This window comes from Kiloniellales bacterium (assembly GCA_030064845.1).
Taxonomy (GTDB): Bacteria; Pseudomonadota; Alphaproteobacteria; order Kiloniellales; family JAKSDN01; genus JASJEC01.
The window spans coordinates 1-115,343 of the sequence record JASJEC010000009.1 but is presented as its reverse complement, the minus strand read 5'-3'; the positions used below and the strand labels follow the sequence as shown (position 1 = coordinate 115,343).

The 115,343-nt window shown below is 68.0% G+C and carries 99 protein-coding genes, 1 tRNA gene and 1 pseudogene (1 of these 101 running past the window's edge); 47 read left to right on the top strand and 54 right to left on the bottom strand.

Going from position 1 to position 115,343, the window contains the following annotated elements; translation table 11 throughout:
- The 3 genes from QNJ67_05595 to QNJ67_05585 all read left to right on the top strand — a co-directional run.
- Positions 1–885 carry part of the coding region annotated (locus tag QNJ67_05595) for a serine hydrolase (GenBank protein ID MDJ0608430.1) on the top strand (this coding region is incomplete at its 5' end). The annotated region extends 318 nt beyond the left edge of the window, so 885 of the 1,203 annotated nt are shown.
- A gap of 120 nt (positions 886–1,005) precedes the next feature.
- Positions 1,006–2,436, top strand: coding sequence for an amidase (locus tag QNJ67_05590; GenBank protein MDJ0608429.1), 1,431 nt, complete (start codon positions 1,006–1,008; stop codon positions 2,434–2,436).
- Positions 2,437–2,624: 188 nt separating this feature from the next.
- The gene (locus QNJ67_05585) at positions 2,625–3,083 is read left to right on the top strand and encodes a hypothetical protein (GenBank protein ID MDJ0608428.1); all 459 of its coding nucleotides are present in this window, start codon (positions 2,625–2,627) and stop codon (positions 3,081–3,083) included.
- A gap of 3 nt (positions 3,084–3,086) precedes the next feature.
- On the opposite strand, the gene QNJ67_05580 is transcribed toward QNJ67_05585, so the two are convergent.
- Complete coding sequence (locus QNJ67_05580; protein ID MDJ0608427.1) at positions 3,087–3,896, bottom strand: alpha/beta fold hydrolase; 810 nt, start codon at positions 3,894–3,896, stop codon at positions 3,087–3,089.
- On the bottom strand, positions 3,893–4,957 hold the full coding sequence (locus QNJ67_05575) for an LLM class flavin-dependent oxidoreductase (GenBank protein ID MDJ0608426.1): 1,065 nt from the start codon (positions 4,955–4,957) through the stop codon (positions 3,893–3,895). Before QNJ67_05575 ends, QNJ67_05580 begins: the two co-directional genes overlap by 4 nt.
- Before the next feature lie 117 nt (positions 4,958–5,074).
- Between QNJ67_05575 and QNJ67_05570 the strand changes: the two genes are divergently transcribed.
- From QNJ67_05570 to QNJ67_05560, 3 genes are all read left to right on the top strand, one after another.
- A complete protein-coding gene (locus tag QNJ67_05570) occupies positions 5,075–6,040 on the top strand; it encodes a LysR substrate-binding domain-containing protein (protein ID MDJ0608425.1) in 966 nt (321 codons plus the stop codon).
- Positions 6,041–6,118: 78 nt separating this feature from the next.
- Positions 6,119–6,304, top strand: a complete 186-nt coding sequence (locus QNJ67_05565) for a hypothetical protein (protein ID MDJ0608424.1) — start codon at positions 6,119–6,121, stop codon at positions 6,302–6,304.
- A gap of 107 nt (positions 6,305–6,411) precedes the next feature.
- Entirely contained in the window at positions 6,412–7,896 is a 1,485-nt protein-coding gene (locus tag QNJ67_05560) for an aldehyde dehydrogenase (protein MDJ0608423.1), read from the top strand.
- An 8-nt stretch (positions 7,897–7,904) separates the two neighbouring features.
- On the opposite strand, the gene QNJ67_05555 is transcribed toward QNJ67_05560, so the two are convergent.
- The 5 genes from QNJ67_05555 to QNJ67_05535 all read right to left on the bottom strand — a co-directional run bounded on the left by QNJ67_05555 (position 7,905) and on the right by QNJ67_05535 (position 12,641).
- Positions 7,905–8,903, bottom strand: a complete 999-nt coding sequence (locus QNJ67_05555; GenBank protein MDJ0608422.1) for a hypothetical protein — start codon at positions 8,901–8,903, stop codon at positions 7,905–7,907.
- Positions 8,904–9,049: 146 nt separating this feature from the next.
- Positions 9,050–9,829 (bottom strand): amino acid ABC transporter ATP-binding protein, encoded by a 780-nt coding sequence (locus QNJ67_05550; GenBank protein MDJ0608421.1) that lies wholly within the window; start codon positions 9,827–9,829, stop codon positions 9,050–9,052.
- A gap of 199 nt (positions 9,830–10,028) precedes the next feature.
- The gene (locus QNJ67_05545) at positions 10,029–10,928 is read right to left on the bottom strand and encodes an amino acid ABC transporter permease (GenBank protein ID MDJ0608420.1); all 900 of its coding nucleotides are present in this window, start codon (positions 10,926–10,928) and stop codon (positions 10,029–10,031) included.
- Positions 10,928–11,689 (bottom strand): amino acid ABC transporter permease, encoded by a 762-nt coding sequence (locus tag QNJ67_05540; protein MDJ0608419.1) that lies wholly within the window; start codon positions 11,687–11,689, stop codon positions 10,928–10,930. The genes QNJ67_05545 and QNJ67_05540 overlap by 1 nt, the downstream gene beginning before the upstream one ends.
- 118 nt (positions 11,690–11,807) lie before the next feature.
- On the bottom strand, positions 11,808–12,641 hold the full coding sequence (locus QNJ67_05535) for a transporter substrate-binding domain-containing protein (protein ID MDJ0608418.1): 834 nt from the start codon (positions 12,639–12,641) through the stop codon (positions 11,808–11,810).
- A 475-nt stretch (positions 12,642–13,116) separates the two neighbouring features.
- On the opposite strand from QNJ67_05535, the gene QNJ67_05530 reads away from it, so the two are divergent.
- The 3 genes from QNJ67_05530 (at position 13,117) to QNJ67_05520 (ending at position 17,925) form a co-directional block, all read left to right on the top strand.
- The gene (locus QNJ67_05530; protein MDJ0608417.1) at positions 13,117–14,202 is read left to right on the top strand and encodes a TRAP transporter substrate-binding protein; all 1,086 of its coding nucleotides are present in this window, start codon (positions 13,117–13,119) and stop codon (positions 14,200–14,202) included.
- A 73-nt stretch (positions 14,203–14,275) separates the two neighbouring features.
- Positions 14,276–15,253, top strand: coding sequence for a TRAP transporter small permease subunit (locus QNJ67_05525; GenBank protein MDJ0608416.1), 978 nt, complete (start codon positions 14,276–14,278; stop codon positions 15,251–15,253).
- Positions 15,254–15,267: 14 nt separating this feature from the next.
- A complete protein-coding gene (locus QNJ67_05520; GenBank protein MDJ0608415.1) occupies positions 15,268–17,925 on the top strand; it encodes an SLC13 family permease in 2,658 nt (885 codons plus the stop codon).
- 4 nt (positions 17,926–17,929) lie between these two features.
- On the opposite strand, the gene QNJ67_05515 is transcribed toward QNJ67_05520, so the two are convergent.
- The 5 genes from QNJ67_05515 to QNJ67_05495 form a co-directional block, all read right to left on the bottom strand.
- Positions 17,930–19,042, bottom strand: coding sequence for a hypothetical protein (locus QNJ67_05515; protein ID MDJ0608414.1), 1,113 nt, complete (start codon positions 19,040–19,042; stop codon positions 17,930–17,932).
- Entirely contained in the window at positions 19,039–19,296 is a 258-nt protein-coding gene (locus tag QNJ67_05510; protein ID MDJ0608413.1) for a phosphopantetheine-binding protein, read from the bottom strand. The genes QNJ67_05515 and QNJ67_05510 overlap by 4 nt, the downstream gene beginning before the upstream one ends.
- A gap of 154 nt (positions 19,297–19,450) precedes the next feature.
- Positions 19,451–20,665: a radical SAM protein gene (locus QNJ67_05505; GenBank protein MDJ0608412.1), complete on the bottom strand. Its 1,215-nt coding sequence runs from the start codon at positions 20,663–20,665 to the stop codon at positions 19,451–19,453.
- Positions 20,666–20,790: 125 nt separating this feature from the next.
- Positions 20,791–21,825, bottom strand: a complete 1,035-nt coding sequence (locus QNJ67_05500; protein ID MDJ0608411.1) for a Gfo/Idh/MocA family oxidoreductase — start codon at positions 21,823–21,825, stop codon at positions 20,791–20,793.
- 82 nt (positions 21,826–21,907) lie between these two features.
- Positions 21,908–22,882, bottom strand: coding sequence for a quinone oxidoreductase (locus tag QNJ67_05495; GenBank protein MDJ0608410.1), 975 nt, complete (start codon positions 22,880–22,882; stop codon positions 21,908–21,910).
- Between the two features lie 99 nt (positions 22,883–22,981).
- Between QNJ67_05495 and QNJ67_05490 the strand changes: the two genes are divergently transcribed.
- The 3 genes from QNJ67_05490 (at position 22,982) to QNJ67_05480 (ending at position 27,340) form a co-directional block, all read left to right on the top strand.
- Complete coding sequence (locus tag QNJ67_05490; GenBank protein ID MDJ0608409.1) at positions 22,982–24,421, top strand: class I adenylate-forming enzyme family protein; 1,440 nt, start codon at positions 22,982–22,984, stop codon at positions 24,419–24,421.
- The gene (locus tag QNJ67_05485; GenBank protein ID MDJ0608408.1) at positions 24,418–25,728 is read left to right on the top strand and encodes a hypothetical protein; all 1,311 of its coding nucleotides are present in this window, start codon (positions 24,418–24,420) and stop codon (positions 25,726–25,728) included. The genes QNJ67_05490 and QNJ67_05485 overlap by 4 nt, the downstream gene beginning before the upstream one ends.
- A gap of 283 nt (positions 25,729–26,011) precedes the next feature.
- Positions 26,012–27,340 (top strand): S8 family serine peptidase, encoded by a 1,329-nt coding sequence (locus QNJ67_05480; protein MDJ0608407.1) that lies wholly within the window; start codon positions 26,012–26,014, stop codon positions 27,338–27,340.
- Here the strand turns inward: QNJ67_05480 and QNJ67_05475 are convergent.
- Both QNJ67_05475 and QNJ67_05470 read right to left on the bottom strand, forming a co-directional pair.
- A complete protein-coding gene (locus QNJ67_05475; GenBank protein MDJ0608406.1) occupies positions 27,337–28,458 on the bottom strand; it encodes a trypsin-like peptidase domain-containing protein in 1,122 nt (373 codons plus the stop codon). The two genes, QNJ67_05480 and QNJ67_05475, sit on opposite strands and share 4 nt — an antisense overlap.
- 248 nt (positions 28,459–28,706) lie before the next feature.
- The gene (locus QNJ67_05470; GenBank protein ID MDJ0608405.1) at positions 28,707–29,189 is read right to left on the bottom strand and encodes an ankyrin repeat domain-containing protein; all 483 of its coding nucleotides are present in this window, start codon (positions 29,187–29,189) and stop codon (positions 28,707–28,709) included.
- 142 nt (positions 29,190–29,331) lie between these two features.
- Between QNJ67_05470 and QNJ67_05465 the strand changes: the two genes are divergently transcribed.
- Both QNJ67_05465 and QNJ67_05460 read left to right on the top strand, forming a co-directional pair.
- The gene (locus QNJ67_05465; protein MDJ0608404.1) at positions 29,332–29,886 is read left to right on the top strand and encodes a hypothetical protein; all 555 of its coding nucleotides are present in this window, start codon (positions 29,332–29,334) and stop codon (positions 29,884–29,886) included.
- Positions 29,867–30,340: a DNA starvation/stationary phase protection protein gene (locus tag QNJ67_05460; protein ID MDJ0608403.1), complete on the top strand. Its 474-nt coding sequence runs from the start codon at positions 29,867–29,869 to the stop codon at positions 30,338–30,340. The genes QNJ67_05465 and QNJ67_05460 overlap by 20 nt, the downstream gene beginning before the upstream one ends.
- Positions 30,341–30,530: 190 nt before the next feature.
- On the opposite strand, the gene QNJ67_05455 is transcribed toward QNJ67_05460, so the two are convergent.
- The 6 genes from QNJ67_05455 to QNJ67_05430 form a co-directional block, all read right to left on the bottom strand.
- The gene (locus QNJ67_05455; GenBank protein ID MDJ0608402.1) at positions 30,531–30,875 is read right to left on the bottom strand and encodes a DUF1289 domain-containing protein; all 345 of its coding nucleotides are present in this window, start codon (positions 30,873–30,875) and stop codon (positions 30,531–30,533) included.
- Positions 30,876–30,967: 92 nt separating this feature from the next.
- Positions 30,968–31,693 (bottom strand): ribonuclease activity regulator RraA, encoded by a 726-nt coding sequence (locus QNJ67_05450; protein MDJ0608401.1) that lies wholly within the window; start codon positions 31,691–31,693, stop codon positions 30,968–30,970.
- A 78-nt stretch (positions 31,694–31,771) separates the two neighbouring features.
- A complete protein-coding gene (araD, locus tag QNJ67_05445; protein MDJ0608400.1) occupies positions 31,772–33,502 on the bottom strand; it encodes an L-arabinonate dehydratase in 1,731 nt (576 codons plus the stop codon).
- 129 nt (positions 33,503–33,631) lie between these two features.
- A complete protein-coding gene (locus QNJ67_05440; protein MDJ0608399.1) occupies positions 33,632–35,713 on the bottom strand; it encodes a TRAP transporter large permease subunit in 2,082 nt (693 codons plus the stop codon).
- Between the two features lie 89 nt (positions 35,714–35,802).
- Complete coding sequence (locus QNJ67_05435; protein ID MDJ0608398.1) at positions 35,803–36,837, bottom strand: TRAP transporter substrate-binding protein; 1,035 nt, start codon at positions 36,835–36,837, stop codon at positions 35,803–35,805.
- Positions 36,838–37,015: 178 nt separating this feature from the next.
- A complete protein-coding gene (locus QNJ67_05430) occupies positions 37,016–37,783 on the bottom strand; it encodes a DUF4410 domain-containing protein (GenBank protein ID MDJ0608397.1) in 768 nt (255 codons plus the stop codon).
- Positions 37,784–38,108: 325 nt separating this feature from the next.
- Between QNJ67_05430 and QNJ67_05425 the strand changes: the two genes are divergently transcribed.
- Positions 38,109–38,636, top strand: a complete 528-nt coding sequence (locus tag QNJ67_05425) for a hypothetical protein (protein ID MDJ0608396.1) — start codon at positions 38,109–38,111, stop codon at positions 38,634–38,636.
- A gap of 163 nt (positions 38,637–38,799) precedes the next feature.
- On the opposite strand, the gene QNJ67_05420 is transcribed toward QNJ67_05425, so the two are convergent.
- Positions 38,800–39,660 carry an amino acid ABC transporter substrate-binding protein gene (locus QNJ67_05420; GenBank protein MDJ0608395.1) on the bottom strand — a complete coding sequence of 287 codons (861 nt, stop codon included), beginning with the start codon at positions 39,658–39,660 and terminating at the stop codon, positions 38,800–38,802.
- A 289-nt stretch (positions 39,661–39,949) separates the two neighbouring features.
- Here QNJ67_05420 and QNJ67_05415 point away from each other — a divergent pair, with 289 nt between their 5' ends.
- From QNJ67_05415 to QNJ67_05405, 3 genes are all read left to right on the top strand, one after another.
- Positions 39,950–40,378, top strand: coding sequence for a hypothetical protein (locus QNJ67_05415; protein ID MDJ0608394.1), 429 nt, complete (start codon positions 39,950–39,952; stop codon positions 40,376–40,378).
- Positions 40,379–40,385: 7 nt separating this feature from the next.
- Complete coding sequence (locus tag QNJ67_05410) at positions 40,386–44,465, top strand: AsmA family protein (GenBank protein MDJ0608393.1); 4,080 nt, start codon at positions 40,386–40,388, stop codon at positions 44,463–44,465.
- Between the two features lie 393 nt (positions 44,466–44,858).
- Positions 44,859–46,400: a right-handed parallel beta-helix repeat-containing protein gene (locus QNJ67_05405; GenBank protein MDJ0608392.1), complete on the top strand. Its 1,542-nt coding sequence runs from the start codon at positions 44,859–44,861 to the stop codon at positions 46,398–46,400.
- A 179-nt stretch (positions 46,401–46,579) separates the two neighbouring features.
- Here the strand turns inward: QNJ67_05405 and QNJ67_05400 are convergent, their stop codons facing one another.
- From QNJ67_05400 to greB, 10 genes are all read right to left on the bottom strand, one after another.
- A complete protein-coding gene (locus QNJ67_05400; GenBank protein ID MDJ0608391.1) occupies positions 46,580–47,335 on the bottom strand; it encodes a dienelactone hydrolase family protein in 756 nt (251 codons plus the stop codon).
- Between the two features lie 140 nt (positions 47,336–47,475).
- Positions 47,476–48,108: a DUF1826 domain-containing protein gene (locus QNJ67_05395; protein MDJ0608390.1), complete on the bottom strand. Its 633-nt coding sequence runs from the start codon at positions 48,106–48,108 to the stop codon at positions 47,476–47,478.
- Between the two features lie 23 nt (positions 48,109–48,131).
- The gene (locus QNJ67_05390; protein ID MDJ0608389.1) at positions 48,132–48,371 is read right to left on the bottom strand and encodes a hypothetical protein; all 240 of its coding nucleotides are present in this window, start codon (positions 48,369–48,371) and stop codon (positions 48,132–48,134) included.
- Between the two features lie 27 nt (positions 48,372–48,398).
- Positions 48,399–49,559 (bottom strand): methyltransferase, encoded by a 1,161-nt coding sequence (locus tag QNJ67_05385; GenBank protein MDJ0608388.1) that lies wholly within the window; start codon positions 49,557–49,559, stop codon positions 48,399–48,401.
- Between the two features lie 198 nt (positions 49,560–49,757).
- Positions 49,758–52,538: a formate dehydrogenase subunit alpha gene (gene fdhF / locus QNJ67_05380; GenBank protein ID MDJ0608387.1), complete on the bottom strand. Its 2,781-nt coding sequence runs from the start codon at positions 52,536–52,538 to the stop codon at positions 49,758–49,760.
- A 3-nt stretch (positions 52,539–52,541) separates the two neighbouring features.
- The gene (locus QNJ67_05375) at positions 52,542–54,248 is read right to left on the bottom strand and encodes an NAD(P)H-dependent oxidoreductase subunit E (GenBank protein ID MDJ0608386.1); all 1,707 of its coding nucleotides are present in this window, start codon (positions 54,246–54,248) and stop codon (positions 52,542–52,544) included.
- A 271-nt stretch (positions 54,249–54,519) separates the two neighbouring features.
- Positions 54,520–55,407: a LysR family transcriptional regulator gene (locus tag QNJ67_05370; GenBank protein ID MDJ0608385.1), complete on the bottom strand. Its 888-nt coding sequence runs from the start codon at positions 55,405–55,407 to the stop codon at positions 54,520–54,522.
- Between the two features lie 94 nt (positions 55,408–55,501).
- Positions 55,502–59,221, bottom strand: coding sequence for a P-loop NTPase fold protein (locus QNJ67_05365; protein MDJ0608384.1), 3,720 nt, complete (start codon positions 59,219–59,221; stop codon positions 55,502–55,504).
- A gap of 347 nt (positions 59,222–59,568) precedes the next feature.
- The gene (locus QNJ67_05360; protein MDJ0608383.1) at positions 59,569–60,531 is read right to left on the bottom strand and encodes an MBL fold metallo-hydrolase; all 963 of its coding nucleotides are present in this window, start codon (positions 60,529–60,531) and stop codon (positions 59,569–59,571) included.
- 11 nt (positions 60,532–60,542) lie between these two features.
- The gene (gene greB, locus QNJ67_05355; GenBank protein ID MDJ0608382.1) at positions 60,543–61,100 is read right to left on the bottom strand and encodes a transcription elongation factor GreB; all 558 of its coding nucleotides are present in this window, start codon (positions 61,098–61,100) and stop codon (positions 60,543–60,545) included.
- A gap of 313 nt (positions 61,101–61,413) precedes the next feature.
- Between greB and QNJ67_05350 the strand changes: the two genes are divergently transcribed.
- The 6 genes from QNJ67_05350 to QNJ67_05325 all read left to right on the top strand — a co-directional run bounded on the left by QNJ67_05350 (position 61,414) and on the right by QNJ67_05325 (position 65,724).
- A complete protein-coding gene (locus QNJ67_05350) occupies positions 61,414–62,049 on the top strand; it encodes a GNAT family N-acetyltransferase (protein ID MDJ0608381.1) in 636 nt (211 codons plus the stop codon).
- Positions 62,050–62,219: 170 nt separating this feature from the next.
- On the top strand, positions 62,220–62,798 hold the full coding sequence (locus tag QNJ67_05345; protein MDJ0608380.1) for a hypothetical protein: 579 nt from the start codon (positions 62,220–62,222) through the stop codon (positions 62,796–62,798).
- A gap of 94 nt (positions 62,799–62,892) precedes the next feature.
- Complete coding sequence (locus tag QNJ67_05340) at positions 62,893–63,453, top strand: DUF2269 family protein (protein ID MDJ0608379.1); 561 nt, start codon at positions 62,893–62,895, stop codon at positions 63,451–63,453.
- Positions 63,454–63,583: 130 nt separating this feature from the next.
- Complete coding sequence (locus tag QNJ67_05335; protein MDJ0608378.1) at positions 63,584–63,997, top strand: MbcA/ParS/Xre antitoxin family protein; 414 nt, start codon at positions 63,584–63,586, stop codon at positions 63,995–63,997.
- Positions 63,994–64,707 (top strand): RES family NAD+ phosphorylase, encoded by a 714-nt coding sequence (locus QNJ67_05330; GenBank protein ID MDJ0608377.1) that lies wholly within the window; start codon positions 63,994–63,996, stop codon positions 64,705–64,707. The genes QNJ67_05335 and QNJ67_05330 overlap by 4 nt, the downstream gene beginning before the upstream one ends.
- A 132-nt stretch (positions 64,708–64,839) precedes the next feature.
- On the top strand, positions 64,840–65,724 hold the full coding sequence (locus QNJ67_05325; protein ID MDJ0608376.1) for a DUF1289 domain-containing protein: 885 nt from the start codon (positions 64,840–64,842) through the stop codon (positions 65,722–65,724).
- Here QNJ67_05325 and QNJ67_05320 read toward each other — a convergent pair.
- Entirely contained in the window at positions 65,709–66,251 is a 543-nt protein-coding gene (locus QNJ67_05320) for a hypothetical protein (GenBank protein MDJ0608375.1), read from the bottom strand. The genes QNJ67_05325 and QNJ67_05320 overlap by 16 nt on opposite strands.
- 467 nt (positions 66,252–66,718) lie before the next feature.
- A tRNA-Ser gene (locus QNJ67_05315) sits at positions 66,719–66,808 on the bottom strand.
- A gap of 94 nt (positions 66,809–66,902) precedes the next feature.
- Here QNJ67_05315 and QNJ67_05310 point away from each other — a divergent pair.
- From QNJ67_05310 to QNJ67_05245, 14 genes and pseudogenes are all read left to right on the top strand, one after another.
- Positions 66,903–67,979: a hypothetical protein gene (locus tag QNJ67_05310; GenBank protein MDJ0608374.1), complete on the top strand. Its 1,077-nt coding sequence runs from the start codon at positions 66,903–66,905 to the stop codon at positions 67,977–67,979.
- A 119-nt stretch (positions 67,980–68,098) separates the two neighbouring features.
- Positions 68,099–68,395, top strand: a pseudogene (gene rplU, locus QNJ67_05305) (50S ribosomal protein L21).
- 315 nt (positions 68,396–68,710) lie between these two features.
- A complete protein-coding gene (rpmA, locus tag QNJ67_05300) occupies positions 68,711–68,968 on the top strand; it encodes a 50S ribosomal protein L27 (protein ID MDJ0608373.1) in 258 nt (85 codons plus the stop codon).
- Positions 68,969–69,316: 348 nt separating this feature from the next.
- On the top strand, positions 69,317–70,360 hold the full coding sequence (gene obgE, locus QNJ67_05295; protein ID MDJ0608372.1) for a GTPase ObgE: 1,044 nt from the start codon (positions 69,317–69,319) through the stop codon (positions 70,358–70,360).
- Complete coding sequence (gene proB, locus QNJ67_05290) at positions 70,357–71,517, top strand: glutamate 5-kinase (GenBank protein ID MDJ0608371.1); 1,161 nt, start codon at positions 70,357–70,359, stop codon at positions 71,515–71,517. The genes obgE and proB overlap by 4 nt, the downstream gene beginning before the upstream one ends.
- Entirely contained in the window at positions 71,514–72,812 is a 1,299-nt protein-coding gene (locus QNJ67_05285; GenBank protein MDJ0608370.1) for a glutamate-5-semialdehyde dehydrogenase, read from the top strand. The genes proB and QNJ67_05285 overlap by 4 nt, the downstream gene beginning before the upstream one ends.
- A 98-nt stretch (positions 72,813–72,910) precedes the next feature.
- On the top strand, positions 72,911–73,501 hold the full coding sequence (locus QNJ67_05280; protein MDJ0608369.1) for a nicotinate-nucleotide adenylyltransferase: 591 nt from the start codon (positions 72,911–72,913) through the stop codon (positions 73,499–73,501).
- A gap of 92 nt (positions 73,502–73,593) precedes the next feature.
- Positions 73,594–73,923: a ribosome silencing factor gene (rsfS, locus tag QNJ67_05275; protein ID MDJ0608368.1), complete on the top strand. Its 330-nt coding sequence runs from the start codon at positions 73,594–73,596 to the stop codon at positions 73,921–73,923.
- Between the two features lie 49 nt (positions 73,924–73,972).
- Positions 73,973–74,431 carry a 23S rRNA (pseudouridine(1915)-N(3))-methyltransferase RlmH gene (rlmH, locus tag QNJ67_05270; protein MDJ0608367.1) on the top strand — a complete coding sequence of 153 codons (459 nt, stop codon included), beginning with the start codon at positions 73,973–73,975 and terminating at the stop codon, positions 74,429–74,431.
- Positions 74,432–74,491: 60 nt separating this feature from the next.
- Positions 74,492–76,051 (top strand): 2,3-bisphosphoglycerate-independent phosphoglycerate mutase, encoded by a 1,560-nt coding sequence (gene gpmI, locus QNJ67_05265; protein MDJ0608366.1) that lies wholly within the window; start codon positions 74,492–74,494, stop codon positions 76,049–76,051.
- 10 nt (positions 76,052–76,061) lie between these two features.
- Positions 76,062–77,561, top strand: coding sequence for a peptidoglycan DD-metalloendopeptidase family protein (locus QNJ67_05260; GenBank protein ID MDJ0608365.1), 1,500 nt, complete (start codon positions 76,062–76,064; stop codon positions 77,559–77,561).
- A complete protein-coding gene (locus QNJ67_05255; GenBank protein ID MDJ0608364.1) occupies positions 77,561–78,841 on the top strand; it encodes a S41 family peptidase in 1,281 nt (426 codons plus the stop codon). The genes QNJ67_05260 and QNJ67_05255 overlap by 1 nt, the downstream gene beginning before the upstream one ends.
- An 82-nt stretch (positions 78,842–78,923) precedes the next feature.
- A complete protein-coding gene (locus tag QNJ67_05250) occupies positions 78,924–79,877 on the top strand; it encodes a divergent polysaccharide deacetylase family protein (protein MDJ0608363.1) in 954 nt (317 codons plus the stop codon).
- 29 nt (positions 79,878–79,906) lie between these two features.
- Positions 79,907–80,389, top strand: coding sequence for an RNA pyrophosphohydrolase (locus QNJ67_05245; GenBank protein ID MDJ0608362.1), 483 nt, complete (start codon positions 79,907–79,909; stop codon positions 80,387–80,389).
- Here QNJ67_05245 and ggt read toward each other — a convergent pair.
- The 6 genes from ggt to QNJ67_05215 form a co-directional block, all read right to left on the bottom strand.
- Positions 80,383–82,128: a gamma-glutamyltransferase gene (gene ggt, locus QNJ67_05240; protein MDJ0608361.1), complete on the bottom strand. Its 1,746-nt coding sequence runs from the start codon at positions 82,126–82,128 to the stop codon at positions 80,383–80,385. The genes QNJ67_05245 and ggt overlap by 7 nt on opposite strands.
- 149 nt (positions 82,129–82,277) lie before the next feature.
- Positions 82,278–83,318, bottom strand: coding sequence for a Fe(3+) ABC transporter substrate-binding protein (locus QNJ67_05235; protein ID MDJ0608360.1), 1,041 nt, complete (start codon positions 83,316–83,318; stop codon positions 82,278–82,280).
- Positions 83,319–83,546: 228 nt separating this feature from the next.
- Positions 83,547–83,765 (bottom strand): hypothetical protein, encoded by a 219-nt coding sequence (locus QNJ67_05230; GenBank protein MDJ0608359.1) that lies wholly within the window; start codon positions 83,763–83,765, stop codon positions 83,547–83,549.
- A gap of 206 nt (positions 83,766–83,971) precedes the next feature.
- On the bottom strand, positions 83,972–84,793 hold the full coding sequence (locus tag QNJ67_05225) for a metal ABC transporter permease (protein ID MDJ0608358.1): 822 nt from the start codon (positions 84,791–84,793) through the stop codon (positions 83,972–83,974).
- On the bottom strand, positions 84,786–85,619 hold the full coding sequence (gene znuC / locus QNJ67_05220; protein ID MDJ0608357.1) for a zinc ABC transporter ATP-binding protein ZnuC: 834 nt from the start codon (positions 85,617–85,619) through the stop codon (positions 84,786–84,788). Before znuC ends, QNJ67_05225 begins: the two co-directional genes overlap by 8 nt.
- A complete protein-coding gene (locus QNJ67_05215; protein ID MDJ0608356.1) occupies positions 85,612–86,118 on the bottom strand; it encodes a Fur family transcriptional regulator in 507 nt (168 codons plus the stop codon). Before QNJ67_05215 ends, znuC begins: the two co-directional genes overlap by 8 nt.
- A gap of 96 nt (positions 86,119–86,214) precedes the next feature.
- Here QNJ67_05215 and znuA point away from each other — a divergent pair, with 96 nt between their 5' ends.
- Positions 86,215–87,360 carry a zinc ABC transporter substrate-binding protein ZnuA gene (gene znuA / locus QNJ67_05210; protein ID MDJ0608355.1) on the top strand — a complete coding sequence of 382 codons (1,146 nt, stop codon included), beginning with the start codon at positions 86,215–86,217 and terminating at the stop codon, positions 87,358–87,360.
- Positions 87,361–87,614: 254 nt separating this feature from the next.
- Here the strand turns inward: znuA and QNJ67_05205 are convergent, their stop codons facing one another.
- From QNJ67_05205 to QNJ67_05180, 6 genes are all read right to left on the bottom strand, one after another.
- Positions 87,615–88,214: a hypothetical protein gene (locus QNJ67_05205; protein MDJ0608354.1), complete on the bottom strand. Its 600-nt coding sequence runs from the start codon at positions 88,212–88,214 to the stop codon at positions 87,615–87,617.
- Between the two features lie 53 nt (positions 88,215–88,267).
- Entirely contained in the window at positions 88,268–89,212 is a 945-nt protein-coding gene (locus QNJ67_05200; protein ID MDJ0608353.1) for an Hsp33 family molecular chaperone HslO, read from the bottom strand.
- Positions 89,200–90,120, bottom strand: coding sequence for an ornithine carbamoyltransferase (argF, locus tag QNJ67_05195; protein MDJ0608352.1), 921 nt, complete (start codon positions 90,118–90,120; stop codon positions 89,200–89,202). Before argF ends, QNJ67_05200 begins: the two co-directional genes overlap by 13 nt.
- A 1-nt stretch (position 90,121) precedes the next feature.
- Positions 90,122–91,300 carry an aspartate aminotransferase family protein gene (locus QNJ67_05190; GenBank protein MDJ0608351.1) on the bottom strand — a complete coding sequence of 393 codons (1,179 nt, stop codon included), beginning with the start codon at positions 91,298–91,300 and terminating at the stop codon, positions 90,122–90,124.
- Positions 91,301–91,442: 142 nt separating this feature from the next.
- A complete protein-coding gene (locus QNJ67_05185; protein MDJ0608350.1) occupies positions 91,443–92,237 on the bottom strand; it encodes an ABC transporter permease in 795 nt (264 codons plus the stop codon).
- A 5-nt stretch (positions 92,238–92,242) separates the two neighbouring features.
- On the bottom strand, positions 92,243–93,058 hold the full coding sequence (locus QNJ67_05180; protein MDJ0608349.1) for an ABC transporter permease: 816 nt from the start codon (positions 93,056–93,058) through the stop codon (positions 92,243–92,245).
- Here QNJ67_05180 and QNJ67_05175 point away from each other — a divergent pair.
- Positions 93,057–93,680: a RecX family transcriptional regulator gene (locus tag QNJ67_05175; GenBank protein ID MDJ0608348.1), complete on the top strand. Its 624-nt coding sequence runs from the start codon at positions 93,057–93,059 to the stop codon at positions 93,678–93,680. The two genes, QNJ67_05180 and QNJ67_05175, sit on opposite strands and share 2 nt — an antisense overlap.
- A gap of 370 nt (positions 93,681–94,050) precedes the next feature.
- Positions 94,051–95,580, top strand: coding sequence for an MgtC/SapB family protein (locus QNJ67_05170; protein ID MDJ0608347.1), 1,530 nt, complete (start codon positions 94,051–94,053; stop codon positions 95,578–95,580).
- Positions 95,581–95,868: 288 nt separating this feature from the next.
- Here QNJ67_05170 and QNJ67_05165 read toward each other — a convergent pair whose 3' ends face one another.
- From QNJ67_05165 to QNJ67_05155, 3 genes are all read right to left on the bottom strand, one after another.
- A complete protein-coding gene (locus QNJ67_05165; protein MDJ0608346.1) occupies positions 95,869–96,456 on the bottom strand; it encodes a cytochrome c in 588 nt (195 codons plus the stop codon).
- 452 nt (positions 96,457–96,908) lie between these two features.
- Positions 96,909–97,568, bottom strand: a complete 660-nt coding sequence (locus tag QNJ67_05160) for an SEL1-like repeat protein (protein MDJ0608345.1) — start codon at positions 97,566–97,568, stop codon at positions 96,909–96,911.
- A gap of 99 nt (positions 97,569–97,667) precedes the next feature.
- On the bottom strand, positions 97,668–99,353 hold the full coding sequence (locus QNJ67_05155) for an adenylate/guanylate cyclase domain-containing protein (GenBank protein MDJ0608344.1): 1,686 nt from the start codon (positions 99,351–99,353) through the stop codon (positions 97,668–97,670).
- Between the two features lie 143 nt (positions 99,354–99,496).
- Between QNJ67_05155 and QNJ67_05150 the strand changes: the two genes are divergently transcribed.
- Both QNJ67_05150 and QNJ67_05145 read left to right on the top strand, forming a co-directional pair.
- On the top strand, positions 99,497–99,760 hold the full coding sequence (locus QNJ67_05150) for a DUF1289 domain-containing protein (GenBank protein MDJ0608343.1): 264 nt from the start codon (positions 99,497–99,499) through the stop codon (positions 99,758–99,760).
- Positions 99,750–100,685, top strand: a complete 936-nt coding sequence (locus QNJ67_05145) for a DMT family transporter (GenBank protein MDJ0608342.1) — start codon at positions 99,750–99,752, stop codon at positions 100,683–100,685. The genes QNJ67_05150 and QNJ67_05145 overlap by 11 nt, the downstream gene beginning before the upstream one ends.
- A 12-nt stretch (positions 100,686–100,697) precedes the next feature.
- On the opposite strand, the gene QNJ67_05140 is transcribed toward QNJ67_05145, so the two are convergent.
- Positions 100,698–103,364: a hypothetical protein gene (locus QNJ67_05140; protein ID MDJ0608341.1), complete on the bottom strand. Its 2,667-nt coding sequence runs from the start codon at positions 103,362–103,364 to the stop codon at positions 100,698–100,700.
- Positions 103,365–103,751: 387 nt separating this feature from the next.
- On the bottom strand, positions 103,752–104,576 hold the full coding sequence (phhA, locus tag QNJ67_05135; GenBank protein ID MDJ0608340.1) for a phenylalanine 4-monooxygenase: 825 nt from the start codon (positions 104,574–104,576) through the stop codon (positions 103,752–103,754).
- 656 nt (positions 104,577–105,232) lie between these two features.
- Between phhA and QNJ67_05130 the strand changes: the two genes are divergently transcribed.
- Positions 105,233–106,813 (top strand): ATP-binding protein, encoded by a 1,581-nt coding sequence (locus QNJ67_05130; GenBank protein MDJ0608339.1) that lies wholly within the window; start codon positions 105,233–105,235, stop codon positions 106,811–106,813.
- Between the two features lie 83 nt (positions 106,814–106,896).
- Positions 106,897–109,410, top strand: a complete 2,514-nt coding sequence (locus tag QNJ67_05125) for an ATP-binding protein (GenBank protein MDJ0608338.1) — start codon at positions 106,897–106,899, stop codon at positions 109,408–109,410.
- 11 nt (positions 109,411–109,421) lie between these two features.
- Here QNJ67_05125 and QNJ67_05120 read toward each other — a convergent pair whose 3' ends face one another.
- From QNJ67_05120 to cobA, 3 genes are all read right to left on the bottom strand, one after another.
- Positions 109,422–110,429 carry a crotonase/enoyl-CoA hydratase family protein gene (locus tag QNJ67_05120; GenBank protein ID MDJ0608337.1) on the bottom strand — a complete coding sequence of 336 codons (1,008 nt, stop codon included), beginning with the start codon at positions 110,427–110,429 and terminating at the stop codon, positions 109,422–109,424.
- A 384-nt stretch (positions 110,430–110,813) separates the two neighbouring features.
- Positions 110,814–112,142 (bottom strand): cobyrinate a,c-diamide synthase, encoded by a 1,329-nt coding sequence (locus tag QNJ67_05115; protein MDJ0608336.1) that lies wholly within the window; start codon positions 112,140–112,142, stop codon positions 110,814–110,816.
- 5 nt (positions 112,143–112,147) lie between these two features.
- A complete protein-coding gene (gene cobA / locus QNJ67_05110; protein ID MDJ0608335.1) occupies positions 112,148–112,987 on the bottom strand; it encodes a uroporphyrinogen-III C-methyltransferase in 840 nt (279 codons plus the stop codon).
- Positions 112,988–113,193: 206 nt separating this feature from the next.
- Here cobA and QNJ67_05105 point away from each other — a divergent pair, with 206 nt between their 5' ends.
- Both QNJ67_05105 and QNJ67_05100 read left to right on the top strand, forming a co-directional pair.
- Complete coding sequence (locus QNJ67_05105) at positions 113,194–114,270, top strand: cobalt-precorrin-5B (C(1))-methyltransferase (GenBank protein MDJ0608334.1); 1,077 nt, start codon at positions 113,194–113,196, stop codon at positions 114,268–114,270.
- Positions 114,263–115,027 carry a cobalt-precorrin-6A reductase gene (locus QNJ67_05100; GenBank protein MDJ0608333.1) on the top strand — a complete coding sequence of 255 codons (765 nt, stop codon included), beginning with the start codon at positions 114,263–114,265 and terminating at the stop codon, positions 115,025–115,027. The genes QNJ67_05105 and QNJ67_05100 overlap by 8 nt, the downstream gene beginning before the upstream one ends.
- Before the next feature lie 102 nt (positions 115,028–115,129).
- Here the strand turns inward: QNJ67_05100 and QNJ67_05095 are convergent.
- Positions 115,130–115,343, bottom strand: a 214-nt coding sequence (locus QNJ67_05095; protein ID MDJ0608332.1) for a precorrin-4 C(11)-methyltransferase, incomplete at its 5' end; no start/stop codon positions are given.

The following is a 115,343-nucleotide window of genomic DNA, read 5'->3' as shown; positions in this document are numbered from 1 at the left end:
CGCTACTACAACGGCATGACCGAGCGGACGCCGCACCTCTCGCAGTCGGTCGGTAAGTCCCTGGTCGGCGCCGCCGCGGGCGTCCTGATCGGCCGCGGCCTGATCGATCCCGAGGCGCCGCTGGTCGACACCGTCCCGGAGCTCAAGGCCTGCGGCTACGGCACGGCGACGCTGCGCCACGTGCTCGATATGCGGAGCGGCGTGCGCTTCTCCGAGGTCTATACCGATCCGGCCTCCGACGTCTTCAAGATCGACGCGGCCTGCGGCTGGAAGCCGCGCCACGATCCGGGCTGGCCGGCGACGGTCTACGACCTGATCCTCTCCCTGGAGCAGGACCGCGAGCACGGCGGACCGTTCCAGTACCGCTCGATCGAGACCGACGTGCTCGGCTGGGTCCTGGAGCGCGCCGTCGGCAAGCGCCTGGCCGCGCTTGTCTCCGACGAACTCTGGCAGCCCCTGGGCGCCGAGGAGGACGCCTCCTTCACCGTCGACTCCGAGGGTACGGCGGCGGCCTCCGGCGGCTTCAATGCGACCCTGCGGGACTACGGCCGCTTCGGCCAGATGATGCTCGACCAGGGCTGCTTCGACGGCCGCAGGATCGTCCCGGCCGAATGGGTGCTCGAAAGCCGGCGCGGCGACCCCTCGGTGTTCGGCGCGCCCTATACCGAGACCCTGCCCGAAGGGGCCTACCGCAACCAGTTCTGGATCGAGGACGCCGGGAGCGACGCGATCCTGGCGCGCGGCGTCTTCGGGCAACTGATCTACGTCTGCCCCGAGTTCGACCTGGCCGCGGTCAAGCTCTCGACCTGGCCCGACTTCCAGAACCCGGCCTTCAGCATCGAGACCCAGCGCGCGTTGCGCGCCATCGGCGCGGCGCTGAGTTAGCCTTGGAAGCTGATCACTCTTTTTCTGTCATTGCCGGACTTGATCCGGCAATCCAGAGCAACCAAAAGCCTGGATGCCCGAATCAAGTCCGGGCATGACAAAGTAGAGGGGGCCCTTGTTATGACCGACCTCGAGCTCTGCTACCTGCCCGCCACCGAAGCCATCGCGCGCTTCAAGGCGCGGAGCCTCTCGCCGGTCGAGCTGATGCGCGCGGTGATCGGCCGCGCCGAGGCGGTTGAGCCGGAAATCAACGCGCTGACCTACACCTTCTTCGAGCAGGCGCTGGAGCAGGCGAGGAAGGCCGAGGCGCGCTACATGAAGACCGACGGCCGCACCCGGGCGCTGGAAGGCCTGCCGGTGGCGGTCAAGGACGAGAGCACCATCAAGGGCCAGCCGACCTCCAACGGCTCGTTGATCCTGCAGGACCAGGTGGCGGACAAGACCAGCTTCCTGAACGAGCGCGTCCTTCGGGCCGGCGCCATCGTCCACGCCCGCACGGCGACGCCGGAGTTCTCCTGCGCCGGCTATACCCACAGCCGGCTCTGGGGCGTGACCCGGAACCCCTGGAACCCGGCCTTCACCCCGGGCGGCTCCTCCGGCGGCTCCAGCGCGGCGCTCGCTTCGGGAACCGCCGCGCTCGCCACGGGCTCGGACATCGGCGGTTCGATCCGCATTCCCGCCTCGACCTGCGGCCTCGCCGGCTTCAAGCCGCCCTACGGGCGTAACCCGGAGGACCCGCCCTTCAATCTCGATTTCTATTGCCACACGGGGCCCCTGGCGCGGAACGTCGGCGACATCGTCCTGATCCAGAACGTCATGTGCGGGCCTCACCCGCAAGACATCGCGACGCTCCGGCCCAAGCTGCGCCTGCCGGCTACCGCGAAACCGATCGACGGCTGGAAGATCGCCGCCTCGATGGATCTCGGCTTCTACGAGGTCGACCGTGACGTGCGGCGCAATACCGAAGCGGCGCTCGAGGTCTTCCGCGGCCTGGGGGCGACCGTCGAACAGGTCGAGCTGCCCTGGACCCAGAAGATGCTGGAGGCGGGATTGAGGTACCTCGAGCACCTCTTCGGCGCCTCGATCTCCACGTACCTGGAAGAGCACGGCGAGAAGCTGACCAGCTACGCCCGGGCCTTCGCGGAGAAGGGGCGCGACTCCAAATCCACCGACTTCCTGCGCTCCCTCGAGGTCGCCGGCGAGATGTACGAGACCTTCGGGCCGATCATGGCGAAGCACGACCTCTTCATCTGCCCGACCACCGCGCTGCCGGCGGTCAAGGCGGACTTCGACCAATCCCGCGACACCGTGGAAATCAACGGCAAGGCGGTCAACCCCATGCTCGGCTGGGTCATGACCTCGCCGTTCAACACGCTGAGCCGCTGCCCGGTGCTGACCCTGCCGTCAGGCCGCGCCGGCAACGGCGTGCCGACCGGCATCCAGCTGGTCGGCAAGACCTACCGCGACGTCGACGTCATCCGCGCCGGCCTGGCCTACGAGGCCGCCGCCGCCCCCTGGTACCGCGACCAGGGCAGCCGCCCGGCGCTGTAGAGGCGCGCCGAGAGAAAACCAACCCGCGCGCGCGGCGATATCGTTTCTTAAGGAAATCGCGTGAACGTCGAGCTTTCAACGGCTCAGCGAAGGAACCGATCGCGGCCATGGCCATGAACCTGCGGCCTCATCCAGACCTCGAGAGCGAGCCCGCCCTCCTGGCGGACACCGTCGCCTGGATTGCGATCGTGGCAACCATGCTCTTCGCAGCGCCGATCACCTGGACTCTTGAGTTCTTCTGGGGACCTTTCGGTTGGCTCGCGACCGGCACCTCTTGGCTCGGCTGGTTGACGATTTCGGGATGGTGCATTCACAAGTGGGGCAAGGTTCCCCTCGACCGCTTCATCGCCTGGGTCAACGGCGGGCTTCCGACCCCCAATGCCCTGCAGCCTGGATATCTGTGGCTCTTGAAGCGGCCTTGGGTCTTCACCTGGGTCGTATGCCTGATGATTGTCTTCGCGCCATTTTGGCGCGAGTGGCGCGCGTACCGGAATCAAACGGCGACCCCTCCGCCACAGTCCGCCGACCCGTCGGCCATCTTCCTGGATAGCCTCCTGACCGTCTTTGGTTTCGGCCTCGCCCTGCTCTTTTTCTTAAGCTTCGTGATCACCGTCAATCTCCGCAGCAGGCGGGGCGGATCGACCTGAACATCAAGAGGCTGAGCGCGCCAGGAACTCGACCAGGCGGCGGTTGTAGGCCTCGGGGTCTTCGGCCAGGCCCATGTGCCTGAGGCCCGGCAGGATCGCGAGTTCGGCGCCGGGGATCAGCGCGGCCAGGCGCCGGGCCATGTCGGGCGAATTGCCTCGGTCCTCCGTGCCGGTCATGACCAGGGTCGGGCAGGCGATCGCCGAGACCGCCTCGGCCAGCTCCAGGTCGCCTTCCGCCAGCACCCGGTAGGAGAGCGGGTAGACCGCCGGGTCGTTGGCCAGGATCCAGCCGCGCACCCGTTCCAGCACCTCCGGGTGGCGTGCCGCGAAGTCCGCCGTGAACCAGCGGGCCAGCGCCTCGTCCACCGTGGCGGCGGGGCCGCCCGCCTCGGCGATGGCGACCCGCCGGCGCACCGCGTCGCGCTCGGCCTCGCTGCGGGCGTGGGCCGAGTTCAGGACTGCCAGCGCCGACACGCGCGCCGGGTAGGCGAGGGCGAAGGCGCGCACGATCATGCCGCCGAGGGAGAAGCCGACCAGGGCGGCCGAGTCCCAACGCAGGTGGTCCATCAGGCCGGCGACCTGGTCGGCGAAGCGGCCGAGCGAATAGGGGCCCGGCGGCTTGGCGCTCGCGCCGTGGCCCAGCAGGTCGTAGCGCAGCACCCGGAAGCGCGCGGTCAGCGCCGGCCACTGCCAGTCCCACATGGCCCGGGTCATGCCGAGACCGTGGACCAGGACGACCGGCGGCCCGGCGCCATGCTCCGGCCCGGCCACCTCGTAGGCCGTGCCCTCGATGCGACCCTCGGCGAGGGTCACTCCGCGGCCACGGGCTTCGCGCTGTCCTGGAAGGCCGGCATGACCTCGTCGATGAAGAGCTTGAGCGAGGCCTTTTGCTGCTCCGGCGGCAGGCCATAGGCGCCGTTGTAGCAGAAGTAGTCGACGCCGAGCGCCTCGTAGCGCTTCAGCTTGGCGATCGCCTGCTCGGGCGTCCCCAGCACCAGGTTCTCCAGCAGGTTCTCCGGCGCGTACTCCGCCTGGTTGGTCAAGAGCGCGGGGTCCGGCTCCTGGGGGAAGCCGTCGACCACCGGAGCCAGGTTGCGGAACAGGTTCTCGAACTGCCGGCCCTGGCGCTGGATCGACTCGATGAAGACATCGCCCTCCGCCGGCTTCGCGAAGACGCCGGTGTGGCGCATGGTCATGAAGCGCGGGCGCTTGACCCCGGGCGCGGCGGCCAGGGCCTCCTCGAAGCGGCCCATGTAGGTCTCGACCTCGGCGAAGGGCCGGGTCAGCGCCCAGGTCATGACGTCGTAGCCCTCCTTGACCGCGGCGTTGAAGGTGCCGGGATCGCGCGCCGCCACCCAGATCGGCGGGTGGGGCTGCTGCAGCGGCTTGGGCACCGAGGTCGAGGTCGGGAAGGACCAGTATTCGCCCTCGTGGGCGTAGTCGCCCTGCCACAGGGCCTTCAGCGCCGGCAGCATCTCCAGCATCATGGGCACGCCGAGGTTCGGATTCTCCCCACCGGCCATGCGCTCGAACTCGCGCTTGTAGGCGCCCCTGCCGATGCCGAACTCGAGCCGCCCGCCCGAGATCAGGTCGAACAGGGCCGCTTCGCCGGCCAGCCGGATCGGGTGCCAGTAGGGCGCCACGACCACGGCGGTGCCGAGCCGGATGCGGTCGGTATGAGCGGCCAGGTGGGCCAAGAGCTGGAACGGCCCCGGCGCGATCGTCATCTCCAGGGCGTGGTGCTCGGCCGCCCAGAGGATGTCGAAGCCGCCCTCGTCGGCCATGCGCGCCATGTCGGTCAGGTTGGCCAGCACCGCCCGCATGTCGGCCTCGGGCGTCATGCGCTCCAGATTGATGACGAGGTTGAACCGCATGGCATGCCTCCTTCGCGCCGCCCGGGGGTCCGTGTCGGCCGGCTGCGCCCTATAAGACGCGCCTTTGGCCCTCGCCGTAAACTTGAAAAAGACTCGATTTCACGGAACAATTTTTTCATGCGAAGCCTCCGCCAGCGCCTGCCGCCGCTGAACGCCCTGGTCGCCTTCGAGGCCTCGGCCCGGCACCTCAGCTTCACCCTGGCGGCCCAGGAGCTCGGCGTCAGCCGCGAGGCGGTCAGCCGCCAGATCCGCATCCTCGAGGCCGACCTCGGGCAGAAGCTGTTTCTTCGCCGTCACCGGGCGCTCGACCTGACCGGGGCGGGCGAGGCGCTGCACGCCGACGTGCGGAACAGCCTGGGCCGGCTGGCCGAGGCGGCGGAGCGGCTGCGCGGACGGCGCCGGCCCGCGCAGGTGACGGTGGCCGCGACGGTCGCGCTGGCGAGCTTCTGGCTGACGCCGCGCCTGCCCGGCTTCCGCGCCGCCCATCCCGACGTGGAGCTGCGCGTGGTGGTCTCGGACAGGCCGGTCGACCTGGCGCGCGAGGGCATCGACGTCGCGCTGCGATACGGCGACGGCCGCTGGCCAGGCCTGGTCACGCGGCGCCTCTTCGGCGTGGAGTCCTTCCCGGTCTGCGCGCCCGGCTATCTCGCCGACAGCCCGGCGATCGAGGCGCCCGCGGACCTGCTGCGGCACACGCTGCTCAACCTGGACGGCAGCGTCCACGCCCTGGAGGACTGGCGCTGGTGGCTGCAGGCCTGCGGCCTCCCGGTCCCGGAGAGCCATCGCGTGGTCGGCTTCGACAACTACGCCAACGTCATCCAGGCGGCCATGGAGGGCCAGGGCATCGCGCTCGGCTTCAGCGGCATCCTGGACGGCCTGCTCGAGCGCGGCGACCTGGTTCGTCCCCTCGAGACGCAAAGAGGCAAAGGGCTCAGCGTCTATCTCGCCGTGCCCAGCGGACAGGACCTCACGCCAGCCCAGCGAGCTTTCCACGATTGGGTCCTGGCGGAAGCACACCTCGCAGAACCCGCGACATGCGGACCGGCGCCGGCCGTTCCGCTCCGGCGCCCCCGCCAGTCTTGACCTCGATCATCGCGTAACCGCCCCGGCGCGTGCTCGATCGCGGGCGCGGCTGTAAAGGAGCGGGCGATGAAGAGAGGCATGATGAAGCGAGGCCTGATGGTCGTCGTCGGGGTGATCGGGACCGTCATGCTGATGGCCGCGCTCCATCATGTCGTGGTCGTGGTCTCCAGGGGCGGTTCCGGCCTGGCGGAAATCGCCGGCGCGACCTGCCGCTATTGCCACGGCGCGGCCTACCAGGACCCCGGGAAACCGGCGGCGGACTGACGGCGCGGGACCAGCACCCCGCCGCGCGCAAGATTTTGCTGAGTGCCGGCGCCGAACTGGGCTATGCCTGAACCCTTCGGAGAGAAGCACCAAGGGGAGGCGGGACCATGGCCGCGCTTGAACGCTACCAGATGCTGATCGACGGCCGCTGGGTCGACAGCGAGAGCGGCGAGACCTTCGAGAGCGTCAACCCCGCGAACGGCCGCCCCTGGGCCGAGATCCCGGCGGCCGGCGCCGCCGACGTGGAGCGCGCCGTGGCGGCCGCCCACCGCGCCTACGCCGAAGGCCCCTGGTCGCGCATGACGCCGTCGGAACGCGGCCGCTGCCTACGCCGGCTGGCCGACCTGCTGGCCGAGGCCTCGGAGGACCTGGGGCGCGTCGAGACGGTCGACACCGGCAAGATGCTCAAGGAGACCCGCTGGCAGGCTAAGTACATCGCCGAGTTCTTCCACTACAACGCGGGGCTGGCCGACAAGGTGCAGGGCGACACCCTGCCGATCGACAAGCCCGACCTCTGCGTCTTCACCACGCGCGAGCCCCTGGGCGTGATCGCCGCCGTCGTGCCCTGGAACTCCCAGCTCTTCCTGACCGCGGTCAAGCTCGGCCCGGCGCTGGCGGCCGGCAACACCGTGGTGCTGAAGGCCTCGGAGCTGGCCTCGGCGCCGATGCTGGCGTTCGGCCGGCTGATCGAAGAGGCCGGGATCCCCGACGGCGTGGTCAACATCGTCACCGGCTTCGGCGAGCCCTGCGGACGCGTGCTGACCTCGCACCCCCTGGTCGCCCGGGTCAGCTTCACCGGCGGCCCGGAGAGCGCACGTCACGTGGTGCGCAACACGGCGGAGAACTTCGCGCAGGTCTCGCTCGAGCTCGGCGGCAAGTCGCCGGTCATGGTGTTCGAGGACGCCGACCTGGAGAGCGCGGCCAACGGCGTCATGGCCGGCATCTTCGGCGCCAGCGGCCAGAGCTGCGTTGCCGGGTCCAGGCTCTATCTCCAGGACTCGATCGCCGACGCCTTCCTCGAGGACCTAGCCGCGCGCGCCGGAAAGATCCGCATCGGCGATCCCCTGGCCGAGGAGACTCAGATGGGGCCGCTCTGCACCGAGGCGCAGCTGACCCGGATCGAGGCCGAGGTCGAGAAGGCCCGCGGCCAGGGCGCCCAGCTGCGCGCCGGCGGCCAGCGCCCGGCGCACCTCGACGCCGGCTGGTACTACGAGCCGACCATCCTGGAGTGCCCGCGCCAGGAGACGGCCATCGTAGACACCGAGCTGTTCGGCCCGGTCCTCAGCGTGCTGCGCTTCAAGACCGAGGACGAGGTCCTGGCCATGGCCAACGACACCAGGTACGGCCTGGCCTGCGGCATCTTCACCCGCGACGTCGGCCGGGCGCTGCGCCTCTCGCGCAACACCCGCGCCGGCATCGTCTGGGTCAACACCTACCGGGTGATCTCGCCCATCGCCGAGTTCGGCGGCTTCAAGGACTCGGGCTACGGCCGCGAGAGCGGCTTCCAGGCGATCTACGACTACACCCGGCCCAAGACCGTCTGGATCAATACTTCGCCCGAGCCGATCGCCGACCCCTTCGTGATGCGTTAGGCCTGCTTTCAGCGCGCCGCCTGCTGCAGAATGGCCTTCTCGGCATCGCTGTTCTCGCCCCAGACCGGCACGGCGTTGGCGCTGAACAGGACGGTCGCGCCTTCCAGGGGACGGTAGGCCTGGCGGCGGGCCGGCTTGGGCCCGATCAGGACGTGGCCGGTCCGGTAGGCGCTGACCGCGGTGTCGGGCGGGCGAATGTGCTTGCCGATCCAGCTGCGAAAGGCCGCGTGCTCCCTTGTGGCCTTCTCGACCAGGTATCGGAAGCTCGTTCCCGCGATCTCCGTCTCGGTCTCGACCTTCTCCAGAACCCGCCAGGTCTCGTCGACGGGCCTCTGCGGCGGGATGAAGCAGCGGCGTTGCTGTGAGCCGTCGCGCACGGTGAAGGCCAGGCGCGCGTCCTCCGGTGCGTTGGCCAGCGCCTGGGGTCGGCGGGCAAAGACCGCCACGCCGTCGAGCCGCGCGCCCTCGGCGAGCTGCAACGACCAGAGGGTCTCGTCATGGGCGGCGAGCATCAGATAGACCGGGCGCGTGGTCTCCGTCACGAAGACGTCGACCTGGCCGACCGAGGCCGAGCGGACCAGCTCGGCCGGGGTCGGCGGTTCGCCGGCCGCACCGCTGTCGGGAGAAAGCTCGGCTTTCCGCATCGCCGCGATGTCTTCGCGGTTCACCAGGAAAAGCGGGGTCTCGTGCTTCCCGCCGTGAATCTCGACGAAGGCCACCAGAGCCTCGGGCGAAGGGGCGGGAAAGCCGCAAGCGCCGTCCAGGGCCGAGGGGGCCAGCAGGGTCGGCATCCTGGTACCGGGGCGCCGATAGTCTTCGACCAGCTCCTGCGCCCAGTAGACGCGGGTGGCGAGGTCGGTGGTCACCGCTGGAGGAAAATAGACCGCCCCGTAGTCGTCCTTCATGACGTTCGACCCCGGGAAACCGGCCGGGATCTCCGAATCGTCGTTGCAGGCGCCGAGGACGAGGAGCGCCGCGCAGATCGAGATCCGAAGCCGAGGCGCCAAGGCCGCCCCCCTGGTTTGTCTGATTCGGGGGGATATAGGGCCATCCCCGGCTTAAGGTTCGGTTGATGGCCTCAACGACGGTAAGCCCGGCAGGCCCCTGCCCCCGGATCTCCTCTAAGTCGATGACCTAGAACGGATTCAGACGTTTAGAGGATCTGGCTCAGGAACTCCTTGGTCCTGGGGTCCTTGGCCTCGGTGAAGAAGGTCGCGGGCGGGCCGTGCTCGACGATGATGCCCCGGTCGGTGAAGTAGATGTGGTTGGCGACTTCGCGGGCGAAACCCATCTCGTGGGTCACCAGGATGCAGGTCATGCCCTCCTCAGCCAGCTCGCGAATCGTCACCAGCACTTCCTTGACCGTCTCGGGATCGAGCGCGGCGGTGACCTCGTCGAACAGCATCACGTCGGGGTTCATGGCGAGCGAGCGGGCGATGGCGACGCGCTGCTGCTGGCCGCCAGAGAGCTCGCCCGGATAGCTGTCTTCCTTGCCCTCGAGGCGGACTTTCTTGATCAGGGTGCGGGCGCGCTTCTCGACCTCGGCCTTGTCCTCCTTGAGGACGTGGATCGGCGCCATCATGACGTTCTCGATCGCGGTCTTATGGGGGAAGAGATTGTACTGCTGGAACACCATGCCGACCTTCTTGCGGAGCTCCAGCTTGTTCAGGGCGGGGTCGTTGACCTCGCGGCCCTCGACCTTGATCGAGCCCGCCTGGATGTCGTTCAGCGCGTTGACGCAGCGGATCAGGGTCGACTTGCCCGAGCCCGAGGGGCCGATGATGCAGATACATTCGCCCTTCATCACGTCGAGCGAGACGCCCTTCAGGACCTCCAGATCGCCGAAGGACTTGTGCACGTCCTTGATCGAAACCATGGGCTGATCCGGCGTCCAGCCGGCGCCGTTCCCCTTGCCGTTGGATTGGTCGGTCATCGTTCAGGTCCTCTCTGCATCAGCGGCAAGCCGATCATCCACACCCTTTGTCATTGCCGGACGAGCGCAGCTCGAGTGCTTCGCACTTCCGGCAATCCAGGCGTTGTTTTCGTCACGCCGCCCCTGGACCCTCGGATCAGGTCCGAGGGTGACAATGGGGGACGTTGCTGAACCGTCCAATCTCCTGGTCCTCCCCTCCTCAGATCTTCACCAGGAACCGTCGCTCCAGCCTGATCGACCAGCGGGCGATGGGATAGGTGTAAACGAAGTGGATGAAGAGCAGGAACATGTAGAACGGCCAGATCAGTTCGGGCCGATCGCCCTCGGCGTTGAGCGCCTGGGTGGTGTGGGTCACCGACTCTTCGACGCCCATGATCGAGCAGAGCGGCGTCGCCATGGCCAGAATGCAGTACCAGTTGATCCAGGGCGGAATCATGCGCTTCACGCACTGGGGCAGGATGATCATCCACATGGTCTGGCGCCGGTTGAAGGCCAGGCTTTCCGCCGACTCCCACTGGCCCGAGGGCAGCGAAATCACGGCGCCGCGCACGACCTCCGAGATGTTCGCCATGACCGGCAGCGAAAAGCCGATCACCGCCTTCATCCAGTCGGGCACCGGCACCACGACGAAACCGAAGTCCAGCTCGAAGGGAAACAGCAGCATGATGCAGAACAGCAGCACCAGCCAGGGCGAGTTGCGGAAGAACTGGGTGACGATCCAGGATCCGCCGCGCACCGGCGCCAGCAGGGAGACCTGCATCAGGCCGAGGGCGGCGCCGGCCACCGTGCCGATGATCATGGCGAGGAAGGAGATGATCAGGTTGAGGGCGAAGCCCTCGAGAACGAAGGGCGCCCACTTGAAAAGCGCCTCCATAGGCCCGATCAAGGCCGGCGCGGTCGCCGCCTCCGCCGTGCCCACCGCCAGGACCAGGAGCGCGGTCATCCAGAACAGGTGCCGCGGCCCGAGATTGAGCCGATAGGTCCCCTCGCGCCGTTCAATCAGCGCCGCCCGCCGCGTCGTCTCGGCAACCGGCAGCAGGACCGGCAGGTCGGTCTTCGCCGCGCCGTCGACGCCGGGAATTGGCCTCGCGGCCGCCATCAGCCGTACCCCGGGATCTTCATGCGGCGTTCCCACTTGTGCATGAGCCACACGAGCACGCCGACCAGGAAGATGTAGTAGACGAAGAGCACGAACATCATCTCGGGCACGTTGACGTTGTCGGACCAGATCTGGTTGGCCGTGTACATCATCTCCGGCACCGCGATGGCGTAGGCCAGGGTCGTGGTCTTCAGCAGGTTGACAAGGTTGTTGTTCAGCGCCGGCAGGCAGACTCGGAAGGCCAGCGGCAGGATCACGTAGATGTAGGACTTCAGGCGCGTGTAGCCGAGCGCCTCGGCGGCCTCGCGGGTCGAGGTTGGCACCGCCTCGATGCCGGAGCGGAAGATCTCGACGTTGAAGGCGCCGGCAAAGAAGCCGAGCGAGATCGCGGCCCAGCCGAAGCTGCCGACTACCGGCTCCTCCCAGCCGCCGGCGTCGACCGTCGGCATAAGGCCCCAGCGGTCGAGCGTCGTGCCGATCACGAAGTAGAAGAACAGGATCTGCACGAAGGGCGGGGTGTTCCGGAAGAACTGGATGTAGCCCGCCATGCCGAGGCGGACCAGGCGCGACTTGGCGCCCTGGGCCCACGCGCCGACGATGCCGACGATCAGGCTGAGGATCAGGCAGACGACGATCAGCTTAAGCGAGATCCAGACCGCTTCGATGAAGCGGTCGTACTCGTACTGCTCGTAGAAGATGACGAAGTTCAGGCCCGTCGTATCATAGAGGGACCGGAAAAAGGGTGCGATCGCATCGAACACGGCAAGCCCCCGAGAGCCGCTACGACGAGAACGATCCGGTCCCGCGGGGCCGGCCGGATCGCCCGGTGAGCCCGAAGGCGGAGCGGCCTCGCGCCCCGCCTTCGAACCCGGCGCCCGATTACTTCAGGTGCGCCCGCTTCGGCGTCAGCTTGGTCTGCTGATCCTGGAGGAACTGGGTCGGCTTGATGCCCCACTTCTTCTCCAGCTCGATTAGGCGGCCCGAGACCAGCCAGCGGTAGCTCATGCCGGCCATGAAGTTGCCCCAGATGCCGTCGATCTCCTCTACGGGAACCGCGAGGCCCCAGGGATTGTCGTCCTCGGAACTGAGCGGCATCTCGAAGCCATCCCATTGGCCGGAGGCCAGGTCCGAGCCGATCGAGGAGTCGTCGTAGACCCAGGCGACGCACTTCTTGTCGCGCAGGGCCTGCTTGGCCTCGGCGTTGTTGACGAAGGCCTTGACCTTGGCGCCGTAGCGCTTGGCGACAATCTTGTTGTAGAAGGCGCCCTGCTTGCCGCAGACCGGCTTGCCGCGCAGGTCTTCCCAGGACTTGATGGCGCCGGCGCGGGCCAGCACGTTGGTGCCCGAGGTGTAGTAGTTGGGCTCGGGAATGCCGACCACCTTACGCCGGTCGCTGCGGTCCGACATGGTGGCGATCATCAGGTCGATCTTGCCCTGCTCCAGGAACTGCATGCGGTTGGACGACTGGACCGGCACCAGCTCGAGCTTGACGCCCAGGGCGTCGGCCACGTCCTGGGCCATGTCGATTTCCATGCCGACAAGGTTGCCGTCGGAATCGCGGAAGCCCCAGGGCCGGTAGTCGGCCTTGACACCGACCACGACCACGCCGCGCTCTAGAACCTTCTTGAAACGATCGTTCGCCTCGGCGCTGCCCGCCGCGAGCCCCAGCGAGAGGGCAACCGCGACCGCCCCCACAATACTCTTCTTATTCATAATCATGAGCCTCCTCTGTTTGGTCCCTGAACAAACTGGGTTCTTTGCCCCAGTCTAGCACCTGGAAAGGTCTTGTCATCTGCTGCCGCCGGAACGGGGGAAACTGGGAAGATTTCGCGCCTCCGGGAAGGCGGATCTCTCCCGCGCCGGCTTGCCCACCGTGCTAAGGGCCTCGGGTTGCTGGCAGTGTAGGGCAAACGGGAGGCGTCCGGCCCTACGGCCGGGTGCTGCCGGAGCCACTGATCCCGGAGCGCCCGTGCCGAAATCGCCAAGACGAGCTACCCGAAGTAGCACAGTCATGGCTGCGTTTCGCAAAGTCGTCGCAACGTTTCCGAACACGGCCGACCCGGCTCGCGGTGGCACCTTGTATCCCCCTGCCGCTTCTGATTTATTCCTCGCCAGGTTCGCAGCGATCTGGAACCCCGCCACAAAAATCGTCGCACGTGAGCGACTTCCACGAACAGGGAGACAAAAGATGCAACGTCGTGGATTTCTGAAGGGCGCCGCCGTCGCCGGCGCGGCCGCCAGCACTCTCGCCGCACCTGCGGTCGCGCAGAGCAGACGGGACCTGGTGATCGTCTCGACTTGGCCGCGCGACTTCCCCGGCCTGGGCCTCAGCGCCCAGCGGCTGGCGAAGCGCATCACCGAGCTCAGCGAGGGCAAGATCACGACCCAGTACTTCGCCGCCGGCGAGCGGGTCGGCGCCTTCGACTCCTTCGACGAAGTGGCCTCGGGCAACGCCCAGGCCTACATCGCGGCCGACTACTACTGGAAGGGCAAGCACCCGGCCTGGGCCTACTTCACCTCCGTGCCCTTCGGCATGACCACGGTCGAGTGGAACGCCTGGATCAAGTTCAAGGGCGGCCAGGCGCTGTGGGACGAGGTGGCCGGCGAGTTCGGCCTCAAGTGTCTGCCCTGCGGCGCGACCGGCACCCAGATGGGCGGCTGGTTCAACAAGGACCTCGAGACGGCCGACGACCTCAAGGGCCTGAAGATGCGCATTCCGGGCCTCGGCGGCGACGTCATGGCCAAGCTCGGCGCCTCGCCGGTCTCACTGCCCGGCGGGCAGATCTACGAGAACCTGGTCTCCGGCGCGATCGATGCGACCGAGTGGGTCGGCCCTTACAACGACTACTTCATGAAGTTCTTCGAGGCCGCCAAGTTCTACTACTACCCGGGCATGCACGAGCCGGGCGGCGGCCTGTCCTTCGGCTTCAACAAGGCCTGGTGGGAAGGCCTCTCCGATTACGAGCGGGCGCTCCTGACCGCGGCCTCCCTGGAGGAGCACGCGGCCCAGTACGAGGAGACCCAGGCCAACAACGGCGCCTTCCTCAAGCGGATGATCGAGGATCACGGCGTCGTGCTGAAGCAGTTCTCGGAAGAGATCTACGACAGCTTCGGCGAAGCGGCCATGGCCGTGTTCGAGGAAACCCGCGACCACAGCCCGCTGGCGAAGAAGGTCAACGACGACTTCCAGGCGGCGCTGCGCGAACTCGGCGGCTGGCAGAAGATCGCCGAGGTGGGCTTCTCGGTTCAGCGTAACCGGGTTCTCGGGATCTAAACCCTCGCGACTAGGCTCGGGGGCGTGACGGGATCGGGCCGCAGCCCGGTCCCGCACGCCGCCGGGGATCTCCATGGCAGCTGCACAGGGCAACAGCGAAGCGCTCGGCGACGGCCTGCCCGTCGTGGCACGCTGCTTCGGCTGGTGCTTGCTCGCCGTCCTCGCGGCCTTCCTGATCAACAACTACCTGAGCTTCGGCCTCGACTGGCCGGGCGCCGGCACCGGCGACCCGCTCTCGCTGATCCAGCTGGGTCTCTACGCCGCCGGGCTCGTGCTCGCCCTGGCCTACGTGCTGCGCTCCCGCTCAACGCCGCTGCGCGCCGACGCGACCCGCATCGCCGGGGTCAACAATTACCTGATCCGCGGCGCGTTCTGGGCCATCGTCTTCGTCGGGCTGGCCGACATGACCATCTCCTTCCTGCGGGTCGAGGGCCTGCTCGAGGCGGTGGTCGGCGAGGAGCTCACCAAGATGCTCGGCCGATCTCGCTCCCGCGGCCCTTACGTCCACATGCCGCTGATCGCGCTCGGCTTCCTAGTGGCGATCTTCACCCGCACGCTGGGCTTCACCTGGCTGGCGCTCCTGGTCGTCGTCGCCGAGCTCCAGATCGTGCTCGCCCGCTTCATCTTCTCCTACGAGCAGGCCTTCATGGGCGACTTGGTCCGCTTCTGGTACGCCGCTCTGTTCCTCTTCGCCAGCGCGTACACACTCTGGGACGAGGGACACGTACGGGTCGACGTGCTCTACGCCGGCATGCGGCCCAAGACCAAGGGCCTGGTCAACGCGATCGGCACCCTGCTCCTCGGCATCACTTTCTGCTGGGCGATCCTTCTGGTCGGCATGGGCAGCAAGACCGCGATCATCAACAGCCCGCTCCTGAACTTCGAGGTCTCGCAATCGGGCTTTGGCATGTACGTCAAATACCTGATGGCCGGCTTCCTCGGTCTCTTCGCGATCTCCATGATGATCCAGTTTGTCAGCTATTTCCTCGACGCGGTCGCCGACTACCGGGGTGATCCCGGTGGCCGCCACCACCACGAAGCCGTGATGTAGCGGCCCGGCTCTCGATGGAACTGCTCTTCCTCGCTCTCCTGATCCTGCTCATGGCCGCGGCGCTCGGCATGGGCTATCCGGTCGCCTTCGCCCTGCCCGGCTCGGCGATCCTGACCATCGGCCTGGCGGCCGGAGCGGGCTATCTCTTCGCCGGCGATACGGACGCCTACTTCGCTCAGGGCGGGCCCGGGCAGTGGCTGAGCGCCGGCGTCACGAATCTGCGCGGCGTCTACTGGGAGGCGGAGCGCGATACGCTGATAGCGATCCCGCTGTTCATCTTCATGGGCATCATGCTGCAGCGCTCGAAGATCGCCGAGGATTTGCTGGTGACCATGGCGCAGCTGTTCGGCCCGATCCCCGGTGGCCTCGGGATCTCGGTGGTCTTCGTCGGCGCGCTGCTGGCCGCCACGACCGGCATCGTCGGCGCCACGGTGGTGGCCATGGGCCTGATCTCGCTGCCGGCCATGCTGCGCAACAACTACTCGCACTCGGTGGCGACCGGCACGATCGCTGCGTCCGGCACCCTCGGCCAGATCATTCCGCCGTCGATCGTGCTGATCATCCTGGCCGACCAGCTGGCCAGCGCGACCGACCAGGCGAGCGCGTCGCGCAAGGCGCTTTACAAGGAATCGACGGGCGAGCTCACCATGCCCTCGGCCTTCGACGTCTCCTCGACCAGTGCCGGCGAGATGTTCCTGGGCGCCTTCCTGCCCGGCCTCGTGCTGGTCGGGCTCTACATGGCCTTCATCCTGTGCTTCGCGCTGTTCCGGCCCCATCTCGCCCCGACGGTCCCCTACGATGGGCGTTTCGACCGGCAGTTCTTCGGCAAGGTGGCGCTGATCCTGATCCCGCCGCTGACGCTGATCTTCCTGGTGCTGGGCTCGATCCTGACCGGCATCGCCACGGTCAACCAGGCCGGCGCGATCGGCGCCGCCGGCGCGCTGATCATGGCCGGCTACCGCCTGACCGAGGGCCGGCCGGGCGCCTTCCGGCCGGCGATCCTGGCGGTCGCCTCCCTGGTCGTGATCGGCGTCCTGCTGTCGTTCTACGAGATCAACGTCAAGAAGATCCGATCCGGCGAGGACGCCTTCGCCGTCGCCGTGGCGGCGGTCGCGGTGACCGGCCTGCTGACGGCGCTGGTCTGGAGCGGCTGGCGCGCGCTCAAGGTCGAGGACACGCTACAGGGCGTGATGATCGAGACCGCAAAGACCACCTCGCTGGTCTTCATCATCCTGCTCGGCGCCGCCATGCTGACCGCCGCCTTCCGCGCCTTCGGCGGCGAGGAGCTGGTCCGCGAGTTCCTCGGCAGCCTGCCGGGCGGCTTCTGGACCCAGTTCGTCATCGTCATGCTGGTGATCTTCATCCTGGGCTTCTTCCTGGACTTCATCGAAATCGCCGTCGTCGTGGTGCCGATCGTCGCGCCGATCCTGCTGGCCGACCCCTCCGCCAACGTCACCGCGGTCTGGCTCGGCGTCATGATCGGGCTCAACATCCAGACCTCTTTCCTGACCCCGCCCTTCGGCTTCGCGTTGTTCTACCTGCGCGGCGTCGCGCCGGCGATCGTCAAGACGATCTCGATGTACAAAGGGGTGATCGCCTTCATTGCGCTTCAGCTCTTCGCCCTGGTCGTCGTTGGTCTCTATCCGAACCTGGTCAACTACCTGCCGCAGCGGGTCTCGCTGACTTCGGAAACAGCGCCGCCGCCGCGCAACCCCAAGCTCCAGCAGTGCCTGGAGAAGTACGTCTGGCAGCGCTTCACGGCCGACGGCGACGCGATCAGGGCGGAGATCGCCGAGGCCCGCGGCTTCAACCTCGACTATCTGCCCGAGCGGCTGGCGAAGAACCTGCGGGAAAGCTTCGACCAGGCGGAGCAGACCTTCGGCCTGCTCGAAGCGGCGCGCCAGGCCGAGGAGGCGGTTCAGGCCAAGGCCGACGCCTTCCGTCCGGTCCAGCGCAAGGTGCGCTCGATCGAAAACGGCCTGCGCAGGCTCGACGCCGAGATCCGGGAGCTGAACACAGCCCTGCGCCGGACCGACGCCGCGACCGAGGGCGCCCGCCGGGAAAGACTCGAGGCGCGGATCGCAGCGCTCACCGAGGAACGCGAGGCTCTGGCGGGCGAGATCCCGGAGACCTGGGCCGAGACCTACAAGGCTTTCTCGGCGCTGCTCAAGGAAGAGAGCAAGGCGCGCAATCTCTATCGCCGGAACGCCGACCGGGGCTACGAGCCGGCCAGGGCCCTGCTCGCCGTGTTTGACGCCACACCGGCCTTCAAGGAACTCGGACCCGAGCTCGACGGCATCAAGGCGAAGGTCGCCGCCGCCGAGAAGGAAGAGGCGGCCGCCATTCTGGCGGCCCTGGCCAAGAGGTTCGGCGAGGTCGACGGCGCGTCCGAGATCAAGACCGCCCTGACCCAGGCGCGGCGCGCGGTCAGAGCCAGGACGCCCGACCCGGAGAAGGCAGAGGCCGAAATGGACAAGGCTCTGGCAGCCTACAACGCGCAGATCGCCTGGCGCGACCGGGCGGCCCTCGACCTGGTGCCAGACCTGCGCGTTTACGAGGTGGCGATCCGCGACACGATCGGCGCCCGGCTGCAGACCAGGATGTCCGAGGACCAGGCGCTCTTCGTCGCCGGCTGCAATGCCGGCCACCGCGACATCTCGCTGTACTTCTAGCAGGTTAGCCGGCGGCCGCCTGATCGGGCGCGCAGCGGCGCTCCAAATCCCATAGGGTCGGCCAGTCGCGGTCGCCGTCGCCCTTGGTGAAGTAGACCGCCCCGGCCGAGCGCCAGCTCTGGTCGGCCAGGGCGAGCGGACCGCCCAGGGTGAAGACCGAGGTCCACTGACGGTGCTCGACCGGCGCCAGCAGATGGGGCAGACGGTCGAGCCCGTTGTCGGCGGTCGCTTCCCGGAACCCGCCACCGGCCAGGGCCGTGTCGTGGATCGTTCCGACCACCAGGAAGTCGGCCATGACGGCGTCACGGGTGGCGTCGGCGATGGCCGCCCAGACGTCCGCGGCGTCGCCGGGCCGGGCGACCATCTCGGTGACCCGCGCCACCTGGCCCGCCGGCGTCTCCTGGTAGCGGCAGACCGCCAGCCCGGTCAGCCGGCCGGCGGAACGAACGGCGAGCATCCGGTAGTCCGTGTAGGGCGCGCCGCAGCGCCAACGGAGATAGGCGGCGGTCTTGTCGAGCGCACAGCTCAGGCCGGCGCGAACCTCGCACCAGAGCGGTTCGTAGTCGTCCGGCGCCCGGTCGACCCAGTCGGCGGAGAGCCCGCGCGCCGGGGCGGGCGGCGGCGCCGGAAGAACGGCGACCCTGCCGGCCTCGCCCGGCGGGCAGAGCGCCAGCGCCTCGGGGCGGTTCAGCCGCAGGAAGCGGCGCATCGCGACACCGGGAATGTCGCGTCCCATCAGCGCGTTCAGCGGCGCCGAGAGTTCGTTGCCGGCCATCGCCAGGACCAGGGGGTAGGCCCGGTAGGCCCAGAGATAGAGCGCGGCGCCCTGGCCGGCTTTCCGGGCGTCCGCCTCGACGACACCGGTCGAGAGATAGCCGAGCCGGGTCTCGCGGCCGGCGAACCAGGCGGGCAGCACGATCACCATGAGCGCGCCGGCCAGGGAGCCGTCCGCCCGCTCGAGCAGCCGGCCGCCCCAGGGCTCGCCCTCCGCGGCGAAGGGATTGCGGAACCAGTGCTCGTGAAACCGGCGGTCGGGAATGTGCGAAAAGCCGAAGTGGCGGCGCACGAAGTCCTGCAGGCGCGGCCAGTCGCCGTCGAGAATCGGGCGCAGCTTCACGCCGCCGCCCCGATGCGCCGCTGCACCAGGGACGCGATGGCGGGGATCCGCTCGAACACGCAGGGATCGAGGTCCTCGGGGGCGAAGGTAATGCCGTGGGCGGTCTCGAGATGGAGGACCAGGCGCAGCAGCGCCAGGGAGTCGAGGACGCCGCTGTCGAACAGCGCCGTGTCCCGAGTCACCTCGGTGCCCGGGTAGGCGATCTCGTCCCTGATGTAGCTCAGGATGCCGTCGGCGATCTCGGCCTCGGTCACAACAGTCTCAATCGATCGCGACTCTCCCTGTCATGCCCGGACTTGATCCGGGCATCCAGGGATGCCGGCCGCCCTGGATTGCCGGAAGCGCGAAGCGCTCGGGCAACGCCCGTCCGGCAATGACATAGGGGGCGCGGAAAGCTCGGCACATGATTTAGATGAAGCGGTCGAAATCGGCCACGGCGTCGACCTCGGCGCCGTCCAGGATCTCCTCCATCAGCAGGTTGGAGCGATGGCGGATGCAGTGGAAACGGCAGTCCCGGCTGGGATCGGTCTGGTCCATGACCGCCGCGCGCTGCTGGCCGTGCCAGATCTCGGCGAAGCTCTGGGTGTTGGGGTCGCCAATCTTCTTGTCGCCGCAGCCGCGGAAGTAGGGGCAGACGTAGGCGCCCGAGGGCGCGACCAGGGTGCGCATCTCGGAGACCGCGCAGCGCGTGTAGTCCTTGGGCTCGACCATGGGCTTGTTGTCGAGCACGTGCTGGAGGTTGACCGGGGCCAGGACGCGGAAGGCCTCGGTCTCCAGCTCCTTGATCGCGGCGATCTGGCGCCGCGCCTCGGCCAGCTCGCGCTCGGGCTGCCGGATCAGGAAGTGGCCCATGTCGTAGGACGGCTTGACCTCGAAGTAGTCGCAGCCGGCTTCCTTGGCGACCAGGGCGCCCTGGTAGACCTCGTGCAGGTTGCTGCGCTTCACGGTGCCGTCTTCGGCCACGTCCGAGAGCAGCAGGAAGGAATAGCCGAGCTTGCCCCGCTTCACCTCGGCCAGGGTGCGCATGTTGTCGACGATCCGGTCGAACATCGACCGCCCCGACGGGCTGGGCCGGAAGTATTGGAAGGTCTCGGGGGTCGCGGCGTCCATGGAGACGCGCACCCAGCGGGTCTTCTCGGCCAGGACCTTGAGGTGACGATTGATCAGGATGCCGTTGGTCGTGACACCGACGTGGACGTCGTGGTCGCCCAGGTAGTCGATCACCCAGCGGGTCTCCGGGTGGGCCAGGGGCTCGCCGCCGCCGATCAGGATCACCGCGCGCACCCCGGCTTCGACGATCTCCTTGGTGATCTCGCGCAGGCGCTCGCGCGTGAAGCCGCCCTGGTTCAGGAGGCTGCCGCTGATGCAGTCGGGACAGGCCAGGTTGCAGGCCGTGGTCGGGTCGAGCTCGACCACCCAGGGCGCGGAGGAGCGGCCCTTCTCGCCGACCTCGCGGAGCCGCTCGACGATCGATTCCTGAAGCAGCTTGCGCGACAGGTGGAGCTGGGCCCCGTGGCTGCTGTCTTTTCCGGCGCCGTCGCCCGCGGGATCCTGCCGCGGCGGCATCGGCCAGTCGCTATCGGTGACGCGCGGCGCGGGCGCGCCGTTCTCCAGCTCCAGCATGCGTAGGGTCCCTGTCTCAGGCCGTCCGTTAGGGCGAGGTTAACAAGCGGCCTATGAATAAGAGATTAATGATAAATGGTTAGGCTATTTTCATTATTCCGGCCGCCCTGCCGGCAGCCACGGTTTTACGCGCTCAACCGGCTCCGCCCCCGTTCGGCGTAGTAGCCGCCGAGGATCTCTTCCTGGACGCCGAGCGCGCGGATGCCGTTCTCGGCGTCGCTCGGCGCCGTGCCGCGGCCGCGCAGCGCGTCGGTGACGGCCTGGACGATCGGCAGGTGGGCGTGGCTCGGGATCGGGATGTCGGCGGTCTCGAGCCCTTCCCGCGTCTCAAGCTCGAGGACCTGGCTATCGAAGGTGGCGTAGCGGATCGCTCCCTCGGTGCCGACGATCTCGGTCAGGTCCCGGTTGACGCCGGCGACCGCGCACCACTGGCCGGTGCCGATCACACCGTTCTCCAGCTCGAAGCTGGCGGTCACCGTGTCCTCGGCTTCGTAGAACCCGGCGCGGTTGACGGCGCGGCCCTCGACCTGGGCGAAGGGCGCCAGGTAGAAGTCCATCAGGTCGAGCATGTGGGTGCCCATGTCGGCAAAGTTGCCGCCGCCGCCGATCTCGGGCCTGAAGCGCCAGGGGATCTGGCCGCGCGCCGCCATCACCCGGGTGACCGGCGCCACCGGGTGGCTCTCGGGCCTCAGCGCCAGCGCCATGGTGACGCTGAGCGGCGTGCCGATGCGTCCCGCCTCGAGCCATTCCTTGACCTTGAGGAAGCGAGGCAGCGCCCGGCGGTAGTAGGCGGTGTAGAGCGGCACGCCGGCGCGCGCGCAGGCCTGCTTCATGGCGTGGGCGTCGGCCAGAGTGCAGGCCATGGGCTTCTCGCAGAACACCGGCTTGCCGGCCGCCGCGGCCTGCTCGGTGTAGCTGCGGTGGGAATCGGGGGTGGTGGCGATGTAGACCGCATCGACCTCCGGGTCGGCGATCAGCGACGCCGCGTCGTCGGTCCAGCGCGCGACGCCGTGGCGCTTCGCCCAGTCGGCGACCTCGTTGCGCCGCCGCGAGGCGACCATGACGAGTTCCGAGCCCTCGGCCATCTGCAAGGCCGGGCCCGACTTGACCTCGGTCACGTTGCCGCAGCCGATCATGCCCCAGCGGATCGCGTCGCCCATGAGAAACCCCGCACCTCGGAGGAACCAACTAGAATTTCCGAGTTAGTCGGATCTTGGTTAAGGAGAGGTTACCGGGCGGCGGTCAGGGCAGCAGCAGGCTCGAGCCCGTGGTGCGGCGCCCCTCCAGCGCCCTGTGCGCCTCGGCCGCGTCGCTGAGCGGGAAGCGCTGGTTGATCTCGACCTTCAGCCCGTCGGCGACGACCGCGAAGAGGGCCTCGGCGCCCGCCAGCAGCGCCTCGCGGGTCGCGCCATAGTGAGCCAGGCTCGGCCGGGTGAAGAACAGAGAGCCCCGGCTCTGCAGGTCCTGGGCCGAGACCGGACGGGGCGGCCCGGAAGAGGCGCCGAATGAGGCCAGGATGCCGAGCGGCGCCAGGCAGTCGAGCGAGGCCTCGAGGGTCGCGGCGCCGACCGAATCGTAGACCACGGGCACCCCCTCGCCGCCGGTCAGGTCGCGCACCCGAGCCGCGATGTCTTCCCGGTCGTAGAGGATGACGTGATCGCAGCCGTGGGCCCTGGCGAGCGCGGCCTTCTCCTCGGTGCCGACCGTGCCGATCACGGTTGCGCCGAGACGCTTCAGCCACTGGCAGGCGATCAGGCCGACGCCCCCCGCCGCCGCGTGGAACAGCACCGTATCCCCGGCCGCGACCCGGTAGGTGCGCCGGATCAGGTACTCCACCGTCAGGCCCTTCAAGAGGAGGGCCGCGGCCAGCTCGGAGGAGCAGTGCGCCGGCAGGGGAATCAGCAGGTCGGCGGGGATCACCCGCGCCTCGGCGTAGGCGCCGGGCGCGCCGGTGCAGTAGCCGACCCGGTCGCCTGGGCGGATACCCGCGACCCCCGGCCCGACCGCGCTGACCGTGCCGGCCGCCTCCATGCCGGGGGTGAAGGGCAGGTCGAGCGGCGCCGCGCCCTTGCGGTGGTAGACGTCGATGAAGTTGAGGCCGACCGCCTCGTGCGCGAGCAGCACCTCGCCCGGCCCCGGGTCCGGCAGCGGGCGGCGGTCCCAGACCAGCTGCTCCGGACCGCCGAACTCGTGAACGCGAATCGCCCGATCGCTCATGGGCGGAGGCTAGCGTCCCGAAGAGGTCGCGCAAAGGCTTTGTTAAGCATAACTAGACAGTCTTTCGGCGGCCTGACCGATCTTCTCGGACTATTCGCTATGGACGCCGCCGGTTTCCTCGAGACCCGCTTCCGCGACAGCGCGGACGACGTGCTGCTGCACGCGCTCGACGGTCGGTGCTACAGCTACGGCCGGTACTGGGCCAATGCCCGGGCGATCGCCGAGACCTGGCGCAAGGCCGGGGTCCCGCTCGGAGCTCCCATCGCCTTCCTGCTGCCGAACGGCCCCTCGGTGCTGGCCTGCTATCTGGCTTGCGCCATCGGGGGCCACGTGGCCTGCCCGATCACCCCGAGCCACAGCGACGACGTGATCGAGGCCATGCTGCGGCTGATCGCGCCGGCCCTGGTGGTGCGCGCCGCGCCGCCGCTGGACCCGGACCTGGCGGCGCCGCGGCCCGCCGACATCCGCTGCGGCCTGGCTGGCGACGAGCGCTTCATGGTGCTCATGACCTCGGGCACCACGGGCCGTCCCAAGGGGATCTGCCACTCCCTCCAGGCCATGGTCGACAGCGCCCGCGCCTTCGCCGCGCTCTCGGCCATGGACCGCGCCACCCGGCTCTACCACGTGCTACCCATGGGCTATATGGCCGGCCTCTTGAACACCATGCTGGCGCCCCTCGCCGTCGGCGGCACGGTCGTCGAGGGCCCGGCTTTCTCGGCCGCCGCGGCGCTCGACTTCTGGGCCCGGCCGGTCGAGACCGAGGCCAACTTCCTGACGCTGGTGCCCCCCGCCGCAACGGCCCTGGCCCAGCTCAGCCGGGATCGGGAGGCCGCGCACCACGCCGCCTCCGGCTTGATCCAGATCCAGTGCACCGCCGGCCAGCTGCAGAGCGCGACGCGCCGGCGCTTCCTCGAGACCTTCGGGCGGCCGCTGCAGGACTGCTACGGCCTCACCGAGCTTGGAGGCCCCTTGACCACGCAGGCTCCCGAGGAGGCGCTCACCGAGGAGCACGTCGGCCGGCCGGTCGCCGGTCTGGAGCCGCGCCTGGTGCCGGGCGGCTTCGACGACCCGGAGCTCTGGATCCGCTCGCCCTTCGCCATGGAGGGCTACCTGACCGAGGACGGCCTGGTCTCGCCCTTCGACGCCGAGGGCTTCATGGCGACCGGCGACCTGGCGCGGATCGAGGACGGCAGGATCCACATCACGGGGCGCAGCAAGGATTCCATCGTGCGCGGCGGGGTCAACGTCGCACCGATCCTGATCGAGAACCGCCTGGGCGAATGCGCCGAGATCCAGGACGTCGCCGTGGTCGGCCTGCCCGACGACTTCTGGGGCGAGATCGTGGTCGCCTGCGTGATCCCGGCGCCCGCCGCCGATCCCGAGGCCGTGACCCGAAAGCTCCTCGCCCACTGCGGCCGGACCCTGGACCCCGGCCTCAGGCCCGACCGCATCGTGGCCCTGGAGTCCTTCCCCCGGGCCGGCACCGGCAAGGTGCAGAAGCACGCCCTCCGCCAACAGCTCGCGGAACGACAGCCATGACGACCGTCTACCTGGTTCACTGCGTCGACACCGAAGGCCCGCTCGACGAGTACGCCTGGGCCCACGCCCTGGGCGAGCGGCGCTTCCAGCCGGCCGAGCTGGACCCCGAGGCCCTGGAGCTGGACTTCTGGGCCGCGATCACCGAGCACAGGGCCAGGACCATGGGCTCCTGGGAGATGATCGGCGCCATGCTGCGCCACTGCGCCAGCCCCGCGTTCCGCAACCGCCTGCCCGACAGCGCGGGCGGCGGCTGGATCTACAACTGGTTCTGCATGGACCACCTGGGCTCGACCGACAACCCGCGCGGCCGCGACATGGGGATGCACCGGGTGCTCGACTTCTACCGGGCCCTCGTCGAGGAGCAGGGGGCGGGCGACGCGATCCACTGGCACTTCCATTCCCAGTCGACCTACCGCGAAGCCAACAAGTGCGCGACCTCCTACCTCAATTCGCCTCAGCTGCCGGAGGTCCTCGGCCGGCGCCTGCTCGACCGGGGCTGGTTCCCCAGGGCGAACCGCGCCGGCTACCACGACGAGCGGCCGGACAGCCACTGGTTCCTCGAGCAGTGGATCCCCTTCGACTTGTCGAACAAAGCGGGCTCCGAGATCGACCCCGAGCGCAATCCCGACGTGGCCAACAACCGCTACGGCGACTGGCGCGGCGCCCCGACCGACTGGAGCACCTACCACCCGGACCACGACTACCACCAGCGCCCGGGCAACTGCCGCCGCAAAATCGCCCGCTGCCTCCTGCTGCTTAACCGCTTCAGCAACCTGACCGAGGCGGAGCTGGAAGCCGGGTTCGCGCGCGCCGCCGAGGGCGCGCCGACCCTGGTCGCCTTCTGCAGCCACGACTGGCGCGACCTCGGCCCCGAGGTCGACTACGTGCGTCATTTGCTGGGCCGCATCACGCCGCGCTATCCCGGGGTTACGTTCCGCTACGCCGAGGCGGTCGAGGCCTTCAACGCGGTCCACCCGGCGCCGGAGCGGGCGCCGCTCGAGCTGCACTGCACCCTGGAGCGCGACGCCGCCGGCTGCCGCCGCCTGACCGTCGAGACCGAGGCCGGCCAGGTCTTTGGCCCCCAGCCCTTCCTGGCCGTGCGCACCAAGTCCCAGCGCGTCATCCACGACCACATGAGCTACGGCGAGAGCTTCGATTCCTGGCACTACGTCTTCGACGACCACTCGATCCTGCCCGACGACGTGCGCAGCCTGGGCATCGCCGCCAACGACGCGGCGGGCAATCAGAGCATTCACGTGCTCGACGTCGACCAGATCGGCGAGAGCGCCCGGGACGTCCGCTTCTGATACGCTTTCCCTGTCCGGCGCGTGCAGGACTGTTGAGCAAACAAACGGCTCAAGACCGAATCTCTCGTGACGTCGGCGAGCTCTTCGGCCGTGAAGAGACGCGAGCGCATCAAGATCAACAACAGGGTCGAAGCTCATCGCGCGATAGCTGACCGGCGCGGGGATGAGCGCAATCTGATTGACGCGGAGGAGAAGGGCTGGTCATCCATAACTATCGAGAGGTCTCGGAGGCCCATTGGAGCAGGTTGCGCACCAAGCGCCCGACGTAGAGGTGGAACGTAACGTGGTTTGGAAGGGTGCTTCGGGTCTGTGTCTCAGCGCCTCTCTCGCCGTCGGCCTGGCAATCGCATCCTCGGCCGCGGCGGACAGGACCGGCGGCACGGAGGCTTCGGCACGAGCGCTGCTCCGCTTGGCGCCCGGCACCCTCTGCCCGGAAGGGATCCTGGAGCCGGACCGGCTCCCCGAGCGCTTCGAGGGGGCGTTCTCCGGGTTCACGCTGGTTGACGTGACCGACCGGGGTCCGCCCGATACTTGGTTGCGGCGCGAGATCCGGCTCGAAAACGCCGGGAGCGACCAGGCTCTCCTGGTCTCGGCGACGCGCTCGTCGGCCGGTTTGCGCAGGGTTTCCTTCGAGATGCACAAGCTCTCCGCGGAACGGCCGATAATGATTCTGCTCGCGGGCGGCGACTGCCAGCCGCTGCACGCCCGCGCGATCCGCTATGACGAGAGCGGCGGCGCCTCGGAGCTGGTGCACCTGGGTGCGGACCTGACGACCGTCGAGACGGTCGAGCCGCTCAACCCCCCGGTGCCTCCGGGGACCGATCCGGGCGGCGTCACCGTCGCCCACATCGACAGCGGCGTGAACTACCTGCTGCCGGAGATCGCGTCGCGTCTGGCGCGCGACGGCGACGGCCGCCCGCTCGGCCTCGATCTCTGGGAGGATGACGGCCGGCCCTTCGATCGCGACCAGCGGCGCTCGCCCTTTTTCCCGATCCGTCACGGCACGCCGGTCGCGAGCCTGTTGATCGAGGAGGCGCCCGCGGTGCGTCTGCTGCCCATCCGTTTCCCGCGGCACGAGATGGCGCGCATGTCGGAGGCGGTGCGGGCCGCGGCGGCGGCAGATGCCCGGATCGCTGCGCTGCCGATGGGCAGCCGGTTGCGCGCAGATTGGACGGGCTTCGCGTCGGCCGCCGCGGTCCATTCCGAGGTGTTGTTCATCGTCTCGGCCGGCAACGACGGACGCGACATCGACCTCAAGCCGCTCTATCCGGCCAGCCTGCGCCTGGACAACCTGGTCGTGGTCACCTCGTCCGACGCATTCGGACGCCTGGCTCCGGGCTCCAACTGGGGCGCCGCCAGCGTCGACCTCATGGTGCCGGCCGAGGGGCTGGCGGTGACGGACTATCGCGGCGCGCGCGGCACGGCTTCGGGTTCCAGCTACGCCGTGCCCCGGGTCGCGGCCCTGGCGGTGCGTCTGCTCGAGAAGAACCCAGACTGGACCGCCGCCGAACTGAAGCGCGCGCTCTTCGCCCGGGCCGTGCCGCCGTTGGAACGTGGGCCGCCGCGGGTCGCGGTCGGCTGGATACCCAACCCCGCCGACAACGGCCCTTAGTTGATCTTGGGCGGCCGCGGCGGCGGGTTCTTGAGGAACCGCTCGGCAACCGGCGCGCTCTGGGGGTTGATCTCCTTGAGGCGCGCCAGCGCGCGTCGAGCCAGCGCCTCGTCGCCGCCCCAGACGCCGGCCTGGATCGAGAGGCGCAGGACCTGCAGGTCGTCGTCGACCTGCGCGATCAGCCAGCGCAGATGGGGCAGGGCAGCCTCGTAGTCGCGCGCCAGATGGTGGGTGATGGCGAGGCCGATCCTGGTGTTCACGGCATTGGGATCCTCGACCAGGCCCTGCTCGAAGAGCGCGATCGCGGCCTCGGCGCGACCGGCCCGGCCCAGCGTCTGGCCGGCCAGGTCCAAGAGCTGTCGATTGGCGGACCGGCGGCAGGAGGTCTCGATCGCCTTGGCCTGCTGCTCGTCCGGGCGCTGTCCGGGATTTCGATGAGCGTCCAGCAGGGTCGTGCAGATCCGCACCGCGGCGCCGATCTCGGCGCTGGCCGCCTCCCAGTCCGGCCCGCTGCGCGCGGAGAGCGCCGCGATCTGATCGGCGGGGATCGCCTCGAAGCGGCCTTCGCCACCCGAGGCGACGATGCCGACCAGCCGTCCGTCCTGGTCCACCAGCGCGCCGCCGCTGTTGCCCGGTTGGCTGTAGGCGTCGTGGTGGAGGCGGGCGAGCGGCCGATCAGGAGTCGGCGCGAAGCGGAGACGCCCGGGATCGTAGGCGCGGATGCCGCGCCGCCCGACGTCGGCGCCCACGGTGAAGAGCTCGCTGTCCGGCCGGACCTCGTCCGGCGTCAAGACCGGACCCGGCGGCAGGTCCGCAGTCTCCAGCAGGATCAGGTCGCCCGGATAGTCGGTGGCGAGGGCCTTGGCCGTTATCGGACTGCCGTCAGGCAGGAACAGCGTCACCTCGGGCTCGTCGGCCACGACGTGGCGCGCCGTGACCAGGCGCGTCTCACCGATACGCACGGCGCTGCCGATTGGGTCGAAGGCGGAGACCGCAAAGACCGCCGCCCGCGCTTCGCAGACCGGCGGCGGTTGTGGGCAGCTGTCGGCTTGTCCCTCAGCCTTCGCCGCCGGCAGCGCGAGAAACGCGAGAGTCGCCAGCAGCAGGGTCGGGAACACTGCGCAACGAGCGGCGGCAAGGCGTGATACGAGGCGCAGACGCACCCTTAGGATTGATGGCGCTCTCTGCATGCGGTTCGGGCGGCTGACGACCATAGGCAGAAGGGCCACCACGGGCGGCATTGTCTTGTCAAGATCGCAGCGGCCTGATTTGCCGTCCCATGACGAAGCACCGGATATGACTTCGGCGTTTTCGCCTAGCAAAGGCGCGATACTCTTCCGGACTTACGCCCGAGGGACGAGTGCGGTTAGTGGAAGCTCGACCGGGCCGGCTCGGCGGCATCGAGCGCCGCACCGCAGCGCCGCAGGAACTCGCAGCCGTCGGCCAGATGCGGTTTGCAGGCGGCGAGAGCGAGCGGCGTGTCGCCGCGGCGGTTCGCCGTGTTGAGACCGGCGCCGCGACTGACCAGGAAAGCGAGGCAATGCTCGCAGCCGCCGAGCGCGGCGTAGTGCAGCGGCGTCATGCCCATGCGGTCGAAGTGGTTGATGTCCGCGCCCTTCTCGATGACGTAGGTCATCAGCGTGAAGTGCGGCTTGAGGACCGCGTAGCAGAGCGCGGTCGGCTTGCCGCCGAAGGTGGCGTCGGGGTGCAGGCCCAAGACCTCGATGTAGTAGCGGACCTCGTCGGTCATGTGGAGCGCGGCGGAAACGAGATAGTCCTTAACCGCGGCCTCCGAACAGCCGTGACCGACTGCGATTGCTTTCCTTACCGACATTCTGGTTATCGTCATCGAGGCCCCCACTTTCATCCCGGCGGGCGGCGCCGGTCCGTCTCTTCTTATAATGCGAATGATTATGAGTTGCAATCTCATTGACTCCCATGCCGCGGCCCTCATATGTTCACTCGTCGGCGCCGGCAAGAATGAGACCGCCATGAAGAAGCAATGGCCTGCTGTAACCCATGAGGGCGGGATTCCGAGGATCGGGCCCAAGGGTGGCGGCGCCACCGCGACACCGAACCGATCGGACCGGATGTTTCTCGAGATGTGCCGGGTCGCCGCGCACCACCTGCGGCGCCAACGCGCCATCGACCTCGAGACACTCTTACAGGCTACGGCACCCGAAAAGATCGAGAGAGTATCCGACCGACCGGCCAATCAGCGCAGAGCCGCCGCCAAGGCTCTCAGCTCGGTTCGTTGGCTCCTGCGCCTGGCGCAGTTCTCCCGGCCGGAGCCACTTCGCCTCTACACCCGCGGATCGACGGAAGTATCCCTCGACGAGGCCTGGCTGATTTCACTGCTGAAAGCCCAACGCCGCGCCGATGCGGCCAGCGTTTCGTTCCTGATCCGAAGTCGCTGTGCGCCTGATGCCGCCCGTTGGTTCCGCACGCACGCATCCGCGCTGCTCGAGCACATCCAATCTTGTCTCCCGAACGTAAAATGCAGTCGTTGGATACAGGAGACGGACCGTGAGCCAACCTGCAATTGATCTCGGCCCAACGGCGCAGGCCGCCGTAGCTGAAGCCCTGAACCAGTGCGTCGCGGAGACGGTCGTAGCCACCATGCTGGCCCAGAACTTCCACTGGAACGTCACCGGCATGTCGTTCGGCCCTCTCCACGAGCTGTTCCAGAAGATCTACGAAGATCACTTCGAGGCTCAGGACGATCTCGCCGAGCGGATCAAGGCGATCGGCATGCATGCCGAGGGGCAGCTGGCGACCATGCTCGAGAGGTCAAAAGTGAAGGAAGCCGACGGTCATCAGGATCATCGGGAAATGATCGAGCTGATGATGCGGGCGCAGGAGACGCTAGCCGCGACGCTGGCGAGCACCGGATCCCTGGCCGCCGAGCACGGCGATACGCTGACTGAGGACCTGGCCATCGAGCGCGGGCGGACGCACGAGAAGTTCGCGTGGATGCTGCGAGCCCACCTGAAGCACTAGGGCCTGTTGACACTCACGTCGCGCTCCTGGTCCGAGTGAAATCGGCGCTGTTAGGCGCGAGGAGGAAGGACATGCCGAGCATATTCGACCCCAGTCTCTGGGAGCAACGTGGCAGCGGGCCGATTGCGTCGGATCCTTTCGGGACGGAGCGCGCCGTGAATGTCAACAGGCCCTAAGGTCTGTTCCCGGGTCAAGCCGCGAGGGGCGGCTCGACCCCCTTTTTCGCGCATTTCCTGACATAGACCTTGCGCCAGTAGTCGTGCCGGCCGACCGCGTGTTGTTGCCTCACCAGCTCCGTAAGGAATTTCAGCTTCTTCTTCTCGCTCTTTAGGTTGCGGAACGCCTTTTTCTGCTTCTTGGTCATGGCGCAGCCGAGGCATTTTCCTTCCAGCTTGAACTTACAGACGTCAACACAGGGCGACAGGATTTTCGGCAAGGCAGGCTCCATCTGATCGGGACCACTGCCGCAACACCAGCGCGGCCGCATCCCCAATTGAGAATGGCTCGCATTATCACGACCTTCCTCGCGGGGCACAAGACTTCTCTTGATGGGGCGACAGCGGGGATTCTGCCGCCGCCAACGACGCGGTGGGCAACCAGCGCACTCGTGTCCTGAAGGTGGCGAGTCTACCGCCGGTTCTTCTGCCGCCAGGCCGCGAAGGCGGCCTTGGTTTCCTCCGTCGTCGCCGGGTAGAGGCCGATCACGGCGGCGCCCTCCTTGACCCGTTCCGTGACGAAGTCCTCAAAGGCGGTCATCTCCTTCGCCTCTGCCGCGATGGCGTCGGCCATGGAGAGCGGGATCACTGCCACGCCCTCGTCGTCGCCGACGATCACGTCGCCGGGAAAGACGGCCACGTCGCCGCAGGCGATCGGCCCGTTCAGCTCGATCGCCTGGTGGCGGGTCAGGTTGGTCGGCGCGGAGGGGCGGTTGTGGTAGCAGGGGATCTCCAGCTTGCCGATCTCCGGCGCGTCGCGGAAGCCGCCGTCGGTCACCACGCCGGCGCAGCCGCGCTTCATCATGCGGGTCACCAGGATCGAGCCGGCCGAGGCGGCCCGCGCGTCCTTGCGGCTGTCGATCACCATGACGAAGCCGGGCGGGCATTCCTCGACGCCGACCCGCTGCGGGTGCTTGGGGTCCTGGAACACCGAGATGGGGTTGAGGTCCTCGCGCGCCGGGATGTAGCGCAGGGTATAGGCCTGACCCACCATATTGCGGCCCTTGGGCGCGACAGGGTGGACGTCCTGCAGGAACTGGTTGCGCAAGCCCGCCTTGAAGAGCGCGGTGCAGAGCGTCGCGGTCGACACCTGCATCAGGGTTTCGCGAGTCTCCGCGGTCAGCGAGTCGGTGGCCATGGCCAGCTCCGTTGCCTGAAGCCCCTCACCCCGACCCTTTCCCCAGAGGGGAGAGGGAGCGTGAGGGGCGTGTGCTTCCTAAAAGATGTCGGGCTCGCCCACGGCGGCGCCGAACTGGGTTTCCAGGTAGTCGAAGTCGCAGCCCTCGTGGGCCTGCTTGATGTGGCGCGAGAACATCCAGCCGAAGCCGCGCTCGAACTTGGGCGGCGGCGGCGTCCAGCGAGCGCGTCGCGCCGCCAGCTCCTCGTCGCTGACCAGCATGTCGAGGCGGCGGTTCGGGATGTCGACGCGGACAGTGTCGCCGGCCTGGATCAGGGCGAGCGGCCCGCCGACATGGGCTTCCGGCGAGACGTGGAGCACGCAGGCGCCGTAGCTCGTGCCGCTCATGCGCGCGTCGGAAATGCGCAGCATGTCGCGCACGCCCTGCTTCAATAGCTTCTTGGGGATCGGCAGCATGCCCCACTCCGGCATGCCCGGCCCGCCCTGGGGACCGGCGCCGCGGAACACCATGACGTGGTCCGGCGTGACATCGAGGGTCTCGTCGTCGGCGGCAGCCCGCATCTCGGGATAGCTGTCGAACACCAGGGCCGGCCCCTCGTGCCTGGTGAATTTCGGGTCACAGGCCGAGGGCTTGATGACGCAGCCCTCGGGCGCCAGGTTGCCGCGCAGGAGGGCGAGCGAGCCCTCGTGGTAGACCGGGTCGTTCAGGCTGCGGATCACGTCGTCGTTGTAGACCTCGGCGCCCTCCAGGTTCTCGGCCAGGGTCCGGCCGGTCACCGTAATCGCGCCCAGCTTCAGCTTGCCGCCCAGGCGGGACATCAGGCCGCGCAGACCGCCGGCATAGAAGAAGTCCTCCATCAGGTAGGTGTCGCCGCTCGGCCGCACATTGGCGATCACCGGCACCTCGCGCGAGGCGGAGTCCATCTGGTCGAGCGTCAGGTCGACGCCGGCGCGCCTGGCCATGGCGATCAGGTGGATGACCGCGTTGGTCGAGCAGCCGAGCGACATGGCGACGGTCACGGCGTTGTCGACGGCGGCCCGCGTGATCACCTTGTCGGGCGTCAGGTCCTCCCAGACGATCTCGACCGCCCGGCGCCCGCAGGCCGCGGCCATGCGGATGTGGTTGGCGTCGGCCGCCGGGATCGAGCTCGCCCCCGAAAGGGTCAGGCCGAGCGCCTCGGCGATCGCGGTCATGGTCGAGGCCGTGCCCATGGTCATGCAGTGGCCGTGGGAGCGGGCGATGCCGGCCTCGACCCCGAACCACTCCTCGGCCGTGATCGTGCCGGCGCGCCGTTCCGCCCAGTACTTCCAGCCGTCAGAGCCGCTGCCTAGGGTGCCGCCCTTGTAGTTGCCGCGCAGCATGGGGCCGGCCGGCAGGTAGACGAAGGGCAGGCCGGCACTGACCGCGCCCATGACCAGGCCGGGCGTGGTCTTGTCGCAGCCGCCCATCAGGACCGCGCCGTCGACCGGATGGGAGCGCAGCAACTCCTCGGTCTCCATGGCCAGCAGGTTGCGGTAGAGCATGGTGGTCGGCTTGACGAAGTTCTCCGAGAGCGAGAGCGCCGGCAGCTCGATCGGGAAGCCGCCGGCCTGGAACACGCCGCGCTTGACGTCCTCGACCCGCTGCTTGAAGTGGGCGTGGCAGGGGTTGATGTCGGACCAGGTGTTGATCAGCGCGATGACCGGCTTGCCCTCCCAGTCGGCGGGGCCGTAGCCCATCTGCATGGTGCGCGAGCGGTGGCCGGAGGAGCGCAGGTCGTCGGGCGCGTACCAGCGGGCGGATCTGAGGTCCTCGTACTTCCTGGTCATTAGGTGAACCCCGTCGCGAGCGCGAACATCAGCCAGACCACGCCGAAGCCCACGGCCATGCCGACGATCCAGGGCCAGGGGCCGTAGGTATCGTCCTTGGTTCTTTCCGGTGCCTTCAGGGTCCCTCTCCTATCCGCTGAGCGCCTTGGGCAGGAAGAGCGCGATCTCCGGGAAGAACATCACCAGAAGCAGGCCGATCACCTGGAGCACGATGAAGGGCAGGACGGCGATGAAGATCTCCTGCAGGGTGATGTCCGGCGGCGCGACCGACTTCAGCCAGAAGCAGGCGGGCCCGAATGGCGGCGAGAGGAAGTAGATCTGGATGTTCATCACGAAGAGCACGCCGAACCAGATCGCGGCCCAGGCCGGGTCGAGGCCGAGCTCGGGCGCCAGGTCGACGATCACCGGGGCGAAGACCGGCACGGTGATGAAGACGATGGCGATCCACTCCATGAAGGTGCCGAGCACGACCAGGATCGCCATCATGACGAAGATCACGCCGAAGGCCGGCAGGCCGAGCCCGGTGAAGAGGCTGCGCATGAAGTCGGCGCCGCCGATCAGGTTGTAGATGCCGACGAAGGAGACCGCTCCCAGGATCAGCCAGATGATCGTCCCGACCGTGTTCATGGTCCCGGCCAGCGCGGTCTGCAGCAGGCCCCAGTTGAAGCGGTTGCGCACGGCGGCCACGGCGATCGCGCCGAACACGCCGACGCCGGCCGCCTCGGTCACCGAGGCGATGCCGGCATAGATCGAGCCGAGCACGCAGGCGATCAGCAGGATGCAGAGCGCCACCGCCGTCTTGCGGTGGCCCGAGAGGTTGGTCGACCCGCCGCTCATCTCGGCGACCTCGGCCGCGGTCGGCGCCAGCGAGGGATTGAGGTAGCAGCGGATCAGCACGAAGCTGGCGTAGAAGCTGGCCAGCATCAGCCCCGGCACGGCGCCGGCGAGGAAGAGGTCGCCGATCGCCACGTCGGCCGAGAGGCCGTAGACGATCATCACGATCGACGGCGGGATCAGCGTGGCGAGTGCCCCCGAGGCACAGATCACGCCGACCGTCAGCTTGCGGTCGTAACCGAGGCGCAGCATCTGCGGCAGGGCGACCAGGCCGAGCATGACGATCTCGCCGCCCATGACCCCCGACATGGCCGCCAGCACGACGGCGACGGCCACGGTCTGCACGGCCACGCCGCCGCGCAGGTTGCCGGCGAAGATCGACATGGCGTCGAACAGGTCCTCGGCGATGCCCGCCCGCTCCAGGATCGAGGCCATGAGCACGAAGAGCGGCACCGCCACCAAGGGATACTTCTCGAGCAGTCCGAAGGCGTTGGTCGAGACCAGGTAGAGCCCCTTGGGGCCGAAGAAGAGGACCGCGCAGATCACCGAGACGATCAGGGTGACGATGCCGAGCGGCATGCCGGTCATCATCAGGAGCACGAGGGCGGCGACGATGATGATGGTGACGGTGCCGGTGCCGACGGCGCGGGCGTCGATCACCCGGGTCGGGTCGAGCGCCTCGCCGATGCCGACGAAGAAGAGGTCGAGGCCGCCGCCGAGGCTGTCCTCGCCGAAATAGTGCGCGGCGACCACCGAGAGGATGCGCAGCGCGATGAACAGGCTGACCAGGACCACGCAGGTCTTCAAGAGGCGGTTCTCGAAGTGGCGGTGCAGGTTGACCAGGAGCTGGGCCAGGTAGAGCGCGGCGCCGACCACCAGCACCGTCTTGAGCAGCATGGGCTGTGGCGAGTTGAAGCCGCTGCCGGCCCGCTCGATGATATCGATCGAGGAGAGGGCGTGGCTGGTCGCGTCGGCGATCAGCAGGAAGAGCGCGACCACCCCGACCGTCATGGCGAAGAGGTCGAGGATCCAGCGGGTCCGGTCGCGCGCCAGGACGTAGAAGACCGTGATCCCGATATGGCTCTGCTTCAGGGTGACGTAGCCGGCCGAGATCATCCAGGCCGAGGCGCAGAGCACCATGACCACCTCGAAGGCCCACTGGGTTGGCGCATTGAAGACGTAGCGGGCGACCACCTCGTAGAGCGTGACCGCCGCGCAGAGGATGTAGAACTGGGCGACCGCCAGCCCGGAAAAGTGGCTTAGATGGTCGACGATGTTGTAGCGCGACCGCTCGACCGCTTTATGGGTGTGATCCTGCAGGACCTCGTCGACCGCGTCGGCGATGTTTCCGGCCGGTTCGCTGGTTGTGGTGGCCATCGCGTCCCTCTAGGGCCTTGGACGATTACGGCACGCTCCCGGCGAAGGCGAGCGGCGGCGCCCCGCCGGGCGCCGCCGTGCCGGGTAGGCTACTGCAGGAGACCGTAGGCCCGCATGAACTTGACGTGAGACTCGTAGGCTTCCTTGGCCAAGGGCGACTGCTCGGCGAAGTCCTTCCAGGCGCCTTCGGCGATCGCGCGGAACTTGTCGCGCTCCTCCTGGTTCCAGTCGACCACTTCTTTGACCGGGCCCTCGCCCGCGCGGTGCTTGGCCGCCAGGATACGGTCCTGCATATCGGCGTGACGGCGCAAGTCGGTGTAGGCCGCGATGTACCAGGTCTCGAGGATGGTCCGCTCGGCGTCGCTCAGCTTGTCCCAGGTGCTCTTGTTCACGATGAACTGCAGCACCGCCTGGCTGTGGATGCCGGGATAGATCGGATAGTGGGCGATCTTGTGCATGCCCTTGGAATCGTTGTTCACGTAGGCGCTGGCGTCGGCCGCGTCGACGATCCCCTTCTCCAGGGAGGTGTAGACCTCGGAGAACGGCAGGGCGACCGGCGCGGCGCCGACCCGCTTGAAGACCTCGGCGGCCAGGCCCTCGGGCGAGCGGATCTTCACACCCTTCAAGCCGTCGACGCCGGTGATCTTCTTCTTGGAGACCAGGGCCTCGCGCGCGTAGGGCCCGCAGCCGATCACGTGGACCCGGCCCTTGGTGTACTTGTCGTAGGCCTTCTGCAGGATCTCCTTGCCGCCGCCGTTCATGCACCACATCTGGACCTGGTCCGGATTGTCGTAGCCGGCGATCAGGTCGCCGATGATGGCGAAGACCGGGTCGCGGCCGGAGAAGTAGGAGACCGCGTTGAGGTCGCCGTCGAGGATTCCGGCGCCGACCGCGTCGATGGTCTCTCGGTGCGGCACGACCGACTTGGTAGGCATCAACTGCAGCTTCAGCGAGCCGCCGGACATGGCCTCGACCTTGGGCGCCCACTTCTCGGTCAGGTACTTGAAGGTGAAATCGCCGGCGCTTTGACTGGTCTGGAGCTTCAGGGTCCTGGCCTGGGCGCCGGCCGCGAGCGCGCAGGCGAGAATGCCGAACGATACGGCGATCAGAGACTTCCGCAACATGACTGCAACCTCCCGTATGGCTTTTGTTGTTCGCTATCCCGATTCATAGCCCAAGGAGCGAAAAAAGAACACGGGGGGGCGCGCACGACAATCAAGATCGGGCGAGAACAGGGGGTGGCGGGCAAGAGGGGCGCCCCGGATCAGCCCGCCCCCGAGGCCGCGCCCCGCCGGACTGAGGTCAGATCCAGCCTTGCCGCTTGAAGAACCTGCCCAGCTCGGCGGCCAACTCCTTGCCGGTGCGCTGGGTGTCGGACAGGACATCGGGTCCGACCGCTTCCGAGACGACCGTGGCCGTACCGCCGATGATGACGCTGCGCTTCATCTGACCGGTCGCGCCGCCGATCCCGAGGGGCATGATGAAGCCGGGCTTGGAGCCGCTCGTGCCGACCACCTCGAACTGCTTGATCTGCTCCTCTCCCTCCGGCGTGGCGTAGCGGACCTGGCTCCGGGTGACCACTTTGGTCCGCCCGGCGCCGAAGCCGACCAGCATCCGCGCCGCGGCACTGCCTTCGTCGACCGAGATAAACTGCCCTTGGATCAAGAGCGCGGTGCCCTCCGCCCCGGCCAGCTTGCCGGCCGGCTCGGTCGGGATGCCGAAGGCGCCGATCTCCTCGACCAGGACGGCCTGGAGCACATCGGAGATCGACTTGCCGAACTCGACCTGCTCCGGTGTCAAGGCCGGCTGGCCCGCGGCGTCACCAGCGGTCCCTTGGCCTGTCCCCTGGCCCGCGGCCCCGCCCTGGCCGGGCGCGTAGGCGAAGCCGTAGACCACGACGCGGTCCGGCTTTGCCAGCGTCTCGCCCTTGTAGGCCTCAAGCTTCGTGACGTTGGCCGAGGCGCAGCCGGCGAGGAGAGCGGCGGCCAGCAGCGCCGCGATGCTGCCGGCCAAGTGCCGGGCCATCGCCCGTTCGGCTACGGACCGCCTGTCGAAACTGAAGGTGTCCATGCCGCTCGGCTCCTCTCTCCTCAAGATCCCAGCTCTTGCGCGACGCCGTCCCGGCGGTGGGCACGCCGTCGAAGGGTTCCCCTCATTCTGCAGGTTGATGACCCGCTGCGGCAACGTCTTGATCGCCGGGTCGACGCCGCTCGCCGTCCTGCGGCAAGGGTAGAGAAGAGGGCCGCTCGGGCGGGCAAGTCTTGGCAACCCCTAGTGCGCTTCGACTAATAATCATATCGAATTTGTGACAATCTCAAGAATCGGCTTGGGCGATGATTAATTTCCGGTTAATCTTCCACCAGGGACAGCTAAAATTTCAAATGGAGTCAGGGCTATGCGTTACTTTCTAGCGGTTTTACTTCTGGTCTTTCCCCTCGCGTCGGCTTCCGCTCAGTCGGCCGGGAACGTGACCAAGGAGCTGATCGGCTACAATAAGATCGCGGTCAACTTCTCCGCGAACGCCGCCAGGTGCAATCTCACGGACGCGTCTGTCCTCGAGAAGCATCTGGTCGAGAAGCTTGACGAGATCGGCCTCAAGCAGACCGACGAAAGCCAGTCTGTGGTCATCCTCAACGTCGCCGGCACGACCCTGGGTCTGCTCGGCGCCCAATGCTCGACCTATACGGGCCTGCAGATCCAAACCCGCCTGCGGGGGGATCAGGTCACCACCGACAACCCGCGCGTCCGGGCTGCGCTCGACCGCCTGGTCGAGATCCCGATCCTGCTGTGGAGCCATGGGGCCTTCTCCGTGACCACGTTGCCGCAGCCGTCGGCCGGTGGCCCGAGCCTCGCGGCCTACGATGCCGTCAAGAGCAACCTGAGCGTTATCATCGCGCGCTTGAAGGAGCAGCGGAACGAGTAGTCTTCTAGTATCGGGCGGCGCGGCGGAGGGCAGGTAGCCGGCCGGGCGTCGCCAAGGGTTGCAACCAAACGGGGTGCCCCTCGCTGGGAGGGACACCCCGTTTCGCGTCTAGAGGGGCTCACGGCTCAGATTGACTCAATCTGAGCCGATCTTCTTTCGCTGCCTACTCCGGCGTAGAGTTCAGCTGATAGAGCGCCTTGAGAACCCGAGGCGGGTTCTGCGCGACCCGCCCGAACCAGCGCTTGTAGATCTGGGCGATCCGGCCGCTGCGGTTCAGCTCAGAGAGCGCCCGGTTGGCGACCAGCTGGAAGTCCGCGTCGCCCCGCGCCGTCGCGAGCGCGAAGGGCTCGAAGGAGAAGAGCTCTTCGGACAGGAAGAAGATCTTGGGGTCCTTGCTCGTGATGATCTGGCCGATCAGCACCACCTGGTCCGACGAGAAGGCATCGACCTCGGCCTTCTCCAGCGAAGCTATGCCCTCGCTCGCCGAGGCGACCGGAACGACTTCGGCGTCGACCAGGGAGCTCTCCAACGCGCCCTTCAAGGCTTGGATGGTCGTGGTGTTGTCGACGACGGCGACCCGCTTGCCCTTGAGGCCCATGATCCCCGGGACCGGTTCGGCGCTGAGGCTCATCAGGGAGGCCCCGGTGACGAAGGTCAGCTGGGTGAAGCCGACCCGCTCGGCGCGGCCTAGGGTCTTGGTCGTCGCGCCGCACAGAAGGTCGATCTTGCCGGACTCGATCGCGGAGAAGCGGGTCTCGGCCGTGACCGGGACGTAGTTGACGGTGATGTCCGGACGGTCCAGCTGCCGCTTCACTGCCACCGCGACGTAGTTGCAGAGGTCGATCGAATAGCCGATCGGCTTGCCCTCCTTGTCGAGGAACGACATGGGCGGCTCCGCCTCGCGGAAGCCCAGGTTGATCTTCCCGGTATCGCTGATCCGCTTGAGCGTGCCGCTGAGGTCGGCGGCAGCCGCCGCCGACAAGGGCGCGCAGGCCAGAACCACCCCCACGATGAGGTTACGCATAACTCTTCTCCCTGTTTCAGTGCCCAGCCCGGGGCCAGCCCTTCGGCCATCGCCCCGGGCCCTAATCCTCTGTCTGTTAAGGATTTCCCCGGGCCAAGCCCGGGATCTTCCCCTGTTCCCTGTTCGAACGCGCCAGAGGGTAATGCAACCGAACCGTGAAGGCGAGTCCGGCCTGGGGAAGCTCTGTTTGGGGACTTCTGGGCGGTGGTCAGCGGCGAGATCCGGCTCTAAGATCGCGGGCGCGCGGCGCGGGCGCCGCCGGGGATTTCGAATGTGGGGACGGGGACCGATGAGCGAGTCTTGGCAGTATCAGTTGCGGGTCGATCTGACCGACGCTGGCGCCGAGATCGCCCGGCGCGACCCCGCCGACCCGTCTCTGGCGCCCCTGCCGGCAGTCCTCGGCCGCCACGACGCCGTCCTGAAGTGCCAGTACGACGCCTTCGCGGACTATGTCGCCGAGGCCGAGCGGCACGGTGTTGACGGCTATCCGCTCTACGAGTGGACCAAGGCGACGATCGAGAATCCGGCCAAGAAGGCCAAGTATCTCAAGTCTTTCACGCTCTACGTCGGCGGCGATCAGGTCTACGAGCGGACGGCGGCCGAGGCGCTCGAGGCGGAGCTGCAGCCTCTGGTCGGCGGCGGCCTGATTACCCGCCTCGCCAAGCACGACACCAACCCGGCCAACAATCCTCAGCCACCGGCCCGATATCGCAGGTAGGATCGCCATGGAACAAAACACCCAAGCCCCCGGCGCCGGCGCCGGAACCCGCCCGGCCCGCGGCCCCTTCGGCGCCGTTCTCCGCTGGACGGGCATCGCCCTCGGCGGCACGCTGGCCACCCTCCTCGCCGTCGTGGTCGTCTTCGTCGCCTTCGGCATCACCGTCGATCTCTCGGGCCTGCGGCCCCGCATAGAGGCCGCTGCCTCAACCGCGCTCGACCGGCGCGTCCTGCTCGAGGGCCCCATCCAGCTGGTCCCGACGCTTCAGCCGACCCTGCAGGTGGAGGGCATCCGCGTCGGCAACCTGCCCGAATGGCCCGAGGCGGACTTCGCGACGCTGGCGCTCGGGCGCGCGCAACTCGCGGTCCTGCCGCTGCTGCGGGGCGACGTTGAGATCGTGGAGATCACGGTAGAGGGCGTGAGGCTCAACCTGGTGACCAACGCCGAAGGCCAGCCGAACTGGCTGCCGACGGACGCGGGCGAGCGGGCCGAAGCGGCGCCCGATCCCGAGCCCGAGCCGGCGGCCGAGCCGGAAGCCGCGCGCTCGCCCACCCTGCGCTTCATCGAGCTGAAAGAACTGTCGCTGACCGATATCGAGGTGACCCACAGGAACGAGGCGATCGACCGCACCGTGGCGCTGAGGCTCGACACGATCACCGGGGCCGCCGAGGACGCCAAGCCGATGAACCTCGCGCTCAAGGGCTCGCTGCAGGACGTGCCCTACGAGGCGACCGTGACCGCCGGCAGCCTCGAGACCCTGGTGGGCGGCGGAGCACCCTGGGCGCTGGACTTCGCGGCCGACGCCGCGGGCACCAGCCTGACCCTTGCCGGAGAGATCGCCGAGCCCCTGCGCGGCCAAGGGCTGGCGCTCGATTTCGCCCTCACCGGGCCCGAGATGAGCGAGCTCGAGGCGATCCTCGGCACGGCCCTGCCGCCGGTTCGGTCGATCGAGATCAAGGGCCGCATCGAGGATTCCGAGGGCGCCTACCGTATCACCGGCCTCGAGGGCGTGCTGGGCGGCACGGATTTTTCCGGTGCCCTCGAGCTCGATACCTCGGGCCTCCGCCCGCGCGCGACCGGCAGGCTGGAGGTGCCCCGCCTAGACGCCGGTCCCCTTGCAGCCGCCGTCGCGGCGGCGGAAGAAGCCCAAGCAGCCCGCGGGCAGGAGGCGGAGGCGGAAACGCCAGCGGCGGACGAGGCGGGCGCGGCCCTCGATCCCGACGAACCGATCCTGACGCTCGACGCGCTGGAAGCCTTCGAGGCCGACTTCATCTTGGCCATTGGAGAGGTCGTCAACTCGCAGTTTGCGATCAGCGACGCGTCGCTCCAAGTCCGTGTCGCCGAGGGCGCGCTGACCGGACCAATAGGGGCGACCGTCGCCGAGGTGCCCTTCAAGGGCGAATTGCGGCTCGAGCCCCGGGACGGCGAACCAGCCGCCAGCGTGACCCTCTCGGCCACGGGCAGCGATATCGGGCAGTTGCTCTCGCTGATGGCCAGCGTCGAGGGCGTCGAGGGCGCGTTCCAGAGCGCCGACCTCTCGTTCTCGGCGCGGGGCGAAACGCTGCGCTCTCTGGTCAAGACCGCCGAGCTGCGCTTCGCCATCGCCGGAGCCGCCCTGTCCTACGGCAACAAGCCCGGCGAAGAGCCCATCGAGTTCACGCTGGAGAGCTTCGAGATGGACTTCCCGGCGGCGGCCGAGTCGCGCATCGCCGCCAAGGGCACACTCCTGAAGGAGCCCTTCTCCCTGGAGATCGGCGGCGGAACCTTCGTCGAGAACTACGTCCAGCGCGACTGGCCGCTCGATCTGAGTGCCTCGGGCGGCGGCGCCGAGCTCCGCGTCACCGGCCGCGCCTCGCGCGACCCCGAGCGCGCCGGGGCAGGCATCGAGTTTTCCCTGGCCGGCGAGCGCATCGGCGGCCTGTCGCGCTGGATCGGCATCGCGCCCGAGGCCGATCTGGCCTACGCCCTGCGCGGCAGCGTCTCCCTGGCGCCCGGCCGGCTCGGCGCCCGGATCGACGAAGGGCGGATCGGCGAGACGACCCTCGCCGGCGACCTGGGGATCAGGGACGAGGACGGCAGCCGGATTTCCGTTCTCGCCCTCAAAGTCGGCAACGTCGACCTCCGGCAGCTGGCCGGCCTGGCGCCGCCGAAGCCCGAGACGCCGGAGCCGGAAGCGGAAGGCGAGGCCTTCACCATCGACGTCCCGATCCTGCCCCAGGGCCTCGAGCTGGCCGACTCCGACATCGATATCGCCGTCGAGCGGATCAGGATGGACCCGAGCGACGTTACCGACCTGGCCTTCTCGGCCCGGATCAGGAACGGGCGGGTCGAAGAGGCCCCCCTTCGCGCGGTCCTGGCCGGAGCCGTCATCGAGGGCAACGCCTCGACCGACCTGCGGGGCGAGGTGCCGAGCATCAACCTGGCGCTGCTCTCCAAGGACCTCGACGTCGGCGGCCTTCTGGCGCAGCTCGGTGTCGCCGAAGGGCTGGAGATGACCGCCGGCCGCTTCGATATGGAGCTCGCCCTGCGCGGCGCCACCGCCCGCAGCATGATGAAGGCCTCCAGCTTCTCGTCCACCATCACGGACGGTCTGCTCACGCTGCGCGACCCCAACACCCAGGGCAGCCTCGACATCGAGGTTCCGGAGGGCCGGATCGAGGCCCCCGTGGACCGGCCGATCGCGCTGACGCTCGACGGCCGCATCCAGGAGACGCCGATCGCCATCACCATCGAGACCGACAGCCTGGCGAGCTTCGCCGAGCCCAAGGACAAGCTGGGCGCCACGCTGAACGCCAAGATCCTCAACGCCGAGCTGACCTTCTCCGGCTCGGCGCCGCTGCCGGTCGACAAGCAGAATCTCGACTTCGCGCTCGACATCACCGGCGACCGCTTCAGCGACTTCAACCAGCTGCTCGACGTCTCGCTGCCATCCTGGGGCCCCTACAAGCTGGCCGGCGCCTTCGGCAGCCAGAACACCGGCTACTACATCAAGGACCTCGAGCTCGGCGTCGGCAGCAGCGCGCTGACCGGCGCGCTCGACCTCGACACCACCGGGGCCAAGCCGCGCCTGACCGCCAGCTTCACGGCGCCCAGCGTGCAGCTCGACGATTTCCGCGACCCCGACCGGGGCGAGGCCGACGCGAAAGTGGCCGAAGCGGAAACTTCCAGCGAGACGGCCGAGGCCGAGGCGGGGACAGTCTCCGAAACCGACGAAAGCGGGCGCAAGCTGCTGTCGCCGGAGGTCTTGGGCAGCCTCGACGGCACCTTGGCGGTCAGCGTCGAGCAGGTGTCCTCGGGCCAGGACGCCCTGGGCAGCGGCGTGCTGAAGGCGGAGCTGAAGGACGGCCGCTTTGCGGTCGAGCCGCTCACCCTCGAGGTGCCGGGCGGCAAGGTCGACATCGGCTTCGCCGTCGAACCGAGCGAGAGCGGCGTCGCGCTCGAGGCTCGGGCCGCGATCGACCGGCTCGACTACGGCCTACTGGCCCGCCGCATCGACCCGGAATCGGACACCGGCGGCCGGATCAGCGTCGACGTCGACCTGAAGACCCGGGGGAAGTCGCTCTCGGAGATCATGGGCGGCGCCAACGGGCATATCAACTTCGCGGTTTGGCCGAAGGATCTTGAGGCCGGCATCTTCGACCTCTGGGCGGTCAATCTCTTCACCGCGATCATGCCGTCGCTCGACTCCGAGGCCTCGGTGGTCAACTGCCTGGTCGCCCGCTTCACCCTGGAGGACGGGATCATGCGGCCCGACGCGCTGCTGATCGACAGCTCGCGGATCCAGGCCTCGGGCGACGGCAAGATCGACTTCGTGAACAACACCATCGACTTCGGCGCCTCGCCGAGATCGAAGCGCCCGCAGCTCTTCAGCGCCCAGACGCCGATCGCGGTCAAGGGCCGCCTGGAGGACTTCCAGGTCGGGCTGCCCCGAGGCGCCCTGGCGGGCACCGTCGTGCGCATGATCACCAGCCCGGTGGTCGTGCCGTTCCAGTGGGTCTTCACGTCGAACGAACCGCCCGACGGCAAGATCGCCTGCGCCAAGGCCTGGGGCGGGCCGACGCCGTTCGACGACACCGGGACCGAGTGATCCGGTTCAGACCGGCACCCTCGCCGGCCTGTTCGGCCCACTGGTTTGATGAATCCTAGACGCCGGATTCGTGCGGACGCGTGCAGGGGTATCCCCAAAGCGGGTCATTTTCTGACGGATCGCCTCGGGCGATTCGGTCAAACGCGGATCATGTTCCGGCCTGCAGGTTGCACCCAGCTGATTTCCTACGCGCCAAGACAGCAATCGTGCGCCCATACGCTCTTGGATCCGGAAATCGCCTTGCTCCGGTTGTGGTTTTTCTCACAATGGGCGTGTTCACCCAGCAATAAGGTTCGGTGGACTCAAGAAAGGGATCCCGGCCAGGGGAGGGATTGGCCGGCGATCTAAACCGGCGAAGTGCAAGCAACTTTCGCCTTCACTCAAGGAGGCACTATGAGGGTCTTTAATTCCATTCTGGCTTCAACGCTGGCCGTGGCCGGCTTCTGGTACGTCGTTCCGGTGCCGACCGCCGCCGCGCAGACGGCGACGGATCTGGACTGCGTCGGCTGTGTCGGCACCAAAGAGTTGGCCAACGAATCGATCGGGAACCAAAAACTGCAGAACTTCTCGATCGGCGACCGCAAGCTGAAAGACGGGGCGATCGGCCAGAACAAGATCAAGGACGACGCCATTGGCCAGAAGAAGATCAAGAACAGGGCGATCGGATCGCTCAAGCTGAAGCTCGGCGCGGTCGCCACCGAAAACATCCAGGACGGCGCGGTCACCCAGTCAAAGTTGTCTCCCGAGGTCCAGGCTCTCCTCGGTGGTGGCAGCGGCGGCGGTGGCGTCGTCCCGGTGAATTGCGCGGTCGATGATCTTCAGGCCGTACTGGACAACGCAGCACAAGGCAGCACGCTCTTTCTGAGCGGCACCTGCGTCGGCGCCTTCACCGTCGCCACCGACGGCATCACGCTGAGCGGCAACGAAGCGGCTGTTGCCTGCAACCCGGACAACCCCAGCCTCTCCGCCGGCGCGACCATCGACGGCTCGGTCACGGTGCGGAGCGTCAGCGCGACCTTGGAGCACCTGATCGTGACCGGCGCCGGCAACGGCGTCCACGTGCACGAACGGGCCACCGCGACGCTGCGCTGCAACGCGATTCAGAACAACGTTGACTCGGGCCTCCTGGTCACCGCCACGTCCCACGCCGATATCGCCGACAGCGTGGTCAGCGGCAACGACATCGGCATCGACGTCATCGGCAACGCCTCCGCGGTGATCTTCAATGTCGACGTCGTCGACAACGAGGACAGCGGCGTCATCGCCGAGGGCAGTTCCGCGCTCGTCATCGACGACTCGGAGATCGACGGCAACGACGGAAACGGCATCGAGGTCGCATTGGCGTCAACGGCCGAGATCACGGACACGACCATCAATGGCAACCTCGGCGCGGGCGTGGACGTGGCCAATGCCTCCAGCGCCGTCATCGGCGACGAAGACGGCGCAAGCGGCGAAGACGTTCTCATTACGAACAACGGTGAGGGCATGCGGCTGCGCGTCGGGGCCTCCGCTCAGCTGGTCAACACGACGGTGTCCGGCAACGGCGGCTTCTCGGCGATCAACGTGCAAGACAGCCAGCTCGAATTGGCGGAAGTGGCGACGATCAGCCACCCCGACAACTCGGCGGGGAGCAACGACTACGCCATCTTCGCCATCAACGGCAGCATCTCCGCCTTTTCGTCCCCGGGCCTGCCGGTACCGAGCGTCACGGGCCCGAACGGGAGCGGCGACGCTGCAATAGTCATGTTCGGGTTCACGCTACTTCAGTCCCAGACCGCCACGATCAGCGCGGGCGGCGGGGCCGGCACCGTGGCCCTGGAGCTGCACAACAAGTCCATCGCCCAGAGGTTCGGCGGAACCGTTACCGGCCCGATTGTCTGTTTCGGAAGCTTCGTCGAGACCTTCGGGCTCGCGGCCTGCAGCACGCCGCCCTGATCCTCTGCTGGTAACTGCAAGGTGAGGTACGGGCCCTGTCTGCGCGACGGGGCTCCACCCCTCACTTTGCGCGCCCATTTTCTGCTACCAGCCTTCCCACCTCTAGCGAGCACCGGGGCTTCGTTTCCGACAAAGCGGTCGGAGTTGCGTCGCCACAGCAGGATCGGGGGCAGCCCTCGTTAGAGTGTCTGGTCCTTCAGGAAACGCGTAAAGGCTTCCCAACTCTTCTTGTCCGCGTCCTCGCGGTAGCGTTGCGAGCCGAACACCGTGAAGGCATGGGGCGCCCCGGAATAGGTCACCATTTCATGCTGCACGTTGGCGTCTTCTAGCCGCTTCGCGAGATCCGCGAAGTCGTCCATCGAGATCGCGGCGTCGGCGGTCCCGTGCAGGACCATGATCGGCGCTTTCACGTCCGCATAGTTCTGTCCGTCCGGCGTGCCGAGCCCGCCGTGGAAGGAGGCAAACCCCGAAATCGGGGCGCCGGATCGCGCCAACTCGAGCACCGCGGCGCCGCCGAAGCAGTATCCCATGGCGACCGTTTCGGACCCGCCGAGGCCGAGGGCTTTCGCCTTGTCGAGGCCGCCTTGCATCAAGCGGCGCATCTTGGCCCGGTCCTTGTAGAGCTCACCGGTGTGCTGACGCTTGTCCGTCACCTCGGTGGGCCTCACGCCCTTGCCGAACAGGTCGACCGCGAAGACCGAATAACCAAGGTCGTGCAGCATGCCGGCACGGCGCTTTTCGTAATCGGTCAGTCCGTCCCAGTCGTGGATCAAGAGCACCAGCGGTGCGGTGCCATTGCCGACGTAGTATCCTTCGTAAGACTGCCCATCGACCTGGTAGACGACGTCCTTGCCCCCCATGGCGGCCGCCCCGGCGCTCCACGAAGCGATGCAGCCTGCGATCGCCATTGCAGCAACGTGCTTGGTTGTTCTCATTGCGTCAGTGCTCCATGAATTATCCCTCAACGCCCTACGAAGTCAGGCGGATGTTGGATCTCATGGCGTCTGGGTAGGTGTCCCGTCAGACAGGCACCGCCGATCTGCCACGCCCCGACTGTGGCCTTAGCGACACGCGTTCAGGACTGGGTCCAGGGGTCCGGAGACGTACTCGTTCGCTGGTTGAGACAGAGCAGCAGTCGTGTGGTGCCGGTGCCGGCGATCGGCGGTGATCGGTGGACGATCCCACTGTTCGAGCCGGCCCGGCTTCCCTTGAACATCGCAACATCATGGTCCCCGAGGCGCTCCAACGGACCCTTGAAGCTCTTCTGTTCGACTATGGCTCGCTCGGCGTGTGCCATCCGAACCCACTCCGTCGCGGGTCCGCGATAGGTCGTCAAGAGCCGCGCCTCCACGGTGTCGCGATGAAACTTCCAGCAGGCGTCGTGGCTGACGCGTTCGAGCCGGACATCGACCTGGTGGCTGCGGGTAATCTCGGCGAACACGCTGACCAGGTGACCGATGTCCGCGACCAGAAGGTCGCGCATGTCGCCTCCAGGCAGGCCACACTCGTCCAGCAGCGGCTCGAGAGCAGGCCGAAGGTCGCCGGGCTCCACGAGAATGCGGATCTCGGGAAGATCCCTTGCGTCGGCCTGGTCGATCCAATCCCGCAGACGCGGAGGAAGCGAACGCTGCCAGATCACGAGCTCCGTGGCGGGCTCACGAATGGCGGCGAGGCCATCCCTCGTTCTGCAGGTCCTAACGCCGTTCACCAAAGTGGCGGCCTCTTGCGGTTTCACATGTTATCTAATGATATAACATACCATTTTTTAGTGTCTTTCGCGAAGGCGTGCCCAAATTTGACGCCCTTGCCGGTGAAGTCCGCCAGATCGACCTCGGCGATCTGTGCAATCATTTGCCACGGTCGCCCACTTCTCCTGTTGAAGCGGTAGCTGATCACCGGCCCGTTGGTTGTGCCGTTCCAGTGGGCCTTATCGGAGCACGAGCCGGCCGACGGCAAGGTCGCCTGCGCCAAGGCCTGGGGCGGAGCGGGCCGCGAGAGTTAGAAGATGGGCTGTGGCACGTCCCCATAGTAGGTCGTATCGGTCGTCGTTAGATTGCTCAGCGCGCCCGTCTGCAGATTCAAATCCACGATCAGGACGGGGGTCATCTTGGCGCTCATGTCCATGATCTCAGCTAAAGGAACGAACCGATTTCCGGGCTTGTCGATCTTGGAGAGAACGATCTTTACATCGTCGGATTCCGTACCCCACAAGAAGCCCTTCAAGGATGATCTGTTTCTGAAATTGCTGATGATCTCCGCCTCATGATGTTCATTGATGGACACGAACTTTCCCAGCATTCCGTAGTTTTTCGGCATTATATGGGCCGTGAAACTCACGTTTCCCTGCATGTCCAAGGCGTTTCTCACCCCGTTGTCAGCTATGGCCTTGGTGACCGCGTCGCGAAGATAGGCTTCGTCATGCGGGAAGATGGATATCGCCAGTATCCTTTGGTCGGGCAGTTCCGCTAGGGAGATGTTCGCGATTGAAAGGTTCCTCAGGCCTATCGCGCCGGCGAAGGCAACGAGGACAATCGACAGAACCGCCATCACCTGGGCCCATTTTCGACTCGGGACCCATCCGAACAGCAAATTGAACAGCCTGCCACCGGGATTGCCGGGAAGGAACATGGCCGTTCTTCGCATGTAGGCCATGTATTCGGGATACTGCGCCTGCATCCGGCGCTCCTCGAACTTGGCCAGATAGAAATAGAACACACTCATCATCAGAAACAGGATCAGCATCATCATTCGAGGCCAGATGAAGAGCAACCCAAACGCGGAAAGCATGAAGAACAGGTATTGCGGGTGCCTTATGTACGCATAGATGAAGCCGCTCACCATGCCTTTGCGTGTAATCTTGCCCCAGTACACCGGCGCGGCGGATACAAGGAACCCGGCCAGCCCGACGTAGAACAGGTACTCCCCATAACGTATGAACTCGATGAACGAACTGTTCGTCGCGTACACCGACTGGGGCAGGAAGAACGCGGCAACCCATGCCGTCCATTCGCTCTGGCGCGCTCCCGCCAAGAAGGGGTCGTAAAAGGAATACAACAGAATGCCGAAGGGGGAGGCCATAAGGATGCCCTCCAGCATGATCAGCCAGTAAAGAAAAATAGCTGTTCCCGAAGCCAGTTGCTTCTGAACTGAAGTCGACATTGACTCAATCCGCAGCGGGACCGACCAGACGTCCTAGGATCCCATGTGCCTGAAGTCTCCGCGCTGACTCATGTCAACTTGGCGCGTGACAAGTGGCTGCGCCCGCTCCAATCCGAAAATCGGCGCTAGCTAGCCAGTCAGTCGTAGATCGAGGCAATCGCCGGTTAACGCGCGATTGCACCGGCTGAGGACACGCCCCTACTCCGCCGCGACCACGTCTTCGCCGGCCTTCTCGACGCGGCAGGCCGCGAACTTGAACTCGGGGATCTTGCCGTAGGGGTCGAGCTGCGGGTTGGTCAGCACGTTGGCCGCCGCCTCGACGTAGGCGAAGGGCACGAAGACCATGTCCTCGGCGACCGCGCGGTCGGCGCGGGCCATGATCTCGATCGACCCGCGGCGGGTCTCGATCCGCAGAAGCTCGCCCGGCTCGATACCCAGCCGGCGCAGGGTCTTGGGGTGCAGCGAGGCGTTCGCCTCGGGCTCGGCCCAGTCGAGCACGCTCGCCCGCCGGGTCATCGAACCGGTGTGCCAGTGCTCGAGCTGGCGCCCCGTGGTCAGGATCATCGGATACTCGGGGTCCGGCGTCTCGGCCGGCGGCACGATCGCGGCGGGGGTGAACTTGGCCCGGCCCTCGGGCCGCGGGAAGGCGTCACCGAACACGATGGCCTGGCCCGGGTCGTCCGGCGCGAGCGAGGGATAGGTCACCACGTTCTCGGCCACGAGCCGGTCCCAGGTGATGTTGTCGAGCGACTTCATCGAGCGCTTCATCTCGGCGAAGACCTCGCTCGGGTGGCTATAGTCCCAGTCGAGCCCGACGCGCTTGGCGATCTCGTTGGTGATCCACCAGTCTTCCCTGGCCTCGCCCGGCGGCGGCACCGCCGGACGGCCCATCTGGACCTGGCGGTTGGTGTTGGTCACGGTGCCGGTTTTCTCGGCCCAGGCGGTCGCCGGCAGAATCACGTCGGCGTAGTTCGCCGTCTCGGTCAGGAAGATATCCTGGACCACCAGGTGTCCCAGCTTCTCCAGGGCGTGGCGCGCGTGCTCCACGTCGGGGTCGGACATGGCCGGGTTCTCGCCCAGAATGTACATGCCCCTGATCTTGCCTTCGTGGACCGCGTCCATGATCTCGACCACGGTGAGGCCCGGCTGGGGATCGATCTCGCTGCCCCAGATATCGCGGAACAGCTCGCGCACCGGCCCCTGGGCGACCGGCTGGTAGTCCGGCAGCACCATGGGGATGAGGCCGGCGTCGGAGGCGCCCTGGACGTTGTTCTGGCCCCTGAGCGGGTGCAGGCCCGCGCCCGGACGGCCGACGTGGCCGCACATCAGGGCCAGGCTGATCAGGCAGCGCGAGTTGTCGGTGCCGTGGACGTGCTGGCTGATGCCCATGCCCCAGAAGATCAGCCCCGCCTCGGCCCGGGCGAAGGTCCGGGCGACCTCGCGCAGTGTGTCGGCGTCGATCCCGCAGATCTCGGCCATCTTCTCGGGCGGAAAGCCTGCAAGGTGCGTCTTCAGCGTGTCGAAGCCCTCGGTCATCGCCTGGATGTACTGTTCGTCGTAGAGCTCCTCCTCGACGATCACGTGCATGATCGCGTTGAGCATCGCCACGTCGGTGCCAGGTCGGAACTGCAGCATGTGGGTCGCGTGGCGCTTCAGACCCTGGCCGCGCGGGTCCATGACGATCAGCTTGCCGCCGCGCTTCACGAACTGCTTGAAGTAGGTCGCGGCGACGGGATGGTTCTCGGTCGGATTGCATCCGATCATGATCGCCACGTCGGCGTTCTCGATCTCGTTGAAGGTCGCGGTCACCGCGCCCGAGCCGACGTTCTCCATCAGCGCCGCCACCGAGGAGGCGTGGCACAGCCGTGTGCAGTGGTCCACGTTGTTGTGCCCGAAGCCTTGGCGGATCAGCTTCTGGAACAGGTAGGCCTCCTCGTTGGAGCACTTGGCCGAGCCGAAGCCGGCGACGGCGCGGCCGCCGTGCTGGTCGCGCAGCCGGGCGAGGCCGCCGGCCGCGGCGTCGAGCGCCTCCTCCCAGGTCGCCTCGCGGAAGTGGCTGCGCCAATGGGCCGGATCGACGTTCAGGCCCTTGGCCGGCGCGTCCTCGCGGCGGATCAGCGGCTTGGTCAAGCGGTGCGGATGGGCGACGTAGTCGAAGCCGAAGCGGCCCTTCACGCAGAGCCGGCTCTGGTTGGCCGGCCCCTCGATGCCGTCGACCCGGACGATCTCGTCGTCCTTGACCTTGTAGCTGATCTGGCAGCCGACGCCGCAGAACGGGCAGACGCTCTCGACTTCGCGGTCGTAGTCCCGCCGGTCGCCGCGCTGCGCATCGTCCAGCACCGTGGCCTCCATCAACGCGCCCGTCGGGCAGGCCTGCACGCACTCGCCACAGGCGACGCAGGTCGACCGGCCCATGGGATCGTCCATGTCGAACACGATCTGGGCGTCGTGGCCGCGGCCGGCCATGCCGATCACGTCGTTGACCTGGACCTCGCGGCAGGCGCGGACGCAGAGGTTGCAGTGAATGCAGGCGTCCAGGTTGACCTTCATGGCGAGGTGGGAATCGTCGAGCAGGGGAACGCGGTTCGGCTCTAGCTTGGGAAAGCGGCTGTCCGCGACGCCCTGGAGGTCGGCCATCTGCCAGAGGTGCGACGAGCGGTCGTGGGCCTCGGCGCGCTCGGGCTGGTCGGCGACCAGCATCTCCATGACCATCTTGCGCGCCTTGGCCGGACGCTCGCCCTGGGAATTCACCACCATGCCGTCGGCCGGCTCGCGGATGCAGGAGGCGGCCAGGGTCCGCTCGCCCTCGATCTCGACCATGCAGGCGCGACAGTTGCCGTCGGAGCGGTAGCCGGGCGCGTCCTTGTGGCAGAGGTGGGGGATCAGGGTGCCGGCCCGCTTGGCGACCTCCCAGATGGTCTCGCCAGGCGCCGCCTCGACCTCCTGGCCGTCCAGCGTGAAGGTGATGAGATCGGTCATGGCTCAGACCTCGTCCGGGAAGTGTTTCATGGTGAGGCGGATCGGGTTGGGCGCCGCCTGGCCGAGGCCGCAGATCGAGGCGTCGACCATCGCCGTCGAGAGCTCCTCGAGCAGCGGCTTGTCCCACTTCTCGGCCTGCATCAGCTTGACCGCCTTCTCGCAGCCGACCCGGCAAGGGGTGCACTGGCCGCAGCTCTCGTCCTCGAAGAAGCGCAGCATGTTGAGCGCCGCGTCCCGCGCCCTGTCCTTATCCGACAGCACGACCACCGCCGCCGAGCCGATGAAGCTGCCGTGGGGCTGCAGCGTGTCGAAGTCGAGCGGGATGTCGTTCATCGCGGCGGGCAGGATTCCGGCCGAGGGACCGCCCGGCTGGTAGGCCTTGAAGGCGTGGCCCTCCAGCATGCCGCCGGAGGCCTCGATCAGGTCGGTGATGGTCGAGCCGGCGGGCAGCAGGTAGACGCCCGGGCTCTTGACCCGGCCCGAGACCGAGTAGGAGCGCAGGCCCCTGCGGCCGTTCTTCTCGGTCGCGTTGAGGCACTCCGGGCCCTCGCGGCAGACCCGGGCGACCCAGTGGAGCGTCTCGACATTGTGCACCAGGGTCGGGCGATCGAAGATACCGACTTGCGCCACGTAGGGCGGCCGGTGCCGCGGCAGGCCACGCTTGCCCTCGATGCTCTCGATCATGGCGCTCTCTTCGCCGCAGATGTAGGCGCCGGCGCCGCGCCGCAGGTCGATGTGCCCCGGCGCCACGATGCCGGCGGCCTCGAGCGCGGCGATCTCGCGGCGCAGTAGCTCCAGCACGGCGGGATACTCGTCGCGCATGTAGATGAAGCAGGTCTCGGCCTCGACCGCCCAGCCGGCGATCAGCATGCCTTCGAGGAAGAGGTGCGGGGTGCGCTCCAGGTAGTAGCGGTCCTTGAAGGTGCCAGGCTCGCCCTCGTCGCCGTTGATGGCGAGGTACTTGGTGCCCTCGGCGGCGCGCACGAAGCCCCACTTGCGGCCCGAGGGGAAGCCGGCGCCGCCGAGGCCGCGCAGGCCCGAATCGAGCACCGACTGCTGGACCTCTTCCGGCGTCCTGGCGCCGCCGCGCAGCGCCTTCAGGGTCTCGTAGCCGCCCTCGGCAACGTAGGCCTCGAAGGCCTGGTAGTCGGGGATATGGGCGTGGGTGTCGCCCCCGGCGATGGCCTCGGCGACCTTCTCCGGCGTGGCGTGGTCGATGTGGTTGTGGCCGAGCTCCAGGGTCGGCGCGGTGTCGCAGCGGCCCATGCAGGGCGCACGCAGCACGCGGACCTCACCGCCGCCGTTGTAGGTCTTCGCCAGGTCCTTCAGCAGGTCCTGCGCCCCGGCCAGCTCGCACGACAGGGAGTCGCAGACCCGGATGGTCAGCGCAGGTGGAGCCGCCTCGCCCTCCTTCACAACGTCGAAGTGGGCATAGAAGGTGGCGACCTCGTAGACCTCGGCCTGGGCCAGGCGCATCTCCTCGGCCAGCGCCCGCAGGTGGGCCGCCGAGAGGCAGCCGTGGGCGTCCTGGATCAGGTGCAGGAACTCGATCAGGAGATCGCGCCGGCGCGGCCGCTCGCCCAGGAGCGCCAGCACCTCGGCCAGCGCCCGATCCTCGAGCTGCCGCCCCTTGGGCGTCGCGCGGCCCTTGCCGCGGCCGGATTTCCAGACACCGGGTCCATCGCCGGCGCCGCCGTCCAGAGGGCTCATCGCTCATCTCCTTCGCGTGGAGATCCCATCATCCGCCCGGGGCCTGCCGGGAGCAAATCGGAACTGCCGAAGACGCCTTCGGCTGAGGCTATTGCCCTAGCAGGGTGCCGAAATACGCCTGAGCCCTTGATCACGGTCATCCTTCGACACGCTCAGGATAAGGGTAAGTGCTTGAAACATTTTGCCCTCACCCGCGCGTAGCGCAAGTGCTCCGCACTCTTGTCGAAGGGTGATGGTTCCGACTGAGCACTTTGTCAGCAGCCTGCTAGGGCTATTGCCGAGCCGCCTTCATGCAGGACATCAGGGCCTCGACCGCCGGCAGGACCGGCTCCCGCTCGGAGATCACGACACCGATCGGCTTTTCCACCAGCGGCTCGACAAGTCTTAACCTCAGGACGTCGCTGGTCATGGCGATGCTGTCGGCCATGACTTCCGGGGCGATGGTCGCCGCCGTCCCGCTCGAGACCTGGACCAGGGCCGCGGTGAAGGCGTTGGTCTCCATCACCAGGTTGGGCTCGGCCCCGGCGGCCTGGAAGGCCTCGTCGATGAAGCGCCGGTTCAGCATGTTGCGGGTCAAGAGGCAGAGCGGGAAGCGCGCCGCCGCCCGCCATGAGATCTCGCCCTCCAGGTCCGGCGCCAGCGCCCGCGGCAGCAGCAGCTCGTAGCGTTCGGCATAGATCGCCTCGGACGCGCTGGCGGCCGGCAGGGTGCTCTCCAGGTAGGTCACCCCGGCGTCGAGCGAGAAGTCCTCCAGCCCCTGGGAGATCTCGGCCGAGGAGTGGGAGAAGACCTGGATGGTCAGCGCCGGGTGGGCCTTGCGCAGCTGGGCCGCGATGTTGGCGACGAAGGTCAAGGTGGTCGGCACCGCGCCGACCAGGAGCTGACCGGAGAGGACGCCCCGGGCGCGGTCGATCTCCTGGCGCAGACCGCGGGCGTCGGCGATCATCTGGTGCGCCCAGCGCAGCGCGATCTCGCCCTCCTGGGTGAAGCCCATGAAGCGGTTGCCGCGCTTGACGATCGGCGCCCCCAGGTCGAGCTCCAGGTTGCGGATCCGCTCCGAGAAGGCCGGCTGGGAGATGCCGCACTCGGCCGCCGCCCGGCCGAAGTGCCGGTTGCGCGCGAGCGCGGCCAAGAGCTCCATGTCCCTCAGGTCGGGCATCGGGGTCCTATAGGCGGGTCTGCCGGGGCGGCATCTTAGCGCCGTATCATGGGGATTCCCAATGGCAGGGAAGGGTTCACCGGGGCGGCGGACTTCAGTCGGCGGCGCGAGTGAGCGCTTGAACCGGATCCTGCATGTCTTCTGGCATGGGTGTCGCCAGGATCGCATCGATCGACGCGAAAGTGTAGCGGCGGGCGATCGGAGCGGTTTCTTGCAGTTTAGTCAAAACCGGCCTCGCTAGGCGGTCTTCTACGAGCGGCCATCCATCTGTTTTTTCCGATGCCGCTAGCTGAATTCCCAGGATAGTGAAGAGTCCGCGCATAATGGTGCGCAGGTCCTCTAGTTCTGCTTCAGATGTATCAGGGGTGGTTTCGATTAGTTCTCCCAACCTCGAGAAGTTCCCGGAGCACCGAGCGAGGGCGTCAAAGTAGATGCCCGCGGAAGCCGGTGATCCGGTCGCAATGGCGAGCTGCGCGAGCAGGGCCCGGTAGGTAACGTGGTCGCTGGTCGGATCGATCAGTGGCGCCCCATCCTCGTCCGTCACGGATTTGATCAGGCCATAAACGTTCACGAAACGCAGCAACTGACGCGGAGAACGGCCAGCCTGGGGAGCCACCAGCTGAATCATCTCACGCTCGTCATCGTTGATGACCACCGCGCGGGGCGTGATCTCAGGACGGTCCTCCTCTTCCTCCCCCGACCCTTCTTCTTCCTCCCCCGCCTCTTCAGCGGTGACGGCCTCTTCATCCCCCGCCGGCGGCTCTTGGGCACCGTTCGAGTCGTCAACGCGTGCCTGGCCGGTCAGGGCGGCCGGTGAGCCCGCCGATGGCACGCCGGCCGAACCGGTCTCTCCTAGGGTCTCGCCGTCTGGACCTGTTGCCGCCTTGGTCCCGGCGGAAGGTTCCGTCACATCTGGTGGAAGATCAGCCGGGATTCCCTTCAGGACACCGCCAACGAACCCGCGACTTGAACTCGGATCCATACGGCGGGTCCAGTAGGGAATTTGGAAGATCTTCTCCAAGTAGTCCTGCGCGCTGGTACCACCGCTGCCGTCAACCAGCGTCCCTAGTTCCTTGACCAGGGAGGCCTCCATCCAGCGCGTATCCACGCCCACGACGATCACGAAGAGGGGAAAGTTGAGGAACAGATGGACCGCCTGCAGCACGCGGTAGACCTTGTCCGGTGGGCAACGGTCTAGGTCGTCGATGAACAAGACGATGCGGTCGATCGATACGCCGAGGGGGTTTTCCGGCTTGTTGACTTCCTTCATTCGGTCCAAGGCGTCGCCGACCGGGCGGAAAAGCTCGTTGTCGGCCTCACTCGCATTATCGCCGAGAAAACGGGCTCGCAGGGCCTCGATCCGCATCGCGAGGTCTTCTTGTTGACGCTTCAGCGCGTCGATCTCTCGTTGCGCCTGATCTCGAGAAGTCGCCATCAGCGCTGTGAGCTGCTCGAAATCGCGGCGGATTGTGTCGATAATCCCGAGATGCTTGGCGTAGGTGTCGCCTTCCGCGCGCGATCGAATGAATGCGGCAATTCGGCCGGTCGCCGAGCCGGCACGCAGGTTCCTCTGCGCGATCGCGGCAGCTTGTTCGGCAAGGTTCAGCGCGGTCTGCGCCTCGTTGATCTTGGTCTCGTAGTGGGCGAGCGTGTTCTTCTTCGCCTTGGACCGTTCAGCCTCGACCTTGTCGAACGCTGTCTTCAAGGTGCGGAGCGCCGCAACCACGCCTTTCGTACGGGCAGCGACGATGCTGACCCAGGCCGTTGCGGCTGTCGCTAGCCCGGTGAGCGTCGATACTGTTGGCTCGATGTCGATCTTTTTCGCCAACAAGGACAGGAGCACGGGCAGGCCGAGCACCAGGGCGGTCAAAAGCATCAGCATGAGAGGCGAGGAAACGCGGGAGCGCAGCGATGTCCAAAGCACTTCAGCGTCGGACGCGGCGCCGCGGGTCTTCTCGATCGCCGCGTGCAGCTTAACGCCCTCATCAGCCAGTTTGTTCAGGCCGAATGCCTCGGCCACTTGGTGGAAGGCCTTTCTCGTTTCGTCTTGCCCAACGATCTCGCCCGCGACCGCAGCCCAGTGTTTCGCCTCGGCCGTGTTGGCGGTCTGCAGGGTCTGGCGGGCGGACTCCATGTCCCGCAGCCTGTCGGCAAAAGCCTCGATTGCCTCAAGCCGCTCTGCCTGGGCCGTCGACAGGCTTTCAAACAATGTCTCGACCTGATCGCCGCGCTGCTGGTCGGCGACCTTGCGACGCAGCCAACCGTCCAGTTCTCGAAAGATCACGTCGACCAGGCTCGCCCAGACGTTGGTTTCCATGTAGTGCCACGCGTTGAAGCGGATCGGAACGATATTGCCGTGGAACGCAGAAGGCGTCTCCGGACTGGGTGCCGAGGGGCGCTTGGTAAGGTCATCCAGCGCCTCGGCTATTCGCTCCATGAAGAACGTCTTGCCCGTCCCCCAATGGCCAAACACACCGATCGCGAGCGGCGGCTCGAACCCGTTCGACGCGATGAGGCGAGCGAAGGCCCGGGCTTCATGCCGGACATCGAGAAAGTCTTCGCCCCGTTTCACGGTGTCATTGAGCGTTCCGGCGATGCGAGGGCCGAGTACCGTCGCGTCCTCTCCTCGGGGCGGTTCGTTCGTGTCCTCCGGGGGCTCGTCGGGTTCCGGCGGTGGCACCTTCGCGTCGGGCGGTGGTTCCTTCGTATCCTCCAGGGGCTCGTCGGGTTCGGGCGGTGGCACCTTCGTGTCAGGCGGCACAGTCCGGTCCAGCCAATTGGCAAAGCGCTCCAGGTCCTTGGGCGGACACCGTTCCCGGGCACCCTCTATTAGGCCATCGATCAGCCCGTTCCGGTCGGTCAGAAACAGCTCTTCATAGACTTCATCGGCTTGGTGCGCCGAAGCCTGCAACAGCGCCGCCAGTAAAGCCTCTGCAGTGATCAGTTCATCGCCCGAGATACGCGCGGCTTTCTCGATAACCTTCGCAGCACTTGGACTAAGGCGGTTGACCAATTCAGCTTCGCGGCGATTGATATCTTGCGGCTCACCCTTCCGATCCCTCAAGAGCCGCAAGTAGTCCTTGAAGCGAGCCTCGTCGCCGTTGGGAACAGCCAAGCCATGCAAGGCCACGGCCAGAGCGCTCGTACGGGCCTCGGGTCGCAGCTCTCGGCCGAGCACGATCAGCCCGATCAATAGGTGGGTCCAAGTGAGTTCTCCGCGCCGCGTTGACTGGCCGCTGAAGGCGCGGGCTGCCTGCAGGCTCCGGGCCACGTGGTTGTTGACCCAGCCTCGCGAGCGTTCGATTCGCTCCGTCAGCGCGTCACCAGGCTCCGGGCCTATCGCGTTCAGCAGCTTCTCGCCCGGGCCCTTAAGACTGTCGTTGTGGAGCATAGCTCGGGCCAAGGCTTGGGCTGCCGGTTGGCCGATCGCGAAGTTGGTTCCCTGCTGGCCAAAGAGCACGCTGGCTGCGGCAACCCGGTGGTCGTGCCAAACCCACCAGTCGGGTACCGGATCGTCTGGCGAGAAGGCGATTGTTTCCACAGGAACGCCTCGGCGGGTCTGCAGGTCCTCCAAACCTACCGGCGGCCCCGAGACACCGCCGATCCCTGTGAACCCCCGCCAGGGCCTATTGCGGGGGTACTTTCTTGGCGGATTACCGGCCCGCAAGAAGAAAACAACATCCCCCGATTGCGGCTCATTACGACGTTCGTTCCAGAGCCATGGAACCACGTCGCCCATCGATCCTTGCCTTAGGAGCTCATCGGTGCGGCTTTGATTCGTGTACTGGAAGATCCAGTAGTTCCTGTTTTCCACTTTCTGATCGCCTACCTCGCGGATCCAAGGAACATCGTTGCGATGTCAATTCAGGAGTTTCGAGCGGCCGGTACGCTATCTCGGGTTAATCAATCGAGATAGCTCGCCCATTCTAGGGTTTCATGCTCTGTAAAAGCGAGTTTGACGCAGCCTTTTACCGATGAAACCGGGCCGAATGGTTCGAATAAGGCTGGGGAACAGGACGATCGCCCGCGCAACGGCTTTCGAGACTGCTTCGTTCAACCACTCCGGCACAACTCCACGCGCGGTGGCTGCGAGCCCCGGTGAATTTGCTCCAACAAGTTTGTATCGAGCGGGGCCGCGAGCCACGATCGGCCGCGAAGCGGCTACTCGAACTCCATCTCGACGTAGACGTAGCCGGCGTTGCGGGTGGCCAGCTCCTCGAAGGTGTCGAGCTTGGCGTAGGCGCTCTGGTCGACGTAGTAGGCCTGTTCCAGCGTGCCGCCGGCGTCCAGGTGCTTGCGGATCTCGCCCCTCAGGTGGACCAGGTAGTCGCGGGTGTAGCGGCGCACCTGGGCCATGTTGGTCGGGTGACCGTGGCCGGGGATCACATAGGTCGCGTTCAGCGCCTCGAACTCGTTCTCCCAGGTCTCGAGCCAGTCGGCGGTCACCGTGTCCTCGAAGATCGGCAGCAGGCGCTCGTGAAAGGCCATGTCGCCGGAGATGACCAGGCTCTGCTCGGGCAGCCAGACCACGGTGTCGCCCGGGCTGTGGGCCGGCCCCAGGTAGCGCACCTCGATCCGGAAGCCGCCCATCTCGACGATGCGCGCCTCTTCGAAGGTCTCCGTGGGCATCACGACCTCGGTGCCCTCCGCGAGCGGGCCGTTGAAGCGCCGCATGCGCGCCAGGTCCTCGTGGCCGCTCTCCTCGAAGTCGGCGGCAGCGTCGACGTGGGCCAGGATCGGCACGCCCTGCTTGGCCCAATAGCTGTTGCCGAGCATGGCGTGGCCCTGGCCGTTCTCGTTGACCACCAGCTTCACCGGCTGGTCGGTGACCGCCTTGATCTCCTTGTGCAGCGCCTCGGCGAGGCAGGCGCAGCCGCCGCTATTGATCACCACCACGCCGTCGCCGGTGACGATGAAGCTGAGGTTGTTGTTGTGGCCGGCGTTGTCCTTGCCCGGCGGCGCGGTCGCCCCGATCGCCGACCAGACGTGGGGGATCACCTCGACCGGCTTCGAATAGAGCGGCGAGTCCGGATACATGTCGGGAATGTCCTGGCTGGCCATCCCCGCCAGCGGCACGGCGAGCCCGACCAGGGCGGCGAGCAGGATCTTGGTCGAACGAGGCATGCGCTTCACTCTCAATCTTCCTCGTAGGCGATCTTGAGCACTTCGATCTGCCGCGTCCCCGTCGGGGTCTCGAAGGCGACCACGTCGCCCTCCTCGGCCTTCATCAGGGCGCGGGCGATGGGCGAGACCCAGCTCACCTCGCCGCGCGCGGCGCTGGCTTCGTCGATGCCGACGATGCGCAGGGTGGTCCCCTCGTCGTCCAGGTCGGCGTCGGCGTCGACGAAGGTGACTGTGGCGCCGAAGAACACCCGGTCGTGGTTCTTCTGGCGCGTCGGGTCGACCACTTCGGCGCTCTCGATCCGCTTCAGGAGAAAGCGCAGGCGGCGGTCGATCTCGCGCAGACGCTTCTTGCCGTAGATGTAGTCGCCGTTCTCCGACCGGTCGCCGTTGCCCGCCGCCCAGGCCACCACCTCGACCACCTTGGGCCGCTCGACCCGGCGCAGCTGGTCGAACTCCTCGCGCAGCAGGCGCAGGCCCTTGGGGGTGACGTAGTTCTTCCCCTTGGGCAGCGGGGCCGGCTCGGCTTCCGGCTCCTCCGCCTCGGTCTCCTTGGTAAAGGCCTTGCTCATGGGGCTCCGTCTCTGGTCGGGATCGTGGCGTCAGGGATGCCGGTAGAACGACGGCGACAAACCTGGGCACTGGGCGTCGGTCGTCAGTCTAGCGGATTTCGGTCAAGCTATCCCAACAAGCTGCCGTTCCTGCAAATCACTCCCGACGGCAAGGGAGGGAGATCTTCGGATATCGCATCCTCAGGATGTTGGTGCCCGATCCGGTTTGATAGTCTTCACCGATGGGAACCGCCACGATCCGTGCACCACACACCGCCGACGCGCCGCACAGCGCCGGGATCCGATTCGACGCTGTCCACGAAGGCGCCAAGGCATGAACGGCATGGCATCCGCCTCGGCTCGACCCGCGTTAACGAAGCCCTATCGTTGGGCGACGAGTGCGGACATACCTTTCATAGTCCCTCTGGTCGCCGAGTCTTCAGAGGGCGTTTGGCCTGCGGTATGGAAGGCCCTCTCTGATGATGGTGAGCCGGTAGAAGCTTCCGGGGCGAGATACCTGGCCGATCCCACGCACGATGTCTGCTTCGCAAATGCAGTCCTGGCAGAGGCAGACAGCCGTCGGCTCGGCGTCATGATCGCTTATCCCGAAGAGAAGAAATCGCCAAACGGGCCCGAAACCGACGACAGCCCTACCTTGCCGTCGGATCTTGAACAGGCCTTGAGACCCTATCGCCTGCTCCGCGATCCGGACAGTCTGTTCATTGCGGAGCTTTGTTGTCTGCCAGAGGCACGAGGACAGGGTCTGGGCAGTCGGTTCCTGGCATGTGCAAGAGAAATAGCGGATGCGCGAAGATTGCCGCGCCTATCACTGCGCGTCTTTTCAGAGAACGTCGGGGCTGTGCGCCTCTACGAGCGCTGCGGGTTCGAGGTGATTGACCGGCAAGCAGTCATCCCGCATCCCTGCATCAGTGTCGGTGGATCGGTCTTCCTGATGTCAGCCGTTGTGTGACCCGATGGGGCCGTGGACAGAGTGTCCGACTGCCGATTCGGCAGATGAGACAGGGGCTGCACCAGACGTGCCACCGCAGTGACCGGGCCGGGCAAAAGTAGCAGGATGCGGTCTCCGACGGGTCCAGATAAGGCCCTCAGGCGACGCGCAGGTTTCGGCAGGCGACCGGGATGACCGGCGCCGGATTTGTCCTTTCGGTGGCGCTGGCCCATGTCGCCACGAACTTCGACAACATGGCGCTGCTCTTCGCGCTCATGCCGTCGCTGGGCCCGCGCCGCGCGGCGGGCGGCTTCGCGGGCTCGCAGCTGGTCGCGCTGCTCGCCGCCCTGCTCCTGGGCGGCGGTGGCGGCGCCGCGCTGCCGGCGGGATGGATCTCGTGGCTCGGCCTGGTGCCGATCGGCCTGGGCCTCCGGGGGCTCTGGACCAACCTTCGACCCGGAAGCGCGGAGGCGAAGCTCGGCCGGGCGCCGGCGTCGTTCCTGCTCACGCTGCTGCTCTTCCTCTCGCTGACCTCGGACTCTTTCGTCGTCATGACCGCGCTCTTCGCCGACAGCAGCGCGACCTACGACCCCGCGGTGTTCGCCGGCGGCCTGGCGTCGATCGCGGGCCTGAGCGCCGCCGCGTTCCTGCTCGCCCGGGTCGCGGCCAGGGCGGCGGCACTGGTCCGGCGCCTGGAAACGCTGGGGCCCGTCGCCATGATCCTCGCCGGCCTCTACGTGTTGCTCGACACGGCGACCGACGTGGCGTGAGCGCGAACCCGGCTGGCCGAATTGCCGCCTTGCCCGTTAGAGTGGGGCCGCTCCGCCGAACCGTCGGCAGCCCGGGCAACACAAGTGAGGCGACATGGTGCCGCTGCGCAAGACTCTGAAGATCCTGCACACGCTGGCCGCCTGCGGCCTGATCGGCGGCCTGCTCGGCTACATGGTCCTGCTGGCCTGGGCGCCGCAGGGAACGCCGGCGGCCTACGCGGACCTCAGGCAGTCGATCGCGGCGCTCAGCAGCTATATCCTGGTGCCGTCCCTGGCGGTCGCCCTGATCTCCGGCCTGCTCTCCATGGCGGTGCACCAGCCCTACCTCGACAAGCGCTGGGCCTGGGTCAAGGCGGCCATGGGCATCATCATGTTCAAGGGCGTGCTGACGATCGCCGGGTTCAAGGCCGGACCCGCGGCCGATCTCGCGCGGCGGATCGCCGAGGGCGAGGACGCGGTGGCGCGGCTCGACGAGGTGATCGCCTACGAGTGGTCGGCGCTGATCGTGATCCTGGCGCTGTCGGTTGCCAATGTGATCCTCGGGGTCTGGCGCCCGCGGCTCGAGCGCCGGCAGGAGGTGGAACGGAGGCCGGAGCCGCTTGCGAAGCCGAAGAGCGCGCCAGCCGATGAGGAGCGCGCCCGGCCCGCGGCCTGAAAGCCCGGCGGTTTGCGTCAACTATGTGATATTCATGGATAATTTCTCTCCTCCTCGCGGGCATCGCCGGGGGCGGACTTGCCAAATAGCATGGTTTCCACTATATATTGCCATAGTGTAGGAGTCCGCCATGCGCCACCTGGTGCCCGTCGATACCCGCCCCCGCGCCTTCGCGCCCGCGCCGATCACCGACGAGGAGGCGGCGGCCATGTTCCGCGCCGCGCTCACCCTGTTCCGCCACTGGGCGGTGACCGACGAGCAGGCCGCACGCCTGCTCGACCTGCCGCTCCGGACCTATCGCCGCTGGAAGGTCCAAGGCGCAAAGCGGATCACGCGCGACGGCAAGGCGCGGCTGTCCAACATCATGGGCATCCATAAGGCGCTGCGCCTGATCTTCCGCGCGCCCGAGCGGGCCTATGCCTGGATCAAGGCGCCCAACGAGGCCTTCGGCGGGCGTTCGGCGCTCGACGTCATGCTGGGCGGCGAGCTGACCGACCTGATGCGCGTGCGCCGCTATCTCGACGCGGAACGCGGCGGCTGGTGACCGGGGCCGCGCCGATCCCGGTCTCCGCCGTCGCGTGGCGGGGCGCCGTGCGCATCATCCGGAGCCTCTATCCGCCGATCGATCTCTTCGAGGACATCGCCGATCCGGCCGACTGGCCGCTCCTGATCTCGGCCGAGCAGAAGACCAACCCCCGGCTGATGGAGACGATCGGCACCCTCGATCTGGTCCCGGAGGCGCGGCGGGTCGGCGGGCCGGGCGCCAGCTTCCTGATGGCGTCCTTCACCCATGTCAGCGCCGACCGCCCGACCCGCTTCAGCGCCGGCGCCTACGGCGTGCTCTATGTCGGCGACCGTTTCGAGGTCGCCCTGCTCGAGACGGTCTACCACCACGGCCGCTTCATGGCCCGGACCGGAGAAGCCGCTGGCTGGACCTCCCAGTTCCGCGAGATCGTGCTCGAGGTGAGCGCCGAGCTCCACGACCTGCGCATCGACGCGGCGGCCCACGCCGCGGCGCTCGATCCCGACGACTACGCCGCCGCCCAGGCAATGGGCGCCCGCCTGCGCGCGGACGGCAGCGAAGGGATCGTCTACCCGAGCGTGCGCTGCGCGGGCGGCGAGTGCGCCGGCCTGTTCTACCCGGACCTGGCCGCCAGCCCGGTGCAGGGCCGGCACCTCGACTACCACTGGGACGGCGAACGGGTCGACCTCTACCGCGACATCGGCTCCGGGGAAGTGTATCGGATCGTCTGATGCCGAAGCGAAGAAAGCCCTTCTTCGCCAACGCTTCCTGGGGCATCCTTCTGCGCATCCGGGTCCGCGGCAGATCCTGCGAAGCGCGAAGCAGGAAGACGGCGCTTGCCCCAGAATCCGAGAGGTGACCCGGTGGCATTGGCAAGCCCCTGCGTCGGAATCTGCAAGCTCGACGACACCACCGGCTGGTGTCTGGGCTGCGCCCGCAGCGGCGACGAGATCGCCGGATGGCGCGGCCAGACCGACCCATGGCGCGCCGCGGTCTGGGAAGCGCTGCCGGAGCGGCTCCGGGCTCTCGGCGTGACCTGCCGACGTCTGCCCTGGAAGACCGAAGAGATCCGGACCTTCGCCACCCGCAGCCTGCGCAGCGCCACCGGGACGTGGGTCATCGGCGTCGTCGGAGCGCTCGCTGAGTTCAGCACCACGCCGGGCGACCGCGTCGGCGTTGAAACGGACGGTGGCCGCATCGAGGCCTCCAATTCCGGCGGGAACCTAAGGTTTCTGATCGACGAGCGGGTGCGCGCGCTCACCTTCGACCCGCCCGACACGCCGGTGGATCGCCAGCGGGTCGTCCTCGCGGTGAAGCGGGAGCGCGGGCGTTTGACTGCGGCCGCGGCGCTGGCCGATCTCGGCCCCGACAGCGCCGCGATCAGGCGCGAGGATCGGGAACAGCGCCTCTACGACCTGGGGCTCGGACGCGAGGAGGCGCGTTTCTGCGTCCGCTGCGGCACCGGGGCGGCCCAGGACGCGCTCGCCGGCGCGACCGGCGACGCCCTGGCGGCGGCCATGCCGAGCCTCGCGCCGATCCTGCTGCGAGACAGCCCGGCGCGCGTGGTGGAGAGCGCTCTGGGGCGCATCGAGGTTCTGACGCCAATCCCCGAACCCGGCGGGCGGTCACCCGCGGGGCCGCACACCCATCTGCTGCCGGATCACCTCGCCACGGAGCGGGCCCTGCCTGTGGGCATGGAACTCCCGAGCGCCTACCTGCCGGGGGCGATCTTCTATCCGGCCGCCTGACCCAGCGGTGGACGGGCCAAGCCGATCCGTCCTCCCATCCATTGGACGGCGAGAAGGCCGGCGAAGGCCACGGCGTTGGTCCAGAAGATGAACCAGAGCACGGCGGGAGCAAAAGCCGAGGCAGTCGCGCCCAGCAGAAGGCTGGCCGCGAAGACCGTGCCCTGCTGGGCGGCCCAGCTGGCGACAAAGGCGACCGGGATCGCGAGGGCGAGGCCGGCCTTTCTCGCGAGCCGCAACGACAGGATCGCCGCGCCGACCCCGGCGAGCGCCGAGAGCCCGAGCGCGACACCCCAGGCCAGGGTTATCGCGTCGAGCGGATAGCCGAGGAAGCCGTAACCGATCATCTGGTTGGCGAGCCAGCCGAGCCCGGCCAAAAGGAAAGCGCTGCGCGGGACCAGCGTCAGGGCGCCGAGCGCGCCGAGAGCGGCGAAGGGCATGCCGCACGCCAGGGCGAAGCTGAACAGAATCGACGCGGCTACGAGAACCCCCATCCAAAGCGGAGATTGTCCGACGTCACGGTCACGCATGGCCTTCGCTCCTCGCCGTTTCGGGCGGGAGTATCACACATCGGACGATGCCCTGCCAATCGGGGACCAGCCGCAGGCGAGGGCCTCGTCGACCAAATCCTGCGAAGCGCGGAGCGCGAAGCAGGGCTTCACCACAAGCGTCTCTTGGCAAATGCGTGACCGGAACCCGACTTGAGATAGCGCTCAAACGACTCGGCCTTGGAACGTTCCGAAAAGGCTAGGTAGGTGACAAGACGCCACGGCTTGAATTTGGAAGTATGGGCCGATTTGCCGGCGTTGTGGTCTGCGAGCCTTTGTTTCAGGTCTGTCGTTAGACCGACATAGCGACGCGACGCGGAATGTACGCTTTCGATCAAATAGACAGAGTGCACCGGAGAAAGCCCTTCTTCGCTAAAGCTTCGAAGGGCATCCTGCTTCGCTTCAGGGGTATGCAGCAAATCCTGCGAAGCGCGGAGCGCGAAGCAGGATGGCGGAGGGAGAGGGATTCGAACCCTCGGTACGCTCGCGCGCACAACGGTTTTCGAGACCGCCCCGTTCAACCACTCCGGCATCCCTCCGCGCGGGGCTTGGGGAGCCCGGCCAAAATCCGGCTCCCGGTCGCGGCGCGGCACACTAGCCAAGGCGCCCGGTCCTGGCAAGGTGGGCGGGCGCTTGTCCCATCTTTCCCGGCCGCGGCGGCGACACTACATTGCGGTCATGCCGGACGACGCTTCCCACGCCCTGCCCCCGATCCCGGTCTTCGACCTGGACGGGGAACCCCCGGTCGCGCTGCTCGAGTCGGCGCGGGCGCGGGTCGACGCGATCCTCGACCGGTCGAGCTTCCTGACGCCGCGCCCCGTGCTGGCGCTGGGCGACCGGCGCACGCGGGCCTGGCTTGAACGGGCCGGGAGCCCCTATTTCGAGGAGACCGCGGCGGTCGCCGAGGCGCTCGGCCGGCCCGGCGGCTGGTTTATGAACCTCAACTACGAGTGGGCCTGCACCGCCGGCGTGGCGCCGGCGCCCGGCGGCGGCAACCGCCTGCTGCGCGTGCTCGACTGGCGCCAGCCCGGCCTCGGCCGCAACGTCGTGGCGGTTCGGCGCCAGGCCGCGGCCGGGTCCTGGATCGACCTGACCTGGCCCGGCTTCACCGGCGCCCTGCAGGCGCTGGCGCCCGGGCGCTTCGCCGCCTCGATCAACCAGGCGCCGCTCAAGCGGGTGACCGGCCTCCTGGTGTTCGACTGGCTGGCCGCGCGCATCAGGACCGGCGAGCGCCGGGCCCTGCCGCCGTCCCACCTGCTGCGCCTCGCCTTCGAGACCGCGCCGGACTACGCCGAGGCCAAGCGGCTTCTGACCGAGACGCCGGTCGCCCTGCCGGTGATCTTCACGCTCTGCGGCCCGGAACCGGGCGAGGGCTGCGTCATCGAGCGCCTCGAGGACCGGGCCTTCGTCCGCGAGGCCGCGGAAGTCGCGACCGCCAACCACTGGATCGAGGTCGAGGAGCGGGCGCGGCCGCGCGGCGTGGTCAGCGAAACCCGCTGCCGGTTGATGGAGCAGAGCCAGGCCGCGGCGGACGAGGACTTCGCCTGGGTGACGCCACCGATCCTCAATCCCATGACCCGCCTCGCCATGATGGCCGAGCCGGCCAGCGGGCGCCTGGTGGCCCGGGGTTACGAGCCCGAGGGCGCGGTGACCGCGATCCTGACCCTGAACGGCCGGGCCGCCGGAGAGCGCGCGCAGGCCAGCGCCTGAAGGGCGCGCGTGCCGTGTTGACAGGGGGTCCTTCATGGCTATAGTGCGCCGGTCCGGCCGCAGGGACAGCCCGCGCGGCGCGGATTTTGGCGCTTAACTCGAGAACGAAAAGCCAGCAGATGTACGCAGTCATCAAGACCGGCGGCAAGCAATACCGCGTCGCCAAGGATCAGGTCGTCAAGGTCGAGAAGATCGACGGCGAGCCCGGTGAGACCGTGGCCTTCGAGGACGTCCTGATGGTGGGCGAAGGCGAGAGCGCGACGGTGGGCACCCCGCTGGTTGCCGGCGCGACCGTCGCCGCCGAGGTGATCGAACAGGGCCGCGGCCCCAAGATCATCGTCTTCAAGAAGAAGCGCCGCAAGAACCACCGCCGCCGCAACGGCCACCGCCAGGACCTGACCGTGCTGCGGGTGACCGAGATCCTGACCGACGGCAAGAAGCCGTCCAAGGCAAAGGCCGCCAAGCCGCCCAAGACCGAGGCAAAGGCGCCCGCGAAGCCCAAGACCGAGGCGAAGGACGAGGCCGCCGCGAAGCCCGCCGCGAAGCCGAAAACCGAAAGCAAGCCGAAGACCGAGGCCAAGGCCCCGGCCAAGAAGGCCCCGGCGAAGAAGACACCGGCTAAGAAGACACCGGCTAAGAAGGCCCCGGCCAAGGCGGCCGCCAAGAAGACCCCCGCCAAGAAAACACCGGCCAAGAAAGCGCCGGCCAAGAAGAACGAGGAGTAACGCGCCATGGCCCACAAGAAAGCAGGCGGTTCTTCGCGCAACGGGCGCGACTCCGCCGGACGCCGGCTCGGCGTCAAGAAGTACGGCGGCGAGATCGTCATCCCCGGCAACATCATCGTGCGCCAGCGCGGCACCAAGTTCCATCCCGGCGAGAACGTCGGCATGGGCCGCGATCACACGATCTTCGCGCTGACCGGGGGCACGGTGGCCTTCCGGACCAAGGCCGGCGGCCGGACCTACGTCTCGGTGGAGCCGCAGACCTGACGGCACCCTCCGCCGCGGCAACGACGAGGGGAATGCTTCGCATTCCCCTTTTTTGTTGGCGGCGGGACCATGCCGGCCACCATCACCCTTCGACAGGCTCAGGGTGAGGGTATTATGTTTCAGGTACTTACCCTCATCCTGAGCCTGTCGAAGGATGACCGTGGTCAAGGGCTCAAGGCTCTTGGCGCCGGCTAGAGCAGATCCGGGTTTGACGAATCGCCGAAGGCGATCCATCAAACCCGGTGAATCTGCTCTAAACCTAAGATGTAGAGCGGATTCACATGTTTAGTTGGAGACCACGAAGTGGTTCCATCTAAACATGATCCGCTCTAGGCAGCGATCAGCGGGATGAAGTTCCTCGACGAAGCGAAGATCTACCTGAAGAGCGGCGACGGCGGCGCCGGCTGCCTGTCGTTCCGGCGCGAGAAGTACGTCGAGTTCGGCGGCCCCAACGGCGGCGACGGCGGGCGCGGCGGCGACGTCGTGGTCGAGGCGGTCGGCGGCCTCAACACCCTGATCGACTTCCGCTACCGCCAACACTTCAAGGCCGAGCGCGGCCAGCACGGCCAGGGCCGCGACAAGACCGGCGCGGCCGGCAAGACCCTGGTCATCAAGGTGCCGGCCGGCACCCAGATCCTGGCCGACGACAAGGAGACCCTGATCGCCGACCTCACCGAGGAGGGCCAGCGCGCCGTTCTGGCGCGCGGCGGCGACGGCGGCTTCGGCAACGCCCACTACAAGACCTCGACCAACCGCGCGCCGCGCCGGGCCGATCCCGGCTGGCCGGGCGAGGAGCGCTGGGTCTGGCTGCGCCTCAAGCTGATCGCCGACGCCGGCCTGGTCGGCCTGCCCAACGCCGGCAAGTCGACCTTTCTGGCCGCCGTGTCGCGCGCCCGGCCGAAGATCGCCGACTATCCCTTCACCACCCTGCATCCCAACCTGGGCGTGGTCGGGCTGGGCGACGAGGAGTTCGTGCTGGCCGACATCCCCGGCCTGATCGAGGGCGCCCACCAGGGCGCCGGCCTGGGCGACCGCTTCCTCGGCCACGTCGAGCGCAGCGGCGTGCTGCTGCACCTGGTCGACGGCACCCATGAGGACGTCGCCGAGGCCTACCGGACGGTGCGCTACGAGCTCGAGGCCTACGGTCTGGGCCTCGCCGAGAAGCCCGAGCTGGTCGCGCTCAACAAGACCGACGCGCTCAGCGAGGCGGAGATCGCGGCCAGGCTCGAGAGCCTAAGCGCGGCCGCCGGCCGCCAGGCCCTGGCGGTCTCCGGGGTCTCGGGCCGCGGAGTCAAGGAGGTGCTACGCCGGTTGCTTCAGCACATCCACGATCGGCGCGCGGCCGACGAGGGGCCGGCCCTCGAGGCCGAGGTTGAAGGCTGGCAGCCGTGAGCGCGGCCGATACCGAAGCCCAGGCCGCCACGCCCGGCCTGGACCAGGCCCGGCGGCTGGTGGTCAAGATCGGCTCGGCCCTGCTGGTCGAGCAGGACAGCGGGCGGGTCCACCAGGCGTGGCTGAACGCGCTCGCCGACGACCTGGCGGCGCTCAAGGCGCGGGGCGCCGAGATCATCGTCGTCTCCTCGGGCTCGATCGCGCTCGGCCGGCGGCATCTCGGCCTGACCCGCAGGGCGATCCGCCTGGAGGAGCAGCAGGCCGCCGCCGCGACCGGCCAGATCCGCCTGGCCCACGCCTATCAGGCGGCCCTGGCGCGGCACAACGTCACGGTGGCGCAGATCCTCCTGACGCTGGCCGACACCGAGGAGCGGCGGCGCCACCTCAACGCGCGGAGCACGCTGGCCACCCTGCTTCGCCTCGGCACCATCCCGGTGATCAACGAGAACGACACGGTGGCGACCAGCGAGATCCGCTTCGGCGACAACGACCGCCTGGCCGCCCGGGTGGCGGCGATGATGAACGCCGACACCATGATCCTGCTGTCGGACATCGACGGGCTCTACAGCGCCGACCCCAGGCGCGACCCCGAGGCCCGCTTTCTGCCCCTGGTGGCGAAGATCACGCCGGAAATCGAGGCCATGGCCGGCGAGGCGCCGGTCGGCTACTCCTCGGGTGGCATGGTCACCAAGCTGGCGGCGGCGCGGATCGCGGTCTCGGCCGGCTGCCGCCTGGCGATCGCCGACGGCCGGCGCCACAGCCCCCTGGCCGCGATCGCCGAGGGGGCGCGCTGCACCTGGTTCCTGGCAGATGTCGAGCCCATGACCGCGCGCAAGCGCTGGATCGCCGGCGCGCTCAAGCCGGTCGGCCGGATCTCGGTCGACGCCGGGGCGATCGCGGCGCTGAGGAGCGGGCGGAGCCTGCTGCCGGCGGGCGTCACCGCCGCCGAGGGCAGCTTCGAGCGGGGCGACGCGGTCCTGGTGCTCGGCCCCGAGGGCGCCGAGATCGGCCGCGGCCTGGTCGCCTACGCCGCCGACGAGGCGCGCCGCATCCTGGGGCACAAGAGCAGTGAAATCGAGGCCTTACTCGGCTACCGTGGCCGGGAAGAGCTGATCCACCGGGACGATCTGGTGCTGACGGGAGGAAGGAAGCCATGAGCGGCGAGACCGCGCTGTCGGCGAAGCCGGCCGGGGCCGAGGACCTGAAGGCGGCGATGGACGAGGTCGGCCGGGCGGCGCGCGCCGCCGCCGAGGCGCTCGGCCGGGCATCCCCTGAAGCCAAGACCGAATCCCTGGTGCGGGCCGCCGCCGCCCTGCGCCAGCGGCGGGACGAGATCCTGGCGGCCAACGCCGAGGACATGGCCGCCGCCGAGGGCAAGGGGCTGACCCCCGCGCTGCTCGACCGCCTGGCGCTCGATGCCGATCGGGTCGAGTCCATGGCGAAAGGCCTGGAGGAGGTCGCCCGCTTCCCCGACCCGGTCGGCCGTGTGCTGGCCGAGTGGGACCGGCCCAACGGGCTCAGGATCGCCAAGGTCTCGGTGCCCCTCGGGGTGATCGGCATCATCTATGAGAGCCGGCCCAACGTGACCGCCGACGCCGCCGGGCTCTGCCTCAAGGCCGGCAACGCCGCGATCCTGCGCGGCGGCTCGGAGAGCTTCCACTCCTCCAGCGCGATCCTGGACTGCATCCAGGCGGGCCTCGCCGCCGCCGGGCTGCCCGAGGCGGCGGCCCAGCGGGTGCCGACCAGCGACCGGGCCGCGGTCGGCCTTCTCCTGACCATGAACGACTTCGTCGATGTCATCGTGCCGCGCGGCGGCCGGGGCCTGATCGAGCGGGTCTTCGCCGAGAGCCGGATCCCGGTGCTGGCCCACCTGGAGGGGCTCTGTCACACCTACGTCGACCGCTCGGCCGACCCGGCCATGGCACGCAGCATCGTGATCAACGCCAAGATGCGCCGTACCGGCATCTGCGGCGCGACCGAGACCCTGCTGGTCGACCGTCCCGTGCTGGAGAGCCACCTGCCGAGAGTCCTCGAAGATCTCTTCGCCGCCGGCTGCGCGGTCAAGGGCGACCCGGCGGTCCAGGCCCTGGATGGGCGAGTCAATCCGGCCGAAGAGGAGGACTGGGTGACCGAGTACCTGGCGCCGGTGATATCGGTCCGGGTCGTAGACGGGGTCGACCAGGCGATCGATCACGTCAACCGCTACGGCTCGCATCACACGGACGCCATCGTCGCCGACGACCGGGAGACGGCCGAGCGCTTCCTCGCCCGGGTCGACTCGGGCATCGTCATGCACAACGCCTCGACCCAGTACGCCGACGGCGGCGAGTTCGGCATGGGCGCCGAGATCGGAATCTCGACCGGCAAGCTGCACGCCCGCGGGCCGGTCGGCGCCGAGCAGCTCACCAGCTACAAGTACGTCGTGCGCGGCCAGGGGCAGGTGCGGCCCTGAAGACACGCCGCCGAGCGCGCCCCTCGGGCGGCAGCACCGGGCTCGCCACGCCGGCCGCCCTGGCGGCCCGTCTGGGCGGTTCCCTGCCGGCGCCCGGCATGCGCATCGGCCTGCTCGGCGGCTCGTTCAACCCGGCCCACCGCTGGCACCGGGAGATCAGCCTGCAGGCGCTCAGTCGGCTCGATCTCGATCAGGTCTGGTGGCTGGTCTCGCCGCAGAACCCGCTGAAGCAGGCCGCCGGCATGGCGCCCCTGGCGGCCCGGCTGGCCGGGGCCCGGCGGATCGCCAGGCACCCGCGGATCCGGATCGCGGACCTGGAATCGCTGCTCGGCACGACCTATACCGCCGAATCGCTCGACCGCTTAACCGGCCGTTTACCCTGGGTCCGCTTCGCCTGGCTGATGGGCGCGGATAACCTGATCCAATTAACCGAATGGAAAGATTGGCAAGAAATCTTTGATATGGTCGTCATTGCGGTTTTCGATCGGCCTACCTATGCTCTAAGAGCCTGCCGGTCCAAGGCGGCCAGGCGCTTTGCCCAGCAGCGAATCGCAGAGCGTTCGGCCCGAGGACTGATCACGCAGGCGCCGCCGGCCTGGGTTTTCTTGCACACCCGCTTGAGCACCCTGTCGGCGACGGAGATCCGGGCCCGTCGGCAGGACCGCGGGCGGATTAGCGGCGAAACCTAAGGAGGGCAAAGCCCATACGCCGAAACGATGAGGCCCTCAGGGCCGTCAAGCAGCCGCAGGAACTCGCACGAGGCGAGGATGTTGCTGCGCTCGTGAAGACATCGCTCGATGACGACAAGGCGGAGGAGCTGGTCGTCATTGACCTCGCAGGTAAATCCGACATCGCGGACTACATGGTCATCGCCAGCGGGCAGTCGCAGCGGCATGTCAGCGCCATGGCGGAGCACGTCTGCCGGCGGCTCAAGGACGCCGGGATGGGGTCGGTGCCGGTCGAGGGCGCAGAGCGCTGTGACTGGGTTCTGATCGACGCGGGCGACGTGATCGTGCACCTGTTCCGGCCCGAGGTCCGGGCCTTCTACAATCTGGAAAAGATGTGGGGGGTCGACCTTCCGGAGCCGCAACGCCCGGCCGCCAACGCCTGAGGCGGGACCCGGCCGGCGAAGGGTGCCGGCTGCGCCGAGCGAGGATCCGATGCGCGTCACCCTGGCCGCGGTCGGCCGGGCCAAGGCCGGGCCTACGCGCGATCTCTTCGAGCACTACGCCGGGCGCCTCGCCTGGCCGATCACCCTGCGGGAGGTGGAGGCGGGCCGGAGCCTCCCACCCGAGACCCTCAAGCAGAAGGAAGGCGAGAAGCTGCTGGCGGCCGTGCCCGAGCGGGCCCGTGTCGTGGCCCTGGACGAAGGCGGCCGCCTGCTCGGCAGCGAGGACCTGGCCCGGCAGATCGGCGCCTGGCGCGACGCCGGGGACCGGGATATCGCGATCCTGATCGGCGGCCCCCTGGGCCTCGACTCCGCGGTCCTGGCGCGCGCCGACCTCACGCTGGCGCTCGGCCGGATGACCTGGCCGCACCAGCTCGTCCGCGGCCTGATCGCCGAGCAGCTCTACCGGGCCGAGACCATCCTCTCGGGCCATCCCTACCACCGGGAATAGCCCCCGCCGGAGCGAGGAAAGTGCTGGGGTATGCGGGTCGTTTCCCTTATAAACGGCGCCATGACTGAGCCGACCCGCCCGTGCCCCGTGGTGCTCTGCATCCTGGACGGCTGGGGCCACCGGGAAGACAGCGAAAACAACGCCATCCGCCAGGCTCGGACCCCTGTTCTCGACCGCTTGTACGAGACCTGCCCCCACGCCCTGATCGAGGCCTCGGAGCAGGAGGTCGGCCTGCCCGCCGGCCAGATGGGCAACTCCGAGGTCGGACACATGAACCTGGGCGCGGGCCGGGTCGTGCTGCAGGACCTGCCGCGCATCGACCAGGCCATCGCCGAGGGCGATCTGGCCGGCAACCCGGCGCTGACCGGCTTCATCGCGGCGCTCAAAGCCTCCGGCGGCCGGGCCCACCTGATGGGCCTGCTCTCGCCGGGCGGCGTCCATTCCCACCAAGACCAACTGGCGGCGCTCGCCGTGATCCTGCGCGAGGCCGGGATCGAGGTGCTGGTCCACGGCTTCCTGGACGGGCGCGACACCCCGCCGAGCAGCGCCCGGGGCTATGTCGAGCGGCTCGAGCAGGCGGGCGGCGCGCCGATCGCCACGCTGATGGGCCGCTTCTTCGCGATGGACCGGGACCAGCGCTGGGACCGGGTCGCGCGGGCCTACGAGGCCCTGATGGCGGGCGCCGGCGAGTCGGCGCCTGACGCGCTCGCGGCGATCGACCAGGGCTACGCGGCGGGCGAGACCGACGAGTTCCTGCAGCCGCGCATCCTCGGCGGCTACGACGGCATGAGGGCGGGCGACGGCCTGCTCATGGCCAACTTCCGGGCCGACCGGGTGCGCGAGATCCTGGCCGCCCTGCTCGAGCCGGACTTCCAGGGATTCGCCCGCAGCCGCCGGATCGATTTCGCCGCCGCGGCGGGCATGGTCAGCTACTCCGCCGAACTCGATCGGCGCATGACAGCGCTTTTCCCGCCGGTCGCGCTCGACCGGACCCTGGGCGAGGTGGTCGCCGAGGCCGGCCTCGAGCAGCTGCGCATCGCCGAGACCGAGAAGTACGCCCACGTCACCTTCTTCTTCAACGGCGGCCGCGAGGCCGAGTTCCCCGGCGAGACGCGCATCCTCGTGCCCTCGCCCCAGGTCGCGACCTACGACCTCCAGCCCGAGATGTCGGCGCCCGAGGTGACGGACCGGCTGGTCGAGGCGGTCGAGTCCGGACGCTTCGATCTCGTCGTGGTCAACTACGCGAACGGCGACATGGTCGGGCACACCGGCAGCCTGACCGCCGCCGTCGCGGCGGCGGAGTGCGTCGACCGCTGCCTCGGCCGGCTCGCCGAGGCGGTCGGCCGGGCCGGCGGGACGCTGCTGATCACCGCCGACCACGGCAACGCCGAGCAGATGCGCGACGAGGCCAGCGGACAGGCGCAGACGGCGCACACCCTGAACCCGGTGCCGCTGCTGCTGGTGCACGCGCGCCGGGACGTCGATGGGCTCAGCGACGGCCGCCTGGCGGACATCGCCCCGACGGTGCTCAACCTGATGGGGCTGGAGCAGCCGGCGGCCATGAGTGGCCGTTCCCTGCTGCGCCCCGCCACCGCGGCGCAAGGCGCCGCGGCCGAGTAGGCGGGCCTCGATGACCCTCAGCACCGGGAACCTCGGCGTCGGGCGCGTTCACGGCGGCAGGAGCTGGGCCGCGGTCCTGCTCCTGCTGGGGCTGCTGGCCCACCTGGGCGTGGCCGCCGCCCAGGAGCCCTCCCTGGCCGGGGAGCGCGCGGCCGGCCGGCAGGGCGAGCTCGAGGAGATCGAGCGGGCGATGCGCAGGGACGCCGAGCGCGCCCGCGCGCTGGCCGAGGAGATCGAGACCCTGCGGCGCGAGATCCGCGGCCTGCGGCGGGATATGACGAGCGCGGCGCGCAAGGCGCAGGACCTCGAGGAGAAGCTGACCACGGGCGAGACCCGGCTGAAGGACCTGGAGACCCGGCGCGCGGCCAAGCTCATGGTTCTCGAAGGCCAGCACGATCAGCTCGCCAGGACCCTGGCCGCCCTGCAGCGGATCGCCCGCCGGCCGCCGGAAGCGGTCATCGCGGCGCCCGGCTCGCCGTCGGACACCTACCGCAGCGCCCTGCTGCTGAGCCGGGCGATCCCGGAGATCGAGGACCAGGCCGACGCGCTGCGCAGCGAGCTGCAGGCGCTCGACGACCTGCGCCAGCAGATCGCCCGGGAGCAGCAGGCCATGGCGGCCGCCGGCGAGGCCCTGACCGAGGAACGGGGGCGCCTGACCGAGATGCTGGCGCAGAAGCGGCGCCTGGAAGACGCCGCCAGCGCCGAGCGGCGCGCCGCGCGCGCGCGGATCGAGAAGTGGGCGCAAGAGGCGGACAGCCTGCGCGACTTCCTCACCAAGCTGGAGGACGAGGCGGAGGCCCGGGCCGAACGGGAACGGGTCGCCGCGGCCGAGCGGGAGGCCGCCGAGCGGCGTGCTGCCACCCTGCGCCTCGGCCGGTCACCCAGCGAAATCCCAGGCGAGGTTCCGGGCGAGATCCCTGGCGAAGCCTCGGGCGAGGCCCCCGGGGCCGACAGCGGGACGCCGGGGGGCGCCGAGGCGCCGGGCGCGGCGCCCCAGACGCCGGCGGGCGTCCGAACCGAGACCCAGACCGCCGCGCTGGCGCCGCCGTCGATCTCTGTACCGCTTGAGAAGCCGGTCAACGTCCGGGCCTTCCCGGGCAGCCCGGACCAGGCGAGCCTGGTGATGCCGGCGCGCGGACGCCTGACCGGGCTGTTCGGCGAATCCTCGGAGAGCGGCGCCGACGAGCTGTCCCAGGGGATCTCGATCGAAACCCGCGCGCTGGCCCAGGTTGTCGCCCCCTACGACGGCCGGATCGCCTACGCGGGCGCGTTTCGGCGCTACGGGCAAATCTTGATAATAGAACACGGCGGACGATATCATACGCTGTTGGCAGGCTTGTCCCAGGTCTACGCCGTGGAAGGACAATGGGTCCTGGCCGGAGAGCCGGTCGGAACCATGGGTGATGGCGACGAAGCGACGCCTACCCTCTACCTCGAACTCCGCCAGAGCGGGCAGCCAATCAATCCTCTGCCCTGGCTGGCGACAACAGACAACAAGGTGCAAGGTTGATGCCTAGGTTTTTCGCGATTGTGGCGGCCGCCACGTTCCTGCTCGTCCTGCCCAACGGCACCATCGCCCAGGATGAAGAGACCGACACCTACCGCCTCCTGAAGCTGTTCGGCAACGTCTTCGAGCGGGTCCGTCAGGACTACGTCGAAGAAGTGACCGAGGAGGAGCTTCTGGAATCGGCGATCCGCGGCATGCTGACCTCGCTCGATCCCCACTCCAGCTATCTCGACACCAAGTCGTTCAGCGACATGCAGGTCCAGACCAAGGGCGAGTTCGGCGGCCTGGGCATCGAGGTCACGATGGAGGCCGGCCTGGTCAAGGTGGTCTCGCCGATCGACGACACGCCGGCCTTCGAGGCCGGCGTCAAGGCCGGCGACCTGATCAGTCACCTGGACGGCGAGCCGGTGCTCGGCCTGACCCTTTCGGAAGCCGTCGAGCGCATGCGCGGCCCGGTCAACACCGACATCCTGCTGACCATCCGGCGGGCCGATCTGGAGCCCTTCGACGTGACCATCACCCGCGCCGTGATCAAGATCCGCTCGGTCCGGAGCCGGTCCGAGGGCAGCATCGGCTACCTGCGGGTCACGGCCTTCAACGAGCAGACCTTCTCCGGCCTCGAGAGCTCGATCGAGAAGCTGGAGGACGAGCTGGGCGACGAGCTGATCGGCTTCGTGCTCGACCTCCGGAACAACCCCGGCGGCCTGCTCGACCAGGCGATCGCGGTGTCCGACGCCTTCCTGCACCAGGGCGAGATCGTCTCGACCCGAGGGCGCCACGCCGACGACGCGCAGCGCTTCAACGCACGCGAGGGCGATCTCACCAAGGGCAAGCCGATCGTCGTCCTGATCAACGGCGGCTCGGCCTCGGCCTCGGAGATCGTCGCCGGCGCGCTCCAAGACCACCGCCGCGCGATCGTCATGGGCACGCCCTCGTTCGGCAAGGGGTCGGTCCAGACCATCATCCCGCTGTCGGGACGCCGGGCGATGCGCCTGACGACAGCGCGCTACTACACACCTTCCGGCCGGTCGATCCAGGCCAAGGGCATCGAGCCCGACATCCTGGTTGAGCCAGCCACGATCGAGACCGTCGAGCAGGGCCGGCAGCGGCGCGAGGCCGATCTGCGCGGCGCCCTGGACGGTTCTGGCGAGAGCGGGGAACCCGGCGAGTCGGGCGATCCCGAGGCCTCAACCGAGAACGACACGCCGGAAGACTACCAGCTCTCGCGAGCGCTCGACCTGCTGCGCGGGCTCGCCCTGTTCAACGAGCGCGCGGTGAACTGACCGCGGCGCAACAGCTGACCTCACCGTCGTCTTGGCCCGCAAACAACCAGATAGAAGCGCGGGCACCGGCCGCCGCGGCACCTTGCGCACCGCGGGCCGCGGGTCCGGAACCGCCGCTTGGATCAGGAAGCCCCTGGCGATCGCCTGGGGCGCCTTCCTGATCACGCTGCTCGCGGCCGGCGCCTACTTCGCGGCGGCCTACCTGGAAGGCGGGCCGCGGCGCGGCGGCGAGATGACCCTGGCCCTGGAATCTGCGGCGGGCGCCGAGGCGACGGCGCAGACCGCGCGACCGGGCAGTCCGGCGCGGTCCAGGGCACGGGCCGGCGGCACGCCGCGCATCGCGGTCATCGTGACCGGCCTCGGCCTGGCGAGGGACGTGACCCGGCGCGCCATCGAGGAACTCCCGGCCGAGGTGGCGCTGTCCTTTTCGCCCTACGCGAAGAACCTCGAGACCTGGTTTCAGCTGGCGCGGGACAAGGGGCACGAGGTGCTGCTCGACCTGCCCATGGAGCCGCTCAGCTTCCCCAACGACGATCCCGGGCCCAAGGGCCTGCTGACGCTCTTGGATTCGGAGCAGAATCTGGAACGCCTGGACTGGGTGCTCTCCCAGGGCACCGGCCAGACCGGGGTGGTCGCCGCCATGGGCTCACGTTTCCTGGCCTCGGAGCAGAACCTGAAGCCGGTACTGGCGGTGCTCCAGCAGCGCGGCCTGCTGTTCGTGGACAACGGCAGCAGCGCCCAGAGCGCGACGCGACGCCTGGCCAAGGCCCTGAACCTCTATCACCTGGTCAACGACCAACCTCTGGACGACGGGCGTCCGAGCCGCGCCTCGATCCGGGCGAGTCTCGAGGCGGCCGAGCAGCTCGCCTTGACGAGGGGCACGTCCGTCGCCTTGGGCCGTCCCTATCCCGCGACGCTCGAGGTCATCAGCGCCTGGGCCGCGGGCCTGGCGGGCCGCGGCCCGGTCCTGACCAATCTGCGTACGCTGGCCGGCGTGCCGCCGGCGAAGGCGAAACCGCCGGGCGAGCAGGGATGACCGGCAAGGAGAGGGTGGCCGAGGGCGAGATGCGCGAGCAGCCGGCGAAGGGCTACCGCCTCTGCGTCGGCCTTATGCTGCTCAACCTGGAGAACCAGGTCTTCGTGGGTCAGCGGCTGGGGACCCAGAAGCGCGCCTGGCAGATGCCCCAAGGCGGAATCGACCCCGGCGAAACCCCCGAGCAGGCGGCGTTGCGCGAGCTCGAGGAGGAGATCGGCACCGGCGAGGCCGAGATCATCGCCCAGTCCGCCGGCTGGCTGCACTACGACGTTCCCGCCAAGAAGCGGCCCAAGAGCTGGCGCGGGCGCTTCCGCGGCCAGAGCCAGAAATGGTTCGCGCTGCGGTTCCGGGGCCGCGACGGAGACATCAACCTGGCGACCGACCATCCCGAGTTCGCCGACTGGCGCTGGGTCGCGCCCGGCGAGCTGCCAAGCCTGATCGTGCCCTTCAAACGCGCGGTCTATTCCCGGGTGCTGCAGGAGTTCGCCGCGCTGTTCGAAGGGGATCAGTAACCCAGGCTGAGCGCGCCCGGACGGCGCGGATCGGAGGCGCCGACGAAGCCGTCCTGGGCCCGGCCGACGGTCTGCGTCGACCCCATGGCGTTGCCGGCCGCCAGCTCATGGCCCTTCACCGCCAGGGCCTTCAGGGTGTCGGGGCTCAGCCCGGTCTCAATCCGCAGCTGGTCGGGCAGCCATTGGTGATGGATTCGCGGTGCCGCCGAAGCCGCCGCCACGTTCATGCCGTGGTCGACCACGTTCATGACGATCTGCAGCACCGTCGTGATGATCCGGCTGCCGCCCGGGCTGCCGGTCGCGAGCAGGGGCCGGCCGTCCTTGAACAGGATGGTCGGCGTCATGGAGCTGAGCGGCCGCTTGCCCGGCTCGACCGCGTTGGCCGCGCCGCCGATCAGGCCGTAGGCGTTGGGCTCCCCGGGCTTGGCGGAGAAGTCGTCCATCTCGTTGTTGAGCAGGATGCCGGTGCCGGCGGCGACGATGCCGGTGCCGTAGCTGAAGTTGATCGTCGTCGTGTTCGAGACGACGTTGCCGAAGCGGTCCATGACCGAGAAGTGGGTCGTGTCCTCGCTCTCGTAGGGCGCCGGGTTGCCGGGCTTGATCTCGCCGGCCGGCCGGGCGCGGCGGCGGTCGATCCCCGCGGCCAGCTTGCGGGCGTAGGCCTTGTCGGTCAGCCCGGCGACCGGGACGCGCCAGAAGTCCGGGTCGCCGAGGTGCTCGCTGCGGTCGGCGTAGGCCAGCTTCATGGCCTCGGCCATGAGGTGGATGGTCTCGGCCCCGTTGTGGCCCAGCTCGCCGATCGGATAGCCCTCGAGGATGTTGAGGATCTGCACCAGATGGACGCCGCCCGAGCTGGGCGGCGGCATTGAAGCGATCTCGACGCCGCGGTAGCGGCCCCGGACCGGCGCCCTGACAACGGCGCGATAGGCGCCCAGGTCCGCCGCCGTGATCAGACCGCCGTTCGCGGCCATGTCGGCGACGATCCGCTGCGCGATCACCCCCTCGTAGAAGGCCGCCGGGCCGCGCTCGGCGATCTGCCGCAGAGACCAGGCGAGATCGGCCTGACGGAGGCGCTCGCCCCGCCGGTAGAGGGCGCCGCCGGGCTTCAGGAAGATCGCCGCGCTGGCCGGCCAGCGCCCCAGGCGTTCCCGCCGTTGCTCGAGGGAACGCGCCAGATCGCCGGTCACCACGATCCCCTCGTCGGCCAGCCGGATCGCGGGCGCCAGCACCTCGGCCAGGGAGAGCGTGCCGTAGCGCTCGACCGCCAGGGCGAGCCCGGCCACCGTGCCCGGCACGCCGACCGAGAGGTGGCTGAAGCGGGCGCGCTTCTGGTCGACCGCGCCCTCGGCGTCGAGGAACATGTTCCGGGTCGCCGCGGCCGGCGCGGTCTCCCGGTAGTCGAGCGCGACGGTCTCCCCGCTCTCGGCCAAGTGAATCATCATGAAGCCGCCGCCGCCCAGGTTGCCAGCTCTGGGCAGCGTGACCGCGAGCGCGAAGCCGACCGCGGCCGCCGCGTCCACCGCGTTGCCGCCGGCCCGGAGAATCTCGACGCCGACCCCGGTCGCCACGGCCTCCTGGCTCGCCACCATGCCGTTCTCCGCGAAAACCGGATGAACGATGTCCCGGCCGGAGAGGATCGCGGCGTCCTGCGCAGCGGCCGGCGGAACCAGGACGGAGAGCGCCAGAACGGCGGCTGTGATCACCCGCGCGCCCGTCGATTTGAAAGCAAGTCGTTTCACCCTGAGGCATCCCCTCCTTATCCCTCGTCCGAGACTAAGGCCGAGGCGGCGTCCGGCTCAAGGGGTGCGGAAGCGACCGAAAACAAAAGGCGCGGGACGGCCCGTCAGAGCCGTCTCGCGCCCCGGATAGCGAGAAACCGACTGGGCGGCTACTTCCAGCCGACCCGGTCGAAGATCATCTGCGCCTCCGGCTGGTTCTCGCCGAAGACAGCGACGTTGACCTGGTCGGTCTTGAAGTCGCCGAGCTTCTGCACCGCCGTGTTGGCGACCACGCCGTTTACCACGGGGTACTCGTTGTTGCCGTCGGCGAGGTAGCGCTGGGCCTCGTCGCTGACCAGGTACTCGAGGAACTTGACGGCGGCCTCCTTGTTCGGCGCGTTCTTGAGCACGCCGCCGCCGGAGACGTTGACGTGGGTCCCCCGGTCGCCCTGGTTCGGGAAGATCCACCCGACCTTGTCGGCGACGCCCTCGTCCTTGGCCTTGGGCTTGGTCATGAGGCGTACGTAGTAATAGGAGTTGGCCACCGCGACGTCGCAGACGCCGGCCGCCAGCGCCCGGATCTGGTCGGTGTCGCCGCCCTTGGGATCGCGCGCCAGGTTCCTCCTGACCCCCTGGGCCCAGGCCTCGGCATCGGCCGCGCCGTGCGCCGCAATGATCGAGCCGAGGAGCGACTGGTTGTAGATGTTCGAGCTGGAGCGGATGCAGATCCGGCCCTCGTACTTGCTGTCCGCCAGGTCCTCGTAGCGGGAAATCTCGCCGGCCTCGAGGCCGCCCTTGCGGTAGTAGATCAGCCGCGCACGGGTCGAAAAGCCGAACCAGAGGCCGTCGGGATGCCGGAGATGGGCCGGCACCTTGGCGTCGAGGGCCTCGGACTCGACCGGCTGGAACAGGCCGGCCTGCTCGGCCCGCCAGAGGCGGCCGGCATCGACGGTGAGCAGAACGTCGGCCGGGCTGTTCGCCCCCTCGGCCTTGATCCGCTCGATCAGGGCGTCGCCCTTGCCCTCGATGCGGTTGATCTCGATGCCCGTGGCCTTGGTGAAGTTCGCGTAGAGCGCTTCGTCGGTCTGGTAGTGGCGCGACGAATAGAGGTTGAGCTCCGCCGCGGCGGCCAGCCCGGGAACCAGCAGGCCGGAGGCAAGCAGCGCGACGGCCAGCACGAGACCTCGCCTCGGCGTTACAAAGGGAACCATTAGGGACGCTCCTCTGTTTATGCGACATGCGATCGCACGAAAATGAAAATCATTCTCATTGCTAATGCAAATCGTTCTCATAAGTCAACCACGAAAACCTCCCCCCTGCCGTTCCAGCAAGGGGCGAGAGCATACCGATCTAGGTTGGTAACAGGTCCAGACGCGGCCGAAGAATGACCTTGATCAAGGTCCTCCGCGTTTCCCGCCGCTAAAGCGGCTTCACCTGGTTTAGAGAGCCGAACTGGCCTCCACCGGGACGGCGGAGTCGGCCTGGGCCGCGCTGACGATCTCCGGGTACTCGAGCGCCGCACGGGCGACGAGGACGAGGAACAGGACGCCGAGTGCCATGAGAGGCAGGAGCGTGCTGCCGAGGCTGGCGCGAGGGCGCGCCGCGGCGGCGGGCTGCAGGGATTGGTTCGATGTCATGGAGGGGATCTTGTCGCTCATGTGAAGAACCTAGGCTGGGGCGGTTATAATCGTCTTAACCGCCTGTAGCCTCGGCGAGGCCAATTGGTGGCAATTCTGTGGTAGTCGGCGGTAGCGAGGCCGACGCCCGGCACAGGGCGGTGTCGGCAGCGGTCGCCGCAGGAACGTGCGGATTTTTCCGGCATACGAATTAGACTTAGAACAGATTCGCGAGGCCGAGGGAATCCCTAAGGTGAGCGGGAGGGCGCTTTCGGCCGCCGCACCCGGCCACGCGCCGGCAACAGGAGGGACAGCAGGAAGAGAGCGCTCGCCACGGCGACGATGGAAGCGCCGGCCGGCGTGTCCAACTTCAGCGAGGCGCCCAAGCCGCCCAGGACCGCGAGGCAGCCGATCAGGCTGGCCAGAATCGCCATGCCCTCGGGCCCGATCGCGAAGCGCCGCGCCGTCGCCGCCGGTATGATCAGCATGGAGATGATCAGCAGAAGGCCGACGATCTTCATCGCGACCGCGACGACGATCGAGATGAGGAGCATGAACACGAGCCGCAGCTGCGGCTCGGGGACGCCGATCACCCGCGCCAGGTCCTCGTGCAGCGTGACCAGCAGCAGCGGGCGCCAGAGCAGGACCAGGGCGCCGAGCACCAGGCCGCCGCCGCCCCAGATCCAGACCAGATCGGCGCGCGTGACGGCGAGGATATCGCCGAACAGGTAGGCCATGAGGTCGACCCGCAGAGTCTCCATGAAGGAGATCAGCACAAGGCCGAAGGCGAGCGTGCCGTGAGCGAGGATTCCGAGCAGCGTATCGGTCGAGAGACCGCGTTGAACCTGCAGCGCCACGAGCAGGCCCGCGGTCGCCAGACAGACGACCAGGATGCCCAGATTGAGGTTGATGTCGAGCAGGAAGCCGAGCGCGATACCCAGGAGCGCGGCGTGGGCCAGGGTCGCGCCGAAATAGGCCATGCGACGCCAGACCAGGAAGCAACCCATGGCGCCGGACACGATGGCGAGGCCCAGGCCGGCGACGAGCGCCCGGACGAGAAAGTCATCCACGTCCGGCCTTCCTCTCCTCCGCCTCGGGAGCGGTTTCCTCATCCAGGTCGCCGGACAGGCCGTGATGATGATCGTGGTGATGGGAGTAGACCGCCAGGCTCTCGGTCAGGCGGCGGCCGAACAGCGCCAGGTACTCCGGATGCTGGCTGATTGCCTCCGGGCGGCCGGTGCAGCAGATGTGGTGATTCAGGCAGACCACCCGGTCGGTAGCCGCCATGACCAGGTGCAGGTCGTGGGACACCAGCAGCACGCCGCAGCCGCGCCGGGCGCGGATCTGGCGCAGCAGGTCGTAGAGCTCTTCCTGCCCGCTGACGTCGACGCCGGCGCTGGGCTCGTCGAGCACCAGAAGGTCCGGCTCGCGCAGCAGCGCTTGCGCCAGCAGCACGCGCTTCAGCTCGCCGCCCGAGAGCGTCTGGACCGGCGAATCGAGCAGTCCGTCCGCGCCGACCTCGGCCAGCGCGCCTTGCAGTGTCGCGCCGCGGCGGGCGGCCGTGGGGGCGCAGAGCGCGAGGAAACGGCCGACGGTGAGCGGCAGCGTCGGCTCGATGTAGAGATGCTGGGGCACGTAGCCGATGGTCAGGCCGGCCTCCCGCGTGACCGAACCGGCCTCCGGTTCGACCAGGCCGAGCAGCACGCGGACCAGGGTCGTCTTTCCGGAGCCGTTGGGTCCGATCAGCGTGACGATCTCGCCGGACTCGATCTCCAGGCTGACGTCGTGGAGCACCGAACGGCCGTCAAAGCTGACCGCGACCGAGTCGAGCCGGGCCAGGACACCGCCCGGCCGAACCGCCCCGCCCTCCGGCACGGTCGGCGAATCGTCAGGCACTGTCCGACTCTCGGCACTCGGGGCAGAGGCCGCGCAGCTCGACGGTCGCCGCTTCCAGCGAGAACCCCAGGTCGGAAGCGGTGCGCCCGATCGCGTTGTTGACCCGCCGGTCGCGCATCTCGGCCGCCGCGCCGCAGTGGCGGCAGATCAGGAACTGGCCCGCGTGGGCCTCGTTCGGTGCGACGCAGCCGACGAAGGCGTTCAGCGACTCGATGCGGTGGATCAGCCCCTGCTCGAGGAGGAAGTCGAGGGCGCGGTAGACCGTGGGCGGCGCCGCGCTCTGGTGCTCCTGGCTCAAGCGGCGCAGCACCTCGTAGGCACCGATCGGCGCGTGGCTCGACCAGATCAGCTCGAGCACCCGGCGGCGCAGCTTGGTCAGGCGCGCCCCCCGTTCCCGGCAGATCGTTTCGGCGGCAGACAGCGCCTCGGCGACACATGCTGTGTGATCGTGGCGCGCACCGCCGAAGGCAGCGGCCCCTGGCTTCTTCTGAAGGGTCATGGCCCGGAGATCATGAAGTTGACATACAACTGTTATGTTATTTTATTACACCCTGGTTTTGAAAGCTATGTTCAGCTTAAGCGCGGGGACGTGAAGATGATGAAGAGACATCTTGGCTATACGACCGGTCTGGCTTTCGCCGCCTGCTGCCTGAGCTGGAGCACCGTCGCGGCCGAGCCGCGCGTGGTCGCGACGATCAAGCCGGTCCACAGCCTGGTTGCCGGCGTCATGGACGGGGTCGGCACGCCGAGCCTGCTGATCCAAGGCGGCGCCTCGCCCCACAGCTACAGCCTCCGGCCTTCCGAGGCCCGGGCGCTCAGCCAGGCGGACCTGGTCTTCTGGATCGGCGAGGACCTCGAGACCTTTCTCGAGAAGCCCTTGGAGGCGCTCGCCAAGCCCGCGACAATCGTGACCTTGAGCACGGCGCCCGGCGTCAAGCTGCTGGACAGCCGTGAAGCCGGCACTTGGGAGGCGCACGGGGAACACGGAGACCATGACGAAGCGGCCCACGACGAGCACGGGCACGACGAGCACGGGCACGACGAGCACGCGAAGGCGGAGCATGGTGACGACGACCACGACCATGACGCGCACGGGCACGACGAGCACGCGAAAGCGGAGCACGATGACCATGACGACCACGGCCACGGGGAGCACGCGAAGGCGGAGCACGATGACCACGACCACGATGCACACGGTCACGATGAGCACGCACACGGTGAGCACAACCTCCACATCTGGCTCGGGCCCGAGAACGCCCAGGCCATCGTTCGCGCCGCCGCGGCCGCGCTGAGCGCGGCCGATCCCGAGCACGCCGCCCGCTACGAGTCGAATGCGAAGGCGCTGCTCACGCGCATAGAGCGGGAGAGCGGCAAGATCGCCAAGACGCTCGCGCCGGTCTCGTCGGTCCCCTACGTCGTGTTCCACGACGCCTACCCTTACTTCGAGCAGCACTTCGGCATGAACGCGGTCGGCTCGATCACCGTGAGCCCCGAGCGCAAGCCGGGCGCCAAGCGGCTCGGCGAGATCCGCAAGAAGATCGTCGATCTCGGCGCGGTCTGCGTGTTCAGCGAGCCGCAGTTCCAGCCCGCCCTGGTCGATACGGTCATCGAGGGCACCGCGGCCCGCGCCGGCTCGCTCGACCCACTCGGCGCCGACATCGCGCCGGGGCCGGAGGCCTATTTCAAGATCATGACAGGGCTCGCCGAGGACCTGCGGGACTGCCTCGCGCCCGCTAGCTAGCTAGCAGGCTCGGCTCGACACAAGGTCCGCTCGATATCGGGTTCTTGGAGCAGTTTCCCCCATTTGGCGGATCGACTCTGACGAATCCGTCAAACCCGGATCTGCGTTAGCAGGGTGAAGAAAAAGCCCGGATCCTTTGATCACGGTCATCCTTCGACAAGCTCAGGATGAGGGTAAGTGCTTGAAACAGCTCCCCCTCACCCTGAGCTCGTCGAAGGGTGATGGTTCCGACAGAGCACCTTCGCTGCGGCCCGCTAGCCGACCAGGAAGCTGGCGATGCCCTTCTTCATGGCCGCCTCGAGCTGCCGGTTGGCGTCGTCCATCAGCTTCTTGGTCAGCTCGTACCACACCTTCTCCCGGTCCCGGATCGAGGCGTCCTCGCCGACGGTGATGCTGCGGGTGGTCTTGACCGATACCGTCGCAACCACGTCGCCGAGATTGGTCAGAATCTCGATATCGATGCCCAGAGTCGCCGTATAGCGCTCGGCCTGCTCGGTCGTGAAGGCGCCGGAGACGCCGCCGGAGGTCTCCAGGTCCTCCTCGGTCACGGCGGCATCGATGACGACGAAGCGCGCACGCCCGGAATCGCCCGCTGCGACCAGGCGGTCCCGCCCCCAGTTTGCGGCGGCCTGGTCGGGGCGGTGGGGAAACAGCAGCTCGACGCGCGGCTCCTCGGACTTGGGCAGAAAGGTCGTCTGCACCTCGACCGACGCGACGTCGAGCTTGATCGGCTTCATTTCGGTGAAGCGCAGCGGTGGATAGTCGTCCTCCGGCAGCTCCAGCTCGCAGGCGGACAGACCGAGTCCGGCAATGACAAGCCAGAGAACCGCGAAAGGCTTGGTCGTCAGGCGCATGGGACCCTCTCTCCTGGCGGTCTTGACGATGGCGGCTATGGGCGGCGCGGGCCTCAGGCCCGATAGATACGATCCAGATCCGAGTCGTGGAAGCTATATTCCCTGTTGCAGAACTGGCAGGTCACCGTCACCCGGCCATCGACCTTCATCTCGGCGATCTCGTCCCTGGGAATAGATCCCAGGACGCGTTCGATCCGCTCCTGGGAGCAGCGGCAGCCCTCGAGCAGGGGCCGTGGCTCGAACACCCGGACGCGCTCGTTGTGGAACAGGCGGTAGAGCAGGTCGCCCGCCGAGAGCCCGGGGTCGAGCAGCTCGGCGTCGGTGCAGCTGGCCATCAGCACCACCGCGCGGCGCCAGTCGTCCTCCTCGCCGCTCGCCGGGGTCGCGCCCGCCTCGTCGGTCTCGGGCATCTGTTGCAGCAGCAGTCCGGCGGCGCGCCAGGAGCCTTCGATCCGGCTCGAGGACAGCTTGACCGCGGTCTTGAGCTGCTCCGACTGGCGAAAGTAGTGCTGGAAACAGTCGGACAGGCTCTCGCCCTTCAGCTCCACGATCCCCTGATAGCGGTCGGCGTCCGAGCCCCGATCGACCGTATAGGCGAGAGAGCCCTGCCCCATGAGGTCGCCGACGCTCGGCCGGGCGCCGCCGGCCGGGCTCAGGCCCTCCACCGCCTCGCGGTCGAATTCGGCGTAGCCGCGCAGCACGCCTTCCGAGGTCTGGTCGACCACCATCAGGCTGACCGGGCCCTTGCTCTTGGTCTGCAGGGTGAAGACGCCGTCGAACTTCAGCATGCTGGAAAGCAGGCTGGCCAGCGCCAGCATCTCGGCCAGATAGCCGGCGACCGCGTCCGGATAGTCGTGGCGCGACAGGATCGTGTCCGCCAGCGGGCCCAGGCGGATCAGCCGGCCGCGCAGACCCGGCACTTCCAGCACGAAGGGCTGGAGCAGGTCGGGCCGTTCATCGAGGCTGATGTCGGACTCCTGGCCCATCAGGTCATGCACCAGAGCATGATGCCCTTCTGCGCGTGGAGGCGGTTCTCGGCCTCGTCCCAAACCACCGAGTGGGGCCCGTCGATCACCGAGCCGGTCACCTCCTTGCCGCGCGTCGCCGGCAGGCAGTGCAGGAACACGGCGTCGGGCTTGGCCAGCGCCATGAGCTTGTCGTCGACCTGATAGGGCCGCAGCAGGTTGTGGCGCGCCTCCTTGCGCCCCTCCGCCTCGTCGCCCATGGACACCCAGGTATCGGTGACCACCGCGTCGGCGCCGCTGACCGCCGCTTCCACGTCGGCGCTGACCCGGACCGTCCCGCCCTCGGCAGCGGCCCAGTCCAGCACGTCGCGCGGCGGCGCGAGGGAATCGGGGCAGGCGAGGCGCAGCTCGAAGCCGAAGCGGACCGCGGCGTGGATCCAGGAGGCCGCCATGTTGTTGCCGTCGCCGGACCAGGCGACGACCCGGCCCCCGATGTCGCCGAGACGCTCCTCGAAGGTCATCACGTCGGCCATGAGCTGGCAGGGATGGGTCCGGTCGGTCAGGCCGTTGATCACCGGGACGGTCGCGTGCTCGGCCATCTCCAGGAGCTTCTCCTCCCGGGTCGTGCGGATCATGATGGCGTCGACGTAGCGGGACAGCACGCGCGCGGTGTCGGCCACGGTCTCGCCGCGGCCGAGCTGGGTGCCGCTCGGCTCGAGCACCACGGCCTCGCCGCCGAGCTGGCGGATGCCGACCTCGAAGGAGACGCGGGTCCGGGTCGAGGGCTTCTCGAAGATCATGGCGAGGGACTTGTCGGCCAGCGGTTTGGGCCTGCCGGCCGAAAGGCCGTCGCGCTTGCAGGCCGCGCCGAGCGCGAGGATCTCGCGCAGCGTCGCGCCGTCCAGGCGGTCGAGATCGAGGAAGTGCTTGAGCTCGGCCATGCTACGCGGCCTTGGCCCAGTTCCCCGACACGCGCTCCAGGATGCCGAGGGCCTCCTCGACGTGGCTCTCGTCAATGATCAGCGGCGGCAGCAGCCGCACCACGTTGTCGCCGGCCGGCACGGTCAGGAGGCCCTCGTCGTAGAGCCGCTTGAACATCTCGCCGTTCGGCACGACGCACTCGAGCCCCAGCATGAGGCCGGCCCCGCGCAGTCCGGCGAAGAGCTCCGGATGGCCCGCGACCAGAGTCTTCAAGCGGCCCTGGAGGACCTCGCCGGTCGCCTGCACCTGCGCCAGGAAACCCTCTTCCAGGACCACGTCGAGCACCGCGTTGGCGACCGCCATGGCGAGCGGATTGCCGCCGAAGGTGCTGCCGTGGGTGCCGGGGGTCATGCCCACCGCCGCCTTCTCGGTCGCCAGGCACGCGCCCATCGGGAAGCCGCCGCCGAGGCCCTTGGCGGTCGCGATCACGTCGGGCGCGATCCCGGCCCACTCGTGGGCGAAGAACTTGCCGGTCCGGCCCACGCCGCACTGCACCTCGTCGACCACCAGGAGCAGGCCGAACTCGTCGCAGGCCGCGCGCAGCCCGCGCAGGTAGTCGATCTCCGCCTGGCGGATGCCGCCTTCTCCCTGGATCGGCTCGACCAGGACCGCCGCCGTCTCGTCGTCGATCGCCGAGCGCAGCTCGTTCAGGTTGCCGAAGGCGACCTGGGTGAAGCCGGCCATGGTCGGCAGGAAGCCCTTGAGGTGCTTCTCGTTGCCGGCCGCCGAGAGGGCGGTCAGGGTCCGGCCGTGGAACGAGCCCTCGCAGGCGATCATCTTGTAGCGGCCCGGGTTGCCGGTCTCGTCGTGGTACTTGCGCACCAGCTTTATGCTGCACTCCATGGCCTCTGCCCCGGAGTTGCAGAAGAACACGCGGTCGGCCGAGGAGAGCGCGCAGAGCCGCTCGGCGAGGCGCTCGCCCTCGGGGATGCGGTAGAGGTTCGAGCAGTGCCAGAGCTTGCCGGCCTGGCGGGTCAGGGCCTCGACCAGGTGGGGATGACTGTGGCCCAGCGCGTTGACCGCGATGCCGGCGGCGAAGTCGAGGTATCGTCGCCCGCCGGTCCCGTAGAGATAAGGACCTTCGCCGCGCTCGACCTCAAGATCGAGACGCGCGTACGTGGGCATGAGGGCCTCGCTCACCAATCCTCTCCTCGTGTCGCCGGTTGAAGAGTGTCGCCTAAAAAAAGTCATGCGGACAACCGGTCCGGCCGCCGCATTGCCCGCAATCTTCGCACGGAATCGGGGCCTGTCAACCAGCAGCCCCGCACTCGGCGGACCCGCTTCAGGGCTTCAGTTTGTAGCCCGTCGCGAAGAGCCGCCAGGCCAGCAGGGCCAGGCCCAGGAGCGGCAGCCCCAGGGCGGCGATCCCCTGGGCCGTCGAGGTCTCTCCGAAGCCGGTCAGGGCGAAGCGGAAGCCGTCGATCGCGTAGAACACGGGATTGAGCGCGATCAGCTGCTGCGCCGCGCCGGGCAGGCTGGCCAGGGTGAAGAAGGTGCCGGACAGGAAGCCGAGCGGCAGCACGACGAAGGTCTCGGCCACCGAGTAGTGTTCCCAGCGGTCGGCCCAGAGGCCCGCCAGGGTCCCGATCAGGGCGAACAGCAGCGCCGAGGCGGTGGCGAACATGAGGGCCAGGGCCGGGCTGTGAATCTCGAACCCGACGAGGAGGTGGGCGGCCAGCAGGATGACCCCGCCGATCACCAGCGCGTTCCAGGCCGCCGGCAGAACGTAGCCGGCGAGGAGCTCCCAGGGCGCCAGGGGTGCGGCCAGCAGATCCCCGATCATGCCCTCGAGCTTGTCGTCGAGGACCGGGAAGGCGGCGTTCTCGAAGGCCGCCTGGCCGAGGGCGAACATGACGATTCCCGGCGCGACGAACTGGACGACGGGAAGCCCCGGGGCGATCTCGCCGTCGCGCCCCGCCGCCAGCACGAAGACGGCGAGAAACAGCAGGCTGGAGACCGCGGGCCCGCCGAGGCTGCCCCAGATCATGCGGACGAAGCGCTGGATCCCTCGGCGCACCAGGGTGGCGAGACCGGCCCAGTTGACCGCGCCGAAACCGCGGGGCCGGGGCGGCGTCACGGGGCTCAGGCCTTCAGCCGGTAGCCGGTCGCCACCATGCGGTGCGCCAGGCCCCAGAGCGCCAGGTTAGCTCCGGCGACCACCGCCATGCCGACCCAGAGCGAGCCGTCGGCATGGCCGATGAAGCCGTAGCGGAAGCCGTCGATCATGTAGAAAAAGGGATTCAGCAGAGCGACCGCGTGCCAGCTCTCTGGCAGGCGCTCGATCGAATAGAAAGTGCCGGAGAGAAAGGAGAAGGGCGTGATCACGAAGTTGGTGACCGCGGCAATGTGATCGAACTTCTCGGCCCAGATGCCGCCGATCATGCCGAGCAGGGCCAGCATGAGCGAGGCGCCGACGGCGTGGAACAGAATGAAAGCGGGCGCGTGGAGATCGAGGGGCACGAAGATCCACATGCCGAGCGCCACCGCCAGGCCGACCAGGAGTCCCCGGGTCAGGCCGCCGCCGACGACGCCGGCGGTGAACTCCCAGGGGCTGATCGGCGGCATGAGGACGTCGACGATGTTGCCCTGGACCTTGGAGATCACGATCGTAGAGGAGGTGTTGGCGAAAGCGTTCTGGACCATGGCCATCATGATCAGGCCCGGCGCGAGGAACTCGGCGAAGGGCACGCCGCCGACCTCCTGGACCGACCGGCCGAGCGCCAGGGTGAAGATCGCCAGGAACAGCAGCGTGGTGATCATCGGCGCCAGGAGAGTCTGGGTGAAGACATTGAGGAAGCGCCGAACTTCCTTCATGTAGAGTGTCCAGAGGCCGAGCCAGTTGACCGCGCCGATCGGGCGGACGGACGGCGTCTCGAGTTTCGGGGACAGGGGTTTCATGGCCGATCAGATAGACCGGGCGCAGGAGCGAGGCAAGAGATTGGGCCGGCTGCCGCCGAGGAACCAGAGGCGCGCACCGCGGGTCACGCCCGAGGCGCTGACCCGCGCGGCCCACCACTATCTGGAACGCTACGCGACCTCGGCCGGAAACTTGCGCCGGGTGCTGCAGCGCCGGGTGGCGCGGGCGGCGCGCCTCGGCACGGTCGACGAGACCGCCGCCGCCGAGGCCATCGAGGCGATCCTGGCGCGCTTGATCGAGGCCGGAGTCCTGGACGACCGGGCCTACGCCGACGCCCGCGCGCGCAGCCTGCACCGGCGCGGCGCCTCGGCACGCGCAATCCGCGCCCGCCTGATCAAGACCGGGGTCGATACCGAGCTCATCGAAACGGCGGTCCAGGCGCGCAGCGAGGGGCCGGGCGACGCCGAGCTGCTGGCGGCTCTCGCCTTCGCCCGGCGCCGCCGCCTCGGCCCCTACCGGCCCCGGACGGAGCGCGGCGCGCGCCGCGAGCGCGACCTCGCCGCCCTGGCCCGCCAGGGCTTCGACTATGACGTCGCCCTCAAGGTGATCGAGGCGCCGGACGCCGAAGCACTGGAAGAGGAGGCCGCGTCCGGTGCGTTCTGAGCCCGAATCTCTTCCGGATCCTCACCAGCCAACGCGAGACGCAGATGGCCGTCCGCTTGACGAGGTGGATGTGCGGCGTGCTGCCGCGGCCGCGCACTTCGATCTGAAAATGCGGATCAACCGGAGATCCCGCGCGGCGTGGCCGGCGGCCGGCTTAAACACCATTTGCCGGACGCCGAACCTGGAGAAGGCTTGAGATGGTGAAGTAAGCGTCGGCGGGGGTTGTTATAAAGGACATCGAGGAGAGTGCCCCCTAAGACGGAACCGGCCGAGAAGGAGACTCGGATCGTCGGTGAGGGGTCGCGCGGGGGAGACCGGTATCGCCGAATTGTCTCGGCGCGAGGGGAGAGGGGAAATGGCTACAGACGAATTGCTCGGTCTCTTCATCAAGTTCGGGCTGGCAGCGGCACTGGGCTTTCTGATCGGTCTCGAGCGGACCATGGGCGCCCGGGAGAATCCGCACGCGGGCCTGCGTGACTTCGTGATAGTCGCCCTGGTCGGTGCCATCAGCGCATTCGTCGCCATTGAGTTCGAGAATTCATGGCTCATAGGCGTGGGTTTCTTCGGGTTTCTCACTCTTCTCCTTGTCGGTTACTGGACCGACCGGGAAAACAACGTCGATGACCCCGGGATCACGACGGAAGCCGCCGCGATCGTCACCTTCTTCCTGGGTGTCTTGACGATGCAAGGCCATTACGCCCTTTCGGTCGCACTGACGATCGTGCTGCTCACCGTGCTTTCGCAGAAAATCGCCCTCGGCCGCTTCAGCTCGGAGATCAAGACCTTCGAACTCGAAGCGACCGTCAAGTTCCTCATCATCACCTTCATCGTCCTTCCCGTGCTGCCGACCAAGTCCCTGGACAATCTCCTGACCTACTCCGTGGGCGAGGTCGTGTCCGTCGCGCAGGACACGGGCCGGCTCGCCTTCGTTCCCGCCGAAAACCAGTTCTTCGGGGTCGACCAGAGCCTTAACCTCTACAGCGACAGCGAACTTCTGGGCGTGATGAGAGTCACGAGCGTCACCGACGCCGAGGTGGCAGGTCGCTTCATCGGCAACAATCTGGAGCAGTTAACCGAGGGGAACGAGCTCTACGCGCCGCTGGCGCCGATGTTCGTCATGCACATGCTGGCCGCGCTCAAGCCGTTCAAGGTTTGGCTGATCGTGGTGCTGGTCTCTTTGATCAGCTTTATCGGCTACATACTGGTCAAAGTTCTCGGCAGCGGCTCCGGTATCGGACTTACCGGACTGATCGGCGGCCTCGCCTCGAGCACCGTCACAACCCTGAGCTTTGCCAAGCGCAGCAAGGAGTTGCCCGCGTGGAACCAGCTTTTCGCGGTCGCCATACTCCTCGCGTCTTCGATCATGTTCCCGCGCCTCCTGATCCAGATCGGCGTGTTCAATCAGGCGCTGATGCGCAACATGGCCGTGCCGATCCTGGTGACTGGCGCTGCCGGTTTTGTCATGGCCGCCCTCTACTTCCTGCGCTCGAAGAAGGATCCGGCCGGGGGCGCCGGAGCGAAAGAGGTGAGCTTCGGCAATCCTTTTTGCTTGAAGTCCGCGATCACCTTCGGGCTGGTTTTTGGCGTCATATTGATGGCGACGCGTCTTGCCATCACCTACCTAGGCGAGGCGTGGCTGCCGGTGGTCGCGATCGTCAGCGGCCTGACGGACGCCGATGCAATCGCCTTTTCTCTGAGCGACGCCCAGAGGTCCGGCTTGATCTCGCTGGACTGGGCGAGCTTCAACGTCGTCCTCGGCGCCCTGTCCAATACCTTCATGAAGCTGTTTCTCGTGTACTCCTTGGGCGACAAGGGCCTCTTCAGGCATCTGTTGCTTTCTTTCCTGGTCATGGGGGTGGTCGGCATCGTGACCATGTTCCTCTATTACGACCTGGTGTGACGGTCCCAATGTCCGGCCGGGCTGACGCGCGTTCTGTGAGAAGCTCAAGTCACACTGGAATCGTCGAGTCAGTGTCCCTTCGATCCCGAAATGCGATCGCTCGAACTTCAGGATCGGGCGGCGAAAGACGATCGGCTGACGCAGGCCTGCTATCCCGGATTTCTCGAACGCCCCTCGGTCTGCGCGGCCGGTGGCGGTTCAATGCGATCGGCACGCCCGACGGCGAGCCGCTGGAGGCGGAAGCGGAGTCAGGCGGCTTCTAGGACGAGGCGCGATCGAGGGCCCGTTCTACTGGGCCTCCGCGACATCGGGGAAGTCGGCGCGCATGAAGGTGACGATCTCCCAGATCTCGCGGTCGGTGAGGGTCTCCTTGAACGCCGGCATGTCGCTGCCGAACTGCGCGCCGCCTTCCGAGATCGTCCAGATCAGGTATTCGTCGACGGAGCGCGGCCGCTTGATCAGATAGGACAGGAACGCGGGCGGCGGCATGAGATCCATGCCGGCCTCGCCGTCCCCCGAGCCCTTGACGCCGTGGCAGGCGGCACAGTGCCGTTCGTAGAGCCGGCCGCCATCGTCGATGGCCATCTGCACGGCCGGATAGGGATTCCTGCTGCTGCGATACTCGAGCGGCACGCCGGACCGCATGAACTCGCGGTGCCTCTTGGAGCGCGGCATCAGGTCCGGCTCGGTCTCCGGCCGTTCCCAGTAGGGGGCGGTCGGACGTTGTTCGGACCACATATCCAGGCCGGGCACCAGCTCCTGCTGGAGTTCGTCCCCCGCGCTCGCCGGTGCTGCGCTCAGCCCGAAAGCAAGAAGGCAAAGCGCCGCGGCCAGGCCGAGGCGCGCCATCAAGGTCTCGATCTTCATTGGACGCATTGAGCGATCTCCGCACATCGGCTGGGGCGCAGCCAGGCGATCTTCAGCAAACAGTCCATAGCCCGCCCCTCCGGTCGCGGCATTGAGTTGGATCAAGCACGGCGTAGGAAGCCGGGGCTCCGTGACTGCAACGCGAGTTCTCGGAGCATAGCCGAGCCCCAGCCTTCTCGGGAACAGCGATCCTTTCAGTTGTGCCCACATCCCGCCACCCAGGAACTTCCCCCTCTGGGGCAAATCGGCGGGAGGTTTGGGTAAACCCGGGCTTCAAACTCCGGCGCTGGTAACGACCGGCCTGCGACCGTTTCCGGACCCGCGCGGCGGCGGCCGATGACGGAAAACAATGACCCGAAGTCGGAGTCGCTGATACATTCGCGAGCGAACGGCAGCACGGTTTGGTTTTCCCAAACGAGATGCCGTCTCCGTCTCTCGGCCCGTACGAGAGCATTGAGGGATCAGGGCTGTGAGCAGCCCGCCTGGTTTGGCCGCCATGCGGCGGCAAGGCGTTCAGCCTCGGCGATCTCCGACGAGGTCATTTCCCGCTCCAGCCTGTCCTTGAAGTAAATGATGGGCTCGGGCCAGTCTGCCTCAGTCAGGGTATACCACTTGTAGGCTTCGACCTCGTTCCGTTCCACGCCTTCGCCCCGGTCGTAGAACTGCGCGACGACGTATTGGGCCGACTTGTCGCCGGTGCAGGCCTTCTTCAGTTGCTTGCCGAAGTTTTCTCGCCGTATCGCTTCGATGGGGTCTTCCTGGTCGGGACTTACGTCGTGGTACCGCTTCTTCGCGCGCTTCGAAGCCGAAACGGATTGAACCAGACCCTCTTGGTCGAAAACTATCGTGACCCGCCAAATGACGGTGCCATAGCCGCCCACCGGAATGAACACGGGAAGTACGACATTGGTCGCTTCACCCCGATAGACGAAGATGGCTCCCTCCTCGTTATCCAGAACCATGTCCGGTTCGCCCAGCTCAGCGAGGACCTCCTGCTTGGTCGTGACGCCCTCTTCGATGGGGTCGAGTCGATAAATCGCGTCGCCGGCGTCCCAAACCGGCGGCACGAGTAGGCATCCAGATACCAACAAAATCAAAACCAGCAGGCTGACGCGCGTCACCGATCCCGTCACTCTCTTGGAGCGGAGGAGACGCTCATGTTGCAATCGCCGAAAGCTTAACTCCTTTGACATGAATCACGGTTCCGGGTCCGCATGTGGCTACACCGCCTCCGCCGCGCCGCCGGCGAGGACCGGGCGCAAGGTCATCGCCTGCTTGACCAGGTGGATGCGCAGCGTGCCGCTGCGGCCGCGCACCTCGATCTGCCGGTCGGGAAAGGCCGCGAGGTCGACCGTGGCGTGGCGGGCGACCGGCTCCGACACCACCAGCTGGACGCCGAACTCCTTGGTGAGCGCCTCCAGGCGGCTGGCGGCGTTGACCGTGTCACCGATCGCGGTGACCGAGGTCGCCGCCCCGTAGCCCATCTCGCCGACGATCACCGGGCCGGCGTGGATGCCGATGCCGATCCTGAGCGGCTGGGGCAGGTCGCTGCGGAGCGCGGCGTTCAGCTCGACCAGCCGCTCACCCATGCGCGCGGCGGCGTTGAGCGCGTTCCCGCAGCCGCTCGCCACACCGCGCTCGACCCCGAAGAGCGCCATGATGCCGTCGCCGACGAACTTGTCGATCCGCCCCCCAGACTCCTCGATGGCCATGCCCATGGCGGCGAAATAGCGGTTCAGCAGGAAGACCACGTCGTAGGGCAGCTTGTCCTCGGACAGGGTGGTAAAGCCCCGGAGGTCGGCGAAGAGGATCGCCACCTCTCGCTCGTCGCCCTGGAGGTAGCCCGCCTGGCGTCTCTGCTCCTTGGGCCCGACGGCCGGCGGCAGCAGCGGGGCGACCTCGACGTCGCGCAGCGGCACGGTCTGGCAGGCGAGCCGGACATTGTGCGCCGCTCCGATGCGGGCGAGCACCCGCGCCTCCGCGTCGCCGGGCGGCGGCAGGTCGGCCAGCCCCCCGGCGATGCGGATGCGGCAGGTCGAGCAGCGTCCGCGGCCGCCGCAGACCTCGGCGTGGGGGATACGCGCCTGGCGGCTGGCATCGAGGATCGAGGTGCCCGGCGCGACCGCGACCTTCTGGCCGGCCGGGTAGCTCACGGTCACGATGCCCCGGCGGCGCTGCCAGGCCTGACGCAGCAGACGCGCCAGCAAGGTCAGTATCAGCAGCGCGGCCATCACGGCCAGGGCCCAGGCTTCCAGGCGGTAGATCAGGTCGATCGCGGCCGCTTCCTCCAACCCGGCGCGCGCGGTGGCCGCGGCGAGCCACGCCTCGTCGCGGGCCAGGCGGACGACGTCACGCCCAGCCACTAGCACGCCCAGCGTCGAGACCAGCGGCACGGTAACGGCCAGGACCAGGGCCGTCGGCGCGACGGCGGCGTACCAGGGTTTCAGGCGCAGCCAGAAGTGCAATCCGATGCAGCCGTGCAGCCAGGCGAGCAGGACCACGGCGAACTGCCGCACGGCCGACGCGGGGTCGTACCAGAAGTAGATCAGGAGAACCCGCTGGTAGCTGTCCTCGATGCCGAAGAGCTCGGCCACGAGCCGGTTGCCGAGGATGTGCAGGATCAGCAGCGGCGGGATCGCCAGGCCGGCCGCCAGCTGGACTGCCTCGCCGGCCGGCATCCTCAGCCGCCGGCGCTGATAGAGCGCCCAAAGGGCGAGGCCGGCGTGGATCAGGAACGCGCCGTAGAGCAGGACGGTCGCCGGAAGGTTGCGCCAAAGCAGGAGGAACCAGTGGCGGCCCGCTTCCAGCGCGTCGAGTGAAACCAGCCCCAGGGCGTGGTTCAGGCTGTGGGTTAGCAGGTAGGCGAAGAGCAGAAGCCCAGAGGCGAGCCGGAGCCTGCGGATCACCGTTTCGTCTCCCGCTGCCGAGATGCGTCGCTGCGGATGATAGGCGCGCGCGCAGCCATGGCAAGGGCTGGGCGCCGATCTGCTCTAGACCTGGCGGCGCGGGTCGATAGACTGCGCGGCGTCTTCCAGGGATCGAGGCCCCCATGACCGAGCCGACCGAGTCTTCGCGCGCGCGCCGACGCCCCAGGGTGCGGCGCACTTTCGACACCACGATCCCCTCGCCGTGCATCGCGGTCTGTCAGATCGACAACGCCACCAACTGCTGCATCGGCTGCTTCCGCTCGATCGACGAGATCCGCGAGTGGCCGATCATGACGGCGGACCAGAAGACCGAGACGCTGGCCCGGGTCGCGGCCCGCAAGGCGCGCGCAGGCGGCGTGCCGGGCGGCGCCGGCGATGGCGGCTGAACTTCCCGTCAGCGGCGGGGGACGCTCGGAGCGCCTGCCGCCGGAAGGCTTCCTCCTGATCGCGGGCATCACGCTGTTCTGGGGCGTCAACTGGCCGGCCATGAAGGTCGCTTTCGGCGAGATCCCGGTCTGGACCTTCCGCAGCCTCTGCCTCGTGGTCGGCGGCGTCGGGCTGCTCGGCCTGGCGAAGCTCGGCGGACGCTCCTTGCGAATCCCCCCGTCCGACCTGAAGCCGCTGATGCTATCCTGCCTTTTCAACGTGATCGGCTGGCACCTCTTCTCCGGCTACGGCATCAGCCTGATTCCCGCCGGGCGGGCCGCCATCATCGCCTTCACCATGCCGATCTGGACCAGCCTGTTCGGCGCCTTCTTCCTGGGCGAACGCATGACGGCGGGGAAGTGGGCCGGCCTCGCCCTGGGCACCGCCGGCCTTGCCGTGCTCATGGGCGAGGACATCGCGGTTCTGGGCGCGGCCCCGCTGGGCACGCTCTTCATGTTCGGCGCGGCGATATCCTGGGCGCTGGGCACCATCGTGATCAAGAAGACCGACTGGACTATTTCCAGCGGCACCCTGGTCGGCTGGCAGATGTCGATCGGCGCGGTGCCGATCATCCTCGGCATGCTGATCATCGAGGGCGTACCGCGCGTCGAGGGGCTCAGCGAAGAGGCGATATGGGCCACGCTCTACGTGCTCGCCCTGCCGATATTGTTCTGTCAGTGGGCCTATTTCCGCCTGGTAAGGCTGTTCCCGGCGGCGCTGGCCGCGATCGGCACCCTGATGATCCCGGTGGTCGGCGTGTTCTCCAGCGCCTTGCTGCTCGGCGAGCCGATCGGCCTGGGCGAGGTCGTGGCTCTGGGCTTGGTCTGCTCGGCGCTGGCCGTCGTGCTCGGCCCGCCGGCCCTCTCAGCCTGGCGATTGCGCTGAAGCCCGCGCGGATTACCAGACGATTCGTTCGATGCCGTTGAACGAGACCTGGACGTTGCTGCCGTCGAGCCGCAGGGACCCGGCCGAGCCCGGCGTCAGGACGACGCAGCCGGGCCGATCCTCCAGGATCTCTCCGGTCGTAAGCTGGATGTCCCAGCCGCCCGCCCCCGGTCCGGCGGTCACCCCGCTCAGCTGAAGGGTATCCGGGCGCCCGTCCGGCGAGCCCAGTGGCGCCGCTTCGGCGGCGGGCGCGGCTTGGCTCGGCGGAGAATCGGGAATCAGCCGGGGCAGGGCGTCGAGATTGGGCGCCGCGGGCGCGGGCGCGGCGGCCCCAGGCGCCTCGGGTACAGGTGCATCGAGTGCGGGCGCCTCGGGTGCCGGCATCTCGGCTGCCGCAAAGTCATCCCCCGGAGCCGGGGCCGGCTCCTCGGAAAGCGGCGGCAGGTCCGCTGCGGTGTCGGCCGGGCCGGTCTCTTCACCCCAGAAATCGCCGCCGAAGCTGCTCCCGAAATCGCTCTCTTCGGCGAGCGGGTCCGGCGCTTGAGCCGGCGCGGCCTCCTCGGTCATCTCCTGTTGCAAGGCGTCCTCGCCGATGTCGGCGAAGCCCTGTGGCGTCTCCGCCAGCGGCTGCTCGGCCTCGGGCGCCGACCCGCTGTTGAACTCGGCCCAGGGGTCTTCCGCCGCCTCCGGCGCCGGCGCGGCGGGAGCGGCGGCGCTCTCGGTCAGCGGAGCCTCCAGGGCTTCGCCAGGGGCCGCCGCCGGGGCCGCGCCGCCCTGGCGCTCGAAGTCCACGTCGCGGGCGAAGGGCCCCGCGCCGTCGTCGGCCACGGTGACCGTCGCGCGGTAGTCGTCGCCGTTCGGAAGCCGGACGTCGAACGTGACCTGACGGGTCTCTCCCTGCTGCAGGTCGTCGAAATCGTCGCCCGGATCGAAGTCGAAGGTGCCGTCGCCGTTGTCGATGGCGCGGCCCGCCGAGGGCTGGCTGACGATGCAGCCGGCCGCGCCGGGATCCGTCGTCTCGATCGACGCAGTCTCTGCCGGCGCCGGCTCAACCGGGTTCGGCTCGATCGGATCCGGATCAATCGGTTCCGGATCAATCGGTTCCGCCAGGGGGGTCGCCGCTTCCGGCGCGGCGACGTCGAGGGGCTGCTGCGAATCGGGCGCGGTCACCGCCGCCACCGCGTCCGGCGAAGGATCGGCGAGCTCGCCGGCGAGATCGGCCCAGTCGTCCGAGACCGTGGGGGCGGAGACGTCGCCCCAGAGGTCGCCGTCGCCGTCAGTCTCTTCGCCGCTCTCCGCCGCCGGCGCCTGGGACTCCGGCTGCGGCGCGGCGGGCTCGGCGGGAAACGCGTCGAAGAAGGAATCCGCGGCCTCGGCCGGCTGGTCCTCGGCCTCGGGAGCTTCCGCGGGGGGATCGGCGACGGGCTCCGCCGGGGAGCCGAAGAGACCCCCGGAGGCCTCGGAACTCTCCTGCGCCGCGCCGGCATCGGGGGCGAAGGAGTCGCCGAAGAGCGTGTCGTCCGCCGGGCCGGGCTCTTCCGCGGGGGTCTCGGAAGCTTCCGGGGCCGCGGGCGCCCAGGCGTCGCCGGCCGGTGCCGGGTCCGTCTCTTGTTGCGGTGCGTCGGCCTGGGCCCCGAGCAGGTCGGGCCCGCCGAGCGGATCGGGCGCTGACCCGCCGTGCGGATCCGGTTCGGCCGGTTTGTCCCAGTCGGCCCAGGGATCGAAGCCGTCCGGCGGCGAGGCCGGCGTCTGGTCGACGGAAGCCGGCTCGGCTGCCTCTGACGACGCCTCAATGGGGGCCGCCTCGGCAAGCGGGTCTGGCTCGGTCGGTGCGACTGGCGCCTGTTCGGCGCTGGGCTCCGCGGTCGACGCGAAGGGATCGGCGGGCTCTGGCGCGCCCTCGTCCGCCGTGGCGGAATCGCCCCAAAGCGAGGTCTCGGCAGCCGGTTCCGTCTGGTCCGGGGAACCCGCGTCCGCGAAGGCCGGCTCCGGCGATGGGCCAGGGCTGTCGGGGGCGTGAGTCTCCGGGGATTGGGTCTCTGGGGATTGGGTCTCCGGGGCTGTGGCCTCCGGCACTGCCGGTTCTGGTGACTCCGGTTCCGGGCTCAGCAGCTCGCTGACCGACAGCTCCGAAAGAGGCTTGCGCTCGGTTTCGGGGGCGGCGGAGTCCTCCGGCGCCGGATCGGCGGAGAACGCCAGGTCGCCGAGATCGTCCACTTCGCGGGGGTCCGCCGAACCCAGGAGCGGCTCCTCCGAGGGGGCGATGGGATCGGCTTGCGGCGCCGCATCGCCGGCAGGCGCCTCGGATTCCGGCGCACCGAGGCTGTTATAGACGACGTCGGTTGCGATCGGGCCGTCGCTGGTCCCCGTCACGGTGACCGTCGCGCTGACGACTTCGCTGCCTGCCAGCAGGAAGGTGAAGTTGACCGTCCGCGAGGCGCCGATGCCCAGGTCCGCGAAATCGGTGCCGGGATTGAAGCTGAAGGTGCCGTCGCCGTTGTTGGTGACGCTGCCCGCGGGCGGCTGGCTCAGGATCGAGAAGCCGCTGGCGTTCTCGAGCTCCGCCTCGGCCGGCTGCGCTTCCTGGCTCTCGATCTGATCCGGCCGCGCGCCGCCGGCCGACTCATCTCTCTCAGGGTGAAGCGATTCGCTTTCCCCCCGTGCGCTGCCTAGAGCCATTGAGACACTCCCGAAGCTGCCTGCGACTGTTCGAAAGAGAACAGCTTTGCCCAAAGGTTTGCCGCCCAGAGCGTTACACTCTGGTTTGGCTTAGGCAGGCTACGAGAGGGCCGTTAAGGAAAACCTTATTCGTATAGTTAACCATTCACTACGGCGCCGAAGAACCGACCAAAAAACTCTCACATCTCAAATAGATATTCTGCTTATTCTCAATTTATCGATGATAAGTTTCTATATTTTTGGTTAATATCAGATCCAGGCTCAGATTATGTAAATTTTCTACACAGCAATACTTGCTGAATAAATTCTCTTCCCGACAGAACTTTCAAAAAGTCTTCTACTGATCTTTGATTCTGTGGTTTCTTGCTTGGGTAGAACCTGGCCTGGTCAGGTCGCCGCCGCCGCCTGTTCCGATTTCAGCGGAAAAGTCGGCGCCAAGGGCCCCAAGGCGAGGGCGCGGTCCATGACGGGCACGAGCTCCTCGGTGGCGAGATCGAACAGGGTCCGCAGGTCGTCGATCACGTAATAGACCGTCTGAAAGATGTCGATTCGATAGGGCGTACGGAAGACCGTCAGCGCGTCGAACGGCCGTCGCTCGGCCTCGGGGCTCGCGAGCGCGTAGGGAGTCTCGCCGGCCGACGAGGCGATTCCCGCGCCGTAGATGCGCGGGCCTCGAGGGGTCTCTATGAGGCCGAACTCCACGGTGAACCAGAACAGCCGCTGAAGCATCCAGAGGTACTTGGAGTCGATCGACAGGGCGAGTCGGCCGTAGCGCTCGAGAAAATCGGCGTAGGTTCGGTTGGTCAGCATCGGGCAGTGCCCGAAAATCTCGTGGAAGACGTCGGGCTCCTGCAGGTAATCAAAGTCCTCCCGGCGGCGAATGAAGGTGGCCGCCGGAAACTTGCGGTTGGCGAGCAGTTCGAAGAAGCGGCGGGGCGAGATCAACGCCGGCACAGGCGCAACGCCGAATCCGGACGTTTCGGCCAGACGGCGGTCGACCTCCGAGAGCTGGGGCACACGGTCGCGGGGCAGATCCAGCAGCTCGAGACCAGTCAGGAACTCCGGACAGACCCGCCCCGGCAGCAGGGCGGTCTGGCGCTCGCAGAGGTCGCGCCAGATCCCGTCTTCTTCGCGCGTGTAGTCGATCCGGCCGTTCTGGTCCGGGTGTTTCGATTGGTAGCGGCTCGACTGGGCCATGCCCGCCTCGGACATCTGTGGGCGAATTTTTTCGACCCGACCCGGTCCCCATTTCGTTCCCTCGCGCGACGCCCCGGAACCGGGACCCCGCTATGCGCCGTCGCGCCTCGACGACCAGTCTAGCTGGGTCTTATTAATCTTTTCTTTCCCATAGCGCTCCACAGGAGGCCCGGAATTGCCACGGCGGCCGCCTATCGGAAGTTGAATATTGCCGAGCTGGCCCTTCACCCGGCAAGCTGCCAGGGCTGCCTATCCGATCGGACAATTAACTGTTCTAAAGCCCTTTTTTCTTGAACTACGGAGCTCTCGACGGCGCTCGTGATTGACTCTGACACGCCTGACGCGGGAACAACTGCCAGGGCTGCCCCACGGTCATGCCACAACAATGACACGCCACGAGGCCCGCGATTTCGGTCATTCTGTCGATCACTTCGCTGCTTGCCCCTGCCCTGCCGCAGTCCCTTCCCCGGACAACGCGGCGGGGCTTTTCTTTTGCCCCATGTCTTGCGCCAATGGGCCGTCGCTCCGGCCGCTGATGCCGATAGCTATTGAAGTTACCGGGAAATTCATTCTTTGATACCAGGATCGCCGTTAACGATTCCCCGCAAAGTCCGCCGCGGGCGTACGGCGAGGGCCGCGCTTCCCGCACAGGACAGGCATCGAGCGTCGTCATGCCCATTGTTGTCATCATCGACGACCGGATCACCAACCGCCGGATCCTCTCCGAGCTCGCCACCACGATCGAGCCCGAAGTGCAGGTCGAATCCTTCGACGACCCCCTGGCCGCGCTGTCCTGGATCGAGGAGAACACGCCGGACCTCGTAATCACCGACTACAAGATGCCGAATGTTGACGGCGCCGAGTTCGTCCGCCGCTTCCGCCACCTGCCGTTCTGCTTCGACGTGCCGGTGATGGTGATCACGATCTACGAGGACAAGGAGTTCCGCTACAAGGCGCTCGAAGCCGGCGCGACGGACTTCCTCCTGTCACCGGTCGATCACCACGAGTTCCGCGCCCGCTCCCGCAATTTGCTGGCGCTGCGCATGCAGCAGCAGATCATCAAGAACCGGGCCTATTCGCTCGAGCAGAAGCTGGCCCAGGATCATCGGACGCTCGAATCGGTGCTGCACGAGAGCCGCGAGCGGCTGCGGGCGGTGATCGATGCAGTGCCCGCGATGATCTATGCCTGCGATGTCGATCAGCGCTTCCTCTTCATGAACGACTACGCGGCGGCGCTGGCCGGCACCAATCCGGAATCGGCGATCGGCCGGACCGTGATCGAGGTCTTCGGCAAGATCACCGGCGCCAAGAGCCAAGCCTTCGACCTCAGGGTTCTGAATTCCGGCGAGGTCCTGCCGCTCTTCGAGGATACGATGATCGATGCCGAGGGCCTGGATAAGGTCTTGCTGACCACCAAGTGTCCGATCGCCGACGGCAGCGGCAAGACGACGATGGTGGTGACGGCCGCGCTCGATATCACCGCCCGGAAGCAGGCCGAACGCAAGCTTCTGGAGGCCGTGCGCGAGGCCGACATCGCCAACCGCGCGAAGACCGAATTCCTGGCCAATATGAGCCACGAGCTGCGGACGCCGCTGAACGCCATCATCGGATTCTCCCAGATCATGGCCGAGCAGTCGCGGGGCCCGATGGGCAACGAGACCTACATCGAATACTCCAAGGATATCAACAACAGCGCCGTACACCTGCTCGGCATCATCAACGAGATTCTCGACCTCTCCCGGATTGAATCTGGTAGAATTACCATCCGTGACGAGGAGATAGATCTCTACGAGGCGATTGACGACGTCGTGCGGATCACCAGGCCGCGCGCGGCGGAAGCGGATTTGGAGATCGTCTGCAAGCTGCCGAAGGGATTACCCCTGCTTGTAGCCGATAGAATCAAGTTCAAGCAAATGCTGCTGAACCTCTTGAGCAACGCCATCAAATTCACACCGGCCGGGGGCCGCATCGAGGTCGCGGCGCAACCGGCGGACGGGGTCCGCGTATCCGTTGCCGACACCGGCATCGGCATGTCGGCGGAGGAGATTCCCTTGGCGGTCTCCCGTTTCGGCCAGGTGGAGGGCTCGCTCGCCCGCAGCCACGCCGGCGCGGGCCTCGGGCTGTCGATCGTCACCAGCCTGATGGAGCTCCACGGCGGCAGCTGCGAGATCGAGAGCCAGAAGGCCGTGGGCACCACCGTTACCCTTCATTTTCCAAGAGAGCGCCTTACAAAAATCGCCAAGCGGGCGTAACGCCACCGCCTTCCTGGCCCTGATTACTCGGAGAAAGAGAGATAGAAGCAAGAACGTCCAGATTTCGACTGGCCCTCGACAACGTGATCAAGCGGCTGCGCAACCGGTCCGACAGCGAACATGAACAGGCGCTGGTCAGGGTCGGTTTCGGCGTTTTCGCGCTGCCCTATTGCCTGTTCCTGCGCCTGAGCAGCGACGGCGACTCCCCCTACGACCTCGCGGTGTTCTATCTTACCGTGCTGGCGATCGCCTATTTCCTCGTCGGCCTGGCGATCCTCGCCCACATCGTGATCCGCCCCGCCCCCTCGAGCGCGCGGCGCATCTGCGGGCTCATGACCGATCTCGGCGCCATGACGGCCTGCATGCATGTCGGCGGTGCGCTGACCGCATTCTGGTATCCGGTCTATCTCTGGATCACCTTCGGCATGGGGTTTCGCTATGGCCGCGCCCATCTGGTCGGGGCGGCGACCGGCAGCGTCATCAGCTTCGCGATCGTCGTCGCGACGACGCCCTACTGGTCGCAGCACGGCAACCTGGCGGCCGGCCTACTGATCGCCCTGGTCATCCTGCCAGCCTATGCCTCGATGCTGCTGACCAAGCTGACCAATGCCAAGGCCCAGGCCGAGGAGGCCAGCCGCGCCAAGAGCCGGTTCCTCGCCAACATGAGCCACGAGCTGCGGACTCCGCTCAACGCGATCATCGGCATGAGCGGGCTCATGGTCAAGAGCGACCTGGACCCCGACCAGCGGGAAATGGTCACCTCGGTCCAGGCGGCCGGCCGCTCGCTGCTTTCGCTGATCAACCAGATCCTCGACTTCTCGCGCATCGAGTCCGCGAAGGTCTCGGCCAAGTACGCGACCTTCGATCTCCATGCGATGCTCGCCAACCTGGGCACGCTGATGCGCCCCCAGGCTTCGGCCAAGAACCTGCGCTTCTCGATCCACCTCGAGACCGGCGTGCCGGCTGCGATCGACGCCGACGAGCAGTACCTTCACCAGATCCTGGTGAACCTGGTCTCAAACGCGATCAAGTTCACCGAGCAGGGCGGCGTCGGTCTCGTCGTCCGCCCGGTCCGCGGGCCGGAGCGCGACGGCCTGCGCTTCGAGGTCCGGGACAGCGGCATCGGCATCGCCGCCGACGCCCGGGAAAAGATCTTCGACAGCTTCAGCCAAGCGGACGACACAATCACTCGGCGTTTCGGCGGAACCGGATTGGGCCTGGCAATCTGCCGCCAGCTGGTCGAGATGATGGGCGGCCGGATCGACGTCGAGTCCGAGTCCGGCCGCGGCAGCCGCTTCTGGTTCCAACTGCCGCTGTCCGAGCCCGAGACCGCCCCGCGCCTCGCACCGCCGGAGGACGGGCAGCTGATCCTGCTGGGCCGGGACCCGCTGCCGGCGGACCTGGATCGGGCGCTGAACGGGGCCGGCCTGGAGGTCGAGCACGTCGATAGCGTCCAAACGCTGCTGGGATGGCTCGCGCAGCGGCACGGGCAGGGATCCCTGCGGCAGGTTCTGCTGATCGCCCCGGACGGTCTGGACGCGGCGCCGGCGGAGGTCGTATCCGAAGTCGAGGACGCCGGCTTCGCTCTCCCGGCGATCCTGATCGGCCCGGTCGAGCCGCCGCCGGACCGGGCCCTGCTCGAGACGGCCTTCCTATCCTGGCAGGCGGATCTCCAAGACCCCGGGGCACTGCTCGACACGCTGCGCTTCGCCCTGACGGACCGGCAGCCGGCGCCGGCCACGGACAGCGACGCGCTCGCCGTGGCTACACGCCCGCTCGATATCCTGGTAGCCGACGACAACAAGATCAATCGGCGGGTCATCGCCAAGATTCTCGAGCGCGCGGGCCACCGCACGGCGCTGGTCAAGAACGGCGAGCAGGCCCTGGACGCGCTCGCGGCCACGGCCTTCGACCTGGTCATCATGGATATGCACATGCCGGTCATGGGCGGGGTGGAAGCGACCAAACTCTACCGCTTCTCGAATCTCGACCGGCCCCACCTGCCGATCCTCGCGCTCACCGCGGACGCCACGGCGGCCGCCCAGCGCGAGGCCGAAGAGGCGGGGATGGATGCCTGCCTGACCAAGCCGGTGGAAGTCTCCCACCTGCTCGAGACGATCGAGCGCTTCGCACCGGACCGGGCGAAGCGCGCTCAGACGTCGCCCGGCGAGACGGCCGAGCAAGCGGACTCCAACGTGCTGACCCATCCCCGCTTCGCCCAGGCCCGGCAGCGGCCGATCGACCACAAGACCCTGGCCAAGCTGCTTTCGATCGGCACGAGCCCGCACTTCGTCACCAGCCTGATCGACGACTTTCTCGAGGACGGCGAGGATCTGGTGCGGCAGATCACCGTGGCGGCCGAGCAGGGCGACGTGCAAGCCTTTCGGGACCAGGTACACGGCTTGCGCGGCAGCGCGATCAACATCGGCGCGACGAAGCTCTATGAGCTCCTGCTCAGCTACCGCGATCTCACGGCCGATGCCATCGAGCGCGACGGCCCTGGCCATGCGCAGAGGGTCCGCGCGGAGTTCGACATCTGCCGGGATGCGCTCCTGCAGTTCGTGCGCGACCGACAGGACGAGGAAGTTCCTTCCTGAACCGCTGAGTCTTATCGAGTGGCTTTTTCCGCCTGGCGGGACGCAGGGGCGCGCCGGCGGTCTTGGGCCGCCGCCATGCGGGCCATCTTCCTCAGATCCGCGGGTGACATCTCCAGGACCGTGTCGACCCAGACCATGGCGATGTCTCTCAGCTCATCGTAGGTCACGGGATTGACGCGTCGGCGCGCCTGGTAGATCGAGCGGCGCATCCGGTGCTGGCGGTCGTGACCGTCGACGAAGGCCCGCACCGCCTCGGGAGCCTCGCCGGCCTCGGCCAGATGATCCACGAGTCCCAGTTCGAAGAGCTCCTCGGCGCTGTAGATGCGGCCGCTTAGAATCATCCTTTCCGCCTCGATCGGGCCGAGCCGCCGGGAGATCAGGCTGTAGGCGCCCATACCGGGGAACATGTTGAACAAGCATTCGGGGAGCCCGAACTTTGTGCCTCTTTCGGCGATGATGAGATTACCGGACAAGGCCGCCTCGAATCCGCCGCCGAGGGCGTCGCCCTGGACCATCGAGATCGTGATCAGCGGCAGATCGAGATTGATGTAGTTGGCGTAGACCAGGTCAATGCACGCGATCGCGTAGTCGACCAGAGCCGCCCTGTCCCGGCTGCCGACCAATTCCTCGAACAGGCGCAGATCGCCGCCCATGGAGTAAACACCGGGAATCGTTGAACCGCAGACCATGTAGCGCACGGCCGCTGAGCGCCCCGCAGGCAAGCGCGCGAAATGCCGTGTGACGCGCTCCTGTATCCAGCGGCCCTCCGCGGCCAGGCCGCAAGTGATGCTAGGCCGGGCCTCCGGGCTGAAGTAGGTCCAGAGGATCTTGCGGGACGCGTCGTAGTCGACGACGAACTCCCGCAGTTCCCGGCAGGCGTCCAGAAAGTCGACGAACTCACCGTCCCCCGCGGGAGCGTCCGCCACTGGCGGCACCGAAACCGCCGACAGGGGCCGCGCGACGCCATTCTCGGTCAGAGCCCCAGCATCGACCGTTCGGCGTACCTGTGCCTCACCCATGATTGCACCTACCTTGCCCGCATTCCCCTTGTTATCTAAAGTTTATCATTCATTTGGTATTTCGCCAGTGCATATATTGTGAGTAATCGAAACCTATAGTTGCAAAATGTAACTCGCATAATAGGCTTGGTCGCACGATTAGATTCAACCAACAATCGTCATAGTGCATCCCTCACATGCCAGGCTATGACGTTCTGCAGGACAACTTCGAGGCGACGTTCTTCTTCGCGCCGCGGTCCCACGGCTCTAGAACAGATCCAAGTGGTGACAGAATCGCCAGAGGCGATCCGTCACACTTGGGTCTGCTCAAAGAATGTCGATATCGAGCGGATTCACTTATCTTTGCCGGAACCGCGAAGCGTTTCCGTCAAAACATGATCTGCCCTAGACACCCGTTGAGCGGTCGACGAGATGCACGTAGGAGCCGGCTACGTTGGCGCGAAGCAGTCCGGCTGATCCCAGGCATTGCCCGGAGGCGTCGCGAAGGTGGAATAGGGGCTCGGCGCCGAAGGCGCCGCTCGACGTCGGGTTGTCCATGGTTGAATAGTGGAACTCGTGCCCGCGCAAGGACGTACCACTCGGGCCGAGCGGCGTGGCCCCGGCGGTGCTGAGCTGGCGGTAGCCGAGGCTGAGCCGCGGCTGTGCGAACGAGGTCTCCAGCGGCAGCAGTCCGGCCATCTCTCGGGGGTGGCGCTGGGGGTCGATCAGCCGGCGCCCGAGCACCATGAAGCCGCCGCACTCGCCGTAGACGAAGGCGCCACGGGCTGCCGCCTGCCGCAGGCCGTTCTTGAAACGCCGATTGGATTCCAGCTGCGCGGCGTGCAGTTCGGGATAGCCGCCGGGTAGGTAGACGGCATCGGCCTGCTCCGGTGGCGCCTCGTCGGCCAGGGGCGAGAAGAAGGTGATCTCGGCGCCGCACCGCCGCCAGGCGTCGATCACGAAGGGGTAGCAGAAGGCGAAGGCTTGGTCCCGGGCGACGGCGATCCGACGGCCCAGCGGCGGCAGCGGCGGCTCGTCCGGCGGCGCCGGCAGCCGGGCCGGCCGGGCCAGTCGCCGCAAGCGTTCGAGGTCGACGTGAGACGCGACCACGGCCGCCGCCTCGTCCAGGAAGCCCTCCAGGTCGTTGTGCTCGGCCGCCTGGACCAGTCCGAGGTGCCGTTCGGGCAAGGCCAGCGCGGGTGTCCGCGGCAAGGCGCCCAGCACCGGGATGCCGAGCGGCGCCATGGCCTCGCGCAACAGGCGCTCGTGCCGCGCACCGCCGATTCGGTTGAAGATGACGCCGCCGATCTCGATTTCCGGCTGGTGGCTCGCCAGGCCCCGCACCACCGCGGCCGCCGTCGCGGCCATGCCCCGGGCATCGACCACCAGAACCACCGGCCAGCCGGTCACCCGCGCCAGGTCGCCGGTCGAGCCGCGGCCGTCGGGCGCCCCGTCGAACAGGCCCATCACCCCTTCGCCGAGGATCAGCTCGGCGCCGCGGCCGGCGTTCTCCGCGAGCGCCGCGAGGGTGCCGGGACGCATCGCCCAGGTGTCGAGGTTGGTGCAGGGGCGCCCGCTCGCGCGGCTGTGAAAGGCCGGGTCGATGTAGTCGGGACCGGCCTTGACCGATGCCACCGCCACGCCGGCGTTGCGGAAGTGCCGCAGCAGCGCCAACGTGCAGACCGTCTTGCCGCTGCCCGAAGCCGGCGCCGCGAAGAGGAGTCCGCCGGCCATGGGGCTCAGCCCACCTCGCGGTTCCGTTCTTGGTCCAAGGGATCCGGATCCAAGCAGCGCCCGGCCAGTGCGCCGAGCCAATCGAGTCCGTCGCGCAGGCGCACGACCTGGCCGACGACGACCAGCGTGGGCGGCGTGACGCCGGCCGCCCGGGCGTCCGCGTCGCACGACCCGAGCGTGGTCTCGAGCACGCTCTGCGCCGGCAGGCTGGCGTTGCTGACCACGGCGACCGGCTCGTCGGGCGCGCGCCCGCCGGCCATCAGTAGTCCGGCGATCCGCGCCAAATGCTTCAGGCCCATGTAGATCACGATGACCGGCGATCCCCGCGCCAGGGCGGGCCAGTCCAGCTGGTCCGGCACCTCGCCCGCCACATTGTGGCCGGTCAGGAAGGTGACGGCCGAATTGGTGCTCCGGTGAGTTACCGGAATGCCGGCATAGGCCAGGCCGCCGATTCCGGCGGAGACGCCCGGTACAATCCGGAAGGGAACGCCGGCGGAAACAAGGGCCAACGCCTCCTCGCCGCCGCGCCCGAACACGAAGGGGTCGCCGCCCTTGAGGCGCAGCACCCGCTTTCCCTCGCGCGCGTAGGCGACCAGCCGGCAGGAGATGTCGGCCTGCTTCGGCGAAGGCCGGCCGCCGCGCTTGCCGGCGTACTCCAGGACCGCACCCGGGCGGGCGAGCGACAGGATGCTCTCGTTCACCAGGGCGTCGTAGACCACGACGTCGGCGCCGCGCAGCCCCTCGAGCGTGGTCAGGGTGAGCAGGCCGGGATCGCCCGGGCCGGCCCCGGCCAGCCAGACCCATCCGGGCTCGAGCGAGGGAAGAGTGAAGGGCAGGCTTTCCATGGCGCAATCCTAGATTCGCCGAAGCGCCGTGCCTAGAGCAGATCCGGATTTGATGAATCGCTATGGGCGATTCATCAAATCCGGTGAATCTGCTCTAACTCAATGATGTAGATCGGATTCACATGTTTAGACGGAAGCAGGACCTGCTTCCGTCTAAACATGACCCGATCTAGTCAGCACCGGCCACCGATTTATAGAATGGCGACATGGATCGGAAAGCGGAAGGACCTCTCAGGCGCGGCTGGACCACCGGCGCCTGCGCCACCGCCGCCGCGAAGGCCGCCTACGGCGCGCTCTCGACCGGCGCGTTTCCCGACCCCGTGACCATCACCCTGCCGGGCGGCGAGCGGCCGGCCTTCGCCCTAGCCCGCGAAGCGCTGGGCCCGGACTTCGCGCAGGCCGGCATCGTCAAGGACGCCGGCGACGATCCCGACGTGACCCATCTGGCCGAGGTCGTCGTCACGCTGCGCCGCGGTGCGCCAGGTTCGGGTCTTGCGTTCAAGGCGGGCGAAGGGGTCGGCACGGTGACCAAGGCCGGGCTGCCCCTGGCGGTGGGGGAACCGGCGATCAACCCCGCGCCGCGCCGGATGATCGAGGCCGCGCTGCGCGAGGCGGCGGGCGGAGAGCCCGGCGACCTCGAGATCGAGGTCTCGGTCCCAGGCGGCGCGGCCTTGGCGGCGCGGACCTGGAACCCCCGCCTCGGCATCGTCGGCGGTCTTTCCATCCTGGGCACCACCGGCATCGTGGTGCCCTATTCCTGCGCAGCCTGGATCCACTCGATCCACCGGGGCATAGACGTGGCGCGCGCCGCCGGCCTGGCCCACGTCGCCGGCTGCACCGGCTCGACCTCGGAGTGCGCGGTGCAGGCGCTCTACGACCTGCCGGACCACGCCATGCTCGACATGGGCGACTTCGCCGGCGGCCTGCTCAAGTACCTGCGCCGGCACCCCTTGCCGAAACTCACCATCGGCGGCGGCTTCGGCAAGATCTCCAAGCTCGCCCAGGGCCACCTCGACCTCCACTCGGGCCGCAGCCAGGTCAACCTGGACTGGCTCGCCGAACGCCTTGCCGAACTGGACGCGGACGCGGAGCTGGTCGACGCCTGCCGCCGGGCCAACACGGCCAACGAGGTCCTGACCTTGACCCGCGGCGCGGTGGCGCTGGCCGACGTCCTGGCGGAGCGGGCCCGCGAGACCGCGCTGGGCCTCCTGGCCGGCGAGACCGAGGTCGAGGTGCTGATCTTTGACCGCCAGGGCGGCCTGGTCGGACGCTCCCGTGGCTGACCGAAAGCGCCTGCTCATCCTCGGTGGCACGGAGGAGGGCTGGGCCCTGGCCGACTGGGCGGCGCGACAGGAGCGACTCTGCGTCACAACCTCGCTGGCCGGCCGCACGCGCGAGCCGAAACGGCCGCCGGGGCAAGTGGTCTCGGGAGGTTTCGGCGGCGCCGAGGGGCTGACCGCATTCCTGCGGGAACAGGCAACCGACCTGCTGGTCGACGCCACCCACCCCTTCGCCGCGACCATGGCCGGCCACGCCGCCGCGGCCTCAGCAGCCGCCGGGGTTCCCCGCCTGAAGCTCCTGCGCGCGCCCTGGCAGGCCGAGGACGGCGACCGCTGGATCACGGTGCCGGACACGGCCGCCGCGGCGCGCGCCCTGGAGGCACTCGGCGAACGCGTCTTCCTGTCGTCCGGCCGCCAGGGCATCGAGGCCTTCGCGCCGTGCCGCGACCACTGGTTCCTGGTGCGCCTGATCGATCCGCCGTCCACGCCGCTGCCCCTGGCCCGGCACGAGATTGTTCTGGCGCGCGGCCCCTTCGACGCGGACGAGGAGGTGGCCCTGCTTCAACAGCACCGCATCGACGCGCTGGTCAGCAAGAACAGCGGCGGCGGCGCGACCTACGGCAAGATCCTGGCGGCCCGGCGCCTCGGCCTGCCCGTCGTCATGATCGCGCGGCCGCCCGCGCCCCCGGGGGACAGCGTGGCCAGCGTCGAAGCCGCCGCCGAATGGATCGCGGCGCGGCTAGAGCAGATCCGGGTTTGACTGTATCGCTTCAGGCGATCCATCAAACCCGGTGAATCTGCTCTAACTCAATGAAATGTTTAGACGGAAGCAGAACCTGCTTCCGTCTAAACATGGTCCGATCTAGCGTGACGCCCGCCGGTGCGGGCGCAGCAGATGAACGTGGTCGGCGGCGTAGAGACGGCTGTCCTCGAAAGCGTCCTGCGCGAGCACGCGGCCGACCAGGATCAGCGCCGTCCGGGTGATCTTGGCGGCGCGAACCTCGGCTCGGATGTTCGCCAGCGTGCCGCGGATCACCTGCTGGTCCGGCCAGGTGGCGCGGTAGACCACGGCGACC

What these genes read in the sequence shown, in the direction of transcription:
- QNJ67_05590 (MDJ0608429.1), top strand. Translation starts at nt 1,006, where the DNA reads ATGACCGACCTCGAGCTCTGCTACCTGCCCGCCACCGAAGCCATCGCG.
- QNJ67_05575 (MDJ0608426.1), bottom strand. Translation starts at nt 4,957, where the DNA reads ATGCGGTTCAACCTCGTCATCAATCTGGAGCGCATGACGCCCGAGGCC.
- QNJ67_05570 (MDJ0608425.1), top strand. Translation starts at nt 5,075, where the DNA reads ATGCGAAGCCTCCGCCAGCGCCTGCCGCCGCTGAACGCCCTGGTCGCC.
- QNJ67_05565 (MDJ0608424.1), top strand. Translation starts at nt 6,119, where the DNA reads ATGATGAAGCGAGGCCTGATGGTCGTCGTCGGGGTGATCGGGACCGTC.
- QNJ67_05560 (MDJ0608423.1), top strand. Translation starts at nt 6,412, where the DNA reads ATGGCCGCGCTTGAACGCTACCAGATGCTGATCGACGGCCGCTGGGTC.
- QNJ67_05550 (MDJ0608421.1), bottom strand. Translation starts at nt 9,829, where the DNA reads ATGACCGACCAATCCAACGGCAAGGGGAACGGCGCCGGCTGGACGCCG.
- QNJ67_05545 (MDJ0608420.1), bottom strand. Translation starts at nt 10,928, where the DNA reads ATGGCGGCCGCGAGGCCAATTCCCGGCGTCGACGGCGCGGCGAAGACC.
- QNJ67_05535 (MDJ0608418.1), bottom strand. Translation starts at nt 12,641, where the DNA reads ATGAATAAGAAGAGTATTGTGGGGGCGGTCGCGGTTGCCCTCTCGCTG.
- QNJ67_05530 (MDJ0608417.1), top strand. Translation starts at nt 13,117, where the DNA reads ATGCAACGTCGTGGATTTCTGAAGGGCGCCGCCGTCGCCGGCGCGGCC.
- QNJ67_05525 (MDJ0608416.1), top strand. Translation starts at nt 14,276, where the DNA reads ATGGCAGCTGCACAGGGCAACAGCGAAGCGCTCGGCGACGGCCTGCCC.
- QNJ67_05520 (MDJ0608415.1), top strand. Translation starts at nt 15,268, where the DNA reads ATGGAACTGCTCTTCCTCGCTCTCCTGATCCTGCTCATGGCCGCGGCG.
- QNJ67_05505 (MDJ0608412.1), bottom strand. Translation starts at nt 20,665, where the DNA reads ATGCTGGAGCTGGAGAACGGCGCGCCCGCGCCGCGCGTCACCGATAGC.
- QNJ67_05500 (MDJ0608411.1), bottom strand. Translation starts at nt 21,825, where the DNA reads ATGGGCGACGCGATCCGCTGGGGCATGATCGGCTGCGGCAACGTGACC.
- QNJ67_05495 (MDJ0608410.1), bottom strand. Translation starts at nt 22,882, where the DNA reads ATGAGCGATCGGGCGATTCGCGTTCACGAGTTCGGCGGTCCGGAGCAG.
- QNJ67_05490 (MDJ0608409.1), top strand. Translation starts at nt 22,982, where the DNA reads ATGGACGCCGCCGGTTTCCTCGAGACCCGCTTCCGCGACAGCGCGGAC.
- QNJ67_05485 (MDJ0608408.1), top strand. Translation starts at nt 24,418, where the DNA reads ATGACGACCGTCTACCTGGTTCACTGCGTCGACACCGAAGGCCCGCTC.
- QNJ67_05470 (MDJ0608405.1), bottom strand. Translation starts at nt 29,189, where the DNA reads ATGACGATAACCAGAATGTCGGTAAGGAAAGCAATCGCAGTCGGTCAC.
- QNJ67_05465 (MDJ0608404.1), top strand. Translation starts at nt 29,332, where the DNA reads ATGAAGAAGCAATGGCCTGCTGTAACCCATGAGGGCGGGATTCCGAGG.
- QNJ67_05450 (MDJ0608401.1), bottom strand. Translation starts at nt 31,693, where the DNA reads ATGGCCACCGACTCGCTGACCGCGGAGACTCGCGAAACCCTGATGCAG.
- araD (MDJ0608400.1), bottom strand. Translation starts at nt 33,502, where the DNA reads ATGACCAGGAAGTACGAGGACCTCAGATCCGCCCGCTGGTACGCGCCC.
- QNJ67_05440 (MDJ0608399.1), bottom strand. Translation starts at nt 35,713, where the DNA reads ATGGCCACCACAACCAGCGAACCGGCCGGAAACATCGCCGACGCGGTC.
- QNJ67_05435 (MDJ0608398.1), bottom strand. Translation starts at nt 36,837, where the DNA reads ATGTTGCGGAAGTCTCTGATCGCCGTATCGTTCGGCATTCTCGCCTGC.
- QNJ67_05430 (MDJ0608397.1), bottom strand. Translation starts at nt 37,783, where the DNA reads ATGGACACCTTCAGTTTCGACAGGCGGTCCGTAGCCGAACGGGCGATG.
- QNJ67_05425 (MDJ0608396.1), top strand. Translation starts at nt 38,109, where the DNA reads ATGCGTTACTTTCTAGCGGTTTTACTTCTGGTCTTTCCCCTCGCGTCG.
- QNJ67_05420 (MDJ0608395.1), bottom strand. Translation starts at nt 39,660, where the DNA reads ATGCGTAACCTCATCGTGGGGGTGGTTCTGGCCTGCGCGCCCTTGTCG.
- QNJ67_05415 (MDJ0608394.1), top strand. Translation starts at nt 39,950, where the DNA reads ATGAGCGAGTCTTGGCAGTATCAGTTGCGGGTCGATCTGACCGACGCT.
- QNJ67_05410 (MDJ0608393.1), top strand. Translation starts at nt 40,386, where the DNA reads ATGGAACAAAACACCCAAGCCCCCGGCGCCGGCGCCGGAACCCGCCCG.
- QNJ67_05405 (MDJ0608392.1), top strand. Translation starts at nt 44,859, where the DNA reads ATGAGGGTCTTTAATTCCATTCTGGCTTCAACGCTGGCCGTGGCCGGC.
- QNJ67_05400 (MDJ0608391.1), bottom strand. Translation starts at nt 47,335, where the DNA reads ATGAGAACAACCAAGCACGTTGCTGCAATGGCGATCGCAGGCTGCATC.
- QNJ67_05385 (MDJ0608388.1), bottom strand. Translation starts at nt 49,559, where the DNA reads ATGTCGACTTCAGTTCAGAAGCAACTGGCTTCGGGAACAGCTATTTTT.
- fdhF (MDJ0608387.1), bottom strand. Translation starts at nt 52,538, where the DNA reads ATGACCGATCTCATCACCTTCACGCTGGACGGCCAGGAGGTCGAGGCG.
- QNJ67_05375 (MDJ0608386.1), bottom strand. Translation starts at nt 54,248, where the DNA reads ATGAGCCCTCTGGACGGCGGCGCCGGCGATGGACCCGGTGTCTGGAAA.
- QNJ67_05370 (MDJ0608385.1), bottom strand. Translation starts at nt 55,407, where the DNA reads ATGCCCGACCTGAGGGACATGGAGCTCTTGGCCGCGCTCGCGCGCAAC.
- QNJ67_05360 (MDJ0608383.1), bottom strand. Translation starts at nt 60,531, where the DNA reads ATGCCTCGTTCGACCAAGATCCTGCTCGCCGCCCTGGTCGGGCTCGCC.
- greB (MDJ0608382.1), bottom strand. Translation starts at nt 61,100, where the DNA reads ATGAGCAAGGCCTTTACCAAGGAGACCGAGGCGGAGGAGCCGGAAGCC.
- QNJ67_05350 (MDJ0608381.1), top strand. Translation starts at nt 61,414, where the DNA reads ATGAACGGCATGGCATCCGCCTCGGCTCGACCCGCGTTAACGAAGCCC.
- QNJ67_05345 (MDJ0608380.1), top strand. Translation starts at nt 62,220, where the DNA reads ATGACCGGCGCCGGATTTGTCCTTTCGGTGGCGCTGGCCCATGTCGCC.
- QNJ67_05340 (MDJ0608379.1), top strand. Translation starts at nt 62,893, where the DNA reads ATGGTGCCGCTGCGCAAGACTCTGAAGATCCTGCACACGCTGGCCGCC.
- QNJ67_05335 (MDJ0608378.1), top strand. Translation starts at nt 63,584, where the DNA reads ATGCGCCACCTGGTGCCCGTCGATACCCGCCCCCGCGCCTTCGCGCCC.
- QNJ67_05320 (MDJ0608375.1), bottom strand. Translation starts at nt 66,251, where the DNA reads ATGCGTGACCGTGACGTCGGACAATCTCCGCTTTGGATGGGGGTTCTC.
- rpmA (MDJ0608373.1), top strand. Translation starts at nt 68,711, where the DNA reads ATGGCCCACAAGAAAGCAGGCGGTTCTTCGCGCAACGGGCGCGACTCC.
- obgE (MDJ0608372.1), top strand. Translation starts at nt 69,317, where the DNA reads ATGAAGTTCCTCGACGAAGCGAAGATCTACCTGAAGAGCGGCGACGGC.
- QNJ67_05285 (MDJ0608370.1), top strand. Translation starts at nt 71,514, where the DNA reads ATGAGCGGCGAGACCGCGCTGTCGGCGAAGCCGGCCGGGGCCGAGGAC.
- QNJ67_05280 (MDJ0608369.1), top strand. Translation starts at nt 72,911, where the DNA reads ATGCGCATCGGCCTGCTCGGCGGCTCGTTCAACCCGGCCCACCGCTGG.
- rlmH (MDJ0608367.1), top strand. Translation starts at nt 73,973, where the DNA reads ATGCGCGTCACCCTGGCCGCGGTCGGCCGGGCCAAGGCCGGGCCTACG.
- gpmI (MDJ0608366.1), top strand. Translation starts at nt 74,492, where the DNA reads ATGACTGAGCCGACCCGCCCGTGCCCCGTGGTGCTCTGCATCCTGGAC.
- QNJ67_05260 (MDJ0608365.1), top strand. Translation starts at nt 76,062, where the DNA reads ATGACCCTCAGCACCGGGAACCTCGGCGTCGGGCGCGTTCACGGCGGC.
- QNJ67_05255 (MDJ0608364.1), top strand. Translation starts at nt 77,561, where the DNA reads ATGCCTAGGTTTTTCGCGATTGTGGCGGCCGCCACGTTCCTGCTCGTC.
- QNJ67_05245 (MDJ0608362.1), top strand. Translation starts at nt 79,907, where the DNA reads ATGCGCGAGCAGCCGGCGAAGGGCTACCGCCTCTGCGTCGGCCTTATG.
- QNJ67_05235 (MDJ0608360.1), bottom strand. Translation starts at nt 83,318, where the DNA reads ATGGTTCCCTTTGTAACGCCGAGGCGAGGTCTCGTGCTGGCCGTCGCG.
- QNJ67_05230 (MDJ0608359.1), bottom strand. Translation starts at nt 83,765, where the DNA reads ATGAGCGACAAGATCCCCTCCATGACATCGAACCAATCCCTGCAGCCC.
- QNJ67_05215 (MDJ0608356.1), bottom strand. Translation starts at nt 86,118, where the DNA reads ATGACCCTTCAGAAGAAGCCAGGGGCCGCTGCCTTCGGCGGTGCGCGC.
- znuA (MDJ0608355.1), top strand. Translation starts at nt 86,215, where the DNA reads ATGATGAAGAGACATCTTGGCTATACGACCGGTCTGGCTTTCGCCGCC.
- QNJ67_05205 (MDJ0608354.1), bottom strand. Translation starts at nt 88,214, where the DNA reads ATGCGCCTGACGACCAAGCCTTTCGCGGTTCTCTGGCTTGTCATTGCC.
- argF (MDJ0608352.1), bottom strand. Translation starts at nt 90,120, where the DNA reads ATGGCCGAGCTCAAGCACTTCCTCGATCTCGACCGCCTGGACGGCGCG.
- QNJ67_05175 (MDJ0608348.1), top strand. Translation starts at nt 93,057, where the DNA reads ATGGCCGATCAGATAGACCGGGCGCAGGAGCGAGGCAAGAGATTGGGC.
- QNJ67_05180 (MDJ0608349.1), bottom strand. Translation starts at nt 93,058, where the DNA reads ATGAAACCCCTGTCCCCGAAACTCGAGACGCCGTCCGTCCGCCCGATC.
- QNJ67_05165 (MDJ0608346.1), bottom strand. Translation starts at nt 96,456, where the DNA reads ATGCGTCCAATGAAGATCGAGACCTTGATGGCGCGCCTCGGCCTGGCC.
- QNJ67_05150 (MDJ0608343.1), top strand. Translation starts at nt 99,497, where the DNA reads ATGACCGAGCCGACCGAGTCTTCGCGCGCGCGCCGACGCCCCAGGGTG.
- QNJ67_05145 (MDJ0608342.1), top strand. Translation starts at nt 99,750, where the DNA reads ATGGCGGCTGAACTTCCCGTCAGCGGCGGGGGACGCTCGGAGCGCCTG.
- QNJ67_05140 (MDJ0608341.1), bottom strand. Translation starts at nt 103,364, where the DNA reads ATGGCTCTAGGCAGCGCACGGGGGGAAAGCGAATCGCTTCACCCTGAG.
- phhA (MDJ0608340.1), bottom strand. Translation starts at nt 104,576, where the DNA reads ATGTCCGAGGCGGGCATGGCCCAGTCGAGCCGCTACCAATCGAAACAC.
- QNJ67_05130 (MDJ0608339.1), top strand. Translation starts at nt 105,233, where the DNA reads ATGCCCATTGTTGTCATCATCGACGACCGGATCACCAACCGCCGGATC.
- QNJ67_05120 (MDJ0608337.1), bottom strand. Translation starts at nt 110,429, where the DNA reads ATGGGTGAGGCACAGGTACGCCGAACGGTCGATGCTGGGGCTCTGACC.
- QNJ67_05115 (MDJ0608336.1), bottom strand. Translation starts at nt 112,142, where the DNA reads ATGGCCGGCGGACTCCTCTTCGCGGCGCCGGCTTCGGGCAGCGGCAAG.
- cobA (MDJ0608335.1), bottom strand. Translation starts at nt 112,987, where the DNA reads ATGGAAAGCCTGCCCTTCACTCTTCCCTCGCTCGAGCCCGGATGGGTC.
- QNJ67_05105 (MDJ0608334.1), top strand. Translation starts at nt 113,194, where the DNA reads ATGGATCGGAAAGCGGAAGGACCTCTCAGGCGCGGCTGGACCACCGGC.